The organism is Piscinibacter sp. HJYY11 (assembly GCF_016735515.1).
In the GTDB taxonomy this organism is placed as follows: domain Bacteria; phylum Pseudomonadota; class Gammaproteobacteria; order Burkholderiales; family Burkholderiaceae_C; genus Rhizobacter.
This window is the reverse complement of the sequence record NZ_JAERQZ010000001.1, coordinates 3,896,378-4,007,489: the sequence shown is the minus strand read 5'-3', so window position 1 is coordinate 4,007,489 and position 111,112 is coordinate 3,896,378. Positions and strand designations below refer to the sequence as shown.

Sequence of the window (111,112 nt, the reverse complement as noted above, 5' to 3'; positions counted from 1 at the left end):
ACCCACTGGTCGACGCATTGGGCTACGACCCCGTGACCCTCGATGCCCTCGTCGCCCGAACCGGCTGGCCCGCCCCGGAACTCAGTGCACGGCTGCTGGAACTCGAGCTGATGGGTGAGGTGGCACGCCTGCCGGGGCAGCTCTTTCAACGAGTGAGCACCGGCTGACGCCCTTCGGAACCCGCACACGGCGTGGTGCATTTATTCCGCTTCCACTCGCAGCCCACTGGGTTATCATGAATTCATGTTCGACGTGCTCGTCTACCTGTACGAAAACTACTGGCGGCCGGATGCCTGTCCTGACCATGCCCAGCTGACCCGCAAGCTGTCGGCCATGGGCTTCGAGTCGGACGAGATCGAAGAGGCCCTCTCCTGGCTCGATGGCTTGGCCACGGCGGCGGAGTCGTACGTCGGCGAGCAGAAACCGGGCAGCCTCCGTGTCTACTCGAACGCGGAACAAGAGCACCTCGGCGAAGACTCCATCGGCTTCGTCAGCTTCCTTGAATCCGCTGGCGTGCTGCCTCCATCGATGCGCGAAATGGTGATCGACCGCGCCACCGCGATTCCGGGCGGTCCGGTCGACCTGGAAGACCTGAAGATCATCGTGCTGATGGTCTTCTGGAGCCTTGGGGAAGAGCCGGACGCGCTGATCCTCGACGAGCTCTTCGTGGCCGAAGAAGACCGCCTGATCCACTGACCTCGGGCGAGGCGCCTTCGCAACAAAGCCGCCCTCAAGGCGGCTTTGCTTTTGCCGAGGCAGGTGATCAATGCTCAGTTGAGCAATCGTGTCGGGTCGACGTCGAGCTTTGCCAGAGCACTTCGCGTGGCGCGCACTGTGAGCGATTCGTCCTGCGCCGGGACCAGCAGGCCGGCCTGTAGGAATGCCGCCAAGCGGTTCTGCTGGAACAGGATGCCGCGCCCGTGCGGCGACACGAACAAGGTCAACTGCCGGCGCATGCCCTGCCAGACCAACTGCACCGCCTCGTTGCGGTTGCGATAGTCCAGCATGTACCAGCCGCCGACCTGCAGTTCCTTGGCCCAGGCCAGCATGGCAGGGGTGGCCATGGAGCCGCCCTCGCCGACCACCTCCAGCTCGGCACTCTCATGGCCTGACAGGTCGAGCACCATCGACTCATCGATCTCGATGTCGTCGGACTCCGGCAGCAGCTCTTCGAGCGTCTCCAGGCGTGCCATCAGCTCCTCAAGGCGCTCCGGTGCAATGGTTGCCGTCTTGGCCGTGAAGGCTGCCGCCAGGGAGTTGTTGAGCTTCTGGATGTGCTCGTCCTGCTTGTCGCCCGAGATGTTGGCGTGGTCCATCCCCTCGCGCAGCGTCTTCAGCAGCGGAGGGAGCCGGCGGATCACCTCCGCCCGCTCTTCGCGCGAGACCTTGGCACTGGCCGACCAGATGAGGTCAGCCGCCACGCGCTTCATCGCCTTGGTTTCGTTGCCCTGCGGCCCATGCTTGACCGCGGTCATCGCCATCACGTCGGCCCACACGTGGAAGAGGAACTCGCGCACACCCTCCTGCACCGGCACCTCGTTGAGCATCTTGCGCAGCTCGATCGTGTACTGGATCGCCAGGGTTTCACGCTGCTCGACCTGCTGCGCAAGCGAAACGCCCTTGCGGGTGGTCTCGTTCTCGTTCTTGAAATAGTGTTCGAGAAACTTCTCGAATTCGGTGAGCACGGTCTGGAACACACGCCGGCCGGTGTCGGGGTAGGCCTCGACGACCTGCACGACGCGCTTGATTTCCTTCTCGAGCGTGTCGGCCACCGCGCGGCTGGTGGAGTCGAACCCCATCACGCACGCACCCATGCGGTCGATCAGGCGACGCGCCGGGTGGTCCACGGTGGCGAAGAAATCGGGCTCACTCACCGCCACCCGCAGCACCGGCATTTGCAAACGCGCGAACCAGACCCGCACCACCGCCGGGATACGCTCTTCCATCAGGATGCTCTGGAACAACAAGGCGACGATCTCGATCGTGGCGCGCTCGACGGGCGTGGAAGCTGCCTGTTTCAGCGCCTGCTTGCGCTGGTGCAGTTCCTCCAGCAATGCCGGCGTGCTGACCGGGCCTTCGGCGACACGGGCGCCATCCGCTTGCACGGCCGCGCCGCTGGTCGTCACCAAACGGCGCTGGATACCCTGTTGCGCTTCGTTGATGGCAGCCTTCAAGCCGGCGGAGGCTTGATGCGGCATCTGGGCTGTGCCGGCAAAGTCGGGCACCTGGCGACCGATCAGGCGGTTGAGACGGCCCAGGACTGCTTCTGCGTGGTCGGAGCCTCGCGCAAAACCGCCGGCCCGCGTCATCAGGCGTGTCTCTTCACCCACATTCCCCAATCGGCCATGCCCGCTCGTGGCCGCCGGCACCGGCGCGCTGGGCGTGGCCCCTGCCGGGATCGGCACACCGTACGAGTTGCGCGTACGGCGAATGAAGGGCCGAAGGTCGATATCCGGCAGGACCCGCTGCTGGATCAGCCAGCGGTTGGTCTCGTGATAGGCCTCTTCGGCGAAGTGCGCGAATTCTTCGTGCAACACCGCCTGCAGCGTGCGCCAGGCATCCTGGCTCAGCGAGGCACCGCGCCACGCGCCGGTGAGGATGCGCGCCAGCACATGGGGCCGCAGCACGTCATTGGCGTCGAGTTCATCGCGCTTCTCGAGCGCCGACATGCGAGAACGCAGATCGGTGAACTCCCACGAAGCGCGGTCCATCATCGCCAACGCCAACCGGGAGCTGAGGATCTCGACCTCGATGGTGTCGTCATCGACCAACGACATTCCTGAGTTGCTACGCCCTGGGGGAGGCAGGTCACCCGGGCGCGAAGCCGACACGACACCGCTCACGAGAGAGCTACGCAGCGCGGCAATGATCCCGCTGATCCAGTTGGGCGCCGACTTGCGCAGATCCGCCGCAACGTCGCGCCGCTTGTACTGGATGCTGTGCTCGGCGGTCTGCCCGGCCAGCAATCGCGCCCCTTCTTCAACCGCGTGGACCACACTGGGCACACCGCTCAACAGGCGCTCCACGTAGGAGCGCCGCGCCTGGGCGGCCAGGGCCAACGAATCGGCGGCGGTCGCCATGTGACGGTTGGTCGAAATGTCTCGGTAAGGGATGGCCCTACTCTACACCACCGCCCCGGCGTTGGGGTCGTTCGGATCGACGTCCTTCGAGGGGCCGGACTTCACCAGATCCTCGCGCTTCACACCCAGCCACATCGCGATGGCGGCGGCCACGAACACCGAGGAATAGATCCCGAAACAGATGCCGATCGTGAGCGCAATGGCGAAGTAGTGCAGCGTCGGACCACCAAAAATCAGCATCGACAGCACCATCATCTGCGTGCTGCCGTGGGTGATGATGGTGCGGCTCATCGTGCTGGTGATCGCATGGTCGATCACCTCGTGCGTGTTCATCTTGCGGTACTTGCGGAACGCTTCACGGATTCGGTCGAAGATCACCACCGATTCGTTCACCGAATAACCCAGGACGGCCAGCACCGCCGCCAACACCGAGAGCGAAAATTCCCACTGGAAGAAGGCGAAGAAGCCCAGGATGATCACCACGTCGTGCAGGTTCGCCAGGATCGCCGCCACCGAGAACTTCCACTCGAAGCGAAACGCCAGGTAAATCATGATGCCGATGACCACGAAGGCCAGCGCCTTCGCGCCGTCTTCAGCCAACTCACGCCCGACCTGCGGGCCGACGAACTCGCTGCGGGCCAGCACCACCGGCTCGGCGCCGTTGGCGTCGCAGACCGGCTTGTCGATCACCTCGCCCTTGTCCGTCGTGACGGCCCGGCGCGACACGGTGCCCGACTCGGCCTTGCACAGCTCGGCGAACACCTTCTCGACCACGTCGCCGACCTTGCCGTCGCCACGCACCGGCAGACGGATCAGCACGTTGTGGGTGTCGCCGAAGTTCTGCACCTGCACTTCGCCGACGTTCATCGCCTCGACGGTGTGGCGCACCTTAGCGATGTCAGCGGCCTGCTTGTAGTGCGCCTCAATCGCGGTGCCGCCGGTGAACTCGATCGACAGGTGCAGGCCGCGCGTGACCAGGAAGAACACGGCCAGCAGGAAGGTCGCGGCCGAGATGATGTTGAACACCAGCGCATGCCGCATGAACGGGATGTCGCGGTGGATGCGGAAGAACTCCATTGCTCAGGTCCGGTTGTGTTCTTGTTGCGCTCTGACGAGCGGGCTCACGGATTGGCCGGCGTCTCGGCCGGCACGGCCTTGGGCTTCCACACCTGCCCGATCGACACGCTCTTGAGCTTCTTCTGGCGGCCGTACCAGAGGTTCACCAGGCCGCGAGAGAACACGACGGCCGAGAACATCGAGGTCAGGATGCCCAGGCAGTGCACCACGGCGAAGCCCTTGATCGGGCCCGAGCCGAAGGCGAAAAGCGCGATGCCGGCGATCAGCGTGGTGACGTTGGAGTCGAGGATGGTGGCGAACGCACGCTCGTATCCAGCGTTGATCGCCGCCTGCGGCGAAGCGCCGGCCCGCAACTCTTCGCGCACCCGCTCGTTGATCAGCACGTTGGCGTCGATGGCCATGCCGAGCGTGAGCGCGATGGCCGCGATACCGGGCAGCGTGAGCGTGGCCTGCAGCATCGACAGCACGGCCACCAGCAGCAGCAGGTTGAACCCGAGCGCAAGCGTGGAGAACAGGCCGAACAAGAGGTAGTACAGGCACATGAACGCCGCGATCGCCGCAAAGCCGTAGATCACGCTGTTGAAACCCTTGGCGATGTTGTCGGCGCCGAGCGTCGGGCCGATGGTGCTCTCTTCGATGATCTCCATCGGCGCGGCCAGCGATCCGGCGCGCAGCAGCAGGCTCAGGTCGTTGGCGGCCTCGGTCGTGCCCATGCCGGTGATCTGGAAGTCGTTGCCGAACTCGCTCTGGATGCGCGCGACCGTCAGCACCTCGCCCTTGTTCTTCTCAAACAGGATGGCGGCCATGTAGTTGCCGACGTTGTTGCGCGTCATCTCACGCATCAGGCGGCCGCCCTTGGCGTCGAGGCTCACCGACACCGCCGGCTGGTTGTTCTGGTCGGGCCGCGGCTGCGCGTTGGTCAGCATCTCGCCGGTGGCGACCGCTTCCTTGTAGGTGACGACGGGCGCCCCACGGCCGACGGTGAAGCGTTCGCGGCCGAAGGGCACCGGGCCCGTGCCTTCGGTAGCAGCTCGCGCCTCGGCCGACATGTCGACCAGGCGGAATTCGAGGTTGGCCGTGCGGCCGATGATGTCCTTGGCCTTGGCGGTGTCCTGCACGCCGGGCAGCTGGATCACGACGCGGTCGGCGCCCTGCTGCTGGATCACCGGCTCAGCCACGCCGAGCTCGTTCACCCGGTTGTGCAGGGTGGTGATGTTCTGCTTGAGCGCGGCGTCCTGCACCGCACGCGCGGCCTCGGGTTTCAACGTGCCGATGAGCTTGATGTCGGTGCCGTCGGGCACCTGCGTCCACTGCAGGTCGGTCATCTGCGAGAGCAGGTCGGCCCCGACCTTCAGCGTCTCGCGGTCACGGAAGCGGATCTCCACCGTGTTGCCGTCGCGGCTGATGCCGGCATAGCGCAGGTTCTTGTCACGCAGCTGCGAGCGGATGTCGGTGGCCGTGCCTTCCATCTTCTTCGTGAGCGCGGCCTTCATGTCGACCTGCATCAGGAAGTGCACCCCGCCGCGCAGGTCCAGGCCCAGGTACATGGGCAGGGCGCGCATCGAGGTCAGCCACTTGGGCGACCGCGAGAGGAGGTTGAGCGCGACGATGTAGCTCGGGTCGGTCGGGTCGGGGTTGAGCGCCCTGGCCAAGGCGTCCTTGGCCTTGAGCTGGGCATCACCGTCGGAGAAGCGCGCCTTGACGCTGTTGCCTTCAAAGACGACGAAGTCGGGCTGCAGGTTCGCCGCCTTGAGGATCTGCTCGACCCGCTGGGCGGTCGCGCTGTCGAGCTTGAGCGTGGCCTTGCCACTGCTGACCTGAACCGCCGGCGCCTCGCCGAAGAAGTTGGGCAGCGTGTAGATCAGCCCGACCAGCAAGGCGACCGCAAGGATCGCGTATTTCCACCACGGATAGCGGTTCATGTCGTGTCTTTCACGAGGCCGGCTCGCGCCGGCTTGTCTGTGTGTGTCTTATTTGAAGGTGCCCTTGGGCAGCACCTGCACCACCGCGCCGCGCTGCACCTGGATCTCGACGTTGTTGGCCACTTCCACATGCAGGAAGCTGTCGCCGAGCTTGGTCACACGGCCGAGCACGCCACCGGCGACCACCACCTCGTCGCCCTTGGCGATGGCGTCGATCATGGCCTTGTGTTCCTTCTGCCGCTTCATCTGGGGGCGGATCATCACGAAGTACAGCACCACGAACATCAGGATGATGGGCAGCATGCCCGTCAGGCCACCCAGCGGATCGGAGGCGCCGGCCGCCGGGGCCGCTTGTGCGAAGGCTTCGGAAATGAACACGTGTGGATCCTCGTTGGGGCTGAAAGCGCGCTGGATGGCGCCCGCCGAAGTGAAAGCTTGGAATTGTATGCCCCTCACCCAGGGGCAGCGATGGGGGCCTGGGCGCAGACCCGCGGCGTGGAAAGAGGTTCCGGCCAAGCGGCCCTTAATCTTTTTCCGGATAAGAAAAGCAGTTTTAAGTTGTTCCGCAAATACCGCCTGCTGACCATACTGCCGTCCACTCCCGTTTCCCGCATACCTACATGAATTTCCAGCAGCTTCGCTCCGTGCGAGAGGCCGTTCGCTGCGGCTTCAATCTCACCGAGGTGTCCAAGGTGCTGCACACGTCCCAGCCGGGCGTGAGCCGCCAGATCCGTGAACTGGAAGAGGAGCTGGGCGTCGACCTCTTCGTGCGCGCCGGCAAGCGCCTCACCTCGCTTACTGCGGTGGGCGAAGTGGTCGCCCCGATCGTCGAGCGCATGCTGAACGATGCCGAGAATCTCAAGCGCGCCGGCGAAGAGTTCACCCAGGCCGTGCACGGCCGCCTGTCGATCGCGGCCACGCATTCGCAGGCGCGTTACGCCTTGCCGAGCGCGGTGCGTGATTTCCGCCAGCGTTACCCGCAGGTCACGCTCAACCTGCACCAGGGTTCTCCCAAGCAGGTGGCCGAGATGCTCATTTCGGGCGAGGCCGACATCGGCATCGCCACCGAGGCGCTGGCGCAGTACGACGCGCTGGTCACGCTGCCCTGCTACCGCTGGACCCACAGCGTCATCGTGCCGCCGGGCCATCCACTGCTGGAAGGCGGACCGCTGACGCTCCAGCGGCTGGCGCAATTCCCGGTCATCACCTACGGCACCGGCTACACCGGCCGCATGCACATCGACGAAGCCTTCCAGGCCGCCGGCCTGGAGTTCGACCTCGTGCTGACCGCGATGGACGCCGACGTGATCAAGACCTACGTCGAGCTCGGCTTGGGTGTCGGCATCGTGGCCTCGATCGCCTTCGACGAAGACCGCGATCGCAACCTGCGCGCGATCGACGCCCGCGATCTCTTCGCCGTCAACCTGACCAAGCTCGCCGTGCGGCGCGGCAGCTTCCTGCGCACCTTCGTCTACGACTTCATCGAGACCTTCGCCTCGCCGCTCAAGCCTGATGTGGTCGAAGCGGCAATGCGGGGCGAACTCGCGAGCGAGTGAGGCGCCTTCCCGGCGCCAAGCCTCAGATCATGGCGGCCGGGTCGACCTGCTCGGTCTGCGGCCCCTGGCCGCCCGCGAGGAATCGCGTCACGCGGCGCGGCTTCAGGAACACCTGACTGCCCGGGCCCAGGCCGAGCTTCTCGCGCAGGGCGCTGTAGTCGGCGCGTGCCATTTCCACGTCGACGTAGCTGCCGTCGTCCAGACGCTTGAACTCGATGCGCGTCTGCGGGCCGACGGTGAGTGCCTGCGAGAGCGTCACCGCCAGCGTGCCCTCGGACGGCGTGGCCACGATCTCGAGTTCGTGCGGGCGCACGTAGCTCACGTCGTTGGCATCGACGTTGCCCCCCGGCGCATGACCGAAGCGGCCGTGGAAGAGGTTCACGTCGCCGAGGAACTGCAGCACGAAGGGCGTGGCCGGGCGGTCGTAGACCTCGTCGGGCGAGCCGTCCTGCTCGATCTTGCCGAGGTTCATCACCACCACGCGGTCGGCGACTTCCATCGCCTCGTCCTGGTCGTGCGTGACGAAGACGCTGGTCACGTGCATCTCGTCGTGCAGACGGCGCAGCCAACGGCGCAGCTCCTTGCGGACCTTGGCATCGAGCGCGCCGAAGGGCTCGTCGAGCAGCAGCACCTTGGGCTCGACCGCGAGCGCACGTGCGAGCGCGATGCGCTGGCGCTGGCCGCCCGAGAGCTGGTGCGGGTATCGGTCGGCCAGCCAGTCGAGCTGCACGAGCTTGAGCAGCTCCATCACCTTCTCCTTGATCTTGGCTTCGCTCGGACGCGTGGCCTTGGGGCGCACGCGCAGGCCGAAGGCCACGTTCTCGAAGATGCTCATGTGGCCGAAGAGCGCGTAGTGCTGGAACACGAAGCCGACGTGGCGGTCGCGCACGTCGTCGTAGGTCGCGTCTTCACCATGGAAGAGCACCGAGCCCGAGTCCGGCCGCTCCAGCCCCGCGATGATCCGCAGCAGCGAGGTCTTGCCCGAGCCCGACGGGCCGAGCAGTGCGACGAGTTCGCCCGACGGGATGTCGAGGTTGATGTTGTCGCAGACGACGGTCTTGCCGAAAGCCTTGTTGAGGTTGCGGATCTCAATGCTCATGTCATGTCCTTCATTCGCTTCGGCCTTCGGCTTCGCGCTTCTGCGCCTTCACGCGCTGCTCGACCAGGTACTTCAGCACCAGGGTCACCAGGGCCAGCCCGGCCAGCAGCGAGGCCACGGCAAACGCCGCCGCAAACTGGTATTCGTTGTAGAGGATTTCGATGTGCAGCGGCATGGTGTTCGTCTGCCCCCGGATGTGGCCCGACACCACGCTCACCGCGCCGAACTCACCCATCGCCCGCGCGTTGCACAGGATCACGCCGTAGAGCAGCGCCCATTTCACGTTGGGCAGCGTCACGCGCCAGAAGATCTGCCAGCCCGAGGCGCCGAGCACGCGGGCCGCCTCCTCCTGCTCGACGCCCTGCGCCTGCATCAAGGGAATCAGCTCGCGTGCGACGAACGGGAAGGTGATGAAGACCGTGGCGAGCACGATGCCCGGCAACGCAAAGATCACCTTGAGGTCATGCTCGCGCAGCCATGGCCCGAACCAGCCCTGCAGGCCGAAGATCAGCACGAAGATCAGGCCCGAGATCACCGGCGACACCGAGAACGGGAGGTCGATCAGCGTGAGCAGCAGGTTCTTGCCGCGGAAGTCGAACTTCGCGATCGCCCACGAGGCGGCGAGGCCGAACACCAGGTTCAGCGGCACCGAGATGGCAGCGGCCACGAGCGTGAGCCACACCGCCGAGCGCGCATCGGGCTCGAGGATCGCGGCGAGGTAGGTCTCCCAGCCTTTCTTGAAGGCTTCGAAGAACACCGACACCAGCGGCACGAAGAGGAAGAGCGTGAGGAAGATCAGCGCCACCGCGATCAGCGTGCGGCGCAGCCACGCCGGCTCGGCCGTGGCCGAGTGCGTCTGGCGCACGGGCACGCCGGCTCGCGGCACAGGGGTGTTCAGGGGCACGGCGCTCATGTCATCGCCCCTGGCGCTTTCGCGCCCAGGCCTGCAGCAGGTTGATCGTGAGCAGCATGATGAACGCGGCCACCAGCATCACCACCGCGATCGCGGTCGCGCCGGTGTAGTCGTACTGCTCGAGCTTGGTGATGATGAGCAAGGGCGTGATCTCCGAGACCATCGGCATGTTGCCGGCGATGAAGATCACCGAGCCGTACTCGCCGAGCGCACGCGCGAAGGCGAGCGCAAAGCCGGTCAGCAGCGCCGGCGAGACGATCGGGAAGATCACGTGGCGGAAGGTCTGCCAGCGCGAGGCCCCGAGCGTGGCGGCGGCCTCTTCCAGTTCCTTGTGCATGTCTTCCAGCACCGGCTGCAGCGTGCGCACGACGAAGGGCAGGCCGATGAAGGTGAGCGCGACGAACACGCCCAGCGGCGTGAAGCTCACCTTGAACGGCAGGTGCTGGCCGATCCAGCCGTTGCCCGAATAGAGCGCCGTGAGCGCGATGCCGGCCACGGCGGTGGGCAGGGCGAAGGGCAGGTCCACCAGCGCGTCGACGATGCGCTTGAACGGGAACTCGTAGCGCACGAGCACCCAGGCCACGATGAGCCCGAAGGCCGCGTTGAGCAGCGCTGCGGCGAAGGAGGCACCGAAGGTCAGCCGGTACGAGGCCATCACCCGCGGCGTGGCCACCGCGTCCCAGAAGGCGGGCCACGTCATCGTGAAGGTCTTGAGAAACGCCGCCGCCAACGGGATCAGCACGATGAAGCTCAGGTAGAGCACCGTGAAGCCGAGAGCAAGATCGAAGCCGGGCAGCACGGAGTGCCGCCGCAGCAGAGTGCGCGAAAGAATCATGGAGCCTGCGGTCTGCGCCGCTCGTTATTTCTTGATGGCCGCGAGGATCTGGTCGTAGATGGCGCCGTCGTCGAAGTGATCCTTCTGTGCCTTCGTCCAACCGCCGAAGGCTTCGTCGATGGTGAAGGTGTTGATCTTGGGGAAGTCCTTCGCGTACTTGGCCAGGATCTTGGCCGAGCGCGGGCGGATCTGGTGCTTGGCCGCGATCTCCTGCGCCTCGTCGCTCCACAGGAACTTGAGGTAGGCCTCGGCCTGCTTGCGCGTGCCTTTCTTGTCGACCACCTTGTCGATCACCGACACCGGGTTCTCGGCCAGGATGCTCCACTTCGCGTAGACCACGTCGAAGTTGTCGCCGAACTCCTGCTTGATCAGGTTGATCTCGCTCTCGAAGGTGCACAGCGCATCGCCGATGTTGCGCTGGGCGAAGGTGGTAGTGGCAGCACGGCCGCCGCCGTCGAACACCGGCACGTTGCCGAAGATCTTCTGCACCGTCTCGCGGGCCTGCGCAGGCGTCGCGCCGCCCTTCACGAGCGCGCCCCAGGCGGCCACGTAGGTGTAGCGGCCGTTGCCGGTGATCTTGGGGTTGGGGATGACGACGCTCACGCCGGGCTTGGCGAGGTCGGCCCAGTCCTTGATGCCCTTCGGGTTGCCCTTGCGGACCAGGATCACGGTGGTCGACGTCGTGGGCGCGCTGTTGTCGGGCAGGCGCTTGGCCCAGTCAGCGGGAATCAGCTTGCCCCTGCTTGCGATCGCGTCGATGTCGCTCGACTGGTTCATCGTGACGACGTCGGCCTCCAGCCCGTCGATCACCGAGCGAGCTTGCTTGCTCGAGCCGCCATGCGACTGGTTGACCGACACGTCTTCGCCCGTCTGGGCTTTCCAGTGCTTGATGAAGGCCGGATTGATCTCCTTGTACAGCTCACGTGCCACGTCGTAGCTCACGTTGAGCAGGGTCGGACCAGCAGCGCGGACGTTCGGCGCCACCGACAACGCAGCCGATGCGGCCGCCAGACTCAGGACCGAACGCCGGGACACAACATGAGGAAAGCGCATGACGGAGGGCTCGCAAATGAAAGAAGCCGATGCTAAGGCTTCAAATTGAGACGCAAAACAACAAGTTGCGAGTTTGCTTATTCGTTTGCCGAACTAAGAAGGCCCGGAAAGCGACCTCTTCGCCTTCCGGGCCATGGAGCCCAAACGTCGCAGCGGAACGGGGCCTTACTTGCTCTTCGTGTAGATCTGGTCGAACACGCCGCCATCGGCAAAGTGCGTCTTCTGCGCCTTGGCCCAGCCGCCGAAGAGCTTGTCGATGGTGAAGAGCTTCACTGCCGGGAACTGCTTCGCGTACTTGGCAGCGACCTTCGGGTCGGTCGGGCGGTAGAAGTTCTTGGCGGCGATCTCCTGGCCCTCCGGGGTGTACAGGTAGTCCAGGTAGGCCTGGGCCACGGCACGGGTGCCCTTCTTGTCGACGACCTTGTCGACCACGGCCACCGGTGGCTCGGCCAGGATGCTGCTCGGCGGGTACACAATGTCGAACTTGTCGGCACCGAATTCCTTCAGCGACAGGTGGGCCTCGTTTTCCCAGGCCAGCAGCACGTCGCCCTGGCCGCGCTCGGCGAAGGTCACCGTCGACCCACGGGCGCCCGAGTCGAGCACCGGCACGTTCTGGAACAGCTTGGTGATGTACTCCTTGGCCTTCGCTTCGTTGCCGCCCGGCTGCTGCAGCGCCCAGCCGTAGCCGGCGAGGTAGCCCCAGCGTGCGCCACCCGAGGTCTTGGGGTTGGCGGTGATGACCGAGACACCCGGCTTGATCAGGTCACCCCAGTCCTTGATGCCCTTCGGGTTACCCTTGCGCACCAGGAAGATGTAGGTCGAGGTGTAGGGCGAGCTGTTGTGCTGCAGGCGCTTCTGCCAGTCAGGGACGAGCAGCTTGGCCTTTTCAGCAATCTCGTCGATATCGTAAGCAAGCGCCAACGTCACCACGTCGGAGTCGATGCCGTCGATGACCGAGCGGGCCTGCTTGCCCGAGCCGCCGTGCGATTGCTTGACGATCACGTTGTCGCCGGTCTTGGCCTTCCAGTACTTGGCGAAGGCGGCGTTGTACTCCTGATAGAGCTCGCGGGTCGGGTCGTACGAGACGTTGAGGATGGTCACGTCTTTTGCGAACGAGGCCCCAGCAGCAAAGGCCAGCGCGGTGGTGGCCAGCAGGGTGCGAATCTTGGTCTTCATGGTGTTGTGGTGGGTATGAAAGCAGGAATGCCGGCATGCTAGGGACTGTCCTTCTGCGGGAGAACGAAGAATTCGGCGCTTGCTTGCGCGCGAACCAACTAAGACCAAATCGCACCAAGCTCATAGCCAGAGGAAGGAAGAACCCCCGGTGCCGCCGGCATGTAAAGACGTCAACGTCGGCTTGGCGGAGCTCGTTCTTCAGCCTACAAGGATGAACAGGTGAACCCCATGAGCCCTGCGCGAACCCCCCGCCTTTCCCGCTCGCCGGCCTGGCCGCTGGCTGCCTTGGCGGCGGCGTCGCTGGTGGGCTGCGCCCAGATGCCCACCGGCCCGAGCACCCATGTGATGCCCGGGCCGAACAAGCCGTTCGAAGTCTTCGTCGCCGACGACAAGCTCTGCCGTGACTGGGCGCACAGCCGCATCGGCGGGCCGGGCAGCGATGCCGCGGCCCAGCGCTTCGCCGCGGCCACCGCCACCGGCGTGGTGCTCGGCGCCGCCGCCGGAGCGCTGATCGGCGGCACGCATGGCAGTGCAGGCGTCGGGGCCGCGGTGGGCGGCATGACCGGCGCCGCCGTCGGGTCCGACCAGAGCAACCATGCGGCCGGCAGTGCCCAGCGGCGCTACGACATCGCCTACTCGCAGTGCATGTACGCCAAGGGCAACCAGGTCCCTGGCGTCGGCTACGCCGGCTACCGCAGCGCGCCTGCGGCGGTGCCGCCCGCACCGCCGCGCCCGCCGGCCGGCATCCAGCCGCCGCCGCCCGCACGCTGAACGAGGAGCCCGTGATGAACATCCGCCTCGCCTTGCCGCTGAAGTCTCTCGTCCTCGCCACGGCGCTTGCCGCCAGCCTGGCCCCGGCGTTGGCCGAGGCCCACCCGCGCGCCCGCGTCGGCGTGTGGATCGGCGGCCCCTTCTGGTGGCCTGGCTACTGGGGCCCGCTGGTGGTACAGCGGCCGGTGGTCGTGCAGCCGCCGGCCGAACCGCTGTTCGTGCAGCCGAGCGCCGCCCAGCAGACCCACTTCTGGTACTACTGCCGCGAGGCGCAGATGTACTACCCCTACGTGACCTCCTGCCCCTCGCCCTGGCAGGAAGTGCCGGCCACGACGGCGGCGGAGCCGGCCAGCGCCGAGGCGCCGGCAGCGGCGCAGGCCCCGGCCATCCCGGCCGCCCCTGCCGCGGCGCCCGTGCCGGCCGCAGCCGCCTCGCGCACGGCACCCGCCCCGGTACCGCCCGCCCCGAAGCGCTGACGCGGCCGGCTCAGGCCGCAACCTGAGCGACAACCCGGGCTTCCGAGACGCGGAACAATCATGGTTCCGCGTGGCCGCGTGCCACCTCTCTCCCGCATTCAGCCCAGGACTCCCCATGTACACAGACGTCTCCCTGTTCATCGACGGTGAATGGACCGCTGGCACCAGCGGAAAGAGCGAGCCCATCCTCAACCCCGCCACCGGCAAGGCACTGGCCCGCCTGCACCACGCCGGCATCCCCGAGCTCGACCGTGCGCTCGCCGCCGCCGACAAGGGCTTCAAGCAGTGGAAGGCCGTGTCGCCCTTCGAGCGCTACAAGGTGCTGCGCAAGGCCGCCAACCTGATGCGCGAGCGCGCCGACGAGATCGCCCAGCTGATGACGCTCGAGCAAGGCAAGCCGCTGGCAGAAGCCAAGATGGAAGCCCTGTCGGCTGGCGACCTGATCGACTGGTTTGCCGAGGAAGCGCGCCGCACCTACGGGCAGATCGTGCCGCCGCGCGCCGAGGGCGTGAGCCAGCTGGTGATCAAGGAGCCGGTGGGCCCGGTGGCCGCCTTCACGCCCTGGAACTTCCCGATCAACCAGGCGGTGCGCAAGGTCTCGGCCGCGCTCGCCGCCGGCTGCTCGGTCATTCTCAAGGGGCCGGAAGAGACGCCCGCGAGCTGCGCCGCGCTGGTCCGTGCCTATGCCGACGCCGGTGTGCCGGCCGGCGTGATCAACCTCGTGTTCGGCGTGCCGAGCGAGATCTCGGAGTACCTGATCCCGCACCCGGTCATCCGCAAGATCACCTTCACCGGCTCCACGCCGGTCGGCAAGAAGCTCGCGGCGCTTGCCGGCCAGCACATGAAGCGCATCACGATGGAGCTGGGCGGCCACGCCCCGGCCATCGTGTTCGACGATGCCGACGTCGCTTCGGCCGCCAAGCAACTCGCCGGCGCGAAATTCCGCAACGCGGGGCAGGTGTGTGTGTCGCCCACTCGCTTCCTGGTGCATGAGTCGGTGTACCCGCAGTTCGTCGACGGTTTCGTCGCCGCGGCCTCGCAGATCAAGGTGGGTGACGGCCTGCAGAAGGACACACGCATGGGCCCGCTCGCCAACAGCCGGCGTGTCGAGGCGATGCAGCAGTTCGTCGACGATGCCGTGGCCAAGGGCGCGAAGGTGGCGCTCGGGGGCAAGCGCGGTACAGGCGACGGCTACTTCTTCGAGCCAACGGTCCTCACCGACCTGCCAGCCGATGCCCGCATCCTGCACGAAGAGCCCTTCGGCCCCATCGCGCCGATCCTCCCCTTCAAGACCTATGACGAGGTGGTCGCCGAAGCCAACCGCCTGCCGTTCGGCTTGGCGGCCTATGCCTTCACCCGGTCGCTCAAGACCGCCACTGCCATCGGCAGCGCGATCGAGAGCGGCATGGTCTCGATCAACCACTTCGGCCTCGCCCTGCCCGAAGTGCCCTTCGGTGGCATCAAGGACTCGGGCTACGGCACCGAAGGCGGCAGCGATGCGATCAACGCCTACCTCAACGCGAAGTTCGTGACGCAGACCGGGCTCTGACCCCGCTCCGGCCGGTGGTGGCTATGGCTGCCATCGGCCGATTTGATGAGAATCATTCTCATCAGCAGCCATACTGAACCCCAGCAAGAAAGGAGTTCGTCATGGCCCGTCACGTCCAGAAAACCACCAGCTTCGCCGTGCTGCACTTCAGCGTGGCGTTCGGTGTCACCTACGCCATCACCGGCAGCTGGCAGGTGTCGAGCGCCGTCGCGCTGATCGAGCCGATGGTCAACACCGTCGCCTTCTTCTTCCACGAGCTGGTGTGGTCACGCCGCACGCAGCCGGCGCTGGCGCCGGCTCAGGCTGAGCGCTGAGCCGCCACTGCCCGTGCGAGTGCCGCGCGGGCGAGGAGCCGCGTGCTGTCGAGCGTCGGCAGCACGCTGTTGTGATCATCGAGCACCAGCGGCAGCTCGGTGCAACCCAGCACCACCGCATCGCAAGCCCGTGCGGCCAATCGCTCGATGATGCGCTGGAGCGCCGACACCGACGCCGGCCTCACGATGCCTGGCACCAGCTCGTCCATGATGATGTGGCCGAGCGCATCGCGGTCGTCGTCCACCGGCCGCACGGCCTCGATGCCGCGCGCCTGCAAGGCCTGCGGATAGACCTCGCTCTTCACCAGCCAGTGCGTGCCCAGCACACCGACGCGTCGGAAGCCCCGCTCGGCCGCCACCCGCGCCACCTCGTCGGCGATGTGCAACCACGGCCGAGGCGAATGCGGCGCCACGAGCGCGAAGGCCTGGTGGATGGTGTTGTCGGGGCAGATCAGCAACTCGGCGCCGATGCCGGCCAGCTTGTGCGCCGAGCTCAGCATCAGGTCGGCCACGCCTTGCAGGTCGCCGCGATCGAGACAGTCGACATACGCCGCAAGCGACGGCGTGTGTATCGACACCTCAGGGTGCGCATGCGCCTCACCCAGGAGCGCCGGCGCTTCGGCGCACAGCGTGCGGTAACAGAGCGACGCGCCTTCGGCCGAGCAGCCGACGATGCCGATGTGCAAAGGGGTCGTGGTCACAGTGTGAGCTCCAGGAATCGCAAACCCGGCTCCAGCGACAGCGCACGCGCCGCTGCCTGCAGTTGCTCGGGCGACAGGGTGACCAGCGCTTCGACCTGCCCGGCCACGCTGGTGGCGATGGGCACCCCACCTCGGTAGAGCACCTTCGACCCCGCCACCCGCGGCAGCCGCGGGCCGGCGAGCACGGTGCCGAGCAGGTTGGCCGGGTCCGACGCCGAAAGGCACACCAGGTGCTCGTCAGCCGGCTGGCGGCGCACCTGCCGCATCGCGGTGATCGCCTCGGGCAGCGCGAACTGCTCGCCGGTGCTGCCATCGATGAAGCGGCCGCCGCGGATCTCGCCGCGCGCTTCGAGCCGCCGGTACACCCGCACCAGCTCGCGCCACGGCGGCAGCCAGGCGGCCTCCCGCTCGACGATGCGCCACGCCACCACGCCGTAGCGGCGCAGCAGCGTTCGCGCGACATGTTCCATCGCTTCCGCGGGCAGCGCCGTCTGGGTGGACACCGGCTGGCGCACCAGCGTCCAGCGCCCGGCGTCCTCGATGCTGAAGAGCGGCACACGTCGCCGCTGGCGTGAGGCCGCAGTCGCACGCTTGGCCGCCGGCACCAGCAACGCACGCAGGCCGGCGTAGCTGTCGCAGTTCACCCGGCCGCGCACCACCAGTTCGCTCAGGGCTTCTTCCAGTTCGGCCTGCAGGAGGCGCGTGCCGTGGGCGATTTCGTCGAAGAAGGAGGCACCATGTTCGGCCAGGTAGGCGACGGCACGTTGCGCGCGAGACGAGAGCTGCGCATCGTCGGCCCCCGGCGGCGCGAGGCTGGCCCACAGCGCGGCACTTCGCCGCGGCAGCAACAAGACCGGCGTGCTGCGCAACGACGCGCCGCCCGCGCGGCTGTCGGCCGCCATCGGCCGCAGGCGCAGCCACAGCGTGCGGCCTGCGGTGCACAGGTCGTCGAGCCAGGCGCTGGAATAGTCCTTCACGCGCGCGGGCAGCAGTTCGGCTTCCCACAAGGCCGCGGGGGCCTCGAAGCCTTCCAGCTGCGAGAGCACGCCGGCAAGCGCTTCGGGCCCGCTCACCCGGCTCTCGGCCCCCACACGCTGCCACTCGAACAGAAATCGCGCGAAGTCACGCGGCGACACCGGCTCGATCTCGCGGCGCAAGCGCTTGAGCGTGTAGCGGTGGATGCGCGCGAGCAGGTGCCGCTCGCACCATTCGACGTGCGGCGTGCCAGGCGTGAAGTGGCCCTGCATCACCGAGCCTTCGGACTGCAAGGCCGACAACGCGAACTCGACGTCGCCCAGCGGCACCGCGAGCTGGCGTGCGAGCGTGTCGGCGCGCACGGGGCCCAGCGCGCTCAGGCGGGAGCGCAGCAGCTCCTGCAAGGCTTCTTCGCGCGACGCAGGCGGTGTGTCGTAGCCCGCCGGAGCCTCGATATGCGGCACGCGTGACGCCTGCGGGTGCAAGGCGCTCGACTGCACCAGCCGCTCCGCGGCCACCCACAGCTGCATCCCGTCGGCCTGCAGCGCCGTCGCGCGCTTCGCCTGCGCCAGCGCCTCGAGCCACGCCATCCAGCCTTCGTTCTGCGTTGCCTCGTCCTGCGTGACCAGCCCCAGCCCGTTCAGCACCTCGTGCATCTCGTCGGCATGCCGCGGTTGCGGCCACGCTTCTTCCCGCACGCTCGCAATCGCGTCGGCATCGAGCTGCCCGAGATCGCCCGCCTCGGTGGGCGCATCGCCGTAGCGCCGTGCCTGCACAGCCTGCGTGCGGCGCTCTTCGATCGGGGCATCGTCGAGGTAGGCATACGGCCGCGCGCTCAAGGCCTCGGCCGCGAGCGGCGATGGCGCCGGCAGGTCGCGTGCCACCACCCTCACCTCGCCCGACTCGATGCGCCGCAGCAGCGCCAGAAAGCCGCGGGCGTCCATCGCATCGTTCAGGCAGTCGTCCAGCGTCTGCGCGACCAGCGGGTGCTCGGGGATCTCTCGGTCGCCGACGATGTTTTCACCGCACGCCACCTGGTCGGGGAAGATGGACGCGAGCAGGTCCTCGGAGCGCATGCGCTGCAGCTGCGGTGCGACCTTGCGCCCGCCGGTGAAACGCGGGAGTGCCAGCGCATTGGTGGCGTTCCAGCGCCAGCGGGCGCCGAAGAGCGGGGCGTCGAGCAGCGCCTGCAGCAACACGTCGAGGGCGGTGTTGCTGTGCAGGTAGCGCGCCACTTCATCGAGCGGGAAACTGTGGCTGGTGGAGAGCGACAGCACGATCGCGTCTTCCGTCGCCGCGGCCTGAAGCTCGAAGTTGAACTGGCGGCAGAAGCGCTTGCGCAAAGCCAGGCCCCAGGCACGGTTCAAGCGGCTGCCGAAGGGCGAATGCAGGATGAGCTGCATGCCGCCCGACTCATCAAAGAAGCGCTCGATCACGATGCAGCGCTGCGATGGCAGCTCACCCAGCACCGCGACGGCGCGCGCAAGGTGGTCGACCAGTTGGCGGGCGGCGTCGTCGTCGAGCCGCAGTTCATCGACGAGCCATTTCCGCGCTGCCTCGGCGCCCTGTTCGGCGAGCAGACGGCCGAGCGCCTCGCGCATCCGCGACACGCCCATCGACAGCTCGTCGCTGCGCCCCGGCGCTTCGCCCAGCCAGAAGGGGATGTTCGGCGGCGCGCCCTGCGCGTCTTCCACCCGCACGCGGCCCGGCTCGATGCGCAGGATTCGGTAGCTGGTGTTGCCGAGCTGAAAGATGTCACCGGCCAGGCTCTCGACCGCGAAGTCTTCGTTGACCGTGCCGACCTGCGCGGCCTGCGGCTCCAGCAGGACGGTGTAGTCGCCGGTCTCGGGGATGGTGCCGCCCGAGGTGAGCGCGGTCATGCGCGCACCTCGGCGCTCACGCAGGCGGTGGTGCACGGCGTCCCGGTGCACATAGGCGCCGCGTTGCCCATGGCGCGTGGTGTAGCCGTCGGCCAGCATGCGCACGACCTCGTCGAAGCGCTCGCGCGACAGCGTGGCGTAGGGCCAGGCGCGGCGCACGAGGTCATAGAGCTCGCCCTCGTCCCACTCTTCGCACGAAATCTCGGCCACGATCTGCTGCGCCAGCACGTCGAGTGGAGCGAGCGGGATGTGCAAGGCATCGAGCTCGCCGCGCCGCACGCAATCGAGCAGGGCCGCACACTCGACCAGCTCGTCGCGCGACTGCGGGAAGAGCCGCGCCTTCGGCACACCACCCACCGCGTGGCCGGAGCGTCCCGCCCGCTGCAGGAAGCTCGCGATCGATCGCGGCGAGCCGAGCTGGCACACGAGTTCGACGTCACCGATGTCCAGGCCCAGCTCGAGCGAGGCAGTGGCCACGAGCAGCGTGAGCTCGCCGCGCTTCAGGCGCTGCTCGGCCTCGAGCCGTGCCTCCTTCGCGAGGCTGCCGTGGTGGGCCGCAACCGACTCCTTGCCGAGCAACTCGCCCAGGTGCCGCGCGGCACGCTCGGCCATGCGCCGCGTGTTGACGAAGACCAGCGTGGTGCGGTGCTCCTGCGCCATCGCCGCGACCTGGCGGTAGACCTGCTCCCACTGGTCGTTGGACATCACCGCGCCGAGTGGCGTCGGCGGCACGGCCAGCGCCAGGTCGCGTTGCTTGGCATAGCCGATGTCGACGATGTGGCAGTCGGCCACGCCATCGCGCACCGCGGTGCTGCCGACGAGAAAGCGCGCCACCTCCTCGATCGGCTTCTGCGTGGCCGAAAGCCCGATGCGGCTCAGCCGCACGCCGCACAGGTGCTGCAGCCGCTCGAGCGAGAGCGCGAGGTGGCTGCCGCGCTTGCCATCGGCGATGGCGTGGATCTCGTCGACGATCACCGCGCGCACGGTCGAGAGCATCTTGCGGCCCGACACCGAACCGAGCAGCACGTACAGCGACTCGGGCGTCGTCACCAGGATGTGCGGCGGCCGCTTGAGGCTCAGCTGCCGCTCTTTCTGCGGCGTGTCGCCGGTGCGCACCGCGGTGCGGATCTCCACGTCCGGCAGCCCGAGTGCGGCGAGCTCGGTGCGGATGCCGGCAAGCGGTGCTTCGAGGTTGAGGCGGATGTCGTTCGACAGCGCCTTGAGCGGCGAGATGTAGAGCACCACCGTTTCATCGGGCAGGCCCTCGAGGCGCAGGCCTTGGCGCACGAGGCCGTCGAGCGCGGCGAGAAACGCGGTCAGCGTCTTGCCGGACCCGGTCGGCGCCGCCACGAGCGTGTGGCGCCCTGCGCGGATCGAGGGCCAGGCCTGGGCCTGCGCCTCGGTCGGCGCGGGAAAGGCCTTTTCAAACCAGTGGGCGACGGCAGGGTGGAAGTCTTGCAAGGGCATGGGCCGATGCAGCATATCGCCCCTGCCTCGCCGCCGTTGTCAGGAGGGTGGCAGGCGACTGGGCCCACCCCCTCGCACTGCGATCACCTGCGGTGATTACTTGCTGTGGTTGGCCTTGATGTCCTTCTTCTCGTTCTCGTAGGTCATCTTGGCTTCGGCCTTGTCTGCCTTGGCTTGCGCGCGCGCCTGCTTCTTGCAGGCACGCTCGGCGCTGCCATCGGCCGACACTTCGCAATCGGCCTTGTTCAGCTCCTTGTTCGCCTCAGCGATCTTCTTGCGCGCCTTGTATTCGCCCTTGGCGGTGTCCTTGGCGTCCTTGCCGGCCTCGGTCAGCCCGCCGGGGGCTGTCTGGGTGGCGTTGGGAGCGGCGGTGTTTTCGACGTTGTTGGTCGTCTGTGCCATGGCCGTGCCACAGCCCAGGGTGGTGGCGACGATGGCGGCGAGTAGCTTCTTGCTCATCATGGATGAATCTCCTTCAGCGACTGGACACCCAGCCTGTTCCCGATCGCGGCAACTCGCATTCCGGAGCGGCCCCTTCGCGGCACGATGCGGCGAGGTCTGAGATGATCCGGGGCGATGTCTGACACGCCTTCCTCCTCTGCACCGCTGTTGGTGGCCTGCCTGTGCGCGGAATGGTGCGGCACCTGCCGCGACTACCGCGGGATCTTCGAGGAGGCCGCACAGGCCCATGCGGACATGCGCTTCGTGTGGGTGGACATCGAAGACGAGTCCGAGCTCGTCGACCCGGTCGAGGTGGAAAACTTTCCCACCTTGCTGGTCAGCGATGCCGATGGCGTGCGCTTCTTCGGCACGGTGCTGCCGCACAAGGACACGCTGTGGCGGCTGCTGCGCAACGAGCGCGAGAGAGGCCGCGCCGGTGCGCACCCCGATGCGGACGTGCAGGCGCTCGCGCGCCGGCTCTGGTCACGTCGCTGAGCGTCGTTTCGGGGGGAAGCGCCACCACGCCGCGACGACCGCCAGGCCGAAGAGCGTGTAGGCGGTGGTGAAGACCCACGGTGGCGCCTGCCAGAAGAGCAGCGCCTGCAGCCAGTGCTCGATGAAGCTGCCGGCGTAGGTGCTGTCGCGCGCCTGCTCTCGCAGCCATCGCTCGAGCGTGGTCAGTGGGCATTCGATGCCCCACCACGCCTCGGCGACCACGATGGCGATGGTCGCGAGGTGCGCAAGCCTGAACCACCAGGCGTTCACCCACGACCAGCCGCGCAGGTTGCCCAGCACGATCAGCACCAGGCCGCCCACCACGAAGAGCACGAGCGCCACGTGCAGCACGAGCACGAGGTCGGCCAGCGTTTGGTAGGTCTGGAGACGGAGCATGGTGGCGATTCAGGGCAGCGCTGTGCCGGCGGTCAAAGCCGGGCTTGGTGGAAGCTCAGGCGGTCAACATCACGAAGCCCTTTCGCTCAGCAGCCACGCAGTGGGCATGAACGTCAGCCACGGCGTCACGTAGAAGATCGTCAGGTACCAGAAGGTCACCAGATACTGCGTGCCGTGCCCCAGGTACCACGCACAGTAGGCGGTGTCGAGCAGGACGAAGGGCACGGTGTAATAGAACGACAGCCAGAAGGCGCGCGACATGCGGCGCGCCTGTGGGCCTCGGCGCAGAAGAGCGATCGCCGCCAGCGAGATCGCCACCGACAGCAGGATGCTCGCCACCGCCATCAGCACGGTGGAGTACTGCTGGTAGTAGTCCGGCAACCCCACCAGCCAGAACACCACCCAGGCACCAACGCCCTGGAGCAGGAAACCGAGGTGCTTGCGTGGCGTCATGTCGTCGACAGGAAGGGCAGACCGGAGGGTATGCGTGCTAACGATGCAACGGAGGGGCAGGTGCGCCGATGCGCCGAAGGCCTTGCGGCGTCTGGATGAGCGCCACGAGCCTAGGGACCGCGGCCTCACCGACCGACACCGTGACGCCGGGCTCGGCCAGCTGGAGCTCATCAAGCACCGCGCGCACGGAGGCCGGGGCCGGATGCCACAACTCCAGGGCCACGAGCGTGCATCCCACGTCCCGCAGACCCACAGCAGGATGCGTCTCGGTGTGCCACTGGATCAGCGCGGGCACTGCGCCTCCGAGCGGCAGATGGCCGTCTTCAGGAATGGAGATGAGCCATTCGAGCGCCCCTCGAGACATGGGCTCCGCTTGGCCCAGCGGCTCGGGACTCCTCTCCAACGACGCGTGGATGTCCTCGGTGCGGGCGACCCAGCACGCAAGCCGAGGTTCACTGGCGGGCGACAGCCGGTCCAGGTCGAACCACCGCGAGCGCGAAGGTCGCGCGGCCGCAGGGTTGATGGCGATGACCTCGAGAAAGAGCGCATCACCCAGCCGCAGCAGCAGGTTGTGCGTGCCCATGCGCGCATGCTCACCCCCTGGCTGCGGACGGAGCCCCAGGCAATCGAAGACAAGATCACTGCCTGCCGCGAGCGTCGGCGAGGTGATCGTGATGTGATCGATGCGACAGGCCGGCATGCGCTCCTTTCAAGGGGTCGCCACGCAGGGCCTCAAGCCTTCGGCTTGCCCGGACGGATGAGGGTCTGCTGAAACCAGGCTTCGTTCATCTGCGTCAGGAACGGCACCGTGATCGGGAAGCCCGACTTGTCGCCCAGCACCGCTTCGCTGCCGCAGCGCGGGCACATGGCGGTCTGGTGCTCAACAGCCTTGGGATCGTCGGCGTTGTGCATGTCGAGGCCGGTCCAGCCGACCACTTCATCCGGCGCGAAAGTCTGCACGCAGTTGCAGCACCCGCACAGCCTGCTGGCGAGGATCTGCGACCAGTCGTTGGTGGTGTAGCGGTACGCCGCGACGAGAGGGTTCTTCATGTACGCGATGGCGAAGTTCCACAGGCCCCGCGCCCAGCCTCTGCGCGGACGCCGTAGCGTACCGAAAAGATGGGACTCGCCGCCGCGCCCAGGACGCAAAAAGGCCCGCGCGCGGCGGGCCTTTCAACTTGTTTTTCTTCTAGCTGATTTGGTTGCGGGGGCTGGATTTGAACCAACGACCTTTGGGTTATGAGCCCAACGAGCTACCAGACTGCTCCACCCCGCGACTGAGCCTGCTAGTGTACTGCATGTCCCATGCGCTGTCACCAGAGAAACCGTCTCCACGGCAGGAAGTTTCGGCTCTACCGCACAAGAAAAAGGCCAGCTTGCGCTGGCCTTTTTCGAGACGCGGATGCGATGCTTATTCGGCCTTGTCGTCGGCCGCTTCTGCGGCCGGCTCAGGGCGATCCACCAGCTCGACAAACGCCATCGGCGCGTTGTCGCCCACACGGAAGCCCATCTTCAGGATGCGGGTGTAGCCGCCCGGGCGCGCCTTGTAGCGCGGGCCCAGTTCATTGAAGAGCTTGGTGACGATGTCGCGGTCGCGCGTGCGGTCGAAGGCGAGGCGGCGGTTGGCCAGCGTCGGCTCCTTGGCCAGCGTGATCAGCGGCTCGACAACGCGGCGCAGTTCCTTGGCCTTGGGCAGCGTGGTCTTGATTGCCTCGTGCTGCAGCAGCGAGTTGGTCATGTTGCGCAGCATGGCGAGACGATGCTCGCTGGTGCGGTTGAGCTTACGAAGTCCGTGACGGTGACGCATGGTGCTTTCCTTTCTTCACTATGAATGCCGGCAGCCGTATCAGGTACTGCCGGGTGCACCGGGCTGTGATCAGCCCTGTTGATTAACGCTTGTCTAGGCCCTGGGGCGGCCAGTTTTCCAGGCGGGCGCCGAGCGTGAGACCACGCGAGGCCAGCACTTCCTTGATTTCGTTGAGCGACTTGCGGCCGAGGTTCGGCGTCTTGAGCAGCTCGGTTTCGGTGCGCTGGATGAGGTCGCCGATGTAGTAGATGTTTTCGGCCTTCAGGCAGTTGGCCGAACGCACGGTGAGCTCGAGCTCGTCGACCGGGCGCAGCAGGATCGGGTCAAACTGCGTGCTGCGCTGGGCCGGCGCATCGAACGCAGCGATTTCGCTGCCTTCGAGCTGCGCGAACACGGCGAGCTGCTCGACGAGGATCTTGGCCGAGGCGCGGATCGCTTCTTCCGGCGTGATGGCGCCGTTGGTGGCAATTTCCATCACGAGCTTGTCGAGGTCGGTGCGCTGCTCGACGCGGGCGCTTTCCACGGTATAGCTCACGCGCGAAACCGGCGAGAACGAGGCGTCCAGCACGATGCGGCCGATCGACTTGGTCGGCTCGTCGCCGTAGCGGCGCAGCGTGCCCGGCACGTAGCCGCGGCCCTTCTCGACCTTGATCTGCATGTCGAGCTTGCCGCCTTGCGACAGGTGAGCGATGACGTGCTCGGGGTTGATGATTTCGACGTCGTGCGGCGTCTGGATGTCGCCGGCAGTGACGGGGCCTTCGCCTTCCTTGCGCAGGACCAGCGTGACCTCATCACGGTTGTGCAGGCGGAACACCACGCCCTTGAGGTTCAGCATGATGTGAACCACGTCTTCTTGCACACCGTCGATCGCCGAGTACTCGTGCAGCACGCCGGCGATGGTGACTTCGGTCGGCGCATACCCCACCATCGACGACAGCAGCACGCGACGCAGCGCGTTGCCGAGCGTGTGGCCATAGCCGCGCTCGAAGGGTTCGAGCGTGACCTTGGCGCGGTTGCCGCCCAGCGGCTCCACATTGATGGCTTTGGGTTTGAGCAGGTTTGTTTGCATGAGGTCTTTCTTTCAATACCCTCGGCTCGTTACACCGATAAGGCTGAGGGACCAACCGCAACGGCGAGATGCTGCCGCGGACGTAGGGAACTCTTAAAACTCGCAACGGCCACAAGGGCGCTCGAGGCGCCCTTCGCAGCCATTTCGCACATCAGCGCGAATACAGTTCAACGATCAGCGCTTCCTTGATGTCGGCGCCGAATTCATCGCGGTCCGGCGTCTTCTTGAACACGCCTTCCAGCTTGCTGGCATCGACCTGGACCCAGTTGGGCATGCCTTGCGATTCCGCAAGCTTCACGGCATCGGTGATGCGCAGCTGCTTCTTGGCCTTTTCGCGCACGGCGACCACGTCACCGACCTTGACCGAGTAGGACGCGATGTTCACGACCTGGCCGTTCACGGTGATGGCCTTGTGCGACACCAGCTGGCGGCCTTCGGCGCGCGTGGAGCCGAAGCCCATGCGGTAGACGACGTTGTCGAGGCGCGACTCGAGCAGGCTCAGGAGGTTGGCACCGGTGTTGCCCTTGCGGCGCTCGGCTTCGGCGAAATAGCGGCGGAACTGGCGCTCCAGGATGCCGTACATGCGCTTGACCTTCTGCTTCTCGCGCAGTTGCAGGCCGAAGTCGGAGGTACGCGAGCCGGACGTGCGGCCGTGCTGGCCGGGCTTGCTGTCGAACTTGACCTTGTCCCCGATCGGGCGGCGGGCGCTCTTCAGGAAAAGATCGGTGCCTTCACGGCGGGCGAGTTTGCCCTTGGGTCCTAGGTAACGTGCCACGTTGCTTCCTTTGTCAATCTGACGCGGGCTTCACGAGGGAGAGGCTCGCGCGAGTCTGGCGGGTTGTTTTATGGGCGCTCAGACGGTGGGCTTAGAGAAACCTTGCGGTTTCAGCAGAACCGCCGGCGAGCACCGTGAGGCGCTGGCCGGCGACGAAAAACGATGCGAATCCTTAGATGCGACGGCGCTTCTGCGGGCGGCAACCGTTGTGCGGGACCGGCGTCACGTCCGAGATGGAGGTGATGCGGATGCCCAGCGAAGCCAGTGCGCGAACCGACGACTCACGACCAGGGCCCGGGCCCTTGATGCGCACGTCGAGGTTCTTGATGCCTTGCTCCTGGGCAGCGCGGCCGGCCACTTCAGCGGCCACCTGGGCAGCAAAAGGAGTCGATTTGCGCGAACCCTTGAAACCCTGGCCGCCGCTCGACGCCCACGACAGGGCGCCGCCTTGGCGGTCGGTGATGGTGATGATCGTGTTGTTGAACGACGCGTGGACGTGCGCGATGCCGTCCGCAACGTTCTTGCGGACCTTCTTGCGCACGCGCTGGGCGGCGGTGTTCTGGGGTGCTTTAGCCATATCGACCTTCTCTCTGTGTGCTCGTCAGACTGCTTGTCGTTGTCGAGCAGCGATCACTTCTTGACCAGGGCGCCAGACTTGCGCGGGCCCTTGCGGGTGCGTGCATTCGTCTTGGTGCGCTGACCGCGGACCGGCAGGCCGCGGCGATGACGGAAACCGCGGTAGCAGCCCAGGTCCATCAGGCGCTTGATGTTGATGGACATCTCGCGACGCAGGTCGCCTTCGATGGTGATCTTGCCGATCTCTTCGCGGATCTTTTCCAGATCGGCGTCGGTCAGGTCCTTGATCTTGCGGTCGAAGGGAACGCCACTGGCGGTGCAGATCTTCTGCGCGGTCGTGCGGCCGATGCCGTAGATCGCAGTCAGGCCGATCTCGGCGTGCTTGTGCGGCGGAATGTTGATACCAGCAATACGTGCCATGTGCTTCCTCTATTCGCTGTGTGCAGGCGAGCCGTGGCTCAGCCCTGGCGCTGCTTGTGACGCGGATCGGTGCAGATCACGCGCACCACGCCCTTGCGGCGGATGACCTTGCAATTCCGGCACATTGCCTTGACCGATGCTGCAACTTTCATTCTCTTCTCCTAGGCCTTCGTCAGACCGCTTCTCAAATCATCAAACTCTTACTTGGCGCGGAACACGATGCGTGCCCGCGTCAGGTCGTAAGGCGTCAGTTCGACCGTCACCTTGTCGCCAGGAAGGATGCGGATGTAGTGCATGCGCATCTTTCCGGAGATATGGCCCAGCACGATGTGCCCGTTTTCCAGCTTCACGCGAAACGTGGCGTTGGGGAGGTTCTCCAGAATCTCACCCTGCATCTGAATGACGTCGTCTTTCGCCATGCCGTGTTGTCGTTCAGCTCGCCTTGAAACTTGCCTTCTTCAGCAGCGACTCGTACTGCTGACTCATCACATAACTTTGAACCTGGGCCCAGAAGTCCATCGTGACGACCACGATGATCAGCAGGGAGGTACCGCCGAAGTAGAACGGGACGTTGTACTTCAGCACCAGGAATTCGGGCAGCAGGCAGACCGCGGTGATGTAGATCGCACCGGCCAGCGTCAGGCGGGACAGGATGCGGTCGATGTGACGGGCCGTCTGCTCACCAGGGCGAATGCCCGGAATGAAGGCACCGCTCTTCTTCAGGTTGTCCGCGGTCTCACGGCTGTTGAACACCAGCGCCGTGTAGAAGAAGCAGAAGAACACGATCGCCGCGGCAAAGAGCATCACGTAGATCGGCTGCCCAGGCGACAACGCGGCGGCAAGGTCCTTCAACCAGCGCAGGCTGTCACCGGTGGCGAACCAGCCCACGATGGTGGCCGGCAGCAAGATGATCGACGACGCGAAGATCGGCGGGATCACACCCGACATGTTGAGCTTCAGCGGCAGGTGCGACGACTGGCCCCCATAGACCTTGTTGCCGACCTGGCGCTTGGCGTAGTTCACCAGGATCTTGCGCTGACCGCGCTCGACGAACACCACAAGGTAGGTGACCGCGCCCACCAGCACCACGATGAAGATCGCCACCAGCACGCTCATCGCCCCAGTACGCACCAGCTCCAGCAACCCGCCAATGGCGCTGGGCAGACCCGCTGCGATACCGCTGAAGATGATGATCGAGATACCATTGCCCAGGCCACGCTCGGTGATCTGCTCACCAAGCCACATCAGGAACATCGTCCCGGCAACCAGGCTCACCACCGCGGTCAGTCGGAAGCCGAAGCCCGGGGAGATCACGAGACCCGGCGAGCCCTCGAGGGCGATGGCAATGCCCAGCGCCTGGAAAAGCGCCAAGCCCAGCGTGCCGTAGCGCGTGTACTGCGTGATCTTGCGGCGGCCGGCCTCGCCTTCCTTCTTCAAGGCTTCGAGCGACGGCACCACGTAGGTCATCAGCTGCATGATGATCGACGCAGAGATGTACGGCATGATGCCCAGCGCGAACACCGTGAAGCGCGACAGTGCGCCACCGGAGAACACGTTGAGCAGGCTCAGGATGCCGCCTTCCTGCGACTTGAACATCTCCTGCAGCTGTGCAGGGTCGATGCCAGGCACAGGAATGTGCGCCCCGATGCGGTACACCACGAGCGCGAGCAACAAGAAGACAAGCCGGCGACGAAGGTCGCCGAACTTGCCGCTCTTGGCCAGCTGATTCGCGTTGGTTGCCACTGAGACCGTTTCCTTAAGCGAGGTCAGTCAGCTCAGGCGATCGAACCGCCAGCGGCTTCGATCGCAGCCTTGGCGCCTGCAGTGGCGCCGATGCCCTTGAGCACGACCTTCTTGGTCAACTCGCCCGACTTGATCACCTTGACGACCTTGGCCAGCTCGCCCACAAGGCCTGCGGCCTTCAGTGCGAGCACATCGACTTCGGCGGCGCCCAGGCGCTCCAGGTCGGTGAGGCTGATTTCAGCGTTGAACTTGAGCGACGCCGACTTGAAGCCGCGCTTCGGCAGGCGACGCTGCAGCGGCATCTGGCCGCCTTCGAAGCCGACCTTGTGGTAGCCGCCCGAACGCGACTTCTGGCCCTTGTGGCCACGGCCGGCAGTCTTGCCCAGGCCCGAACCGATGCCACGGCCGACACGGCGGCGGGGGCGCTTCGAACCCTCAGCGGGCTTGATGGTGTTGAGTTCCATGTTCGTTCCTTGCCTCAGATCACTTTCACCAGGTACTGGACCTTGATGATCATGCCGCGCACGGACGGGGTGTCCTCGAGCGTGGAGGTGCTGTTGAGCTTGCGCAGGCCCAGGCCGCGCACGGTGGCGCGATGCGATTCGCGCGTGCCGGCGATGCTGCGCACGAGCTTCACGGTGAGGGTCTTCTTGTCGGCTGCTGCCATGATGTTTCTCCGATCCCGGCCGTTCAGCTGGTGATCTCTTCGACCGTCAGGCCGCGCTTGGCGGCGATCTCGGCCGGGGTGCTGATGTTCTTCAGCGCGTCGAGCGTGGCGCGAACCATGTTGTAGGGGTTCGACGATCCGAGGCTCTTGCACACGATGTCGGTCACGCCCATCACTTCAAAGACGGCGCGCATCGGGCCGCCGGCGATGATGCCGTCACCCGGCTTGGCCGGCGCCATCAGCACGCGCGAAGCGCCGTGCTCGCCAACCACCTTGTGGTGGATCGTGCCGTTCTTGAGCGAGACCTTGAACAGGTTGCGGCGGGCCGATTCCATGGCCTTCTGCACGGCCACCGGCACTTCCTTGGCCTTGCCCTTGCCCATGCCGATGCGGCCATCGCCGTCGCCGACGACCGTCAGCGCCGCGAAGCTCAGCGTGCGGCCGCCCTTCACCACCTTGGTGACGCGGTTCACCGCGATCATCTTTTCCTTCAGGCCGTCGTCATTGCCTTCGGCTTGTGCGCGGGGAGTGAACTTTGCCATTTCAGTATTCCTTAGAACTGCAGGCCGGCTTCACGCGCGGCTTCGGCGAGGGCCTTCACGCGGCCGTGATAAGCGAAACCAGCACGGTCGAACGCAACCTTCTCGATGCCGGCAGCCTTGGCCTTCTCGGCGATGCGCTTGCCGATCAGGGTGGCGGCGCTGACATTGCCACCCTTGCCGGCGGCGCCCAGTTCCTTGCGCACGTCGGCCTCGGCGGTCGAGGCACTGGCCAGCACCTTGGTGCCGTCGTCGGAGATGACGTTGGCGTAGATGTGCAGGTTGGTGCGGAACACGGTCAGGCGAGCCACACGTTGCACCGCGATGCGGGCACGCGTCTGGCGGGAGCGGCGAATGCGCTGGTCCTTCTTGGTCAGAGACATGGTCGTCGCTCCTTACTTCTTCTTGGTTTCCTTGATCGTGACCTTTTCATCCGCATAGCGGATGCCCTTGCCCTTGTAAGGCTCGGGCGGGCGGATCGCGCGTACTTCAGCAGCGATCTGGCCAACCACCTGACGGTCGGCGCCCTTGATCACGATTTCGGTCTGCGACGGCGTCTCGACCTTGATGCCGGCGGGCATGTCCTTGGCCACCGGGTGCGAGAAACCGATCTGCAGGTTCAATTTTTGGCCAGCGGCCTGGGCACGGAAACCCACGCCCACGAGCGTCAGCTTGCGCTCGAAGCCTTTGCTGACCCCGTTGACCATGTTGTTCACCAGCGCGCGCATCGTGCCGGACATGGCATCGGCTTCGACGGACTCGTTGGCGGGGGCAAAGGTCAGCTTGCCGTCGGCGCTCTTGACATTCACCAGGGCATTGGCCGGACGCGACAGCGTACCGAGCGAGCCCTTGACGCTGATCTGCTCAGCGGTGATCGACACATCCACACCCTTGGGGATGGCGATCGGCATTTTTCCAACGCGGGACATTGCTTTCTTCCCTTCTTAGGCGACGTAGCAGAGCACTTCGCCGCCGATACCGGCTTGGCGTGCCTTGCGGTCGGTCATCACGCCCTTCGGCGTGGTGACGATGGCCACACCCAGACCGTTCTGGACGCTGGGGATGTCGTGGCGGCCCTTGTAGATGCGCAGGCCGGGACGGCTCACGCGCTCGATGTGCTCGATCACGGGACGGCCGGCGTAGTACTTCAGCGCGATCTCGAGCTGCGGCTTGGCCTTGTCGCCAGTGATGGCGAAGCTCTCGATGTAACCCTCGTCCTTCAGGACCTGGGCGATCGCCACTTTCAGCTTGCTGGACGGCAGTGCCACGCTGGTCTTCTCGACCATCTGCGCGTTGCGGATGCGCGTCAGCATGTCGGCGATAGGATCACTCATGCTCATTCGAATATCTCCTGATCGTCGTGCCGATTACCAGCTCGCCTTGATGACACCGGGGATGTCACCCTTGAAGGCCAGTTCGCGGATCTTGTTGCGGGCCAGGCCGAACTTGCGGAACGTGCCGCGGGGGCGGCCGGTCAGTTCGCAGCGGTTGCGCTGGCGGGTCGGGTAGGCGTTGCGGGGCAGTTGCTGAAGGGCCAGACGGGCGGCGTAGCGCTCTTCGTCGGACTTCTTCGCGTCATTTGCCGTGGCCTTCAGTTCGTCGTACTTGTTCTTGTACTTGGCGACGAGCTTTTCACGCTTGAGTTCGCGCTGGATGAGGGAAGTTTTAGCCATGGCCGCCTCAGTTCTTGAACGGGAATTTGAAGGCCGACAGCAGCGCCTTGCACTCGTCGTCGCTCTTCGCAGTCGTCGTGATGCTGATGTTCAGACCACGCAGCGCATCCACCTTGTCGTACTCGATCTCGGGGAAGATGATCTGTTCCTTGACGCCAATGTTGTAATTGCCACGACCGTCGAACGAACGGCCCGAGATGCCGCGGAAGTCGCGCACGCGGGGCAGCGCGATCGTCACGAAACGGTCCAGGAATTCATACATCTGGACGCCACGCAGCGTGACCATGCAACCGATGGGCACACCGTCACGGATCTTGAAGCCGGCGATGGCCTTCTTGCTCTTGGTGACCACGGGCTTCTGGCCCGCGATCTTGGTCAGGTCGCCCACGGCGTGTTCCATGACCTTCTTGTCGGACACAGCCTCGCTCACACCCATGTTGAGCGTGATCTTGGTGATGCGCGGCACCTGCATCGGCGAGGTATAGCCGAACTTCTTCACGAGGGCAGGCGCGATCGTTTCGCGGTAGACCTGCTGCAGGCGCGCAGTGCGCGAGCCTTCCTGGGCTTGGGCTTGTTGCTTGGCCATGTCGTTTACGCCTTGATTTCGTCGCCGCTGGAGCGGAAGACGCGGACCTTGGTGGTCTTGTTGGTCTTCGCATCGTTCACCAGCTTGATGCCGACGCGGTCGGCCTTGCCGGTGGCGGGGTTGAAGATGGCGACGTTGGACTGGTGGATCGACAAGGTCTTGTCGACGACACCGCCGGTCGTGCCCTTCATCGGGTTCGGCTTGACGTGCTTCTTCACCACGTTCACGCCCTCGACCACGATGCGGTCTTCACTTTCGCGCGACAGCACGGTGCCACGCTTGCCCTTGTCGCGGCCGGCCAACACGATGACCTGGTCGCCTTTGCGAATCTTGTTCATTCAGCTTTCTCCAACCGCAGCTCAGAGCACTTCGGGCGCGAGCGAAACGATCTTCATGAAACGCTCGGTACGCAGCTCGCGCGTCACCGGGCCGAAGATGCGGGTGCCGATCGGCTCGAGCTTGGCGTTCAGAAGGACAGCGGCGTTGCCATCGAACTTCACCAGCGAACCGTCCTGGCGACGAACGCCCTTGGCAGTGCGAACGACGACGGCGCTGTAGACCTCGCCCTTCTTCACGCGGCCACGCGGCGCGGCTTCCTTGATGGAAACCTTGATCACGTCGCCAATGCCGGCGTACCGACGCTTGGAGCCGCCGAGCACCTTGATGCACTGGACGGACTTCGCGCCAGTGTTGTCCGCGACGTCAAGCCGCGATTGCATTTGAATCATGTTCTGTCCCCAACTTGTCTTGCCGAAGCAAGCAGTCTTGGGCCCGTGTATGGGCGGAGCCGAATCGTTTCGTGATGCGCGACGGCAAAACGGCCGGTTTTCGGCGAAGCTGCGGATTATGCAGCGCGGCGAAAGCCCGTGTCAAGCACGGGCGATCCAGATCTGAACTCAGGCCTTCAGCTTCTTGGCCTGCTCCAGCAGTGTCTCGGCGCCACTCACCTCGAACTTGCCCGGGGCCTCGACGTTCAGCGTCTTGACGACACCATCCTGGACGAGCATCGAGTAGCGTTGCGACCGCACGCCCATGCCGCGCGCCGTCAGATCCAGCGTCAGGCCAGTGGCATTGGCAAACGCCGCGCTGCCGTCGGCCATCATGCGCACCTTGCCCGTCGTCTTCTGATCACGACCCCAGGCACCCATCACGAAAGCGTCGTTGACCGACACACACCAGATCTCGTCGACACCCGCCTTCTTGAACTCATCGGCCTGCTTCACGTAGCCCGGCACATGCTGCGCCGAGCAGGTCGGCGTATAGGCACCCGGCAGCGCGAACACGGCAATCGTCTTTCCGGCCGTTTCCTTGGCGATGTCAAAGGAGTTGGGGCCGATCGAGCAGCCGTTGCCTTCGACCTCGATGAATTCCTGCAGTGCGCCTGCGGGGAGTTTGTCGCCAACCTTGAGCATGGTCACCTCCAAAAGATGAAGAACGTCAGAAGAAATGCAAAACGGCCGGGGCGCCTGGGAAAGGACACACCCGACCGTCGCAAGAGAGCGTCAGATCAGACTTCGCGAGCCTTCTCGACCAGGCGCGTGACGACCCACGACTTGGTCTTGGAGATCGGGCGGCTTTCAGCGATCTCGACGGTGTCGCCGAGCTTGTACTCGTTCTTCTCGTCGTGCGCATGGTACTTGCTCGACTTGGCGACGATCTTGCCGTACAGCTCGTGCTTGGTCCGACGCTCGATCAGGACCGTGACGGTCTTGGAACGCTTGTCGCTGACGACCTTGCCGACCAGCTTGCGCTGGTTCTTGCCCGGGGCGTCGATCTTGATTTCACCGGCGGTGGCAGTCATTTCGCGGCCCCTTTCTTCTTCTCGGCCAGGATGGTCTTGGCACGAGCGATGTCACGGCGGGTGTTGCCCAGCGTCGTGTGGTTGGTCAACTGCTGGGTCGCCTTTTGCATGCGCAGACCGAAGTGGGCCTTCATCAGGTCAGCCACTTCCTTCTCGAGTGCCGCAACGTCCTTGGCGCGGAGTTCGGATGCTTTCATGTAACTCTCCGTTCGCGCCTCAGGCGCCCACTTGGCGGGCGACGAACGTGGTGCTCAGCGGCAGCTTAGCCGAAGCCAGCTTGAACGCTTCGCGGGCCAGCTGCTCGGGCACGCCGTTGATTTCGTACAGCACCTTGCCCGGCACGATCTCGGCCACGTAGTACTCGGGGTTGCCCTTGCCATTGCCCATGCGGACTTCGGCCGGCTTCTGCGAGATCGGCTTGTCGGGGAAGATGCGGATGAAGATGCGACCACCGCGCTTGATGTGGCGCGAGATCGCGCGGCGAGCCGCTTCGATCTGGCGCGCCGTCAGGCGGCCGCGCTCGGTGGCCTTGAGGCCGAAGTCGCCGAACGACACGGCAGCGCCACGCGTGGCGACACCGGTGTTGCGACCCTTTTGTTCCTTGCGGAATTTTCTGCGTGCGGGTTGCAGCATGCTTATTCTCCTTTGGCCTCGGTGGGCGCCTTGCGCACACGCTTGACGGCCGGCGCCTTGGGCGCATCGGCAGCCGGCGCAGGGGCTGCAGCGGCACCTTCGGTCGGACGGCCACCGTCACGGCGCGGAGCGCCACGGTCGCCACGGCCACCCGGTGCGCCAGGGCCACCCGGGCGGGGGCCACGGCGCGGGCGACGATCGTCTTCCTGCACCTCGGGCTTGACCTGGGCGACCTCGCCGTTGGCCAGGCGGTCACCGCGGTAGACCCAGCACTTCACGCCGATCACACCGTAGGTGGTGTGAGCCTCGGAGAAGCCGTAGTCGATGTCCGCCTTGAGGGTGTGCAGGGGCACGCGGCCTTCGCGGTACCACTCGCAGCGGGCGATTTCGATGCCGTTCAGGCGACCCGACGACATCAGCTTGATGCCCTGGGCGCCCAGGCGCATGGCGTTCTGCATCGCGCGCTTCATCGCGCGGCGGAACATGATGCGCTTCTCGAGCTGCTGGGTGATGCTGTCGGCGATCAGCTGGGCATCGATCTCGGGCTTGCGCACTTCTTCGATGTTGACCGCGACGGGCACGCCCAGACGCTTGGTCAGTTCGGCCTTCAGGTTTTCGATGTCCTCGCCCTTCTTGCCGATCACCACGCCCGGACGAGCCGAGAAGATGGTGATGCGGGCGTTCTTGGCGGGGCGCTCGATCAGGATGCGCGAGACCGCGGCGCTCTTCAGGCGCGCCTTGAGGTAGTCACGAACCTTGAGGTCTTCGGCCAGCATGGTGGCGAAGTTCTGGTTCGATGCATACCAACGCGAGGCCCAGTTGCGCGTGACCGGCAGGCGGAACCCGGTTGGGTGGATTTTTTGTCCCATGGTCTTTGCCTTTAGTTGCCGACGGTGATGTAGATGTGCGCGGTCGGCTTGCTGATGCGGTTGCCGCGGCCCTTGGCCCGCGCGGAGAAGCGCTTCAGCGTGGCACCTTGCTCGACGTAGATCGTCTTCACGGTCAGCTCGTCGATGTCGGCGCCATCGTTGTGCTCGGCGTTCGCGATCGCGGACTCGAGGCACTTCTTGATGATGCCGGCAGCCTTCTTGGGGGTGAACGTCAGGATGTTGAGCGCCTGGTCCACCTTCTTGCCGCGGACCATGTCGGCCACCAGCCGACCCTTGTCAGCCGAGAGGCGGACGCCGCGAACGATAGCTTTGGTTTCCATCGTCGTCATCCTTACTTCTTGTTGGCCTTCTTGTCAGCCGGATGGCCCTTGAACGTGCGGGTGAGCGCAAATTCGCCGAGCTTGTGGCCGACCATCTGGTCCGTGACGTACACCGGCACGTGCTGCTTGCCGTTGTGCACGGCGATCGTGACACCGATGAAATCGGGCAGGATCGTCGAGCGGCGCGACCAGGTCTTGATGGGCTTCTTGTCCTTGGTGGCGACCGCCTTCTCGACCTTGGCCTGAAGGTGCTGGTCGACGAACGGACCCTTCTTGAGTGAACGAGTCATGTGCCGTTCCCCTTACTTCTTGCGACGCGAGACGATGAACGTCTGCGTGCGCTTGTTGTTGCGAGTGCGGTAGCCCTTGGTCATTGTGTTCCAAGGCGACACCGGCACCTGGCCTTCGCCGGTACGGCCTTCGCCGCCGCCGTGCGGGTGGTCCACCGGGTTCATGGCGACGCCGCGGACGGTCGGGCGGATGCCCTTCCAGCGGATCGCACCGGCCTTGCCGTACTGGCGCAGGCTGTGCTCTTCGTTCGACACTTCACCGATGGTGGCGCGGCAATCGATGTGGATGCGGCGGACTTCACCCGAGCGTAGGCGAACCTGGGCGTAGGTGCCTTCGCGGGCCAGCAGCGTCGTCGACGTACCGGCCGAACGCGCGATCTGCGCGCCCTTGCCCGGCAGCAACTCGATACAGTGGATCACCGAACCCACGGGGATGTTGCGGATGGGCAGCGTGTTGCCGGCCTTGATCGGTGCTTCGGCGCCCGAGATCACGGTGGAACCCACTTCGAGGCCACGCGGGGCGATGATGTAGCGGCGCTCGCCGTCGGCGTAGCACACCAGCGCGATGTGCGCCGTGCGGTTGGGGTCGTACTCGATGCGCTCGACCTTCGCGGGGATCCCGTCCTTGTTGCGCACGAAATCGACCACGCGGTAGTGGTGCTTGTGACCACCACCCTTGTGACGCATCGTGATGTGGCCATTGTTGTTGCGTCCAGCCTTCTGGAACTGCGACTCGACCAGCGAAGCTTCTGGCTTGCCCTTGTAGAGGTGCGGATGCACCACCTTCACCACGCCACGGCGGCCAGGCGAAGTCGGTTTAACTTTGATGACGGCCATTACGCGGCCTCCCCGGAGAAGTTGAGCTCTTGGCCTTCCTTCAGCGACACGTAGGCCTTCTTGACATGGTCACGGCGACCGATCGAACGGCCGAAACGCTTGACCTTACCCTTCTGGACCACGGTCTGAATGGACTCGACCTCGACCTTGAACAGCAGCTCGACAGCGGCCTTGATCTCGGGCTTGGTGGCGTCGCGCAGGACCTTGAACAACACCTGATTGTTCTTCTCGGCAACGGAGGTCGCCTTTTCGCTGACGATCGGAGCGACCAGCACCTGAGCCAGGCGGCCTTCGTCGTGCTTGGGCTTTTGGGTTGAGGTGCTCATGCGAACATCTCCTTGAGTTGCTCGATCGCAGCCTTGGTCACGAGCACCTTCTTGTAGTGCACGAGGGCCAGCGGATCGGCGTAGCGCGGCTCGACGACCAGCACGTTGGCCAGGTTGCGCGAAGCCAGCGCCAGGTTGTCGTCCACCTGGTCGGCAATCACCAGCACGCTGGACAGGCCCATGGCCTTCAGCTTGGCGGCGAGTTGCTTGGTCTTGGGCGAATCGACCGAGATCGAGTCGACCACGGCCAGGCGGCCTTCACGGGCCAGCTGCGAGAAGATGGCGGCCATGCCGGCGCGGTACATCTTCTTGTTGACCTTCTGGGTGAAGTTTTCGTTGGGGCTGTTCGGGAAGATGCGACCACCCCCGCGCCACAGCGGCGAGGACGACATACCCGCACGAGCGCGGCCGGTGCCCTTCTGGCGCCACGGCTTCTTGGTCGTGTGCTTCACCTCGGCGCGGTCCAGCTGGGCGCGCGTGCCTTGGCGGGCGTTGGCCTGGAAGGCCACGACGATCTGGTGCACCAGCGCTTCGTTGTAGTCGCGGGCGAACACGGTGTCGGGCGCGTCGACCTTCGAGGTCGCCTGGCCTTGTTCGTTCAGGAGCTCGAGCTGCATCACTGGGCTCCCTTCTTGGCCTTGACCTTGATCGCGGGGCTCACGACCACATGGCCGTTCTTCGAGCCGGGGACGGCGCCGCGCACCAGCAGCAGCTGGCGGGCTTCGTCCACGCGCACCACGTCGAGGTTTTGCACGGTCTTGGTCACGTCACCGAGGTGGCCGGACATCTTCTTGCCCGGGAACACGCGACCCGGGTCCTGCGCCATCGAGATCGAGCCCGGCACGTTGTGCGAACGGCTGTTGCCGTGCGACGCGCGCTGCGAGCCGAAGTTGTGGCGCTTGATGGTGCCGGTGAAGCCCTTGCCGATGGAGGTGCCCTGCACGTCCACGAGTTGGCCCACGGCAAAGGTGGTCACCGGGATTTGGGCGCCGGGCTTGAAGCCGGACGCCACATCGGCGGCCACACGGAATTCCTTGAGGATTTCGCCAGCTTCGACGCCCGCTTTCGCGAGGTGGCCGGCCTCAGGCTTGGACACGCGCGATGCTTTGCGGGTGCCGAACGCCACCTGGATGGCGCTGTAGCCGTCGGTCTCTGCGGTCTTGACCTGGGTGACGCGGTTGTTGGACACGTCCAGCACGGTCACGGGGATGGCGTCGCCATCGTCCGTGAAGATGCGCATCATGCCCACCTTGCGGCCCAGCAAACCGAGACGGTTGCTCAGACTCATAGTGTTCTCCAGCCCCCTCGCCTTGCGGTTCGGAAGCCTTTGTTTCGATACCCGACATCGATTGGCCGGGCTGACTTGGGGTTGAAATGCTGCCGGAGCAGAATTTCTGCCGCTCGAAAGCGGAAAAGCCGAGGATTGTAGCAGTTGCGGGCGAACCCGCAACTGCCATCAGCCGAGGCCGGTTTACTGCAGCTTGATCTCGACGTCGACGCCAGCCGGCAGGTCGAGCTTCATCAGCGCGTCCACCGTCTTGTCGGTCGGGTCGACGATGTCCATCAGGCGCTGGTGCGTGCGGATTTCGAACTGGTCGCGGCTCGTCTTGTTGACGTGCGGCGAACGCAGGATGTCGAAACGCTGCATGCGGGTCGGCAGGGGGACCGGGCCCTTGACGATCGCGCCGGTGCGCTTGGCTGTGTCGACGATCTCCAGTGCGGACTGGTCGATCAGCTTGTAGTCAAACGCCTTGAGGCGAATGCGGATCTTTTGCTTTTGCATGACGAATTCCTGAAAAGAGCAGTGCGGCCGTTGCGACGGCTCGGGCCGCGGGTGTAATGGCTGGGTGACCTTGCGGCCACCCGGTCGTCACGCAGAGGTTTACTCCAGGATCTTGGCGACGACGCCCGAGCCGACGGTGCGGCCGCCTTCGCGGATGGCGAAGCGCAGGCCTTCTTCCATGGCGATCGGGGCGATCAGCTTGACGGTGATGCTGACGTTGTCGCCCGGCATGACCATCTCCTTGTCCTTGGGCAGCTCCACCGCACCGGTCACGTCCGTCGTGCGGAAGTAGAACTGGGGACGGTAGTTGTTGAAGAACGGGGTATGGCGGCCGCCTTCTTCCTTGCTGAGCACGTAGATCTCGGCGGTGAAGTGGGTGTGCGGCTTGATGGAGCCGGGCTTGCACAGCACCTGGCCACGCTCGACTTCTTCGCGCTTGGTGCCGCGCAGCAGGATGCCGACGTTGTCGCCTGCCTGACCTTGGTCGAGGAGCTTGCGGAACATTTCGACGCCGGTGCAGGTGGTCTTCTGGGTGGCCTTGATGCCGACAATTTCGATTTCTTCGCCGACCTTGATGATGCCGCGCTCGACACGGCCGGTCACCACGGTGCCACGACCGGAGATGGAGAACACGTCTTCCACGGGCATCAGGAAGGCGCCGTCGATGGCGCGATCGGGCGTGGGGATGTAGGTGTCCAGGGCTTCAGCCAGCTTGAAGATGGCGCCTTCGCCGAGTTCGCCGGTGTCGCCTTCCATGGCGAGCTTGGCCGAACCCTTGACGATGGGGGTGTCGTCACCGGGGAAGTCGTACTTGCTGAGGAGCTCACGCACTTCCATCTCGACGAGCTCGAGCAGCTCGGCGTCGTCGACCATGTCGCACTTGTTCAGGAAGACGATGATGTACTTCACGCCGACCTGGCGGGCCAGCAGGATGTGCTCGCGGGTCTGGGGCATGGGGCCGTCAGCGGCCGAGCACACGAGGATGGCGCCGTCCATCTGGGCGGCACCGGTGATCATGTTCTTCACGTAGTCGGCGTGCCCGGGGCAGTCGACGTGCGCGTAGTGGCGGTTGGCGGTCTCGTATTCGACGTGGGCGGTGTTGATGGTGATGCCGCGCGCCTTCTCTTCAGGGGCCGCGTCGATCTGGTCGTACGCCTTGGCCTCACCGCCGAACTTCTTCGACAGCACCGTCGTGATCGCCGCCGTCAGCGTCGTCTTGCCATGGTCCACGTGACCAATCGTCCCCACGTTCACGTGCGGCTTGGTCCGTTCAAATTTGCCTTTTGCCATTTCAGTTTCTCCAAATCAAAGAGCAGTCCAGTGCGGTGTTTAAGGTCTCCGGCGGAGGGGTGATCCGCCTGCCACTGGCAGCAGGCGGGGCTCCGACGAAGACCGGCTCGTCTAACTAAATCGATTACTTGGTGCCGCGCGCCGTGATGATCGCGTCGGCCACGTTCTTCGGAGCTTCGCTGTAGTGCTTGAACTCCATCGTGTACGTGGCACGGCCTTGCGACATCGAGCGCAGCGTGGTCGAGTAGCCGAACATTTCCGACAGCGGAACTTCGGCCTTGATGATCTTGCCGCCGCCAGGCATGTCGTCCATGCCCTGCACCATGCCGCGACGGGACGACAGGTCGCCCATCACGTTGCCGGCGTAGTCTTCCGGGGTTTCCACTTCCACGGCCATCATCGGCTCGAGGATCACGGGGCTGGCCTTGCGGCAAGCGTCCTTGAAGCCCATCGATGCGGCCATCTTGAAGGCGTTTTCGTTCGAGTCCACTTCGTGGTACGAACCGAAGGTCAGCGTGACCTTCACGTCGACAACCGGGAACCCAGCCAGCACGCCGTTCGGGAGCGTGTCTTCCACGCCCTTCTTGACGGCCGGGATGAATTCACGCGGCACCACACCGCCCTTGATGGCGTCGACGAACTCGAAGCCCTTGCCGGGCTCCTGCGGCTCGACGGTCAGCACGACGTGGCCATATTGGCCCTTGCCGCCCGACTGGCGCACGAACTTGCCTTCGACATCGGTCGCGGTCTTGCGGATGGTTTCGCGGTAGGCCACCTGCGGCTTGCCCACGTTGGCTTCCACGCCGAACTCGCGCTTCATGCGGTCGACGATGATTTCCAGGTGCAGCTCGCCCATGCCGGAGATGATGGTCTGGCCCGATTCTTCGTCGGTGCGCAGGCGGAACGACGGGTCTTCAGCCGCCAGACGACCCAGCGCGATGCCCATCTTTTCCTGGTCGGCCTTGGTCTTGGGCTCGACGGCCTGCGAGATCACCGGCTCCGGGAAGATCATCTTCTCGAGCGTGATCACGTGCTCGGGGTCACACAGCGTCTCGCCGGTGGTCACGTCCTTCAGGCCCACGCAGGCGGCGATGTCGCCGGCCAGAATTTCCTTGATTTCCTCACGCTGATTGGCGTGCATCTGCAGGATCCGGCCGATGCGCTCCTTCTTGCCGCGGATCGGGTTGTAGACCGAGTCACCCGACTTCAGCACGCCCGAATACACACGCACGAAGGTCAGCTGACCGACGTACGGGTCGGTCATCAGCTTGAACGCCAGCGCGGCGAACTTCTCGTTGTCGTCGGCCTTGCGGGTGACTTCCTTTTCGTCTTCGTCGGTGCCCGGCACCGGCGGGATGTCGACCGGCGACGGCATGAAGTCGATCACCGCGTCGAGCATGCGCTGCACACCCTTGTTCTTGAAGGCGGTGCCGCAGAGCATCGGCTGGATCTCGGTCGCGATCGTGCGGGTGCGGATGCCCTGCTTGATCTCGGCTTCAGTCAGGTCGCCCGACTCGAGGTACTTGTTCATCAGCTCTTCGCTGGACTCGGCCGCAGCTTCGAGCATGTTCTCGCGCCACTTCTGCGCGTCGGCCTGCAGGTCGGCCGGGATGTCCTTGTAGTCGAACTTCATGCCCTGGGAAGCTTCGTCCCAGATGATGGCCTTCATCTTGATGAGGTCGACCACGCCGGTGAAGTTGTCTTCGGCGCCGATGGGGATCACGATGGGCACCGGGTTCGCCTTCAGGCGAACCTTCATCTGGTCATAGACCTTGTAGAAGTTCGCGCCGGTGCGGTCCATCTTGTTGACGAACGCGAGGCGGGGCACCTTGTACTTGTTGGCCTGGCGCCAGACGGTTTCCGACTGGGGCTGCACGCCACCCACGGCGCAATACACCATGCAGGCGCCGTCGAGCACGCGCATCGAGCGTTCGACTTCAATGGTGAAGTCCACGTGCCCCGGGGTGTCGATGATGTTGATGCGGTGCTCGGGGTGGTTGAGCTCCATGCCCTTCCAGAAGCAGGTCGTCGCGGCCGACGTGATGGTGATGCCGCGCTCTTGCTCCTGCTCCATCCAGTCCATCGTGGCGGCGCCGTCGTGCACTTCGCCGATCTTGTGGTTCACACCGGTGTAGAACAGGATGCGCTCGGTCGTCGTCGTCTTGCCGGCGTCGATGTGCGCCGAGATGCCGATGTTGCGATAGCGCTCGATGGGGGTCTTGCGGGCCATGGTGGCACTCCAGAAACTGAAAAGCGCGCCTGACGGTCACACGACCCAGGCGCGCAGGGGACCAGAACTTAGAAGCGGAAGTGGGAGAACGCCTTGTTGGCTTCTGCCATGCGGTGCACTTCGTCGCGCTTCTTCATCGCGCCGCCGCGGCCTTCGACGGCCTCGAGCAGCTCGTTGGCGAGGCGCTGGGCCATCGACTTCTCACCACGCTTGCGCGCCGATTCCTTCAACCAGCGCATGGCCAGGGCCACGCGGCGCACGGGGCGAACTTCCACGGGAACTTGGTAGTTCGCACCGCCCACGCGGCGTGACTTCACTTCGACCATCGGCTTGATGTTGTTCAGCGCGACGTTGAAGATCTCGAGTGGATCCTTGCCCGACTTCTTCTCGACCTGGTCGAGGGCACCGTAAATGATGCGTTCGGCCACGGCCTTCTTGCCGGACTCCATGATCACGTTCATGAACTTGGAGAGCTCGACCGAGTTGAACTTCGGATCGGGGAGGATGTCCCGTTTGGGGACTTCGCGACGACGAGGCATTTCTCTTCCTTTGGCTTCAGTTGGCGGGGCTTTTCAGCTTCGCCGCGGAATCGCACGCTTTGCGACTCCACTTACTCGGCACATCACACGATGTACCGCAATACGACGTGCGCAGCATGACGCTGGCGCATGACAACTTGAACTATCAGGCCTTCTTCGGGCGCTTCGCACCGTACTTCGAACGAGCCTGCTTGCGGTCTTTCACGCCTTGCAGGTCGAGCGAGCCACGGACGATGTGGTAACGCACACCAGGGAGGTCCTTCACACGACCGCCGCGCACGAGCACGACGCTGTGCTCCTGCAGGTTGTGGCCTTCACCGCCGATGTACGAGATGACCTCGAAACCGTTGGTCAGGCGCACCTTGGCGACTTTACGAAGGGCCGAATTCGGCTTCTTCGGCGTCGTGGTGTACACACGCGTGCAAACGCCACGGCGCTGGGGGCCGCCCTGCATCGCAGGCGACTTGGACTTCGTGGCTTCGGTCTCACGACCCTTGCGCACGAGTTGGTTGATGGTTGGCATTGGTAACTTGTTCCCGTTTGAAGCTACACGGGCGCCTGACTCTTTCGAGAAAGGCGCCATGACTCTTTGATTTCCAGTAGAAGTCGTCGAGCGCTCCACTGGGAGACGAGCCCGAAGCCGTGAGAGGTCACGGTGAGCCGCCCGACAAAGAGCGCAGCCCACAGGACACGTCACCTTGTGTGTTGTGTGCCTGTCGACAAAACCTGCTGAAAAGCCCGCGATTATATTCGTGGCAACCCTCACTCGCAAGCAAGGACTTGGACGCAAGCCTCTCGAAGCCGGCCGTCGTGCTGGACACCAACGTGGTCCTGGACTGGCTGGTGTTCCGCAACCCTGAAGGCCGGGCCCTCTTTGACGCCATCGAACAGGGCCGGCTGCGCTGGATCGTGACCGAGCCGATGCACGATGAACTGCTGCACGTGCTGGGCCGAGGCGTTGCCGCCGCATACCGCCCCGACCTGGCCATGATTGGCGAAAGTTGGCGCCGGCTCTCGGAAATTGCCTCAATCCCCGTGCTCCAAGACGAGGCGACGCGCCTGCGTTGCACCGACACCGACGACCAGAAGTTCGTCGACCTGGCCCTGGCACGGGCCCGCTGGCTGGTCAGTCGCGACCGGGCGGTGCTCAAGCTCGCCCGCCGCGCGGGCCGCCTCGGTCTCCAGGTGATCCCCCCGGGCCGCTGGCGGCTGGAATGAAAAAGGGCGGCCGAAGCCGCCCTTTCAATTCACAGCGAAAGTCGCTTACTCGGAAGCTTCGCCGCCGGCAGCCGGAGCGGCCGCAGCCGCCTCGTCCACCGCCGACATTTCTTCCGCCGCTTCTTCCAGCGCGATCGCACGGCGCTCGGCGTCGTCCAGCTCTTCCTTCACCTTGCGGGCCTCGTGGAAGGCCATGCCGGTGCCGGCCGGGATCAGACGACCGACGATGACGTTTTCCTTCAGGCCACGCAGCTCGTCGCGCTTGCCCATGATGGCAGCCTCGGTGAGCACACGGGTCGTTTCCTGGAAGGACGCGGCCGAGATGAACGAGTCGGTCGACAGCGAGGCCTTGGTGATGCCCAGCAGCACGTCGGCGTGCGTGGCGATCTGCTTGCCTTCTGCGCGCAGGCGGTCGTTGGTGTCCAGCAGCTCCGAACGCTCGACCTGCTCGTTGGCGATGTAGTGGCTGTCGCCCGGGTTGACGATCTGCACGCGGCGCAGCATCTGGCGAACGATCACCTCGATGTGCTTGTCGTTGATCTTCACGCCCTGCAGGCGGTAGACGTCCTGCACTTCGTCGACGATGTAGCGCGCCAGTTCCTCGATGCCCAGCAGGCGCAGGATGTCCTGCGGGTCGGCCGGACCGTCGACGATCGACTCGCCCTTGTTCACCACCTGGCCTTCGTGCACGAGGATGTTCTTTTCCTTCGGCACGAGTTCCTCGAACACCTTGCCTTCCGGGTCGGTGATCTGCAGGCGAACCTTGCCCTTGGTCTCCTTGCCGAACGACACGGTGCCGGTGATCTCGGCCAGCGTGCCCTTGTCCTTCGGGGTGCGGGCTTCGAAGAGCTCGGCCACACGCGGCAGACCGCCGGTGATGTCGCGGGTCTTCTGGCCTTCGACCGGGATACGGGCAAGCACTTCACCCGGAGCGAGGTCTTGACCGTCGCGGATCTGGATCAGCGCGCCAACCTGGAAGCCGATGGTCACCGAGTGGTCGGTGCCAGGGATCTTCACCTCGTTGCCGGACACGTCGAGCAGCTTGACCTGCGGACGCACGACCTTGGTCGAGCCACGGCGCTTCGGGTCGATCACGACCAGGGTCGACAGACCCGTGATCTCGTCGACCTGCTTGGCCACCGTCACGCCCTCTTCCACGTTCTCGAACTTCGCCTTGCCGGCGAATTCCGTGATGATGGGTCGGGTCAGCGGGTCCCAGTTGGCGAGCACCGTGCCGGCCTTGATGGCCTGGTCCGGCTTGATGTTGAGCACCGCGCCGTACGGCACCTTGTGGCGCTCGCGCTCGCGGCCATGCTGGTCGGAGATGATGATTTCGCCGGAACGCGAGATCACCACCAGGTCGCCCTTGCCGTTGGTCACGTAGCGCATCGTGGCGTTGAAGCCGACGTTGCCGTCCGACTTCGCGTCCACGCTCGAGGCCACCGCCGCACGCGACGCCGCACCACCGATGTGGAAGGTGCGCATCGTCAGCTGCGTGCCGGGTTCGCCGATCGACTGGGCGGCGATCACACCGACGGCCTCGCCGCGGTTGACCACGCCACCACGGCCGAGGTCGCGGCCATAGCACTTGGCGCACAGGCCGAAGCGCGTGTCGCAGGTCAGCGCGGTGCGGACCTTGATCTCGTCGACACCGGCCGCTTCCAGCTCGTCCAGCGTGTCTTCGTCCAGCATGCGGCCGGGCTCGACCAGCTGGGCGCTGGTTTCGGGGTGCTGCACTTCGATCGCGGTCACACGGCCGAGCACGCGGTCGCGCAGCGATTCGATGACTTCACCGCCTTCGACCAGCGCGCGCATGTTCATGCCGTTCTGCGTGCCGCAGTCGTCTTCGGTGACCACCAGGTCCTGCGTCACGTCGACGAGACGGCGGGTCAGGTAGCCCGAGTTCGCGGTCTTCAGCGCCGTGTCCGCCAGGCCCTTACGAGCGCCGTGGGTGGAGATGAAGTACTGCAACACGTTCAGGCCTTCACGGAAGTTCGCCGTGATGGGCGTCTCGATGATCGAGCCGTCTGGCTTGGCCATCAGGCCGCGCATGCCGGCCAGCTGGCGGATCTGCGCGGCAGAGCCACGAGCACCCGAGTCGGCCATCATGTAGATGGAGTTGAACGACTCCTGGTCCACCTGCTTGCCGTGGCGGTCGGTGGTCTTCTGCTTCGACAGCTGCGACATCATGACCTTGCCGACTTCGTCGCCGGTCTTGCCCCAGATGTCGACCACCTTGTTGTAGCGCTCGCCGGCGGTCACGAGACCCGAGACGTACTGCTGCTCGATCTCCTTGACTTCCTTCTCGGCGCGCTCGATCAGCGTGTGCTTTTCCTTCGGCACCAGCATGTCGTCGATCGCGATCGAGATGCCCGCGCGCGTGGCCAGGCGGAAGCCCGACTGCAGCAGCTTGTCGGCGAAGACGACCGTTTCCTTCAGACCGCACTTGCGGAACGAGGTGTTGATCAGTCGCGAGATTTCCTTCTTCTTCAGCGCCTTGTTGATGTTCGAGAACGGCAGGCCCTTGGGCAGGATCTCGGACAGCAGCGCACGGCCCACCGTGGTGTCGACGAGCTTGGTCTCGGGCGTGAACTCGCCCGTGGCCTTGTTCTTGACCCACTCGGTCAGGCGCACGCTGATCTTGGCGGTGATCTCGACCTGGCCGTTGTCGAGTGCACGCTGCACTTCGACGACGTCGGAGAAGATGATGCCTTCGCCCTTGCCATTGATGCGCTCGCGGGTGGCGTAGTACAGGCCCAGCACCACGTCTTGCGACGGCACGATCGACGGTTCGCCGTTGGCCGGGAACAGCACGTTGTTGGAGGCCAGCATCAGCGTGCGGGCTTCCATCTGCGCTTCGATCGACAGCGGCACGTGGACGGCCATCTGGTCACCGTCGAAGTCGGCGTTGAACGCCGCGCAGACGAGCGGGTGCAGCTGGATGGCCTTGCCTTCGATCAGCACCGGCTCAAAGGCTTGAATGCCCAGGCGGTGCAGCGTCGGCGCGCGGTTCAGCATGACCGGGTGTTCCTTGATGACTTCTTCAAGGATGTCCCAGACCACCGGGGTGCCCGATTCCACTTCCTTCTTCGCCGCCTTGATGGTGGTGGCGATGCCCATGGCTTCCAGGCGCGAGAAGATGAAGGGCTTGAACAGCTCGAGCGCCATCAGCTTCGGCAGGCCGCACTGGTGGAGCTTGAGCGTCGGGCCGACCACGATGACCGAACGGCCCGAGTAGTCGACGCGCTTGCCCAGCAGGTTCTGGCGGAAGCGACCCGACTTGCCCTTGATCATGTCGGCCAGCGACTTGAGGGCGCGCTTGTTGGCACCGGTCATCGCCTTGCCGCGACGGCCGTTGTCCAGCAGCGAGTCCACCGCCTCTTGCAGCATCCGCTTTTCGTTGCGGACGATGATTTCCGGCGCCTTCAGCTCCAACAGACGCGCGAGGCGGTTGTTGCGGTTGATGACACGGCGGTAGAGGTCGTTCAGGTCGGAGGTGGCAAAACGGCCGCCGTCCAGCGGCACCAACGGACGCAGGTCCGGCGGCAGCACGGGCAGCACGTTCATCACCATCCACTGCGGCTTGATGCCCGACTTCTTGAAGGCTTCCATCACCTTGAGGCGCTTGGAATTCTTCTTGACCTTGAGCTCGGAGCCGGTCATGTCGCCGCGCAGCTTCTCGATCTCGGTGTCGAGGTCCATCTCGGCGAGCAGGCGTTGCACGCCTTCCGCGCCCATCAGGGCCACGAACTCGTCGCCGAATTCGGTGCGCTTCGCGTCGTAATCGTCTTCCGACATGATGCTGAACTTCTTCAGCGGGGTCATGCCGGGGTCGACGACCACATAGGCTTCGAAGTACAGCACGCGCTCGATGTCGCGCAGCGTCATGTCGAGCACCAGGCCCAGACGCGACGGCAGTGACTTCAGGAACCAGATGTGCGCGCACGGTGCGGCCAGGTCGATGTGGCCCATCCGGTCACGGCGGACCTTGGTCTGGGTGACTTCGACGCCACACTTCTCGCAGATCACGCCGCGGTGCTTCAGGCGCTTGTACTTGCCGCACAGGCACTCGTAGTCCTTGATCGGCCCGAAGATCTTGGCGCAGAAGAGACCGTCACGTTCCGGCTTGAAAGTCCGGTAGTTGATCGTCTCGGGCTTCTTCACCTCGCCGAACGACCACGACCGAATCTTCTCGGGCGAGGCCAGGCCGATCTTGATGGCATCGAAATGCTCATCAGGGGTGAATTGACGGAAGAGATCCAGCAAACCCTTCATATATCTCTCCTATTCCTTTAGTTACGCTCGAGTTCCATGTCGATCCCGAGCGAACGGATCTCCTTGACCAGCACGTTGAACGATTCCGGCATGCCGGCCTCGATCGCGTGCTCGCCCTTGACGATGCTCTCGTACACCTTGGTACGGCCATTCACGTCGTCGGACTTCACGGTCAGCATCTCCTGCAGCACGTAGCTGGCACCGTAGGCTTCCAGTGCCCACACTTCCATTTCGCCGAAGCGCTGGCCGCCGAACTGCGCCTTGCCGCCCAGCGGCTGCTGGGTGACGAGCGAGTACGGGCCGGTGGAGCGGGCGTGCATCTTGTCGTCGACCAGGTGGTGCAGCTTCAGCACGTGCATGTAGCCGACGGTGACCGGGCGCTCGAAGCTCTCGCCGGTGCGGCCGTCGTACAGCGTCGCCTGCGTGCGGCTCTCGGTCAGGCCCTTGGCCTTCGCGATGTCGTCCGGGTAGGCGAGCTTGAGCATGCCGCGGATCTCGTCTTCGGTGGCGCCATCGAACACCGGCGTCGCGAACGGCACGCCCTTGCTCAGGTTCTGCGCCATCTCGAGGATTTCACCGTCGGACAGGTGGTCCAGCTTCTCGGTCTTGCCGCCCGACTTGTTGTACAGCTCGTCGAGGAACTTGCGCAGCTCGGCCACCTTGGCCTGCTGCTGCAGCATGTCGCCCAGGCGCTGGCCGATGCCCTTGCCGGCCCAGCCCAAGTGCACTTCCAGCACCTGACCCACGTTCATCCGCGAGGGCACGCCCAGCGGGTTGAGCACGATGTCGCACGGCGTGCCGTCGGCCATGTAGGGCATGTCTTCGACCGGGGTGATCTTCGAGACCACACCCTTGTTGCCGTGACGGCCAGCCATCTTGTCGCCAGGCTGCAGGCGGCGCTTGACGGCGAGGTACACCTTCACCATCTTCAGCACGCCGGCCGGCAGCTCGTCGCCCTGCGTCAGCTTCTTGCGCTTCTCTTCGAAGGCGAGGTCGAAGCTGTGGCGGGTCTGCTCGAGCGAGTTCTTGATCGACTCGAGCTGGTTGGCCAGGTCTTCGTCCGCCGGGCGGATGTCGAACCAGTGGTACTTCTCGACGGTCGCGAGGTAGTCCTTGGTGATGCTCGTGCCCTTGGCGATCTTCTGCGGGCCACCGTTGGCGACCTTGCCGACCAGGAGCTTCTCGATCCGGTCGAAGGCGTCGGCTTCCACGATGCGCAGCTGGTCGTTCAGGTCCAGGCGGTAGCGCTTCAGCTCGTCGTCGATGATCTGCTGGGCACGCTTGTCGCGCTGGATGCCTTCACGGGTGAAGACCTGCACGTCGATGACCGTGCCGCTCGTGCCCTGGTCGACACGCAGCGAGGTGTCCTTCACGTCCGAAGCCTTCTCGCCGAAGATGGCGCGCAGCAGCTTCTCTTCAGGCGTCAGCGTGGTTTCGCCCTTGGGCGTGACCTTGCCAACCAGCGTGTCGCCCGGGTTCACCTCGGCACCCACGTAGACGATGCCCGACTCGTCGAGGCGAGCGAGTTGCTGCTCCGACAGGTTCGGGATGTCGCGGGTGATTTCCTCCGCGCCCAGCTTGGTGTCACGCGCCATGACCACCAGTTCCTCGATGTGGATCGAGGTGTAGCGGTCGTCGGCGACGACACGTTCGCTGATGAGGATCGAGTCCTCGAAGTTGTAGCCGTTCCAGGGCATAAACGCGACCAGCATGTTCTGGCCGAGGGCCAGCTCGCCGATGTCGGTGGAGGCACCGTCGGCGATGATGTCTTCGGCCGACACCACGTCACCGCGCTTCACGATCGGGCGCTGGTGGATGTTGGTGTTCTGGTTGGAACGCTGGTACTTGATCAGGTTGTAGATGTCGACGCCGACTTCACCGGCCACCGTTTCCGTGTCGTTGACGCGGATCACGATGCGGTTGGTGTCGACGTAGTCCACCACGCCACCGCGGCGCGCCGCGACGACGGTGCCCGAGTCCTTCGCGGCCACACGTTCGACACCGGTACCGACGAAGGCCTTCTCGGGGCGCAGCACCGGCACGGCCTGGCGCTGCATGTTGGCGCCCATCAGTGCGCGGTTCGCATCGTCGTGCTCGAGGAAGGGCACGAGCGAGGCCGCCACCGACACGATCTGCGTCGGCGCCACGTCCATGTACTGGATGCGTTCCGGCGAGGTCAGGATGGATTCGCCGTTGTCACGGGCCGAGACCAGCTCGTCGATCAGCTTGCCTTCCTTGTCGAGCGTCGCGTTCGCCTGGGCGATCACGTACTTGCCTTCTTCGATGGCCGACAGGTAGTCGATCTGGTCGGTCACCTTGCCATCGGCCACGCGGCGGTACGGCGTCTCGAGGAAGCCGTATTCGTTGAGCTGCGCGTACAGGGCCAGCGAGTTGATCAGGCCGATGTTCGGGCCTTCCGGCGTTTCGATCGGGCAGACACGGCCGTAGTGGGTGACGTGCACGTCGCGCACTTCGAAGCCGGCACGCTCGCGGGTCAGACCGCCCGGGCCCAGGGCCGAGACACGGCGCTTGTGCGTGATCTCGGAGAGCGGGTTGGTCTGGTCCATGAACTGCGACAGCTGCGACGCACCGAAGAACTCCTTCAGGGCCGCGGAGATCGGCTTGGAGTTGATCAGGTCGTGCGGCATCAGGGCTTCGGTTTCGGCCTGGCCCAGACGCTCCTTCACGGCCTTCTCGATGCGGGCGAGGCCCGAGCGGTACTGGTTCTCGGCCAGCTCGCCCACGCAGCGCACACGGCGGTTGCCCAGGTGGTCGATGTCGTCGACCTGACCACGGCCGTTGCGCAGCTCGACGAGGATCTTCACCACGTCGAGGATGTCGTCGTTGCTGAGCGTCATCGGGCCTTCGGCCGAATCACGCATCACGCGGGCGTTGAACTTCATGCGGCCCACGCGCGACAGGTCGTACGTGTCGGCGTTGTAGAAGAGGCGGTTGAAGAGAGCTTCGACCGCGTCTTCCGTCGGCGGCTCGCCGGGGCGCATCATGCGGTAGATGGCCACGCGCGCAGCCAGCTGGTCGGCAGTTTCGTCGGCGGCCAGGGTCTGGCTGATGTAGGCGCCTTCGTCCAGCTCGTTGGTGTAGAGGGCTTGCAGCTCCTTCACGCCGGCGGCACGCAGCTTCTTCAGCAGCGACTCGGTCAGCTCGTCGTTGGCCTTGGCGATGATCTCGCCCGTCTCGGGGTCGACCATGTTGCGGGCCAGCACGCGGCCGACGAGGTAGTCCTCAGGCACGCTGATGAACTGGGTCTCGGTCTGCTCGAGGGTGCGGGTGTGGCGCGCGGTGATGCGCTTGTCCTTCTCGACCACGACATTGCCGTTCTTGTCGGTGATGTCGAAGCGGGCGATCTCGCCACGCAGGCGGTCGGCCACGAATTCGAGCTGCGCGCCCGAGTCCATCAGGCGGAAGTTGTCGAAGACGAAGAAGTTGGCCAGGATCGATTCCGGGTTCAGGCCGATGGCCTTCAGCAGGATCGTGACCGGCATCTTGCGGCGACGGTCGACACGGAAGTACAGGATGTCCTTCGGGTCGAATTCGAAGTCGAGCCACGAGCCGCGGTACGGAATGATGCGGGCCGAGAACAGCAGCTTGCCGCTCGAATGCGTCTTGCCCTTGTCGTGCTCGAAGAACACGCCCGGCGAACGGTGCAGCTGAGACACGATCACGCGCTCGGTGCCGTTGACGATGAACGAGCCGTAGTCCGTCATGAGCGGCACTTCGCCCATGTAGACCTCTTGCTCCTTGATTTCCTTGACCGTCTTGGGCTGGGCCGCTTCACGGTCATAGATGATCATCTGCAACTTGGCGCGCACAGCTGCGGCATACGTCAGGCCGCGCTGCTGGCATTCACGCGTGTCGAACGCGGGCTTGGCCATGTTGTATTCGATGAACTTCATCTCCACAAACCCGTTGTGCGACACGATCGGGAAAGCGGAGAGGAAAGCCGCCTGCAGACCTTCTGGTTTGCGTTTCTGCGGTGGGACGTCCTTCTGCAGGAAGGCGACGTACGACTCCTTCTGCATGGTGAGCAGGTAGGGGACGTTGAGGACACTCTCACGCTTGCCGAAGCTCTTGCGGATACGCTTGCGCTCGGTGTAGCTGTACGGGGTTGCTTGTTGCGCCATAGGTGATTTCTCACTCCATCTCAGGGATCGATGCCGGGCCCAGGCCCGATCCCGTCGGCGACTGTCTTTCGAGCCTTGCGCTCGACGCTTGGTGGCTGGCCACTACCAGCCGCTGGCGGACAACCCCGGCATTGCACCAGGGCCCGACCAAACCGGTTCTCTGCAGTCGGTTCAGAGAACACTTGGAAAGCCCTCGATTGTCAACCGGGGGCTTTACAGGTGCTCTCCAAGGGGTCATCCAGGGGATGTGCCCTTGAAGCGCAAAAGGCTGGGGGCCGATTCCGGCTCCCAGCCCCTGGCACGAAACTCGAATTACTTGAGTTCGGCCTTGGCGCCGGCTTCCACCAGCTTCTTGACGGCAGCTTCGGCGTCGGCCTTGGCAATGCCTTCCTTGACGGGCTTCGGAGCGCCGTCGACCAGGTCCTTGGCTTCCTTGAGGCCCAGGCCGGTGATTTCGCGAACGGCCTTGATGACCGACACCTTGTTGGCGCCGGCTTCCAGCAGCATCACGTTGAACTCGGTCTTCTCTTCAGCAGCCGGAGCAGCAGCGCCGCCGCCACCACCGCCGCCACCGCCGACGGCCATCGAAGCGGCGGACACGCCGAACTTCTCTTCGATTGCCTTGACCAGGTCATTGAGTTCCATGACCGACATGCTGTCGAGGGCGGTCAGGAATGCGTCTTTGTCGAATGCCATGATGATTTCCTAGATAGATCGTTGAATAGAGAGATGCGTTGCCGATCAGGCAGCCGGGGCGGCAGCTTCTTCGCGCTTCTTGGCCAGAGCGGCCAGGACGGCAGCGGTGCGCTGAACCGGCGACTTGAGCAAGCCGGCGATCTGCGACAGCAGCACTTCCTTGCTCGGGACCGATGCCAGGGCCTTCAGGCCTTCGGCGTCGAGGGCCTTGCCAGCGTAAGCGCCGGCCTTCAGGACCAGCTTGTCGTTGCCCTTGGCAAAGTCGGCGATGACTTTGGCCGCGGCGACGGCGTCTTCGGAAAAACCGTAGATCAGCGGACCGACCATGGCGTCCGACGCCACTTCGAACGGTGTGCCAGCGACGGCACGGCGAGCCAGGGTGTTCTTCAGCACGTGAAGGTACACGCCCTTTTCGCGCGCCTGCTTGCGCAGCACGTCGAGGTGAGCGACGGTGAGGCCACGGTACTCGGCCAGCGCCAGCGTCTGCGACTTGGCCGCCTGGGCCGCCACATCCGCCACCACGGTGGCTTTCTCGTTGCGATTGAGACTCAAGGTCTGCTCCTCACACAAACGTGTTCTTTGGCGTTGCCGCCTCCAAACACACCACAATGCAGCGACCTCTCTATCCAGAAAACCGAGGTTTTCTTTCCAGCGGGGACCGCCATCTGCGCGGGCGTCGGATCGGGTTCATCACCCGGATCGTCGATTAAGCAGCGTGTGCTGCGCCTGCGGTCTTCGATGACCTGTCTTGGCTTTCGCCGTAACAGCCCACCAAACTCTTCAGGGCCGCGCCAGACTCAGCGCCGCCCTCGTTTCTTCAAGCCTGCGTCGGTGCGGCGTTGATGGTCGCCACGTCCACACGGGCACCCACGCCCATGGTCGAGGAGATCGCCACCTTGCGCAGGTAGATGCCCTTGCTCGTGGCCGGCTTGGCCTTGTTCAGGGCTTCGATCAGCGCGCGCAGGTTGCCCGCCAGCTTGTCGGCGTCGAACGAACGGCGGCCGATCGTGCCGTGCACGATGCCAGCCTTGTCGACGCGGAACTGCACCTGGCCCGCCTTGGCGTTCTTCACCGCGGTGGCCACGTCGGGCGTGACGGTGCCGACCTTCGGGTTCGGCATCAGGCCGCGCGGGCCCAGGATCTGGCCCAGGGTACCGACGATGCGCATGGTGTCGGGCGAAGCGATCACGACGTCGAAGTCGATGTTGCCGCCCTTGATGCGCTCGGCCAGGTCGTCCATGCCGACGACGTCGGCACCGGCGGCCTTGGCTTCCTCAGCCTTGGCGCCTTGGGCGAACACGGCGACGCGCTTGGTCTTGCCAGTGCCATTGGGCAGCACGACAGCGCCACGCACGACCTGGTCGGACTTCTTGGCGTCGATGCCGAGCTGCACCGCCACGTCGATCGACTCATCGAACTTGGCGGTGGCGCATTCCTTGACGATCGCGAGGGCGTTGTCGAGCGGGTACAGCTTGGTGCTGTCGACCTTGCCCGCGAGGGCCTTCTGGCGCTTGGTCACTTTGGCCATGTTCAGACTCCTTCCACCGTCACGCCCATCGAGCGGGCGGTACCGGCGATCGTGCGGACAGCGGCTTCGAGGTCAGCGCCGGTCAGGTCCTTGGTCTTGACCTTGGCGATTTCCTCGACCTGGGCGCGGCTCAGCTTGCCGACCTTGTCGGTGTGGGGCTTGGAAGAGCCCTTGTCCAGCTTCAGCGCCTTCTTGATGAGCACCGATGCGGGCGGGCTCTTCAGGACGAAGGTGAAGGACTTGTCTGCAAACGCGGTGATCACCACCGGCAACACCAGACCCGGCTCCATGCCTTGCGTCTGGGCGTTGAACGCCTTGCAGAACTCCATGATGTTCAGACCGCGCTGACCCAGCGCCGGACCGATCGGGGGGGACGGGTTGGCTTTACCCGCCGGAACTTGCAGCTTGATGAAGCCGACAATTTTCTTGGCCATCTTTCTCTCCAATCAGGCCCACAAACGACATGGGCCTTGAGTGCAAACGCCAAGGACTGGCTACCTTGGCTCCTCGTACCGGTGTCTCGTCACCGGCAGCAACGGGATGGCTTCAGGCGCAGGGCGCCCAAGCCGCCATCCAGGCTCAGATCTTTTCGACTTGGGAGAAGTCGAGCTCGACCGGCGTCGCGCGGCCGAAGATGGTGACCGACACCCGCACCTTGGACTTGTCGTAGTTGACGTCTTCCACAGCACCGTTGAAATCGGTGAACGGGCCTTCCTTGACACGCACGAGTTCGCCAACCGACCACTCGACCTTGGGACGCGGCTTCTCCACGCCCTCTTGCATCTGGGTGACGATCTTCATCACCTCGGCTTCGGAGATCGGGGCCGGGCGGTTCTTGGCGCCACCGACGAAGCCCGTCACCTTGCTGGTGTGCTTCACCAGGTGCCAGGTGTCGTCGGCCATTTCCATCTCGACCAGCACGTAGCCCGGGAAGAAACGGCGCTCGGTGACGGCCTTTTTGCCGTTCTTGAGCTCGACGACTTCTTCCATCGGCACCAGGATGCGGCCGAACTTGTCCTGCATGCCCGAACGCTCGATGCGCTCGCGCAGATTGCGCTCGACGGCCTTTTCCATGCCGGAATAGGCGTGCACGACGTACCAGCGCTTGTTGGTCGCCGGCGCCAGCGAGGCCGCTGTCACTTCACCGCCCGTGGTGGGTTGTTCGCTCATCGGCTTACCTCTTCCATCCGAGAACCAGGTCGTACAGCACCCACTCGAGGGCCTTGTCGGTCAGCCACAGGAACAGGGCCATCACGACGACGAACGCAAACACATAAAGAGTCATCTGGCCCGCTTCCTTGCGGGTCGGCCAGACCACCTTCTTCACTTCCTTGATGGAGTCCTGACCGAAGGCAATCAACTGCTTGCCGGGCTCGGAAGTAAAGAAGGTCGCCACGGCCATCGCCAGCAAGACGAGGAGCGCGACCACGCGCACCCACATGTCTTGCTTGCCGAGCAGGTAGAACGCGACCACCGCGCCCACGACCAAGAGGCCGGCCACGGCCAGCTTGGCCTTGTCGGCGCCGGTGGAAACAGTTTCGATTTGCGGATTGGCCATGTGATCGATCTATCGCTCAGGCAACGCAGTGCCTTCTAGCAGCAAAGCCCGCAGGGCTTTGAACTCCTTGCGGGCTTGGCAGGGGCAGTAGGAATCGAACCTACAACCTCTGGTTTTGGAGACCAGCGCTCTGCCAATTGAGCTATACCCCTGTGGCTTTCTTTACTCCAGGATCTTGGCGACGACGCCCGAGCCGACGGTGCGGCCGCCTTCGCGGATGGCGAAGCGCAGGCCTTCTTCCATGGCGATCGGGGCGATCAGCTTGACGGTGATGCTCACGTTGTCGCCCGGCATGACCATCTCCTTGTCCTTGGGCAGCTCCACCGCACCGGTCACGTCCGTCGTGCGGAAGTAGAACTGGGGACGGTAGTTGTTGAAGAACGGGGTGTGGCGGCCGCCTTCTTCCTTGCTGAGCACGTAGATCTCAGCGGTGAAGTGGGTGTGCGGCTTGATGGAGCCGGGCTTGCACAGCACCTGGCCACGCTCGACTTCTTCGCGCTTGGTGCCGCGCAGCAGGATGCCGACGTTGTCGCCTGCCTGACCTTGGTCGAGGAGCTTGCGGAACATTTCGACGCCGGTGCAGGTGGTCTTCTGGGTGGCCTTGATGCCGACAATTTCGATTTCTTCGCCGACCTTGATGATGCCGCGCTCGACACGGCCGGTCACCACGGTGCCACGACCGGAGATGGAGAACACGTCTTCCACGGGCATCAGGAAGGCGCCGTCGATGGCGCGATCGGGCGTGGGGATGTAGGTGTCCAGGGCTTCAGCCAGCTTGAAGATGGCGCCTTCGCCGAGTTCGCCGGTGTCGCCTTCCATGGCGAGCTTGGCCGAACCCTTGACGATGGGGGTGTCGTCACCGGGGAAGTCGTACTTGCTGAGGAGCTCACGCACTTCCATCTCGACGAGCTCGAGCAGCTCGGCGTCGTCGACCATGTCGCACTTGTTCAGGAAGACGATGATGTACTTCACGCCGACCTGGCGGGCCAGCAGGATGTGCTCGCGGGTCTGGGGCATGGGGCCGTCAGCGGCCGAGCACACGAGGATGGCGCCGTCCATCTGGGCGGCACCGGTGATCATGTTCTTCACGTAGTCGGCGTGCCCGGGGCAGTCGACGTGCGCGTAGTGGCGGTTGGCGGTCTCGTATTCGACGTGGGCGGTGTTGATGGTGATGCCGCGCGCCTTCTCTTCAGGGGCCGCGTCGATCTGGTCGTACGCCTTGGCCTCACCGCCGAACTTCTTCGACAGCACCGTCGTGATCGCCGCCGTCAGCGTCGTCTTGCCATGGTCCACGTGACCAATCGTCCCCACGTTCACGTGCGGCTTGGTCCGTTCAAATTTGCCTTTTGCCATTTTTTCGAGCTCCTAGCGGTCGAGAGAGACGATGCTGAAGAAAACTGTGGTGCCCATGACGCGGATCGAACGCGTGACCTCTCCCTTACCAAGGGAGTGCTCTACCACTGAGCCACATGGGCCGAACCAAACTTCGGTGCCAATCGACACTGGTTTGCGCCTTTCGGAGCGCAAACCACTGGCGACGTCATGGAGCGGGAGACGGGAATCGAACCCGCGTCATTAGCTTGGAAGGCTAGGGTTCTACCATTGAACTACTCCCGCTCGGGAGCCCCTTCCGGCGCCATGCCATCCGGGTTCAACTCTTCTGAAATCGGTTCGCTTTGGTGGAGGAGGCTGGATTCGAACCAGCGTAGGCGTAAGCCAACAGATTTACAGTCTGCCCCCTTTAGCCACTCGGGCACCCCTCCAAAGCGAACCCGGGACTATAGCATCAAATTTCGAAGATTCATGCTCACAAGGCCCACCAGTCGACGAGGTGCTGGGTGGCGAGGAAGTGGCTGCCGTCGGCCATGAACTGTTTGTGCAGGTCGTAGGACGGGTGTCGGGTGATCAGCACGCGGGGCGTCGCACCCGACGGGACGGCGCGAGCCAGAAAATCCTGGGCCTTGCCACCCCAAAGCAGAAATGTGGGCGGGTCGCCGCGCTGGCTCAGTGCCGAAACAATCTCGGATGTGAGCGCAAGCCAACCCGTTTTGAGGTGGCTGCCCGCCTGACCGATTTCGACTGTCAGCGCCGGATTCAACAGCAGCACACCTTGCCGAGCCCATGGGTCCAGCTTCCAGACCGCGGGAGGTGTCCAGCCCGGCCGGTCGGCTGCCAGCACTTCAAAGATGCGGGCCAGCGAGCGCGGCTTGCCATGCCCGGCGGAAAATGCGAGCCCGTCCGCGTGGCCGGCGGTGGGGTACGGGTCCTGGCCGAAGATCACGACCTTGGCATCTTGGGGGGACACAAGGCGGAGTGCGCGGAACGGGTCCTCAGGGCCGATCGGCTTGTCGCCCGACACGCCCTTGATCCGCTCGATCAAGGCCTCTTGCTTCTGAACCGTCCAGCCCGGCAACACCTTCCGCCACACCTCGGGCACCGTGCCGAAGGCAGCGCGCAGGTCATCGGCGGTCATGCGAAGAGCTGAGCCAGGGCCACGCCCGGATCAGGGGCTCGCATGAAGGCTTCGCCGACGAGGAAGGCATGGACATTGGCGTCGCGCATCCGCGCCACATCGGCCGCACCGAGGATGCCGCTTTCGGTGACCAGAAGACGATCGGCCGGCACTCCGGGCAACAGCGACAAGGTCGCGTCCAGGCTCACCTCGAAGTTCCGCAGGTTGCGGTTGTTGACACCGATGAGCGGCGTCTTCAGTGACAGCGCCCGGTCGAGTTCGACGCGGTCGTGCACCTCCACCAGCACCGCCATCCCCAGCGACAGCGCCTGCGCTTCCAGATCAGCCAACTGCGCGTCGTCGAGGCAGGCCGCGATCAGCAGGATGCAGTCCGCCCCCATCGCCCGCGCCTCGTAGACCTGATACGGATCGACCATGAAGTCCTTGCGAAGCACCGGCAGCGCGCAGGCGGCGCGCGCCTGCTGCAGGTAGACCGCCGAGCCCTGGAAAAACTGCACGTCGGTCAGCACGCTCAGACACGCCGCGCCGTGGCGCTCGTAGCTCACAGCGATCTCGGCCGGCACGAAGTTGTCGCGCAGCACGCCTTTGCTGGGGCTGGCCTTCTTCACCTCGGCGATCACGGCCGCCTGTCCTGCCCCTACCTTGCGCCGCAACGCGCCGACGAAGTCGCGCACATCTTTGCGCGATTCGGCCTCGCGGCGCAGGGAGGCCAAGTTGCGCACGCGGCTCGCGGCTGCAATTTCTTCGCGCTTGACCGCAACAATCTTGTCGAGGATGTCGCTCATGATTTGAATTGGTGTGTGGCGGCCACGAACTGGCTCAATTTCCGGGTGGCGGCGCCGGAGGCCACCGCTTCTCGGGCGCGCTTGACCCCGTCGGCGATCGACGACACGACGTTGGCGCAATAGAGCGCCCCACCGGCGTTGAGCAGCACGATGTCGCGCAGCGGCCCGTCTTCGTTGCCAAGCGCACGCTGGATGCATTGCACTGACTCGGCCTTGTCGGCGACCCGCAGCACACGGCTGTCGTACACCGGCATGCCGAAGTCGCTCGGGTGCACGACATATTCACGCACCTCGCCGTTCTTGAGCTCACCGATCAACGTCTCACCTGACAGTGAGATCTCGTCCATGCCATTCATGCCGTAGACCACCATCACGTGGTCGGAGCCGAGCCGCTGCAGCACCCGCACCTGAATGCCCACGAGGTCGGCGTGGAAGACACCCATCAGCTGGTTCGGCGCCTGCGCTGGGTTGGTCAGCGGGCCCAGGATGTTGAAGATCGTGCGCACGCCCAGCTCCTTGCGCACCGGCGCGGCGTGCTTCATCGAGGCATGGTGGTTGGGCGCGAACATGAAGCCGATGCCGGTCTGCTCCAGGCACTGCGCCACCTGATCGGGGGCGAGGTTGACGTTGGCGCCGAACGCTTCCAGCACGTCGGCGCTGCCAGTGCTCGACGACACGCTGCGCCCGCCATGCTTGGCGACCCGTGCCCCCGCCGCCGCCGCGACAAACATCGCCGCCGTCGAGATGTTGAAGGTATGTGCGCCGTCACCACCGGTGCCGCACAGGTCGACGAGGTTCGACTTGTCGTCTACTGGCACCGGCGTGGCGAGCTCACGCATGACCTGCGCCGCTGCCGCGATTTCACCGATGGTCTCTTTCTTGACGCGCAGCCCCATCGAGAGCGCCGCGATCATCACCGGCGACATCTCGCCGCTCATGATGCGGCGCATCAGCGTCAGCATCTCGTCGTGGAAGATCTCGCGGTGATCGATGACGCGCGCCAGCGCTTCGGTGTTGGTGATGGTCATGGCGGTCGATGTCAAGCGTTGAAATAGTCGCGCACGGCGGCGACGGCGCGGTCCACGCCCTCGGCGTCGACGTCAAGGTGTGTCACGAAGCGCAGGCGGTAGAGCCCGGTGGCGAGCACGCCGCGCGATTCCAGATGCGGCAGCAGGCCGGCGGCGCGATCACCGGCGACGTCGATGAAGACGATGTTGGTCTCGGGTGCTTCGACCGTGACACCGGCAATGCCCTGCAGCCCTTGCGCCAGGCGACACGCCAGCGCGTGGTCATCGGCCAGTCGCTCGACGTGGTGGTCGAGCGCATGCAGGGCGCCGGCGGCGATGACGCCGGCTTGCCGCAAGCCGCCGCCCAACATCTTCCGCCAGCGATGAGCGCTCTTGATCAGATCCTTGGAGCCGCACAGCGCCGAGCCGACGGGAGCACCGAGGCCTTTCGAAAAACACACCGAGACTGAATCGAAGTGGCTCGCGATCTCGTGCACGGGCACGCCGAGCGCCGTTGCTGCATTGAAAACGCGAGCACCGTCCAGGTGGGTCGCCAGGCCACGGCGCCGCACCAGTGCAGTCGCCTCCGCCATGAAATACATCGGCAAGGCCTTGCCGCCCAGCGTGTTCTCCAGGCACAGCAAGCGGCTCTTCGCGAAGTGCGCATCGTCGGGCTTGATCGCTGCCTCGATGCTGGCCAGCGAGAGCGTGCCGTCGGCCAGGTGCTCGAGCGGCTGCGGCTGCACGCTGCCCAGCACCGCCGCCCCACCCGCCTCCCACCGGTAGGTGTGGTGCATCTGGCCGACGATGTACTCGTCGCCGCGGCCGCAGTGGCTCATGATGGCCGCAAGATTGCTCTGCGTGCCGCTCGTCATGAAGAGCGCGGCTTCCTTGCCGGTGAGGGCGGCAATGCGCTCCTGCAGCGCGTTCACGTTCGGGTCGTCGCCGAACACGTCGTCGCCCACCTCGGCCCGCGCCATTGCCTCGCGCATGCGGGGCGTCGGCCGCGTGACGGTGTCGCTGCGCAGGTCCACCACCTTCATGCCCAGCCCCGCTCAGTTCTTCAGGTCGAGGAAGTTCTTCAGCATCGCGTGCCCATGCTCGGTGAGGATGGACTCGGGATGGAACTGCACGCCTTCCAGCGGCGTCTTGGTGCCGGCGAGTTCGGTGTGGCGCACGCCCATGATCTCGTCATCCTGCGAAGTGGAGGTGATCTCCAGCTCCTTCGGCAGCGTGGCACGCTCGATCACCAGCGAGTGGTAGCGGATGACGGTGAACTTCTCCGGCAGGTCGCTGTACACACCTCGCTTGTCGGTCGTGATCACGTCGGTCTTGCCGTGCATCTGCGTCTTGGCGCGAATGATCTTGCCTTTCAGCGCCGCACCGATCGCCTGGTGACCCAGGCACACGCCGAGGATCGGCAGCTTGCCGGTGAAGTGCTGGATCGCGCTCACGCAGATGCCCGCTTCGGCAGGCGAGCACGGTCCGGGCGACAGCACCAGTTGGTCAGGCTTCAGTTCGGTGATGCCTTCGAGCGTGATCTCATCGTTGCGGAACACACGCACGTCTTCGCCCAACTCGGCAAAGTACTGCACGAGGTTGAAGGTGAAGCTGTCGTAGTTGTCGATCATGAGCAGCATTCAGAAGCCCTCCTCGACCAGTTCGGCGGCACGCAACAAGGCCCGCGCCTTGGCTTCTGTCTCTTTCCATTCCAGCTCGGGCACCGAGTCAGCCACAACGCCGGCTGCCGCCTGCACGTACAGCGTGTTGTCCTTGACGATGCCGGTGCGGATCGCGATCGCCACATCCATGTCGCCGGCAAAGCTCAGGTACCCACAGGCTCCGCCATAGATGCCGCGCTTCACCGGCTCGAGCTCGTCGATGATTTCCATCGCCCGCACCTTGGGCGCACCGGTCAGCGTGCCGGCAGGGAATGTCGCCTTGAGCACGTCGAGGCTGCTCATGCCGTCTTTCAGGATGCCCTCGACATTGCTCACGATGTGCATCACGTGCGAGTAGCGCTCGATCACGAAGGCGTCGGTCACCTTCACACTGCCGGTCTTGGCGATGCGGCCGATGTCGTTGCGCGCCAGGTCGATCAGCATCACGTGCTCGGCGCGCTCCTTCGGGTCGGCGCTCAGCTCGGCTTCGAGCGCCCTGTCCTGCTCGGGCGTCGCGCCGCGCGGGCGGGTGCCGGCGAGCGGGCGGATCGTGATCTTCTGGCCCTCGGGTGTGTTCTCCTGCCGCACCAGGATCTCGGGCGAGGCGCCGACGATCTGGAAGTCGCCCATGTCGTAGAAGTACATGTACGGCGACGGATTCAGCGAGCGCAGCGCGCGGTACAGGCTGAGCGGCGATTCGGTGTAGCGCTTCTTCAGCCGCTGGCCAATCTGCACCTGCATCATGTCGCCGGCCGCGATGTAGTCCTTGGACTTGAGCACCGCGGCGAGGTAGTCCTCCTTCGCGAACTCGCGCTCCACCGCATGCGAGGTGCCACGCTTTACCGGCGGTGCGGTCACGCTGTATTTCAGCTTGTCGGACAGCTCGGCGAGACGCCGCTTGCCGCGGAAATAGGCTTCAGGCTGCGACGGGTCGGCGTAGACGATGAGGTAGAGCCGGCCCGACAGGTTGTCGATCACCGCCAGCTCTTCGCATTGCAGCAGCAGGACGTCGGGGGTGTCGATGCCACCGGGCAGCTGCGTCTTTGCGAGCTTGTGCTCGATGTAGCGCACCGCGTCGTAGCCGAAATAGCCGGCCAGGCCGCCGCAAAAACGCGGCAGCCCCGGGCGCAGCGCCACCTTGAAGCGCTTCTGGTACTCGGCGATGAAGTCGAGCGGGTTGCCGTCGTGCGCCTCGACCACCTGGCCATCGGTGACGACCTCGGTGCGGAAGCCGGTGGCACGCAGCAGCGTGCGCGCCGGCAGGCCAATGAACGAATAGCGTCCGAAGCGCTCGCCACCCACCACCGATTCCAGCAGGAAGCTGTGCCTGCCACTGCCGGAGGCATAGGCGAGCTTGAGGTAGAGCGACAGAGGGGTCTCGAGGTCCGCGAAGGCCTCGGCCATCAGCGGAATGCGGTTGAAGCCTTCGGCGGCAAGGCTCTTGAATTCAAGTTCGGTGATCACCTTCAGGGCCCTCCAATGGCCCGGCGGACACGGCGACGGCCCGCGTGCGATGAGGTTCAGACGGACGGCACCCGCGCAGGGCAGCCGGTGGAGCCGAAGGCGCAGCGTCTCAACAACACGCTCGCGGCCGGCGGCAAACGCAACCTACGGAAGCTGGCGACGCCAGGGCCAGGCTCCCCGGTCGTTCGACCCTTTGGTTTGTTTGCGCGCGATGAACATGGAAAAAGTGTAGCAGGCAGGGTGGACCCGGCCCCCGAATCGCGGGTTTCCGTGAACTGGGCCGCTCGCATTTTGGTGACGTTTTGAGACAATCCTTCTTTCCGCACGCTCGTGCGATAAACGCTCGGAGTCCACCGTGATTCGCAACCTCATCATCGCCACCGCCGTATCGCTGGCTGCCATGGGCAGCGCCCTGGCCGACACCACCCAGGTCGCCGGTGTGAAGTACGAGAACACGGTGCAGAGCGGCAACTCCACGCTCGTGCTCAACGGCGCCGGCGTGCGCTACAAGGCCGTGTTCAAGGTCTACACCGCCGGCCTCTACCTCACGCGAAAGGCCGGCACCACCGAAGCCGTGCTCAGCGCGCCCGGCCCCAAACGCATGCACATCGTGATGCTGCGCGAGATCAACGCCTCCGAGCTCGGCAAGCTCTTCACCCGCGGCATGGAAGACAACGCCCCGAAGGATGAGTTCTCCAAGTCGGTGGCCGGCACGCTCAAGATGAGCGAGATCTTCTTCCGCATCAAGAAGCTCAACACGGGAGATTCGTTCTGGGTAGATTGGGTGCCCGGCGTGGGCACCACCATCGTGGTCAACGGCAAGCCTGCCGCCGACCCGATCAAGGAACCTGAATTCTTCTCCGCGCTCGTGAAGATCTGGCTGGGCCAGTCACCGGCCGACAGCCTGCTGAAGGACGCGTTGCTGGGCAAGCCCGTGGCTCCGCCGCCCAACAGCTGATTCAGCCCAACGCCTGCAGTTGATCCAGCCGGTCGATCACGCCATCGGCGTCGACCGACTGCACCGGCTCGCCGTGGTTGTAGCCATAGCTCACGAGCACCACCGGGCACCCGGCCGCACGCGCGGCGCGCGCATCGTTGCTCGAGTCGCCGATCATCAGCGTGCGGGAAGGCTGTGCCCCCAGCGCCTCGCAGGTCTTGAGCAGCGGAAGCGGGTCAGGCTTCTTGCGCTCGAACGCATCACCGCCGAAGACCTGGGCGAAATGGCCTGCAAGGCCCTTCTTCTCCAGGAGCGGCAGCGCAAACGCGGTCGGCTTGTTGGTCAAGCAGGCGAGCATGAGGCCTTGTGACCTGAGCGCCTGCAGGCCCTCGCGCACGCCGGGGTAAACGGCTGCGTGCTCGCCGTTGATGCGCAGGTAGTGGTGCTGATAGCGCGCCCATGCCGCACCGAAGGCCGACGGCTCGCCGCCCACCTGCGTGAGGGTGCTGCGGATCAGATGCTCGGAGCCTTTGCCGACCGTGTGTTCGATGAACGCCCGATCCACGAGCGGAAGCGACAAGTCGGCGAGCATCGCGTTGAGGGCGACCTCGAAGTCTCCGAGGGTATCGACCATCGTCCCGTCGAGATCGACGATGGCCGCGGTGATGACCTCCCTGGAGCGCCCTAATAGAGTTTCCAATTGAGAAATAGAGTTTCCAAAAAAGCGCCAGAAAGGCGGCGCGGGTGATTAATAGAGTTTCAAGCGCAGCGGGTGAGTATGAGCCCTGGGGGAGTAAGTGGCGACCAACTGCGATGCCACGCCAGACGCCCAGCAGGTAGCCTGTCGCTTCGCTGCTCCAGCGTTAAGACGCCTTTGACCTGTAAAGGCTTACATCCAACAAACTGGGGGGCTCACCTTTCGCGAGAGACTGTTCCTTGGCACGATGCCCGCTCGGTACGAAGGGATTCAGTTTCTCAAACGCGAGCAATCCAGCAGTGCGCTCGGAGGTCTAAGTCGCTCAATGACTCATTAAAACGGGAGGGTTGTATGGCAGCCAAAACCGAGCGGGCAGGTTCACAGCCCAACTTAAGCCCAGGCGTGGAAGACGCCGCTGCTCGAGGGGAGTACCACTTTCTTGACGTTGGCGACGAGCGGTATGGCGAGTGCATCCTCGTCGTCTTCGGCAAGGTCCGCATCTTGATCGACGGAAGTCATCGTGCCGACATGAGATCGCGCAATGGACGTCCGTCGGTTCCCGACCAACTTGCCGAGATCCTGAATGAGCCTGCGCCACACAGGATCACCCTGGTCGTGGTCACACACGGCCATGCGGACCACATCGGATGTCTTCCCGAGCTTTTGTCTACCGGCGTTATCGCGCCCGAATGGGCCCTTATCACGGACCGCAAACTTGGCTTTGGCCGAACGCTGGATGACGACTCGGACGTTTCCGATCTTGCCAGTGATCCACGCGCGCGCCTTGCAGCTGTCTGGCGCGAGGAGGATGCATCCGATCTTGACGATGCTGCACTAAGCGAGTTCATCGACACGGTGACGTCCGTTGAATCGAGGTATGCCGAGTTCATCGAGAACCTGGAAAGCGCAGGCGTGACAGTTGTTGAACACCGGGGAGATCTGAAACTTCCTAAGAAGTTGGCAGAAATTCTTAAACCGACCGGTGCGAGCCTTCTTGGCCCCTCCGAAGATCAACTGCTTCTGTGCGCGCAGCAGATCGCAACGACCAACCAAGACGCTTTCGAGCTCGCTGACGCGCTCATGCGCGTCGACGCGTCGATCGACGATGTCAGGCTGTATCGAGCGGCAGTCGCCAATGTCGATCGGCTCTCGGACTCCTCACGAAATCCTCGCGGCAGCGGCATGAACTGCCAGAGCATCACTTTCGCGTTTGGTCCAAGGAATGCTCGGGTCTTGTTGGCCGGAGACATGCAGTTCACCGCGCCAGGGGTCAAGGGCGTCGACAAGGAGATGCAAGCGCTTCGGGACCGAGTGATCGCCGCAGGCCCCTACATCGTTTTCAAGACGACCCACCACACTAGTGACAACGGGCAGGACGACGAACTGCTCACGCAGCTGGGCGATCCGCCAATCATTGTCCACAGCGGCGGCCGCAATGATTCAGGCCATCCTGACAAAGAGGTGCTCGAGCTGCTGGAGGCGCGCAGAGCGGGAATCAAGTTCGCACGCACAGACCGCAATGGGCGCATCACGGTCCGACCGCAGCTTGAACTCAAGGAGGCAATTGAGACGCGAGGTCGCATCAACAACTTCACGGTGAACCCGAAGAGTAGCGATGAGCCACCGACGCCGGCAGCCCCCACCCCCGCGGCAATTGTCCAAGCAACCGTGCAAGGTGCCGGCCCGCAGATTGTCATCGTGAATCTGCCGCCCGGCCCGATTGACATGACGGTCGCCGGCGTCGAGATCCAGGTGCGCCATGGCGCGAATGACCGTAGCGCTGCTTCCGCCTTTCCCAGCAAGAGCCCCGGTGGAACACCGGGTGGAACGGGAGGGCTGCCGACGATTGCCCGAAGCAGTTTGCGCCGGCCAGTGGTTTTGGGTAGCTCCGTTTCCCTCGGAGGCGGGCGCGAGTTGCCAGATCTTCTCTTCGTGACGAACAAGAGGCGACTCGAGAACGGAATCGGGAAAACCGAGGCGGGGGCCGCACTGGATGCTGTCCTTGCCGCAAAGCAAAAAGTGGTCGAAGTTGGAGACGACCCGGTGGAAGCAGCAAAGGCCGTCTCGTCGCTCCTCGCCAGAGACTCGACTTACAAAGGGGTTGTAATCCTCGGTGGATACGACGTGGTTCCATCCCAGATCGTTGATGTGCTTGAGCCAGCAGTTCGTAGATCGTTGGGTTCCGACATCGGTGACGTCGATGAGGATCACTTCATCGTGTGGTCAGACGAAGCTTACGGGGACACCGATGGCGATCACATTGGGGAGCTCCCCGTCTCGCGCATTCCCGACGCGCGTGATGCCCGCATGTTCCATCGTGCATTGAGCAGCCGCGGTGTGAACCCATCGAAGCTTCAGCGCTTCGGGGTTCGAAATCTGGCCCGACCGTTCGCTGCGGATGTGTGGCCGGCTCTTGCGGGGAGCACGCCGCTCAACGTAAGCGCGTCGTTTCTTCACACAGATGCAAACCCGCAAGACCTCGAGACAGCGCAGCTGCACTACCTGATGCTGCACGGGAGCTGGCGCGACGGCTGGATGTTCCTGGGTGAGAAAAAGGACCGCACATACACGGACGCCTTCTTTGCAACGGCGGTTCCTCAGCAGTTCGACGGCTTGGCCTTTGCGGGCTGCTGCTGGGGAGCTTTGACTGTCAGCCAGAGAGCCCGAGATGCGGGCAGCGCAACTCAAATCGCGCCACGGGTTGTGGAACGGTCCATCGCCCTTAGCTATCTGAACGCGGGTGGCAATGCCTTCGTGGGGTGTACTGGTGCTCACTATTCCGGCCCGGACACGGATCCGGATGTGAACTACGCAACCCACATGCACCGAGCCTTCTGGAAGGCACTTCCTGTGACCAGGTACTCGGCCGCCTCTGCCTTGCACGCGGCGAGGACGGAGTACAGTGCAGACATTGCCACGCGAGCCGGGGACATGGAAACCCTGGACCTCGCGCGACGACTCAAGAACCGCGCGCAATTCACCTGCTTGGGCTTAGGTTGGTAAGGAGCTGACATGGCTACTTCATCGAAGCGTAAGGTTTCAGGGGCCTCGAAGGCCTCGGGGACGAACTCAGCTGATTCAACCAAAGATGTACTCGCCGCGGCGGTCGCGGATCAGATGCCGGGTTGGAGAATGGTGGGAACCTCTTTCGAGGTCGACAGCGTGACCATCACGGGGCACCCCGTCGATACCCAACAGGGCGTGGACCTCACGGCGCTGCGCAAGAAGTTTCTGGGTGCGGCAACACCTCCAATCAAGCTTCGCCGCAGTTCGGCGGCCGACAGCGCGAGCAAGCCGATCGCGGTCTTCAAGGTGGCGCCCGCAGCAGGCGGCCCCACTCAGGTGGCGGAGATGCGCGACGGCAAGATTCGGATCGTCACTGGCTGACGTTACCGAACCCCGCTGCAGCTCAGCCTAGCCAAGCTTCGCTGAACCGGTTGTTCTGATAACTCTCGGCATGCCGGCCAAGCGGGCCAATTCATCGTCCTCGGGCGCCTTCGACACCGTGGGGCGCACTTGGCCGTAGTACTTCCGACTTCCGGCCTCGCCGTGGTATTGGGCTTTAGCGGCGAGCTGCAGGAGACGCACTTGGCCAATCCTCGCGCCCACGTTCACCTCCACCGGCACGTTCCCGTGGTTCAGCAGCTCTAGAGGCACGCAGCCCCGAAACCCGGGCTGCATTGTCCCGCTGACTGTGATTCCTAGCCTCGAGTAGCTGCTCCGAGGGCTGATCTCCGCATAGCTGTCGTCTGGGATGCCGAAGTACTCGATCGAGGTGCCCAGCACCAGCTGGTTCGGATACAGGATGAAGGTGTCGCCTATCTCGCGGCGTGTCTCTTGGAAATGCGCGCGGGGGCCGGGTCGGGCGCCGTCGGTGGCGGGGGCAATGCGGATGGCAGGCTGACGGTTCGGGACAGACACCAAGAAGTCATAGCCAAGGCGGATGTCGATAGACACCTGGCCGATCTGATCGGCGCTCAGAAGCGGCATGATGTGCAGCCTTGGGGGCGCACCGTCCTTGCCGTTGATGCCGTCAAGAAGCTGCGCTTTGGTCCAGAGGCTCATGCCATGCCTTCGTGATCATGAAACTGCGGATGCTCTTCTCGACCAGATCATTGACTAGTCTCGCACGCTTGGCCCGCGGAACGCTCGCGATGTTGTGGCCCATGAGACTTGCGTCCTCGTCGAGAATCGTCTTGAGGTACTCATCAGCGGCGGGCAGCAAGCCATGCAGTTGCGCGATCGACTTCACTGTCATGGGGCGCACATCATTGAAGCAGGTCGCCACGTCCGGCATTTCATACCTCGGCGCCAAGCGCAAGGTTACGCCAGACAGCTCTACCGCCTCCTTGAGCATGTCGACGATGGGATTCGATACCCCGCGAAGGAACGCCTGCGTGACCTCCGCGCGGCTGTCCGCGCTTGGGTGAGTTTCGCGGAACGACGGATTCCGGTCCCACTGGATGATGTAGTCGCTGACGCAAGCTCCGACATAGGACGCGGCGACGAGGTCGCAGAAGTGTTCAGTTATATGCGCGAGCACAGCGGACTCGCGACGGCTCTTGTCGTTGAAGACCTTGATGTCCGGGAGCAGTTCGATTGCCTTGTCGTACTGGCTCGTCAGCAGGCCCTTCACGATCTTGTAGCGAGCCTCGACGAAGTGGCCTACCTCGTGATAGAGGGGCGTGCATAGCAGAGGCATGTGCTGGAAGATCTCGGGCATGCCCATCTGCACCAGCTGCCCCTGTTCGGACAACTGCTCCATGCCGAGTCCCTTGAGGAGCACGTTCGGCGCCATGTCGGCAGGCTGGCACGTGAAGTCTGGCGCTTGGTGAAGCGAGGTGGTGACGATGGTGTCGCCCAGCTGCCAGTCCACGAGCACTTCGCGCAGCAGGTAGGTGAACTCGTAGGGAACCTTGTTCGACGTGGTGCCGGCCAGGAACTGCGTGGCTCGCCAGACGGAGTCGACGACCTGCGATATCAGCAGCAGGTCAGAACCTTGCTCGGTGAGCTTGTTCTGGAGCGCTTGAACGTTCGCGCAGAGATGCTTGACATAGACGTCTAGGTCGTCGGCGAAGAAGCCGCTGTGGGAGAGTTTCGTCAGTTGCTCAACGAGCAACTGCAGCACTGTCTCCAGAAGAATCGTGCTGGAACTCGCTGAGTATTCTTCGCGCAAGCTCTGGAGCAAGATCATCCTCCGTCTTGAGTTTTAGGATCTCGTCGACCAGGGGGCGCTTGTCACGAAGCTCAAATGCCAAGTCGACGGCTTCTGGCCATCCAACTGGCAAGCGATTCTTCGGATCTTGAATAAATTGAGCGGCCAGTTGGGTCGCTCGAAAGATGTAGTGCCTTCCTTCTGGGCTGAGGTGCCTTGTCGGCTCCTCACTGGCCAATGCCGTCAGAAAGATGCGAAGGTAGTCAACGGGCTGCGAGCGTCGAGCGGAGGTCGCGAAGAGACTCACGATCGTTCTCCCAAAACAGTGTGGGCCCAAAACCGGACCAATTGGAATGCATATTAGACGGGGGGCCGCTAAGGGCCAACCCTCGGTTAGAGGCTGGATCGCCCGCAAATACGGAGCAATCTACGTGCCGCGTCAACGGCCGGAACGGCCCCCGAACGTGCGCAATCTCCCGCCAGGCTGCCTGATGTCCCCAGTCAGCACGTCACGTGCTGATAGGCCGATCCTCATGTCCTGATAGATCGGTTCCTGCTGTTGGATATCGGAGATCGTCAAAAGCATGGCAAACGGCACCCCCTCGAGCGGGAACGACTCACCCGACCGCTCCAGGTACTTCACCCAGATGCGCCAATCGGAGGAGCTGCCCTTCCCCCTCTTTGAGTAGAACTGCGTCTGCTTGACGACGCCCCATTTCAGGCCATCCTCGATCAGCTCTTTCTCCATCGCGCCGGCCGACGTGCCGCCATCGGAGGAGAAGGTGTCCTCGCAGTCTTTGTCGTACGTCCCCGTCTTTGGGTTGCGTCTCTGCAAAACGGCCTCGAGGTTGATGCGCACCATCTCGGTCTCAAAGGCGTCGGAGATCGGCGGGGTATAGACAAGCGTCAGCGTCGCCTTGCCGCGACATTTACCGTCGGTCACGAGACTGCGGGGCCAGTCGAAAGCGAAGAAAAGGTCCTTGCTCGGCATCATGTCGTCGTAGAACAGCAGCGTGGACGAATGGGGCGAGCCGTTGATGAGATCTTGCGCATTGACGGGCACACCGAACCCGACCATATCTCGAACGATGCTGCTTCGATCGTATGTCGCCAAGCACTGAGGCACCTGAGCACCATGTATCAAGAGCGCTGTCAGCGCCTCACGCGGCAATGTGTTTAGAGTGACTTGGTCGTATCGCGCAAGTGCCTTGGCGACCAGCGGGGCGGAGTAGCTCGTGCCATGCACAAACTTCTGCTGGCCGCCGATGGTTGCTGACAGCAATCCTGACATTGCCGGACTCGAGGAGTCGCACACACCGCCGAAATGCGCCACGTCTGGTTTAACGAGCTTCATTAGCCCAGGACCGCGCCTTGAGTATCGCGCCGGTGCACCCGCCACGGTCCCGGCGACGTTGGGCGGATTGATTGCGCCGACCGCGATGCTGAGCACTGAGTCGGCAGGTGCCGTTACCCGGTCGCTCTGGCTAGACGCCAGATTTGTGAGCACCGAAATCTTGTTCGCAGTCCATTCGCGCCGCTTGCTAGACACATGCGGCGCATTCCCGGCCGACACAACAAATAGCACGTCATGCTTGCGTGCAATCCAGTCGAGTCCATGTGACAAGTCGGTGTAGATAGGCGTGCCACCCGGTGGCTCGTCCAGGTTATGGCTGAAGCAGAACACGCGGGCTCCCGTTGCGGCCTTTGCATCCACCACCTCCTGCTCGATCAGATCGACCAAGTGAAGTTCAGACCGGTGGTACATCGAGAACATGTGGTCCTGCGGCAGCAGAGCCAGGTCAGCGAGCCAACAGCCGTCCGGTTCGGGGCAAACATCTCGGCCGTTGAGTAGTTGGCCATCTACCAGCAGCGCACCGATCTCGGACCCGTGAGAGATATCAGCGTGGTGAGGGGCCACGTAATTGCTGGCATGGACTATCCATGGCTTCAGCGAGGGGTCCATGCCGCCATCGATGACGCCTACAACGGGATACTTTGCGCCCTTCAGCGGCGTTGAGAACTTGTGCAAAGGAAGAGTTGCCGGAGTCGCCGCCGACGCTCCTGGCTTGAGGTCGGCCGGAAGGCTGATGCGGCGAACGGCGGGGTGAGATTCGAGCAGAGAAAGCAACTCACGATGCGCCCGCGAGTCCAGCGAGAAGCTGGGCGCCTCACCGAAGGCGGCTTGCAAGTCCTTGGGACTCACGATGCGGCGCATGGATGGCGCATCGAGCAGCCAGATATACATCCGCGACATGGAGATGACATCGGGCCGATAGGTGGTTGCAACGAAGCTAGAGTTGAGCTCGTAAAGCTTCGCGTGCAGATCAGCAACTGCGTCACCCGCCTTGTCATATTCGTGCGCGGCTGAACGATTCTCAGGGCGACGCTTGTCGAAGAGATCGATTCTGTAGGCACGAGGGACCGCGCGCGTTCCAAACCAGGAAATTGCCTGGGTTGCATCGAATTGACGACGATCGGCAGGCGACCAGAGCGCGACCGAATCAATGGCGCCAACCTCGCTGCGCTGACGCGACGGGTTCGGCTCGAGTTCGTCCGGCTTGTTTTTTTTGGGCCGGTACTCGAGAGTGTCCTCTGCGCGACTCGACTGATCCAACGCGTGCGCAATACCTCGGGGCGTAACCTGAATGATGAGTTCGCCCATTCCTCTTGAACCGACGGCCGGCATATGGACCGCTGGAAAGAGGTGTTGCGTCGGCCTGTGAGACTTGGCGAGCGCCGAATCCCGCATACGCACACGAAGGAAGCCCACTTTGCTTGCGCTACTGGACTGCAATGTCTGGCCGACGCTGAGCAGTGATTGCTGGATCTTCCTCCGATGAGCGACGAATCCCGCGTCGTTTCCTTCAAAGAACTCTTTGGGACGTCCGCCGGGCTGTCGTACACGCTCTTCCTGAAAGCCTCGGGGTTCGAGCACCACTTGAATGGGGCCAAAGTCGTCAGCCATCACGCCTCCTTGCGCTCAGGTTCCTTTACCCATCGACCTACAGTAGATTTTCCCTTGTTGAAGAGGGCGCCGAGTTCAACAACACCGATGTTGCCGCCAAGCCTGTTGCGAATCCACCTGGCGAGTTCTTGATCGTCTCGCTTTAGCAGCGACTTCACCTCCAAGGAGAGACGCCCACTGTTGAGTGCCACGATCTCCCTGATCGTTTCGATCGGAGAGACATCCTCGCCGGACATTGCCTGTCGCTTCTTGTATAGAGAGACGATCGTCTTCACCTCAGAGCCTGCACTGCCCTCCATCAACGCGGCAAGCAGATGCACCAAAGCCTCAGGGACCTCAAGAGGCTCGAACGTACGACGCACGATGGACTCGCGAATCTCCTGCGTTGGAAGGGGCACCTCAATCTGGCTCATGAAGCGACGCCATACAGCTGGATCCAGGAGCTGAGGATGGTTCGTAATTCCAAGCGTGATGCCGCTGCTTGCTCGGACATCCATGTTCTGCAGTAATGCGTTGACGACGCGCTTGATCTCCCCAACCTCGTTTGCGTCGTCGCGGACTTTGGCGAGTGAGTCAAGCTCGTCTAGCAAGAGCACACAACGGAAACGGTTGGCGAAGTCGAAAACCTGGGCAATGTTGCGAGACGTGGTGCCCAAGAACGATGACATCATCGCGTCCACACGTGCAACCAGCACCGGCAGTCCCATCTGATGAGCCATCCACAGCGCAAGCGTCGTCTTACCTGTACCAGGCGCTCCGGTAAGCAGGCATGACAAGGAGGGCTGTTCGCCCACCGCACGCAACTCGTCCATGTGCCGCCATTCGCTGACCAGCGTCAGCACCGCTCGCTCAAGGTAAGGCAGCAGATACGGCCGCGAAACGGTCGCTGCCGTCGGGAAGATCGCGTCGACGAGCCTAGCGCCGGACTCGCGATCGCTCGGCAAGATGGTCGTCGGAAGCAGCACTTCACCTGGCAGGCTGACGGTGGCCCCGCGAGAGGGTACCAAGCGCCGTGGCGTCATGTCTTGATTACGCGAGGCACTCTTGATCAGCTGCTTGAGCTGCTGAGCAGCCTTCGTGTCCCCGGTCTCGCTTAGCGCTTCGGAGAGGCGATCGATTTGGTGTGTGAGCGCCTCGTTGGGCGACACCAAAGCGAGCCGGCAGATCGCCTGCACGATCGAAAAGTGTTCCATGGTCTCCATTCCTGTGGTGTGGCACTGATTTTCCATCCAGTTTCCCAGAAACGCAATACAAACTGCCAGCATGATGACTATTCTTCCCGTCTTCATGGTATATTTCCCATCAATGCGCTATCTTGGACCACTGGATGATCTTTTTTCCCAAATCGACGACGTTTGACCCGCCCGACGCAGATTAGCGCGCTGCGGCACGCCGCACCACTGATCGCACGGGCACAAAACAGGACACCACAAACATGTCTGGCGCCTACGCCCACATCACGCTCGCCAACCAGTGCCGATCGCTCATGCGTCGCCACAAGATCTCCAACGCCACCGGCTTGGCGGTCTCCACCCACCTCGCCTACGTGGAGCTCGGGGCAATCAGCCCCGACTACCCGTACCTTGGCGGCGAGGACGCGTGGGCAGACCTCTTCCACCATGAGCGTTCGGCCGAGTTCCTCCGCAATGCCGTTGCATACATTCACCCGCTCAGCGACGGCGACGGGCGTCAGAAGTTGACCGCTTGGCTCATGGGTTACGCCGCCCACGTGGCGACCGACGTCACGATCCACCCGATCGTGAACAAGATCGTCGGCCCCTACGAGCTAAACAAGTCGGCACACCGCGAGTGCGAGATGCACCAGGACTCGCACGTATTCCAGCGCCTCAACGTGCATCCGGACAGCGGCGCCACGACCCACCTCACTGCCAGCATCGCCGCGTGCAGCCACCCCAAGGACGATGCCCGCCTGGATCCGCAGATCGCGGACGGCTGGCGCGCGATCATGCGCATGACCTACCCGGAGCAGTTCTCCAAGAGTGCGCCCTCGATCGACAAGTGGCATGCGGGCTTCTCCAAAGTCATGTCGGCCATCCGCGTGGGCAACCGGCTACTCCCGTTCGCTCGGCACCTCACTGCTGGTCTGCAGGTCAACTACCCACGGCCCGGCACGTCGGACCCGAAGTTCCTGAAAGACCTCCCCACACCGACGGGCGGCAGGATCGACTACGACCCGCTGTTCGACATGGCGATCGGCAATGCGATGGCCCTCTGGGAAACGATTGACGGTGCCCTGAGCAACTCCGCCCCTAAGCCGCTCCAGGCGCTGCAAGCCTGGGATCTCGACACCGGCCAAAACATTGACACGGGGAAGTCTGTGTACTGGGAGCCGAAACAATGAAGCACATCGCCCTGATCGGCCTGCTGCTGACTTCTGCAGCCTGCACGCTGGCATCGAGCTCATATTCTGAGAACCAGCTGAACGACCTGGCATCGTCGCTGACCAAGCTCTCCTCCGTCGTCGACGGGTCGGTGCGCTACCTGACGCGCCCGCCTAGCCCTCTTCTGGAGGACGAGCAGTTCTTCAAGCTCACGACGGCCGGCAACCCGAGCGTGCTGGCGCCGTTCAAGGGCCTGAAGCTACGGGTCCAGCGGGTTGGGTCCGAGACCGCGATCCTGGTGTGCCGTCATGACGCCGACATCGCGCTGCTGGAAGACGCGACCTGCACCGCCGGCATGGAGAGCCACCGGTGGAAGAGCCAGCCGCAAACGTCGTGCAGCTTCACGCTCGACCTGGCTGAGGTCTGCAAGTGACCCCCTCGACTGACTCCCTATGCACTCACGATTGGAAGGAAGGCCAATGAAATCGCCCATCCCCCGAGTGCAGAGCGCCACCGCCCTCTTGGTGGCCCTGCTTCTGGCGGCGTGCGTGAACCTGCACGACGTATCGACCTACTCGTCCTCCGCGGCCGATGTGGTGGGAAACAAGTCCGCGGCGGTTCGCTGGCGCGACTCGGAAAAGATCCTGCTCAGAACTCGGCTCGAGGGCGATACATGCGAGATCGGGCGCACGGGTCGCAAGCCGCAGGCGCAATTCGACGCGGCCTACATCGAGATCGCCGCCCTGCACGACGCCCTCAGCACATACTTTCTCGCGCTCGGCGAACTCGCGTCCGGCGATGTGCCCGCCGTGAGCTCCAAGATGAACGCCACTCTGGACGCGGTCAAGGACTACGGGCTCCCGGTTAACGCCCGCGACGAGGCGGCGACGCGCTCGCTGTTCGCGGTGCTCAACCGCTCGCTTGACGCCTACCGTCATCAGAACCTCCGCAAGCTCATGGACGAGACGCACGAGGATGTGACGCAGGTCGTGACACTGCTGACCCGTCTGGCGGACGTCTACGTCGGCGAGATCAACGGTGAGCGCGTCCAGGCCGTGAACTTCGTGCGTTGCTCCATAGGCCAAGCCGACCTGACGGACAAGTTCCTGGGCCGGCGCGAGATTGACCGGACCCGACGCAAGTACGAGCAAGACACCGCCGTGCTCACCCAGTACAAGGCAGCGCTGCAGAAGGTCGCACAGGACCACGAGGCCATTCGCAAGGCGCTCGCCTATGACAAGAGCTCGCTGAAGCGGTCATTGAAGGCCACTGCCGCCACGGCCAAAGAGCTGAACAAGGCGGCTCAGGCGCTTTCCAACCTTTGAGAGACCCACAACATGGCTACAAACTACACCGCCAAGCAGCTCTGTGAGCTGGCCGCCGAACTGGACGCTATGGCAGAGGCCCTGCCGGTGGATGCCCCAGGCGGTGAAGGCAAGGAGTACTACAAATGGTGCCAGGCTTTGGGCGGCGCCGCGTCGAACCTGCGCCTGATGGCCGTGCAGGACATCATGGCCGACACCAGCGACCCGCTGAGCGAGATCATCTTGGCAACCAGCGAGGCCAAGCGAACCATCGCGCGCCTCAAGAAGTTCACCAGGTCGGTGGAGCTGATTGGCGATGTACTGCTGCTGTCGACGGTGATCTGGCTGCGCAAGTGGAGCCTCGTGTCACCGACGTTCAAGGAGCTGCGCGCGGACCTCAAGGGCTGAAGCGCCTTGCGGCGCAGCCCAGGATTGCCTAGCTTCGGAACGCCTCTCGCATCTGCCGCGCTCGCCTAGCCTTGTCGGTGTGCAGGTACACCGACGTTGTGCTGATGGAAGCATGGCGCAGGTTGTCTTGGACCGTCTTCAGGTCCACGCCACGCTCTAGTGCATGCGTAGCGTGTGTGTGCCTCAGCCAGTGCGGGGTTGCACGTCGCAGCTTCTCGGCCGCAGTCGGACTCACGGCATCTAGCTTGACGGCCGCCAAACGGAAGAACCGTCCTAGCATGGCACGCATGCGCCCAGTCGTGATGCCCACTTCCGGCTGATCCAAGCTGGGCACGAGGGGTGCACTCGGATTCCAACGGCCGCGCGCGGTGTGCAGGCCTCTTTGCATCAGGAAGCGCTCCAGCGACCCCAGGGCAGACAGCGGCATGGCCACGTCGCCTTCCTTGCTGCCTTTGCCTACCACGCGAATCCAGTTGTCGCCGGCATCGTCTCGATAAAGGTCACCAAGCGTGGAGCGAACCATCTCCAGAGGGCGCAGCCCAGTGTCGCGCCAGAAGTCTAGTGTGAACCGCAGCCGCTGTGCTGCTTCAAGCGTCCAGCCCGGCTCGTACTCGAGGCCGTCGGCGGTACTGCGCAGCAAGGACCACTCGTGCTGCGTGAACACGTGAGAAGCTTCCATGGGCGTATGCCGGGCTGCGCCCTTGACCTTGACGCCCGAGAACGGGTTGGCCAGGAGGTAGCGCTGCTCGATCAGCCATCGGAACATTGCGCCGATTACCGAAAGCGCATAACTCGTGGATCGCGCTGACAGCTCCTTCTGGAACGGGCGCCAATCTGGTGCCGACCGCGGTCGAGCGGGTCCCACCCAGCGCGACTTCGGTGTTGGCTTGCGCAGGAACTGCCTGTAGGCCACCGCGTCTTCGGTGGTGAGCGATGACAGGGCCCGGCCCTGTTCCAGTATTGCCCACAGCATCAACCGCTCGGCCTCCTTGCGATAGGCACGTCGCGTTTCATCATTGTCCTGGAGGGCCAGCCACGCCTGGATCGCCTCATAGTCGTTGTCGGCGCGCAAGGTACAGGTCTCGCGGGGAGCCCTGAACGTGCCGTTCGAACCGTCCACCTCCGTTGGCACCACCAGCGCTTCCCAAGGCCGGGCCTGCCCGGGCTCTTGCACCACGAGCGCTCGCGCGCGCTCGGTGAGTTGCGGATGGCGGGCGAAGAAAGCTTCGATTCTGGCCGCCTGGACGCCGCCGAGACCGGGGATCACCGCCCACCATCGATGCCTGCGCGGCACGCGCACGGTGAGATCGGTCAGAGTGTGAATGCCATGCCGGTGCAGCGCACCCACCGCACGAGCGGAGAACCATCGCGCCACGTCGTCCGTGAGCGTCGGTATGGCCACCGGCAAAAGGCGGATAGCCTCAGCCGCGCCGATCACCTGCTTGGCTCGTGAATACCGTTCCGGCGCGGGATGCATGAAGAGCGCCTCGAGCTCTTCGCGCCCCCGACTTCTGGCGAAACGCGCGAGCTGCCGGCGGACCGCACGGAGCATGGCGCGCGACGACTGCCCCGACGCCTTCTTGTGCCCCAGATACTGCATCACGGCCTGACGCGCCGGGAGACCTGCGTACCAGGCACGCAGCGCCGCGAGTTCGTCGGCGCTGGGGTATCCATCTGGGGTTGAGGCGGGAACCGGGACGGGCGGGTTTTTCACGCCATCAGTTTAGGCTCCTGACCCAGCTATGGCGATAAGGATACTTATCGTGATAGCAATGTATTTACTCGCTCTCTAGTAGGAGACCAGTCCCGTCTGAATGAGACATTAGTCCGGTGTGCCGCGACTCGTTCTCTCAGTGGAAGAGTTGGGCCTCTGAGCGCTGACTTCAGTGCCTGGCTCGCGATCTGCAACGGACGCTGGAACGAGCTCCCCGAACTCCTTCTGTTGCTTAACGACCTGATCTTCCATCACGCAGGCGTCGATGAGTCTTTCCCCCAAAGTTACGTTGTTCTTTCGGTACTTCTTGTAGCTCCAGTCTCGCCATGTTCGTAATAAATGAGGACCGGAGTTCGAGTGGGCGTACAGCATTTGACCTTTACCGCGATTCAACTGACTGCGAACCGTGCACGGCTACGGGTTCAGGCGCCTAACGCCTGACATCAGAGGAGGTGACGCGGCCCGGAGGAGTCTTCCAAAACTTTGAGCGGCGGTGGACAGCCAAAGAAGCGTCCGGCTTCGTATCGAAGCGCCTCAAAGAACTCTCGCAGAAACTGCTTCAACGCTAAAGAACGCAACACCGCGTCTATGGCTCGAGAATGGACAGACGGCGCAACCAGCTGGACATCCCCTCGCTGCAAGGAAAAGCGCCCCGCGCCGCTGGGCCTCGAACGGAGGTCAAGCGACCAGCGCCCGAGCAGCTTCCATGATGTTGTACAAGCCGTAGCCGAGTGTGGCAGAGCCGAGAATGAACAGGATCACGAGTGATACTTCGAAGCATGCCCATAGCCGCCGAAACCATACGTCATCTACAAGCGGCTTCTTGCCAGCGATTTTTGGTCGCCAAACTGCTTCCGCCACAAAGTAGTCGCGGATTACCATAACCGCGACCAAAGAGAAGAAGGCCGCCATCGACAAGAACAAGCTACACCAACCGCTGTGCAGGAACTGAACTAAAGCTGGCTTTAGTTCACTTCTCGGTCGAGAGGAGAAGACAGTCACTGTTGCTGTAAACGAACTCCCCGCCAATAAGAAGGCGTAGCTGGCCAATTGCGTCACCCGTCCGCGGGTGTCCTTCTGATAGTCGTTGAAGCTGTCTTTGGCCTTGTGGCGATCTTCTGCGGTCTTACTAGATGTGGATTGCATAGAGTCAGAAGCTAATTTGAAGCGCTCAACGTCCGACACAAGACGCCCGACCCGGCTTGCATGGAAGCGAAGGTCATAACTCATTGAACCGCCGAACGTTGACATGAGACACGCGGACCGGCATGCCAGGGAGCGTCGTCTTAATGGGATGGTTAGGCGCCGCCGGCCAGCTCTTGTAGATATTGCTTGTACGTGCCTTCAGCTTCATTGACGATTGCCCAGGCCCTTGAGTAGCAACCGGATGGCAGCTGGCTATCGATTTCGACCATATTCTCAAGCGCCGCTTTCTCTCCAAGCGAGAGAAGAACGGCCTTGTGAAGCGACAGTAGATGAAGATGGTTGAGGACGCAACTTGATTCAGCGTTGTGAAGCTTTTTAAGCGGAGACGCCTTTGGAACGTGACGGCGTGTGAAGTCGTGCAGGACCTCGTGGAACGCCGTGTCAATCTTGTAGCGAAGTGGAACCGGTTTGGCGGTGAAGGAGCCGAGCGCAAAGCGCATGTTGACGCTGATGCCGAGCCTGGCCTGAGATGGCGAATCGCACAGAGTAAGTCGAATGCGCGACGAGGGTGCGTCAATCAGCTTACCTGTTAGCCGGCTCACGGCGGCAAACATAAGCGGCGCTGTGGTCTTCCATAGGGCTTGAACTTCGGGAAGCCGAGCGTTTAGCTCATTCGCCCATTCTTCTTTGATCTCATAGCCCCGGGACGCGGCGCATTGTTCATCTGCTCTAGCGTCGTACTCAAGCGCGGGCATAGCGTCCTGCGCGTCTGCGAGGCACGGCAGAACAAGAAAAGAGACTGCAAGGACTCTGCGGAGGTGCACTCTTGCGGCGCCTAACGTTTGACATCAGAGGCGGCGCAAGGGCGCAGCCCTTGTGACGTCCTCTCAATGGAAGGGTTAGGTTGCACTCGCAAGGTCGGAAAGGCGATAGGTCTTGCGGCCCGGCCAAGCCCGACGAGCCATCTTTAGGGCGCAAGAGACCTGATTGCGTGGTACGGCGTGGTCACATTTCTTCCAGGCACTGGTCAAGAAGGCCATGTCGAATTCGGCGTTAAAGGTGACGAGACGATGAGTGCCAATGAACTCGTTGAATTCGGCTAACGCTTTGTGAAGTTCTTGACCATCACGTTCGATCATTTCTTGAGTGATCCCTGTGATCTCCGTGATCTTCTTTGGCACCTTCTTCTTCGGCCTGACCAAAGACTGATATGTCTCGTGCTCCTTGCCACCGTCCTTGCGATAGCGGATGGCGGCGATTTCAATGATCTCGTGCTTGCTCGCATCGAGTCCAGTGGTTTCCAGGTCAATCACAACAAAGACATCGGGCAGATGGTCCCTTGAGATCTTCTGTTTCGTAGGCAGCCTGAGCTTTAAAGCGAAGTACGCGATGGCAGCGACGAAGATGATGACGACTAGAAATTCCATAGCGAGAAGCGCCGGTGCAACCTAACGATTGACATGAGAGGCCCCACCCGGCTTGCCGGGGCGGGTCCTCTCGATGGAAGGTTTAGGCGTCTGTGTCATCTTGAAGTAGCTGCTCAAGGCGCCTTGGATAATTGTTGAGAAAGTCACGTGTGACAGAGAAGTGCTCTGTATCTTCAAAGGCAACTTCGCTGATGCCTGACTTGTCGAACTGAATGATCTTCGCGTTTGGATAGGAAAGCAGAATGGGAGAGTGGGTTGCAATGATGAATTGCGAGTGATCTTCTACAAGCTGGTGGATTGCACTGAGCGCCGCAAGCTGCCGGCTGGGGGATAGCGCGGCTTCTGGTTCATCTAGTAGGTAGAGACCGTTGCCGCGCAGCTTGTTTAGCAGCACGGCCATGAATGACTCACCGTGAGATTGCGTATGCAGTGACTTCCCGCCGTAGCCCTCAAGGTAGCCTGTTTCATCCATGTAGCTTGCAACATTGAAAAAGCTTTCGGCTCGAAGAAAGTACTCATCACGTGGCTTCGGCACTCCCCGCGCAAGACGCAAGCTGTCGTGAAGTGAGGACAGCGAGCCTGCCGACTGGAAGCGAACATTCTTTGTGCCGCCTTCAGCTCCGAAGCCGAGTGCGATGGCAATGCCTTCCATGACTGTGGATTTGCCCGAACCGTTCTCTCCGACGAAGAAAGTCACGTTTGGATGGAAGTCGATGTTAGCGATCTCGCGCACAGCAGGGATGCTGAACGGGTATGACTCGTAGTCGACATCCGCATCTGGTCGGATTGACGCGTGAAGTAGGTATGGCTTGGTGCGCTTCGGCATGCGATTCGGACGCCAACGTTTGACATGAGAGGCGCTTGGAGGCCGAAGGCCGGAAAGCGTCCTCTCGATGGAAGGGTTAGACCGCACCGCCATGCCTGCGCCGCAAGTTCTCAATGTGCTCGACATCGGTTTGATTGGTGATGGCCAGTCGTGCGGTCTCAAGCCGACCAACACAGAATTGCATTCGATTCTGCGACATGACCTCGATATCTTGCTCGCGGATGTGATCTACAAGCTTTGAGAGGTAGACCACCCCGTGAGGAACTTCTGTCTTGAATTCGGCTTCTCCAGTGAAGACCACGACTGACTTGACGCAGTCTGCAGGAAGAAAGTCAAGCATCTCTTGTACTACCCGGACGTGCAGCAGGTTTTGGAAGATCGGGTTCTGGAACTGGGACTTTCGCTTGAATAGAACTTGAGTCCAATTTGCGTGCTTGCTGTTAGCGAAGATCCAGCCGTTGTAGTTCTTGGTTTCTATGACGAAGACGCCAAAGCGAGAGACAAGAATGTGATCGACCTGAGTTGTGCCGTCCCGCAACTGCAACGTAACGTGATTCATCAAGTGATAGTCAGGCGCACCGAAATGCGCCCGAATCTCACTGGAAAGGCGTGCCTCTCCGTCGTTCTGAAAAGAGAAGGCAAACGGTCGGCTTCCGCGACCCAGCGCAAAGCCAACGGCGAGCCCAATCAAAATGCAGATGAGGATATCCACGCTTCTCAGTGCGGCCTAACGTTTGACATGAGAGGCTCGACCCGGCTTGCCGGGGCGAGTCCTCTCGATGGAAGGGTTAGGGAGCAAGGCGAAACACGCTACCCGTCTTGATGACGATTTGGTCTGTTTCTTTGTCAAGGAACGGAATGAACCATCTTGTGTTTAGTCGCATCGTGACATCAGTTAAGAAGTTAATCTCCGCTACCTCTTCGAAGGCTTCCCCGCGTACCAGTCGGACTTTTAGCAGCCCTGCGCCTTGACGCTTTCGAAAAGTTTCAGGGCCCACTCGATCAAACCATTCCCAGCTAAAACCGCCCCCGTCTTTCTGGATCCACATTCCGAATCCATCGACTTGACGACTTCGATAGATGCTTGCTCCGAGTTCAAATCCGGAAGTCACTGCGATCGACTTCTTCCAGTTCTGTTCGTCCGGAGAAGGCCCTTTGGCGACAGTGACTTCCGTTAGCAGATATACCTTCTTGCCCCCAGCGACCAGATTCGGCTTGTCGCCAAACAGCGGGATCGAATAGATCGAATACTTGATTTCCTCGGCGCCTACTTCTGCCGAGGCAAGGAGGAGTGCGAGAAGGCCAGCGATTGCAAGTCGCATGATTTCTTGCTCCCTAACGTTTGACATGAGAGGCGCTCGCCGGCTTGCCGGACAGCGTCCTCTCGATGGAAGGGTTAGGCGTCTGTGGCCAAAGCCGAGACTGGCTTGACCCCGAGAAGCTTTCCGGACAGGGCATAGTTTGCTTGATCGATTTGGCCATCTAGCGCCGCCCGCAAAGACTTCTTCGCATCTTCTGCTAGCGGAGACTTTGGATGATCAAGTAGGACCTGTGGCTGAGAGAACGTGGAGAACCAGGGCAACCCTTGCTGTTCAACGAAGCGGACGAGGTCGCCGACACATCGATCAAAGGTGCTTCCAGTGCTTGCATTGAAGCGAAGATGGTAGTTGGGTGACGCGGGCAGGTCATATCCGCCAGAAGCACTGTGAGGCCCATTTAGTGCGACGGCGTCAAAGGGATCGTTTAGCACGCGAATACCCAGGTGGAGCCGTATGTGGACGGATGCATTCATCGCGGCGCCGTAAGAGATGCCTCCGCGACGGGCGTGTATGAAGCTTGCGGTGAACTCGCTGCGTTGCACCCAAAACGCCTTGTTCGATCGATTGAAACCGAAGGACTGAATTCGATCAGTGAAAGCCTTGCAAGCTCGCTCGAAACCATCGCGAACTACGCGGGCTGTGGTTTTTTCGGTGTCTGACATGAATCGAGATCGGACGCCTAACGCTTGACATGAGAGGCGGCGACCGGCTTGCCGGGCGACGTCCTCTCGACGGAAGGGTTAGGCCGCACTTTGCGCGAATAGCAACTTGCCATCTTGAAACACTCTCGCTTCATGGAATGGAAGTACATGGTGACCGCAGTGCTCTGTAAAGACGGCGATGGCTCTGAGTTCCTCGTCTACGAGAGCAAAAGCGTTACAGAACTCGACGAATGAACCGTCCATGAGTTCTACGCGAACAGACGACAGTGGAAAGCTCACATACGTTTCTGGAGATCTCTTGAACTCTTCGAGAGTGACGCCCGCACGCTCAGCCAAGGGCATAGACCAGTCTTGGAGCATGGCTGCGGCTTGGGTTGGTACAGGGTATTTCATTCTGGGGCGGCGGCTCGCGAGCTGAGGTGCTGGGCAAGACTGCCAAGAGTGATTTCGCCCAGAGAGTATCTGTTCAGAGCTCGCTCATCGATTTCGCCTTTGTACAAGCCGGAAGAGATAAGAGCTGCTTCAATCGCCTTCGCTTGTTCCTTCAATGTGGCGACTCGTCCGCTGCGGCTGATGGCCTCAGCCTTGGCAACAAGACAAGATTGCTTTAGCAGCAGTTCGAAGTCTCCGCGAGTCACTTTGTGCGGCCTAACGTTTGACATGAGAGGCTCGGCCCGGCTTGCCGGGGCGGGTCCTCTCGATGGAAGGGTTAGGCATCGCTTCTCCGCACAACCGTGACTCCTCCTTCGCGGTGATTGGCTTGGCCGCGCAGTCTTGCCTTGGGAGTAGATCGGCATTAAGCCTAGTCATCAACGTCAGAGATAGAGCCAGCTTTCTCGTCTTGCGATGCGTCTAAGGTCCCAGCGTTGTCTTCCGAGGCCAAGCGTGCGACGAATGCCTCAGCGAAGAAGAATCCCACCATTGCGCACGCCACTGCGGAAGCGATTACGGCTCCGAAGTAGTGGGTTGCTGACGCGGCCCAGGTTGTAATGAACTGCCCAGCAATGAGAGCGCCGACAAGCCCTCCAACGAAAAGGCCGCCAAAGAGGCCGCGGAAGCGGTACTTGGAAACAACGTCTGACGAGTATGCATTCATCGACATCTCCAACAAGAGCCTACATTCGGCGATGCCTAACGTTTGACATGAGAGGCATGCCCCGGCTTGCCGGGGCATGTCCTCTCGATAGAAGGGTTAGGCGCCTGCTTCAAAGAGAGTCTTCGGCTTTGTCACCAGTACCCTTTGCTTTCAACTTGTCGGCGCGTTCATAGAAGAGATGTGAGCCGAAAAAGTCTTGGCACAACATATCGAAGCCGTCTTCGTTGAGTTCAATGTTGTCTTCCGTAAGACGTTCTTTTAGAAAGCGGCACATTACTTCGGTGCCTCGGATGCACGCTTCGTCGTCACTGTTGTCGAACGCTTCGGGATGCTTGAGTTCTAGCTCGTCATACAGCTTCGCGCGATAAAAGTTTGAGAGTTGGATTAGGTTGCGAGCGGAGTTCATACCATTGCCGATGTAGTAGGCGTCTGCACAGGCTCGACAAAAACTCTCAGTTGATCCTGAGGCGCCGGATATGTGAACTAGAGCCTCTTTTTTGTTGCACGTTTGACAAAGCATTTGGTTGAGACCTCCGAAAGAGTTCCGGCGCCTGGCGCACCCGGACGCCTAACGTTTGACATGAGAGGCGGCACCCGGCTTGCCGGGTGACGTCCTTCGATGGAAGGGTTAGGCGTCACGCACGAGGAATGATGTACAGGAGGCTGGCCACCACTGCGACTACCTCCTTGGCGGGTGAGAAGCTAGTTTGCGCTTCATGTACCTCGGGGTTTCACCAAAAGTCCGGATCTTTGTCGAGCGTCTCGTTCAGCAAGTATGCCTTCGCGATATAGCGCAAGTCCCCAGCCTCAGTACTAGACAGACCACTGATCTCTTGAAACTCTGACAACGGGAAGTAGGCGACTTCTTCAATCGTTCTCAAGCCACCTGAGACGAGCTTGTTGGAAAGGGCAGACGAAACCTTCAGCTTGCGCTGGAACATCTCTGCCGGAGTTTCTTCAGCATCTTCCATGAGACGGCCCGCTCCTCTTCAAAATTTGTCCGGCCTACTCCGCTCATGGCCGTCTGCTTAAAGCAGTTTCCTTCTGACGCCTAACGTTTGACATGAGAGGCTCGACCCGGCTTGCCGGGGCGAGTCCTCTCGATGGAAGGGTTAGGCGTCATTCGGCACCGACGCCTGTCTATTTATCCTGGCAAGGAACCTTCCTTGACACCGATTCGACCTTGACAGCGAGAGTGGCGACGGGTGGCTGCGCTGCTTGGAGATACGTTTCGATGTGGAGACTATCCCCATCTATCCGATAGATGTACTCGCGGGTCGTACCAATACCTTGCTGCGTTCCGCTATTTGAGGTCATCGTTGCTTGATAAACGCCAGGCTTGGTGATCTTGTACGAGTACTCAATCACCGCGCCAGGTCCGGGGCCGGTGCAGCGGGTGCGGATTTGAGCATCTTGAATGCTCATCGTGCAGTAGTTCGTGTCATTGGTAGCTTTTCGGCCGTCACTGAGGAGCCGTACAACGCGCTGTGCCTGCCAGCACCCTATGAGTTCCTTATCGGCCGCCGCTAAATCTGGAGCGATGGAAAGACCGGACGTCGTCTTCCCAAGAGTCTTATCTGTGTTGTCTGCAATCCGCTGCTTCAAGTATTTTGCGACGACAGGATCATTTCTCTCGAGATTGAACTTTCCTTCTGAAATTGCTATCGCGTAGCTTGAGCAGATGGATATCTTTGACTTCGCATCAGGAAGTAGCGTGAGAGGCGAAATGAGTGCGTTGGACTGAACTTCGACTGCGGTCGGTGCGATCACTTCGAAGATGTATAGGAGCTTGCGCTTCGTCTCTGGAGTGGTTGTAGAGTCATTTGCCACATCCAGAAACTCCTGTTTGATGCGCTCGTTCTCTTTCAGAAAGTCACGATGACGCAACTCCCATTCAGCTACTGCGACCTCCAAAGTTAGTCGGTTTGGGTCTTGGTATGGCGCGCAAGCGGTTTGAAGCTTCTTCAGGATCTGTCGTATGGTTTCAGGAGATACAGCAGCTGCTCCATGAACTTCTGCCTCGCTTTCGTACTTGAGAAGTTGCCCGTTTGCGAGGTGCGCATAGCAAAGAAGGGCGGCGAAAGCGCCGTAGGCAGACAGTCTATTCATGTCGATACTGAACTAGAGAAAGTGGCGCGCAAGATGCTCAGACGTTGGGCCTGAGGAGTTGCTTTCCATGATGCCTAACGTTTGACATGAGAGGCGGCGCCCGGCTTGCCGGGCGACGTCCTCTCGATGGAAGGGTTAGGCGCCTGCTGCACCCTGAAGCCTTTTTATCTCGCCTTCGGCGATATTTCTGTGCAACTCGGAGGATTCGAGGCCCAAAAATTCCTGGAGTGTTTGGATGGCTCGTTCGTGGTTTCCGGCAATCTCGAACTCGGATGCGTTGTACATGTACTCAGTGAGCAGTCGATTCGCCTCCGAATACTCGGATGGTTGTTTTAGGTAGTCCGGCATCAGATCCGGCTGCAGCCGATAGATCTGTTGTTGGATCTCGAACAATTCGGCGATAGCTCTCCCGATGTGCTCAATGTTCTCGCGCACCGGTTCAAGCTTCGAATCGCGAATCTCGCCTGCCGCTTGATCGATGAGTGAGGTGGCCACTGTCAACAGGCGGTGGATGGATTCAGGTGTAGTCATAGCTCTTGAGGCGCCTAACGTTTGACATGAGAGGCGGCGCCCGGCTTGCCGGACGACGTCCTCTCGATGGAAGGGTTAGGCCGCACTGCGCGCCTCGGCCAACTGCTTGAGTTTCTTCAGGGTGACGGGCAGACCTGAATCTATCTGCTTGCCGAGCATGCGGCCGAGGATAATCAGGAGAGGCCCCGAGAGGGTGACCCTGTGAACGACCTCAGTTCCGCCGTTTGTAGGCGTGAGCTCGTGCTCGAAGAGCATGCGAAACAGTGGAATCTTTGACTCGACGGTGAATGATCGATCACGGGTGACCTCAGTGACCCGCATCGGAACCGTATTGCCTTTGGTCGGAGTGAGCTTCCCTCTGGCACCGACCTGGAGCGGACCATCCAGGAATGCGCGTTTGGTGTCTGGATCCCAGACGTGCCAATTGGAGACATCCTCGTAGATGTGGAACAGGACGCTTGGCGGAGCAAGTACGGTTGTCTTGTGCTCGATCTGCATGACTTGGCTCGGATGGTCTGGTCGCGGCTTACCTTCTGTGCGGCCTAACGAGAAGTAGGCGGCCTACATGTCGCTTTGTAAAGCGACGTTATCCACCCGACGCATAAAAAGTCGTTCGCCGTCAATGTGCTCATCTGCCCATGAATCTTTGCTGGCGGAACGTTACGGCGCCCACATTGGAGTGCACCTTCTCCAAAGAGTCCACCCCCGCATCACCGGCTGATTCGTCCTCAAATCTACACGGCAAGCAGCAAGCACGAATCTTCGAAGGATCCAAAGAATGAGATGACCGACCACAACGGCACGAAGATGCCGATACAAAGCACCGCCGTTACCCCGCCGGTTCACTCGATGTTCGAGCTTCGGACGTTTGACAGAACGACTGCAACCGAGTCGGATTCCGCCGCGCTGAAAAAAGAAAAAGGGAGGCACCCGAAGGCGCCGTCAAAACCCGTTTCGACCGCTCGAACACGAAACGAGCCCTTGAGATCTTTGGAGCGAAAGCTTTCTGACCTGCCGCTCTTAACGCTGGGAACGATCCAATTGTGTCGCTGCCTCAAGAAGTGCGATTTAGGGTGAACTACTGCAGCAGTACGTGCAGCGGCGCCAGCTAAAAGGAGCACGCACGTCTTTGCCGGTCCGGCGGTTGAGAGTACACACACCGCATGCGCGACAGCTGCCGGTGATGCTCCGACTTCTGGAGCTGGCTCGCTCGGTGCGGCAACTGAAGATTGCAAGCACTCGAGCGCTTCGCGCAGGTCCGATCTGCCTGAATACACGGTGATACCCGGGTTGCTCCTTCTCCAGCTGCTCAGGCGACGGGCTACCGACCAGGTTGAACAGGCATTCGATTAAGCTTCGTTTTCATTTCGATTTGCAATGCCGCATGGAGCTGCGGAAACACGAGACTCTGCGGGAAGCGGATAGAACGCATTGTCTGGCTTAGCGCAAATTCGAAGCCGCTCATCAAGGTCAGGCATGGCCAATTGTCCGCTCCACCATTTGGTGAACTCCGCGAAAACCGCCTTGTTCGCTTCCTCTTGCTGGTGCTGTACGTCAGCGGCGGCCTCAGGCGCCGGCAAGCTCGCCTCAACGAAACTGGAATAGATTTGAGCCAATCGATCTATGGCCCATTCGCGCCGGCTGTATGAGCTGTTGACGTTCTGCGCAATCACTAGAAGCACATTGACCGAACGCCTCGTTAGCAGAACCTGTAAGTGCACGCGATGTGACTCGATGTGACTGCAACTTGCATATGCCTGGTAATGTCCGGGCTTCAGGAAGAGGCGCTGAGTTGCATCAACGGTGACTCTGATCCCGCTCTCTGCAGCGATTGCCACCTTATGCGGCACGGGCTCTTTCAGCGCAACTTGGCCAGACCCATGGAACTGCATTGCACTGAGGCTGCCCAATTTGAAGGTGTAGTCTTCAAGCGTCGCTTGGTCAACAAGATGCACTGCAACGACAAACGAATGCGAGGGATCATCGATCAACACCGGGCTTGCACTTGAATTGCGCAGAGCTACGGTCACTTCCAGAGGCGCGCCCAGTTCAGACACCACCGGCACTTCGAGTGATATCTGCAACCTCGAGCACATGTCCAACATCTTTTGCCTCAAAGCCGGCCCAGTCATTGCCGCATCCTCTCCTGAAGGGATCGGCGGTACGAATGCATCGCCGCTCGCAGCGCAGGTAGCCGATACCCAAAAAGCAGTGATTCGACGCCTCCACAACTTGCCCGAGAGGCATTTCAGCAGCGGGTCGAACTAACGGTGAGCTAAAGCGCCCGGGAGTTGTTCGCCGAGTGACCGCCTTTCACCGCCTTCGCGGCTGCGACCAATGTGCAAAGCGAAGAGAGCTATGCAACTACTCTTTTCCTGGCGTGGGTCCACCCAAAGCCAGCCAAGGTAGAAGACACTTTTGCTGTCCGATACGCCGGCTCTCATGCGGCTCTCCGGAGCGCCGCGCGGGAGCGGCCGAATCGCGTGTACCGAAAGAGATCCTTGGGGTCGTCTGCCCATGGGACAAGCTCAACATCCACACCAAGGTTGCGGCGAGTGGCCTCGGAATGCACGTATCGAAGAGTCGAGTAGTCCTCCAGCGCGAATCCTACGGAATCGAAGATCGTTACCTGATCAGCGTTCTGACGCCCACCCTCAGTCCCGGCCAAAACGCGCCACAGGTCAACGACTGGAAAATCAGCGGGCAATTGCTGGATATCACCTTCAACGCGAGTTTGTGGCTCGTATTCGACGAAGACGCGAGCCTGTCTAAGGACATCGGCGTGGAGCTCCGTCTTTCCTGGGCAGTCACCGCCTACGGCGTTGATGTGCATGCCTGGCTCGATCATGTCGGGCGTCAGAATGGTGGCGTAAGTCTTGTCAGCTGTGACGGTGGTGACGATGTCTGCGCCGCGTACCGCTTCAGCGGTACATGACGCACGTGTCACCTTCAACGATGGAAACTCGGACAGATTTCGGATCAGCTTCTCAGTAGCGTGTTGATCCACGTCGTACGCGACGATCTCCTGAATTCCGAGGTGGCTGTGAAACGCCACTGCCTGAAATTCACTTTGAGCACCATTGCCGATAAGCGCCATGCGACGAGCACCTGGCTTGGCCAAGACACGCGCCGCCATCAAGGAAGTTGCACAAGTGCGCAGCGCCGTAGCAACCGTCAGTTCGGACAATAGGACTGGAAAGCCTGTATCCACCTCGGCCAGTACGCCGAAGGCCATAACGGTATAGAGCCCTCGCGCAGTATTGCTTGGGTGTCCGTTGACGTACTTGAATGAGTAGCGCTCGGCATCAGAGACGGGCATCAGTTCAATAACTCCGATGTCGGAGTGATTCGCAACCCGCGCGGATTTGTCGAAGTCGTGCCACCGAATGAAATCTTCCTGAATTGCCTCGGCAAGATTTCCAATGAACTGGGCTACGCCGGTGTCCTCGACTAAGCGTGACATCGTAGGAACATCAATGAATCGGGTCATATTTTGTGCGTTCAGTTGCATGCATGCCTCGTGGGTGCATGCGCCTCAGGCTAGGAGTCAAACGTCGGCCTCGAAGCCGAGAAGGACGTTGACGGCGTTCAGCCCTATCTCGTCGACCATGTAGCCTCCCTCCATCACGAACAGGGTGGGCACGCGAGCACGAGCGATGCGCTTTCCCATCAGGAGATAGTCATCAGTGGTCAACTGAAAATGGCTGATGGGATCGTCTTTGAAAGTGTCGACCCCCAACGAAACGATGAGCACGTCGGGCCGATGGCGGGCAATACGATCAATCGCGCTGTCCAGCGCAATTTGGTAGTGATTCCAGTCGGTCCCCCAAGGCATGGGGTAGTTGACCGTGAAGCCGTACCCAGGCCCGGATCCAAGCTCGTCCGATGAGCCGGCAAAGAACGGATAGGAGACCTTGGGATCGCCGTGGATTGACGCAAAGAGAACATCTGCTCTTTGGTAGAAGATGTCCTGCGTACCGTTGCCGTGATGGAAGTCGACATCCAGAATTGCGACGCGGCGAGCGCCTCGGCTGACGCATCTTTCTGCAGCGATTGCCGCGTTATTCAGATAGCAATATCCGCCGGCGTATTCACGCGCGGCGTGATGCCCAGGAGGGCGGCATAGCGCGAACGCGCTCGTCGCGCCGTTAAGAACTGCGTCTATGCCGGTAAGTGCGACGTTGGCGCTACTGCTAACTGCATGCCAAGTGTGCACGCCGATTGGTGCGCCGGCGTCCATTGCGAAAAAGCCGAGCTTTCCATCTATGTGATCGGGCTCTTCATCAGATGGAAGTCCATTGACAGGCCAGACCAAAGGAAGCGCGTCATGCGACCTACCTGTTGCGGACCACTGGTCCCACGCGGTTTCAAGGAATCGAACGTAGCGCTCGCTATGCGCCGCAACGTAGCAGGATCGCTCGTACGCATGCTCCGCAGTGACATCACCAAGTCCGGCACTTCGAACTCGATCAAGAACAGTGTCGGCACGCAGAGGCTCTTCAAAGGAAAGCTTTATCGCCCCGTCCTTGAGTTCAACCCCATGGTGCAGGCGGTGGTTCGTGCTGAAGACAGTCAACATCTCGAACATTAGGAGTGTGTTGGTAGGTGCACCATCTTGCCCTCGGTCTGCAGCGCTTACTTTGCTATTGTTCGCACTAAAGCGCAGATTCTTGAAACGAATGCCTCAGGAAACGTGAACATGAGCAAAGAAGTAGCTGTCACCGATTTGGACAAAGCCGATCGTCAGTTGTTGCGTCTCTTGCAAGACGACGCGACGCTGTCGAATGCTGCGCTCGGAGAAAGGCTCTCCATGACAGTCACGCCGTGCTGGCGTAGGCGCAAGCGGCTAGAAGATCAAGGCTTCATCAAGGGCTATCAGGCGAACCTCGACCGTCGCAAGCTCGGCTTTGGTGTCCTGGCATTTGCTCAAGTTCGATTCAGTGACCATGCCGGCAAAGCAGCGGATCGCTTTGAAGAACTGGTTCAGCGTTTGCCCGAGGTTCTGAGTTGCCACAAGGTCACCGGTGAGGCGGACTTCGCACTGACAGTGCTAGCTGCAGACCTAGAAAGCTATGGGCGCTTCGTGGAGGAGGTGCTGCGCAAGCAACCTGGCCTAGCAACAATTCAGTCAAGCCTCGCGCTCCGGGAAATCAAGGCCGTATCCAAAATTCCGGTTTGATTTGCGTCCCAACGCTCAACACTGAGTCGAGATCTCTGCCTGTCGTGCGATCGCTAATGACGATCAGCGCTCTAGCTTGAATCGCGGGATTGGCGGACGGCAACGATCGACATACCGCAGCAAACCTCAGAGCCTATACAAGAAAAAATCAGCTTCAGTAGGTTTTCGCCGGCTTTTTCCGTGTCCTTGACGGTGCCTTGGATGGTGAGCAATGCATGGAGCAACTGCTCCCCGATCACGGGCAGTTTGTGGATGGATGCGCCTCCTGACTCCAAGGTTCGAATCGGGCTTGTTTCCGATGCTTGGAAGAAAGTGATGGAGTCACTGCAACAAAAAAAGTGGGGCGCCCAAAGGCGCCCCAAAGGACTCGTCTCGCCAAGTTCAGAGGCGTGACGAGTTCGAGGTCGAGAAACACACCAACGAGTTCCAAAGACCTCACGCCGCAATGATCGATATGCACTCTTAGTGCCTAGACTCCCAGGGTGCCACAACGTACCCGGCCACAGTGCGCGCTAGAAGTTGTGCCGCAACCCGATGGCGAGCGACTTGAAGTCTCCGTACAGCCCGGCGCCATCGTCGTCTTTGCGGGTATAGAACGCGTAAGCCTTCGTTCGCTTGCTTAGGTTGTGGTTGAACCCGACGGTCAGCTGCCGTGCGCCGCTGTCTTCCAGTGACCCGGTGTCGCCGGCAATGCCGAAGTTGAGATGGAACTCGTTGCTTCCCAGAACGTACATCCCCGAAACGCGAACGTTGTTGCGGCTACCAACCGCTAGATAGTTCTTGTCACGCTGGACATACGCGCCGACTGTCACCGGTCCCGCCGTGTATGCACCGCGGACCGCAATCTGAGATTGCGTGGCGCCAACGCTACCTGCGCTCTCATATCCCAGCCCGAGCTGGAGGCCACCCAGCGTGTGGTTCACTGCGACGTCATAGTGACGTTTTGCGTTCGCCGCACCTTCGGTGAGTGACACCGACCCTTCAATGCTCAGGTTTTGCACGACGCTTGGCAGACGGTAGGCCAGCTTGTTTCCGCTGCGTCCCAGGTACGCGTAGAGGGCATCGGCCGAGGTGCCGGTGTCGTGGTTGTGGTTGCTGATGTAGTCAGCCGTGGCGAAGTAGGCCTCACTTGTGAAATTGCCCACACGCAGCAAGCCGAAGCTCCCGCCGAGGTTAACTTCACTCTGGCGACCCCAGAAAGTGCCAGCGGCAACCCCGGTGTCCGGGGAAAAGCCATGTTCAATCTGGAAGCCAGCACGCAGCCCTCCGCCAAGGTCTTCTGTGCCTTTAAAACCGATGCGAGACGAGTTGTTTTGTTCAACCCACACCGCATCATTAGCGCCATTCTTCTGGCTCTCAACCGTCACGTTAAGACGACCGTAGACCGAGACAGAACTTTGCGCCAACGTGCCCGAAGACAAAGTCGCCAGGCCACTCACCACACATACCAAAAGGAGCTTGTTTTCCATGATTCAGATGTTCGAAAGTTGGGAGGGCCGCCGTTTAGCGCACCACTGCGATAGCTTCACGCTTTCCGCCTTTGTAGGTGTAGAGCGTCAACGCACCGTTCTTGACGTCGCCCTTGGCGTCAAAAGAAATCGTCCCCGTCACACCCTTGAAATCGCTGGTCTTGGCCAGCTCAGGAAGGTACTTAGCAGGGTCGCTGGAGCCGGCCTTCACCATGGCCGCGACCATCACGTTGATTGAGTCGTACACATAAGGCGCATAGACCTGCACATCGGTATTGAACTTCGCTTTGAAGCGCGCCTTGAATGCCTCCAGGCCTTGTTTTTGCTGACCTTCCACACCGCCCGCCTCTGCGCACACCACCTGGCCATCGGCCATAGCACCGCCTGCCAGCTTCGGCAGCTCCCCCGAGCAAATTCCATCACCGCCGACAAACTTGGCCTTGATACCAAGTTGCTTTGCTTGACGAATCATCGGACCCGCGACGGCGTCCATGCCGCCATAGAACACGACATCCGGCTTGGAGGAGCGGATGGCGGTGAGGATGGCCGAGAAGTCGGTGGCCTTGTCCGTAGTGAATTGGCGCGCGGAAATCTTGCCTCCCGCAGCAACGACGGCCTTCTCGAACTCCTCCGCCACGCCCTGGCCATAGGCAGTTCGGTCGTCGATTACAGCGATCGACTTCCCGTTTAGATCCTTTACCGCATAGCGACCAAGCGTTCCGCCGAGATGCACGTCATCAGCCACAACGCGGAAAGTCGTCTTAAACCCCTGGCGCGTGTACTTTGGGTTGGTTGCGGAAGGTGAGATCTGCGGAATGCCGGCGTCGCTGTACACCTTCGAAGCCGGAATAGAGGTGCCCGAATTGAGGTGCCCCACGACACCACTTACCTTGGAGTCGACGAGCTTCTGCGCCGCTGCGGTACCCTGTTTGGGATCTCCGGCATCGTCTTCGGCCATGAGCTCGAACTTGACTGCCTTGCCGCCAATGCTTATCCCTTTGGCGTTGAGCTCTTCAATCGCCATACGGGCCCCGTATTCGTTGTCCTTGCCCAGATGGGCAATTGCGCCACTCGTTGGGGCGACGTGGCCAATCTTGACAATCTCTTGAGCTCCGACCACTCCGGAGCAAAGCGTGGCTGCCCCGATTGCAATCTTGCTTACACAACGATTCATGAACTCTCTCCTGATGCAATAAAAGAAGCCGGTGAAGTCACAACATGGCGCGCAGGCTTGCGCCACTCACCGATCGCGATTGATACCTGCCCTGCCTATCCCTAACACCCCAAATACGCGGCTCTAACACGCTCATCCGACGCAAGCGTCTTTGCGGACCCTTGTAACGTGATCTCGCCTGACTCCATCACATAGCCGCGATCCGCCATCTCGAGTGCGCGGCCCGCGTTCTGTTCCACGAGCAGCACCGTCACGCCGTCACGGTGAACGCGTTCGATCAAGTGAAAGATCATGTCAACCATCACGGGCGACAAGCCCATAGAAGGCTCGTCCAGCAGAAGCAGTCGCGGTTGTGCCATCAGTGCGCGACCCATCGCGAGCATTTGCTGTTCACCGCCGCTCATGGTCCCGGCTAGCTGATCCCGCCGGGCAGCTAGCTTCGGGAAGAGGCCATAGACCTTTTCGATGTCTGCTTTGATGCCTGCGACATCGTCCCTGGTAAATGCGCCCATCATGAGGTTCTCGCTTACGGTCATGCGAGTGAAGGTCCCGCGGCCTTCGGGCACCATGACCAGGCCTTTTCGCGCCAAGTCCCAAGAAGCTTGGCCCCTTGTGCTTTGCCCAAGAAATTCGATGTCGCCTTGAAGAGCAGGTTGTAGGCCGGTCAATGCTTTGAGCGTGGTCGACTTGCCGGCGCCGTTTGAACCGATCAAGCAAACAAGCTCTCCCGCGTGCACATCGAACGAGACTGTCTTCACTGCCTCAATGCCCCCATAAGCAACCTTCAGGTTGCTGACCTTCAAAAGACTGTCGGTCGCCACTGGTTCTCCTTGCTTCCATTCAAAAGATGGTCATGCCGCCTGACCGAGGTAGGCCTCGATCACCTTTTCGTTTCTCTGGACGTCGGCGGGCGAGCCCTCGGCGATCTGCTTGCCGTAGTCGAGCACGGTCACGCGGTCGCACAGGCCCATCACCAGCTTCACGTCGTGCTCGATCAGCAGGATGGTGCGGCCATCCTTGCGGATGCGGTCGATCAGCTCGCGCAGCACCACCTTCTCGGTGGCGTTCATGCCGGCGGCGGGCTCGTCGAGCGCGATCAGCTTGGGGTCGGTGGCAAGCGCGCGGGCGATCTCCAGGCGGCGCTGGTCGCCGTAGCTCAACGTGCGCGCCTTGAACTCGGCGTACTTGCCGATGCCCACGTAGTCGAGCAGCTCCTGCGCGCGTGTGGCGATGGCGTGCTCTTCAGCCTTGAAGCCGCCGGTGCGGAACACCGCACCGATCAGGCCTGACGCGGTGCGCACGTGGCGGCCCACCATCACGTTCTCGAGCGCCGTCATGTCGGCGAAGAGGCGGATGTTCTGGAAGGTACGGGCGATGCCAGCCTTGGCCACTTCATGCACGGCGGTCGGCTTGTACGGCTGGCCGCCCAGCTTGAAGCTGCCGGAATCCGGCGTGTAGAGGCCGGTGATCACGTTGAAGAAGGTGGTCTTGCCCGCACCGTTGGGGCCGATCAGGCCGTAGACCTGGCCCGGCTCGATGCGGATGCCCACGTCGCTCAGGGCCTGCAGGCCGCCAAATCGCTTGGAGACGTTGGCGACTTCGAGCACCGGGGTTGCGTTGGTCGTGCTGCTCATGACAGGGTCCCCTTCGGTGCCGGGTCCTGGTCAGGCGAGCCGGGCCGCATTCGCCCGTGCTCGGGCACCGGCCACAGCCCACGCGGCCGCGACAGCATGATCGCGATCATCGCAAGCGCGATCAGCAGCTGGCGCAGGATGGCGGCATCGAGGCGGCCGTCGGTCATGCTTTGCAGCGGGTGGGCAACGTAGCGCAAGACCTCGGGCAGCGCGGCCAGCAGCAGCGCGCCGATGATCACGCCGGGAATGTGCCCGATGCCCCCCAGCACCACCATCGCGACGATCATCACCGACTCGTGCAGGCTGAACGACTCAGGCGACACGAAGCCCTGGAAGCTCGCGAACAGCACACCCGACACACCGCCGAAGGTCGCGCCCATGCCGAAGGCGAGCAGCTTCATGTTGCGGGTGTTGATGCCCATGGCCTTGGCCGCGATCTCGTCTTCGCGGATCGCCATCCAAGCCCGGCCGATGCGCGACTGCTCCAGCCGGTGGCAGATGATCACGCTCACGATCACGAGCGCCAGGAACAGGTAGTAATAGCCGGTGACCGAGGGGATCTCGATGCCGAAGAGGGTGTGCGACTTGCCGAAGTCGTAGCCCAGCACCTTGAACGAGTCGATCTGGCTCAGGCCCTTGGGGCCGTTGGTGATGTTGACCGGTGCGTCGAGGTTGGTGAGGAACACGCGGATGATCTCGCCGAAGCCGAGCGTGACGATCGCGAGGTAGTCGCCGCGCAATTTCAACGTGGGGGCGCCCAGCACGACCCCGAACACCGCCGCCAAGAGGGCCCCGAGCGGGATCACCAGCCATAGCGGCGTGTGCAAGCCGTTGGGGAAGGCCGCTGCGAAGCCGGGGAAGGTCTGCGACAGGTGCGGCGAGGCCAGCAGCCCCAGCATGTAGGCCCCGACCGCATAGAAGGCCACGTAGCCCAGGTCGAGCAGGCCGGCGTAGCCCACCACGATGTTGAGGCCCAGCGCGAGCAGCACGTAGAGCAACGCGATGTCGATGATGCGCACCCACGCGTTGCCGAACTGCTGCGCGATCAGCGGGGTGATGGCCAGCAGCACGCCGGCGATGATGAAGGTGATGAGCTTGTTGTCTCGAAGATTCATCGCTCGCTCCTCAAGCCCGGTCGGCCACACGCTCGCCGAGCAGGCCCTGCGGCCGCAACGTGAGCACGAGGATGAGCACGATGAAGGCGAAGATGTCCTGGTAATGGCTGCCCAGGATGCCGCCAGTCAGGTCGCCGATGTAGCCGGCGCCCATGGCTTCGATCAGGCCGAGCAGCACGCCGCCCACCATCGCACCGGCCAGGTTGCCGATGCCGCCGAACACCGCGGCGGTGAAGGCCTTGAGGCCTGGCAGGAAACCCATCGAGTGCTGCACCGAGCCGTAGTTGGCCGCGTACATCACGCCGGCCAGCGCCGCGAGCGCCGCGCCGATGATGAAGGTGGCCGAGATCACCATGTCGGGACGCACACCCATGAGGCCGGCGACCTTCGGGTTCTCGGCGGTGGCGCGCATCGCGCGGCCGAGCTTGGTGCGGTTGACGAGGTACATCAGGCCGGCGAGCGTGATCGCCGTGGTGATGAGGATGACGATCTGGATGGTGTTGATCACGGCGCCGCCGATTTCATACGGCTCGGCCGAGATGAGGATCGGATACGGCTTCGGGTTCGGCTTCCAGATGATCATCGCGAGCGTCTGCAAGAGCAGCGACATGCCCATCGCGGTGATCAGCGGCGCCAGGCGCGGCGCGGTGCGCAGTGGCCGGTACGCGATCTTCTCGATGCTGAAGTTGAGCACCGAGCACACGATGATGGCGGCGAGCAGCGAGATGAGCATCACCACCCAGCCTGGCCATCCGATGCCGATGAGCGCGGTGGCCACGGTCCAACTCGTGAGTGCGCCCACCATCAGCACCTCGCCATGCGCGAAGTTGATGAGGTTGATGATGCCGTAGACCATCGTGTAGCCGAGGGCCACCAGCGCATACACGCTGCCGAGCACCAGACCATTGATGATCTGCTGGATGAATGTATCCAAAACAAACTCCCCCCAAAGTACGCGTCGGCTGTGCGCCGGATTGACGTTCTCTTCGCACATCACGTGCCAACGCCGAAGGCGGAAATCAGTCCACAGATCAAAACGCACGCAGCCCGCATGTGGACTGGGCCGCGCGCGCGCCAGCCCTTGGCCGCACGCGAGTGCACAGAGCGGAAATCCACACTCGGCTTCTCAATGACGGTGTGCAATTCCGCACGACTAAGGCGCGATGTTTTGACTGGCTAGATAGAACGCGACAACGCTTCCTTGCTTAGGCAAACTAGAAGCGTCATGGCTCTGCACTTCCCTACCTTCAGGACTGATCAGCGCCCTCAGCGCCGCTTGGTCTTAGGCCTGCTCGCAACTGCGCCAGTTTTTTTTCTAGCTGCAATAGGTGCAGCTATTGGCTATCACGTCAGCGAGACATCTGGCTTAAAGCAGTTGGCGATGTCCACCGCTCAAAAACTGGACCTCTATACCTCGACCCTTGAGGCGGAACTGGCGCGCTACGCCGATTTGCCCGGGCTGATTGAAGTCGGAAGCAACGTGGACACCCTGCTCAACGACCCAAGTAATCCATCGAGACGAGCTATGACGGATCGAACACTAGCGCGCATAAACGCACGCGCAGGTGCGACCAAGATAGCGATCTATTCGCCTACTGGAGAGCCCATCGCAGCGAGCGAAAGCGCATCGACGAATGCCTGTGCCTCCGCGAACGAGAGCTCAAGCTATTTCTACGCAAACTCGGCCGATCAGGGCACCGACTACTGCTTCGTGGAGGACCTGAAACGCGCTGGCAAGACAGTCGCACGCATCGCGGTGACTGTGAGCATGTTGCCGCTTGAGGCCACGTGGATCGATCTGGCGCAGCGAACGCAGAGCGAGCGGCTGCTGCTTGTCGACGACAACAACGTCGTGGTCTTGTCGTCGGTAGTCGGGTGGAAGAATCACACTACCGGGAAACCCGATACAGCCAAGCTTCAAGCATCCGGACGCTACGGCGCTGCTGACATGCGTCCATTACCGATTGAGACGTACATATCTCCGGATAAGGGCATGTCGACTGCATGGATCGCATACCCCACGGAGAGTTCGCCGCGATACCGCCTCCTTCAGGCTCGCGTTATTGCACCTCTATCGGCACGGCTGATTGCGATCTCCGATACCGCCGAGGTCCAGCGCTCTTCGCTGTACGCATCATGGGCCGGGGGTGCTGCAGGAGCAGCTGTTGGTCTTCTCGCGCTGTATATCGTGCAGCGGCGCCGAACCATCCGGCAGCTTTTCAATGCGCGCAACGCTCTGCAGAAGGCGCACGATCAGCTCGAACGCCAGGTGAACCAGCGAACCTTAGAGTTGCAAGCCACCAACGATGAATTGAAACGGCAAATAATCGAGCGAGCGCAGATAGAAGATGAATTGGTCCAGGCCGGCAAGCTTGCAGCGCTTGGGCAGATGTCTGCTGGAATCTCGCACGAACTCAATCAACCGCTGACGGCCCTACGAGCTTTGTCAGGCAATACGCTGCAACTGCTCGAGCAGGGTCGGACAAAAATTGCGTCTGACAACTTACGCGCGATTGATCAAATGGTTGAGCGGATGGGGCGAATCGTGACGCAACTGAAGTCTTTCGCACGAAAGGGCTCGGCATCTCGCAATCGAATTGACCTCTCGGTATCGGTTCGCAATGTGTTGGTTCTCATGGACCACCGCCTGAGATGCGAAGACGTTACCGTCATCAATGTCGTAGAACCGAATACCTGGGTCCATGCAAATGTGACCCAGCTGGAACAGGTACTCCTCAACTTAATCGCGAACGCAATTGACGCAATGAGCGGTCACCACTGCCGCGTCTTGCGAATCGAGACGCGGCGTCACGATCACAAGCTAGGAGTAAGCGTAGCGGACACCGGGCGTGGCATCGAGGACGAACTGTTGCCACGTCTTTTCGAGCCGTTCTTCACAACCAAGCCGGCGGGCCTTGGCCTTGGCTTAGGGCTCGCAATCTCATCGAAGATTGCACTTGAGCTCGGCGGAACGCTGCGGGCTACCCGAGGCGCACAGGGAATGCAGTTTGAGTTCGATCTTGAAGCATCGGAGGATTGACTTGTACGACGGATTCAAGGTCCTCTTCGTCGAAGATGACCCACCGGTTAGAACCAGCGTCATGCAGACTTTGCAGCTGGCATCTCTTGACGTCGAAGGGTTCGGCTCGGCCGAGGACGTGCTTCCACAAATTAACGCTGAGCTTCAAGCGATAGTGGTGACAGACGTCCGACTGCCCGGTCTCGACGGTCTTTCGCTTCTGCAACGCGTGATAGCGATTGACCCCCACATTCCCGTCGTTGTTGTCACAGCGCACGGTGACGTTGAAATGGCGGTGAGAGCCATGCGTGAGGGAGCGTACGACTTTATCGAGAAGCCCTTTTCTCCCGAGCGATTCGTCGAAATCGTCCAGCGCGCTCTTGAGAAGCGAGTCCTCAGAGTCGCAGTAGATGCGCTAAGAAGTCAGCTGCAGACTCGCATTGGGATCGATGCTGTGCTGCTGGGGAATTCAGCCGTCATGCAGGAGTTAAGACAAAAGGTCACCCGATTAGCCGACACCTCAGCAGACGTGATGATTCTCGGGGAGACCGGGACCGGCAAAGAACTTGTAGCGCGCTGTCTGCATGAGCACAGTAGGCGTCGTGATCGAAACTTTGTTGCCATCAACTGCGGCGGGCTACCCGAAAACCTCATTGAAAGCGAACTTTTCGGGCATGAGCCTGGAGCTTTCACTTCTGCGAACAAGCGGCGCATCGGCAAGTTCGAACATGCCAATGGCGGTACTTTGCTGCTCGATGAGATCGAATCGACGCCTCCAGTCGTACAAATTAAACTGCTTCGAATTCTGCAAGAGAGAAAGCTTGAGCGCCTCGGATCCAATGTGGAGACGCCAGTAAACCTGCGAGTGGTAGCGGCGACAAAAAGCGACCTTCGCGAGCTAAGTGATCAAGGGAAGTTTCGCGCTGACCTGTACTACCGACTGAATGTTGCGGTGATCAAGCTGCCACCTCTGCGCGACAGACGGGAGGACGTCCCATTGCTCTTCCAGCACTTCGTCATGAAGGCGAGCAGCCGCTATGCGCTTCCAGCGCCCGAACTTTCATCAGACCAACTTAGACAGCTGATGGCCCATGACTGGCCAGGTAACGTGCGGGAGGTCAGAAACGCCGCCGATCGCTACGTCCTCGACCACGGCTCTTTTGAGCTTGGCTCGGAAATAGGCCGGGCCGCATCGCTTTCTCAACAGGTCGACATCGTGGAGAAAGCGCTCATTGAGCACGCTTTACGGCAGCATCACGGTCGCGTGCAAAAGGTGATGGAGTCGCTGAGCATTGCCAAAAAGACTCTATACGACAAGTTTCACAAACATGACATCGACCCAGATCGGTTCCGTTAGCAATTTGAGCCGATCACCGGTAGATGTCTGGGTCGGGTGAGTCAGTGGGACGTTCAACTACCCGCCGAAGCTGTCCACTCATCGGAAGGCGCAGATTGATGTTGCGGAATGGGATCTTCGATTCGAACCAGCGCTTGTAGAGAACATGGATCTCGCCGCTGACGAACAGTTCTTTGATGGCGCGATCAACAACCTCTTTAAACTTCGCGTCTTTCGGCGGCAGTCCGATCGCATAAGGCTCAACGGTCAAGGCATGCTCGCTCACCGTAAAGGCCTGACCGTCTTGCGCGCCGGCGAGAACGCTTTTGAGCAGCACGTCATCCATAGCGAATGCGATCGCTTCGCCTCGGCGCACCATGGAAAATGCATCCTCGTCATCTATCCCTGCGACGATGCGCATGGCTAGCGAACGCTCGGCGTTGACCTTGGTCAGGTACTGCATGCTTGTTGTCGAAAGCGTTGTAGCAACGGTCTTTCCGCGCAGATCGTCAACCGATTGAATGCCAGCGCTACGCCGCGAGAGCAAACGGCTTGCAGATACAAAGGTCGTTACGGAGAAACCAACCGACCTCTCACGCTCCACCGTGTGTGTAGTGACCCCGCATTCCAGGTCAATGTTGCCCACCGCAAGCATCGGCAGCCTGGTTGCGGTGGTGACAGCCACCATGCGTATACGCAGTTCAGGCAGTTTGGTCTCTCGACGTATGGCTTGAACAATACGATCGCATATGTCTATTGAATAGCCGATTGGTCTCCGGCGTCCATCAAGGTAGGAAAACGGGGCGGACGTCGTGCGATAGCCGACTGAAATAACGCCGGTAGCTTGGATTCGCTCAAGTGTGCGTGATCCGGTCTTCGCTGCCGCTGGGCAGCAGAGTGTCACGCAAATGGCAGGTAGAGCAAGGACAACAGCATTGATCACTCTCACCGTACGTGCGATGCAAGTGCAAAGTGTGGCCGCTTCAAACGGATTGGCTAACCGCAAAGTGTGAGTCATCCTTCTGCCTCGAGATGTGATGGGCGATCGCTTCCACATGTCTCAACTCGCCGCGAGCACGAACGGAGCGCCAAAGGAACATTTGAGACGCATCTTGAATGACTGTTTGCATACCAAATGCTTCCAAACATCGGTCAGACTTGTTGCGGAGTCACAAATCTCTACACCGCCATTCGCTCGCACATGCAACACGATCGCACCGGGATCGAGTGTCTGTGGATCAGCAGTGATCCCAACAACAAAGGACCCCGCGTCGACTCCAGCGATTGGATTGGCCATTGTTGGATGCATGCGCCGGATGAGCAGTGGGGGCGCCCGTCCAGCGCATCCGAAGGTGAATTCTTCATCCGAGGATGGCCACAGAACCCCGTGAGCCCCAGCGCAGGAGCGCGCGCGACTCGATCGCCTCGCGCGCCGTCGCCGCAGGCACTCGGCTTTGCGACTCGAATCCGTGGCCACGACCATGTGGACCTCACCAAGGACCCCTCGGCTTTCGCGCCGGGGTCGCGCGGTGTGCGTCGAGAAGTGAAGCCATTCGAGATCCTTCTTTACCTTCAGCCAAGCTGGCAGCGCTGCAACCGAGCACTGAGGTTTGAAGGGGGTCTGCCCCTGCCGCGAGGAGGGCCCTCGCCGTTGCACCGTGCCCATTGAGCACCGCGTGCATCAGTGGCGTGTATTCACACTGCCTGGACGTCAAATCGACCTTTGCACCAGCCTTTATGAGGATAAGCACTGCATCGTGGTGACCGAGAGACGCCGCAACGCCTAGCGCGGTCTCGCCTGTGCTGGGCATGATGGCGTTGATATCAGCACCTCGCCGGATCAAGGTGCGCAGTGTCTCCAATCGACTGGCCGCCGCGGCGGCCGCCAACGGTGTTAATGAATAACGGATATCGACGCAGTTGATACCCGCTCCAGCAGCCAGCAGACGCGCCACGGCGGCACAGTCTCCATTCGCCGCTGCCGAAACCAGCTCGGTGTCCTTGTTGCCCAACGCCGAAGTAGCTCCAGTCAGTATGTCGGTCTTCTCACGACGCCGGCGATCCACACCACTCCCTTCAAGCTCAATGAGAACATTCGTTCCTTTTTTCTCGCGTTCCGAACACAGTGGCGCTGTTGAGCAGCCCCTTTTCGCGAGATAGGTCGTCCGGCGCAGGAGCTACGTCAGCTAGGGTGTCGGGGCGGCAAACGATGGCTAGTCAGAGGCCAGACGAAGACGTTCGAGTAGACGCCGACTCGTGGCCAGGGATTCCATGAACGCGCCCTGTCCGTTTAGCGCAACTGTTTCGTAGGCCCTCGCCAATTCGCGTGCACCCGACCAGAGCTCATCGAAGGTCCGGTCCAGCTCCTCACGACGCTCGGGTGCAACCTGCAGCACGACCTGCACAACCGCCGCGTGCAGGTCCGAGAGCAAAGGAACAATTAGTCCAATGAGTTGGATGCCTGCATTCAAGCAGTCGTCTGGTGCGCCGGCGTATGCGGTTCGATCGCTATGCTCGCGCCAGGAGTGCTCGACAAGTAGCAGCACCCGCGCCGCGTTTAGCATTCCACTTATCTGCTGAATTTGGTTGAACTGCGCCTTCATTGCGTATTGAACAAATTGCACACGTAGAGGCGATAGAGGATCATGCGGTTTATTGGGCAGAATGGTTGCCAGGCGTGCGAGTGCTCAAGATTCGTTGCAATGTTTGACGCAGGCGCGGCAGCTCGACCGGCTTGGTGATGTAGCCGTGAAAGCCCGCTTTCAACGCCGCTTCGATGTGCTGTGGCATCGCGTCCGCGCTAACAGCGATGAGTGGCGTACGCGCATCGGGCGCATCCTCTTGCAATACCTTCAGCATGTCCATTCCCGTGCCGTCTGCCAAGTGCATGTCTAGTAGGATGAGGTCCGGCTGCATCGACCGGGCCGCACGCAGGCCGGCCCTAATGCTGTTAGCGGCCGTCATGGCGATGTTTCCGATGTTCGCCAGAAGTCCTTCCATAACCAGTACATTGATGGGGTCGTCATCAACGTACAGCACGCGCCACTGAACCGCATGCTGCGAGGCTTCGGGCATCGGAAGAAAGCCGCTGGTGGGCGCGGTGGGCGCGGTTTTGTTGCCTCTCCGAAGCAGCAGCCGAAACCTGGAGCCGCGGCTGGTAGGGATGTGCACAAGGTCGCCACCCATCTGTCGAGCGAGCTGCCTGCTGATCGCAAGGCCAAGCCCAGTACCTGGTATCTGGCGATCAGAAGTCAATCGCTCGAACGGAGCAAACAGCCTGTCGAGTCGTTCTGGCGGAATACCTGCTCCGGAGTCCGTCACGTCGATTTGGACACAAGTGCTGCGCGACACGAGGCGCACACTCAACGAGATCACCCCGCGCTCGGGCGAAAACTTCACCGCGTTCGACAGTAGATTCAGCAAGATCTGCCGCACCGAGCGCTCGTCCGCTGACACGTACGGCGTCACCGGTGCCGCTATTGCCAGCGTTAGCTGCTTCACAGCCAGCTGCGTCTGCATGATCGCGCTGCATCCTGCAAGAAGCGGCCGTAGCTCGAAATCGTTCACCTTCATTTGGGCGTGGCCGGCTTCCAGGGCAGCCAGGTCCAGCATGTCATTGATTACCGAGAGCAGGTGATTCGCCGCCTGGTGAACATGCGACAGCGACCGGCCCGGTTCAATCTCTGCGTTCGGATAGCTCACACGCAGAAGTTGAGCAAAGCCGAGGATGGCGTGCAACGGCGTTCGAAGTTCGTGGCTCACACGCGCTGTCAGATCGGCGCGTAGCCGTTCAAGGCGCTTCGCGTTGTCGCGTTCATGTTGGAGCGACTCTGCTCGTTGCCTCTCTTCCACTTCGAGCGTCACATCGGTTGCCACCACATACCAAATAATGCTGCTGTCTTCCTGAAGCTCGGGGATGGCTTGACCGGCGATGACACGCTGTGCCTGTCCGGGTAAGCAGATCCGGTACTCTCCACGCCACGGCGACACAGATCGCGCCGAGTGTTGCAGAGAGGCGGCCACTCGAGCAAGGTCGTCGCGGTGAACCCAACGCAACGCTATTGATGGGTCGTCGCGCAAAGCGTCAACCGACTCGCCAAACACGTCTTCGAGCCGCCCGTTGGCGTAGACGATCTTTGAACTGCCATCAGGAAGAGTTTGAAGTTCACAGACCAACCCTGGCACTTGCGACGCGATCCGAACAAGGGCCCGGGTCGCTCTGCGACGCTCCTGCTCCGCCTCAACTCTGGAGGTGACATCCCGAGTCGTGCCTCTGTAGCCAACAAACGAGCCGCCGTCAACAAACGGTCGACCGGAGAACGACAAGTACCTCGGGGTGTTTCCCCCTTCTGCCCGAATGACCGCGCGCGAGAACGGCTGTTGCCGAACCAGCAGATCTATCAGCCGGCAGGGTGGTGTCAGTGCATCACCCTCTTCGGAACACAAATGCGCCTCAAGCATAGGGTCGTTCGCATAGGCGGCGGCTTCGGGCGATATCCCGCTAAGAGCGGTCCATCTCATGCAGTGGTTTGAGTCGGTTTCCCAGAAGCCGTCACCCGATGCCAATGCAAAGTCGGCGAGCCGCCGACTTCTTTGCAGCTGTGCATCGCCACAGCGAAGCACTTGAATGAGCGCGCCGAAAATTGCAGCCGCCGCTTTGAAGCTGTGCAGCTGAGCATCCGAGAGAGGCGAACTACCCTGCCTTAGCGCGATTACGGCACCAACGGGTTGAGCTGCCTGAGTCAGTTCAAGCACCTCCATCCCCGGGAAAACGGCGTACAAACCGGATCGATCTGTCAACGGACCGACGTTAAGTGGCTGGGCACGTTCCAGCAGCGCAACCAAGCGGTCTCTGCTCAAAGCGCTATCCGGTGTCACATGCGCACAGATCAACCTTCCTCCGAGACCGTGTCCCTCCAACAAGGCGAGCGCGTCACACCCCAAGAGTTTGCACAACTGGTCGAAAGTTTCGCGCAGATCCGTGTTTGACCAGCCCGTCATCATCTCTGACGAATCGAGGTGCACAGGAGGTTGGTGGCAAATCATTGGTGTTCGCTCGAGCGGTGACGCGCAGCTGGATCGGCGCTAGCCCATCGGAGGTCGCGAACCGAATATGTCGGTGTAGCGCTGGTAGTTGCCGCTCGCCGACCGCGCGACCCAGAGAAATGCGCGCCACAGCTGGGTCAATGTTCTCAACGTTGGCATGTGCGTTTCCTCGAACAAAAAAAATAGCACCTCAAAAGAGGTGCTCTAAAGCGCTCTCGTCATGCTGCGCTACCTAGGAGAGAAGACAGAACACTCATCGCATGCTCCTTCCGCGGCTCCAAGTCCAAACTCGAACTCGAGTCCCGTTGGAACGATCCAATTATGCGGTGAGGCCTGACAGGCAAAGGTAGGGGAAACACCAAACTGAACCCCTATCTCAAGCCGGCGAAGAAAAGCGCGCCGGCACGGATGTATTGCACGAACTTTCATTTGACGTGCCAATTGGTACGTTCCAATAATTCGTACCGAATATGTCGCTTTGTGCGTAGCCCTCAGGCTGATTTTGTAGTCAAGTGCAGACGGGAGAACCAACATGCGCCGCGTTTTTCTTGACCATTGGTGGACCTCTCATTCGGAGAAACTAGCACTCGCTTGTTTGCGTGAGGCGCTCTATGTCGACGGCATCGACTTGGTGGACTGCGCAGCGAACGCGGACGCTGAAGCCTGCGTCATGTCTGCGCAGCGAATATGGGATGGCGTATGTGGCTCAGGTCCGCGACCTATCGATCTCGGCTCATTTCTCACGCCCTACGATCTTGAATCCCGAGTCTTCGCACCTTTCAAGGCAGTGAACTCCCCCTCGAAACTGGCTTTGTTCGGTGTTCCCCTCGGCGCTTTCCGGAACAACATCATGTGGGCGAACCGGGAGATTGCTGATCGCATCGGCTCACCACCAACGACTCACGCTGAGTGGCTGGAATGGTTGGCGCGAGCCTCGAAGCTGGTGCCCTACCCCATTCGTCTCGGGCGGGAGGACTGGCAGCTGAGCCTTCTATTCGAACTCATCGTGCTGTCAATGCACGGGGCAGATTTTCACAGACGCGCCTTTGGCATGAGCCTCAGTTCCGCCCTCGCCTCGCCTCGCATGCGCGAGTCTCTGAACTACCTCAAAGACATGGCGAGATACATCTCCCCGTACGAAGAATCAGCGGCTTGGCACGTGGCTGCCGCTGATTGCCGAACCGGTAAGTGCGCCGTAGCCATCATCGGCGACTGGGCTCATATCGAGTTCTGCGATGGCACGTCTACAGACTCATCGGGCAGCTACAGATCGGTCTACAAGTGGACCGCCCCTGGCACCGAAACGTCGTTCCTGTTCAACGTGGACTACGTTGTTCCCGTGGAGCGAGAAAGAGGGTTTCGCAATGACGAGGTGCTGGCGAAGCTTACTCAGACCCTCTTGCGCCCGGAGGTACAGGGCGAATTTGGGTTGATTAAGGGCGCGCTGCCCGCGGTTCGCGATGCGACAACAACCATGATCGACTCATCGTCGTGGAAGATGTTCCACCTGGCGGGGCTGTGTCCTGATCTCCTGCTTCCATCCATGAGCCAACTTCAAGGGTCGTCACGCAGCATGCGCGACGGCGTTGCCACTGCTGTCAGATACGTCATTCACGCCGACGGCGACACCGCGAAGGCTCACGCATTCCTGAGGATGCTAGGCGGTAGGCCTTCTGCACAAGAACATCGCTCCTTCCCGACATGTGCGCTAGAAGAGCATGACAGCGAGAGCTACCGGCGCAGCCTCTCGTCCCGAGTGTCGCTTGCATCATCTATGCGCACCGAGATCAGCAGATCTGTTGCGCCTCACTAGCGTTGCACCGACGCCAATGAAGAACGAGAAAAAGTTTTCAGCTGAAACCGCCGATCTCGCTGTCGAGCAGGTGCTGAGAATCCAGGACAAATGTCGATCGCAGTGGGCGGCCATTCAAGTGGTGGCGTCGAGTATCGGCTGCCACACGGAGACCTTGCGCTTGTGGGTGCGCAAGGCGGAGCGCTCCCGAGACTGGGCGGCCGACTCGAGTGTCAAGGAGTTGCTCGAACGCCTCAATCAAGAGGTTGCTGAATTGCGTCGTTACAGCGATCTCCTGAAGGAGACGAGCGAACATTTGGTGCAGGTGCTTCAAACAGTCAGTGGGGAAACTGACGTGCCGATGATTAGGGCGCTTCGGAAAATCCGATGACCAAACCAGTTGAAGCGCGGCGCCTCAGGCTAGCGTCTGGTGAGCGACACCTAACAGCAGCCAAGCACGCCGCGCTCAGATCCGATCAT

The 111,112-nt window shown here is 62.3% G+C and carries 120 protein-coding genes and 5 tRNA genes (2 of these 125 cut by a window edge); 22 read left to right on the top strand and 103 right to left on the bottom strand.

What is annotated here, in order from left to right; all coding sequences use genetic code 11:
- Together dprA and JI745_RS18715 are read left to right on the top strand one after the other, a co-directional pair.
- Window positions 1–167 carry the 3' end of a DNA-processing protein DprA gene (dprA, locus tag JI745_RS18720; RefSeq protein ID WP_201812644.1) on the top strand. Its footprint begins 943 nt before the window's first position, so the window shows 167 of its 1,110 coding nt (coding positions 944–1,110); the start codon falls outside the window, past its left edge; its stop codon occupies window positions 165–167.
- Window positions 168–243: 76 nt separating this feature from the next.
- Window positions 244–696, top strand: a complete 453-nt coding sequence (locus JI745_RS18715; protein ID WP_201810462.1) for a DUF494 family protein — start codon at window positions 244–246, stop codon at window positions 694–696.
- 74 nt (window positions 697–770) lie between these two features.
- Here the strand turns inward: JI745_RS18715 and JI745_RS18710 are convergent, their stop codons facing one another.
- From JI745_RS18710 to yajC, 4 genes are read right to left on the bottom strand one after another with little or no spacing between them, the layout of a single operon-like run.
- A complete protein-coding gene (locus tag JI745_RS18710) occupies window positions 771–3,080 on the bottom strand; it encodes a DUF1631 family protein (protein WP_201810460.1) in 2,310 nt (769 codons plus the stop codon).
- 42 nt (window positions 3,081–3,122) lie between these two features.
- On the bottom strand, window positions 3,123–4,157 hold the full coding sequence (gene secF, locus JI745_RS18705; RefSeq protein WP_201810458.1) for a protein translocase subunit SecF: 1,035 nt from the start codon (window positions 4,155–4,157) through the stop codon (window positions 3,123–3,125).
- Between the two features lie 44 nt (window positions 4,158–4,201).
- Window positions 4,202–6,079, bottom strand: a complete 1,878-nt coding sequence (gene secD, locus JI745_RS18700) for a protein translocase subunit SecD (protein WP_201810455.1) — start codon at window positions 6,077–6,079, stop codon at window positions 4,202–4,204.
- A gap of 48 nt (window positions 6,080–6,127) precedes the next feature.
- Window positions 6,128–6,457 (bottom strand): preprotein translocase subunit YajC, encoded by a 330-nt coding sequence (yajC, locus tag JI745_RS18695; protein WP_201810452.1) that lies wholly within the window; start codon window positions 6,455–6,457, stop codon window positions 6,128–6,130.
- Window positions 6,458–6,699: 242 nt separating this feature from the next.
- Between yajC and JI745_RS18690 the strand changes: the two genes are divergently transcribed.
- On the top strand, window positions 6,700–7,635 hold the full coding sequence (locus JI745_RS18690) for a CysB family HTH-type transcriptional regulator (RefSeq protein ID WP_201810447.1): 936 nt from the start codon (window positions 6,700–6,702) through the stop codon (window positions 7,633–7,635).
- 22 nt (window positions 7,636–7,657) lie between these two features.
- Here the strand turns inward: JI745_RS18690 and JI745_RS18685 are convergent, their stop codons facing one another.
- From JI745_RS18685 to JI745_RS18665, 5 genes are all read right to left on the bottom strand, one after another.
- Entirely contained in the window at window positions 7,658–8,734 is a 1,077-nt protein-coding gene (locus tag JI745_RS18685; protein ID WP_201810444.1) for a sulfate/molybdate ABC transporter ATP-binding protein, read from the bottom strand.
- A gap of 10 nt (window positions 8,735–8,744) precedes the next feature.
- On the bottom strand, window positions 8,745–9,647 hold the full coding sequence (cysW, locus tag JI745_RS18680) for a sulfate ABC transporter permease subunit CysW (protein ID WP_201810441.1): 903 nt from the start codon (window positions 9,645–9,647) through the stop codon (window positions 8,745–8,747).
- A gap of 1 nt (window position 9,648) precedes the next feature.
- On the bottom strand, window positions 9,649–10,482 hold the full coding sequence (cysT, locus tag JI745_RS18675; RefSeq protein WP_201810439.1) for a sulfate ABC transporter permease subunit CysT: 834 nt from the start codon (window positions 10,480–10,482) through the stop codon (window positions 9,649–9,651).
- 24 nt (window positions 10,483–10,506) lie between these two features.
- The gene (locus tag JI745_RS18670) at window positions 10,507–11,535 is read right to left on the bottom strand and encodes a sulfate ABC transporter substrate-binding protein (protein WP_201810436.1); all 1,029 of its coding nucleotides are present in this window, start codon (window positions 11,533–11,535) and stop codon (window positions 10,507–10,509) included.
- 165 nt (window positions 11,536–11,700) lie between these two features.
- Complete coding sequence (locus tag JI745_RS18665) at window positions 11,701–12,711, bottom strand: sulfate ABC transporter substrate-binding protein (RefSeq protein WP_201810434.1); 1,011 nt, start codon at window positions 12,709–12,711, stop codon at window positions 11,701–11,703.
- Between the two features lie 228 nt (window positions 12,712–12,939).
- Here JI745_RS18665 and JI745_RS18660 point away from each other — a divergent pair, with 228 nt between their 5' ends.
- The 4 genes from JI745_RS18660 to JI745_RS18645 all read left to right on the top strand — a co-directional run bounded on the left by JI745_RS18660 (window position 12,940) and on the right by JI745_RS18645 (window position 15,821).
- On the top strand, window positions 12,940–13,482 hold the full coding sequence (locus JI745_RS18660) for a hypothetical protein (protein ID WP_201810432.1): 543 nt from the start codon (window positions 12,940–12,942) through the stop codon (window positions 13,480–13,482).
- A gap of 14 nt (window positions 13,483–13,496) precedes the next feature.
- The gene (locus tag JI745_RS18655; protein WP_201810430.1) at window positions 13,497–13,958 is read left to right on the top strand and encodes a hypothetical protein; all 462 of its coding nucleotides are present in this window, start codon (window positions 13,497–13,499) and stop codon (window positions 13,956–13,958) included.
- A gap of 115 nt (window positions 13,959–14,073) precedes the next feature.
- Window positions 14,074–15,507 carry an NAD-dependent succinate-semialdehyde dehydrogenase gene (locus tag JI745_RS18650; RefSeq protein WP_201810428.1) on the top strand — a complete coding sequence of 478 codons (1,434 nt, stop codon included), beginning with the start codon at window positions 14,074–14,076 and terminating at the stop codon, window positions 15,505–15,507.
- 101 nt (window positions 15,508–15,608) lie between these two features.
- A complete protein-coding gene (locus JI745_RS18645; protein WP_201810425.1) occupies window positions 15,609–15,821 on the top strand; it encodes a DUF2061 domain-containing protein in 213 nt (70 codons plus the stop codon).
- Here JI745_RS18645 and JI745_RS18640 read toward each other — a convergent pair.
- The 3 genes from JI745_RS18640 to JI745_RS18630 all read right to left on the bottom strand — a co-directional run bounded on the left by JI745_RS18640 (window position 15,806) and on the right by JI745_RS18630 (window position 21,303).
- Window positions 15,806–16,522, bottom strand: coding sequence for an aspartate/glutamate racemase family protein (locus JI745_RS18640; RefSeq protein WP_201810423.1), 717 nt, complete (start codon window positions 16,520–16,522; stop codon window positions 15,806–15,808). The two genes, JI745_RS18645 and JI745_RS18640, sit on opposite strands and share 16 nt — an antisense overlap.
- The gene (locus tag JI745_RS18635; RefSeq protein WP_236675039.1) at window positions 16,519–20,844 is read right to left on the bottom strand and encodes a DEAD/DEAH box helicase; all 4,326 of its coding nucleotides are present in this window, start codon (window positions 20,842–20,844) and stop codon (window positions 16,519–16,521) included. The genes JI745_RS18640 and JI745_RS18635 overlap by 4 nt, the downstream gene beginning before the upstream one ends.
- Window positions 20,845–20,940: 96 nt before the next feature.
- Entirely contained in the window at window positions 20,941–21,303 is a 363-nt protein-coding gene (locus tag JI745_RS18630; protein WP_201810419.1) for a hypothetical protein, read from the bottom strand.
- Between the two features lie 117 nt (window positions 21,304–21,420).
- Between JI745_RS18630 and JI745_RS18625 the strand changes: the two genes are divergently transcribed.
- Window positions 21,421–21,780, top strand: a complete 360-nt coding sequence (locus JI745_RS18625; protein ID WP_201810417.1) for a co-chaperone YbbN — start codon at window positions 21,421–21,423, stop codon at window positions 21,778–21,780.
- On the opposite strand, the gene JI745_RS18620 is transcribed toward JI745_RS18625, so the two are convergent.
- The 39 genes from JI745_RS18620 to rpsL form a co-directional block, all read right to left on the bottom strand.
- Window positions 21,769–22,176 carry a DUF2784 domain-containing protein gene (locus JI745_RS18620; RefSeq protein WP_201810415.1) on the bottom strand — a complete coding sequence of 136 codons (408 nt, stop codon included), beginning with the start codon at window positions 22,174–22,176 and terminating at the stop codon, window positions 21,769–21,771. The two genes, JI745_RS18625 and JI745_RS18620, sit on opposite strands and share 12 nt — an antisense overlap.
- A gap of 69 nt (window positions 22,177–22,245) precedes the next feature.
- Complete coding sequence (locus JI745_RS18615) at window positions 22,246–22,629, bottom strand: hypothetical protein (protein WP_201810413.1); 384 nt, start codon at window positions 22,627–22,629, stop codon at window positions 22,246–22,248.
- A gap of 37 nt (window positions 22,630–22,666) precedes the next feature.
- Window positions 22,667–23,329: a VOC family protein gene (locus JI745_RS18610; protein ID WP_201810411.1), complete on the bottom strand. Its 663-nt coding sequence runs from the start codon at window positions 23,327–23,329 to the stop codon at window positions 22,667–22,669.
- A 32-nt stretch (window positions 23,330–23,361) separates the two neighbouring features.
- On the bottom strand, window positions 23,362–23,679 hold the full coding sequence (locus JI745_RS18605; protein WP_201810408.1) for a hypothetical protein: 318 nt from the start codon (window positions 23,677–23,679) through the stop codon (window positions 23,362–23,364).
- A 149-nt stretch (window positions 23,680–23,828) separates the two neighbouring features.
- A tRNA-Met gene (locus JI745_RS18600) sits at window positions 23,829–23,905 on the bottom strand.
- Window positions 23,906–24,040: 135 nt separating this feature from the next.
- On the bottom strand, window positions 24,041–24,436 hold the full coding sequence (gene rplQ / locus JI745_RS18595; RefSeq protein ID WP_201810405.1) for a 50S ribosomal protein L17: 396 nt from the start codon (window positions 24,434–24,436) through the stop codon (window positions 24,041–24,043).
- A gap of 82 nt (window positions 24,437–24,518) precedes the next feature.
- Window positions 24,519–25,505, bottom strand: coding sequence for a DNA-directed RNA polymerase subunit alpha (locus tag JI745_RS18590; RefSeq protein ID WP_201810402.1), 987 nt, complete (start codon window positions 25,503–25,505; stop codon window positions 24,519–24,521).
- A 151-nt stretch (window positions 25,506–25,656) separates the two neighbouring features.
- On the bottom strand, window positions 25,657–26,280 hold the full coding sequence (gene rpsD, locus JI745_RS18585) for a 30S ribosomal protein S4 (RefSeq protein WP_201810398.1): 624 nt from the start codon (window positions 26,278–26,280) through the stop codon (window positions 25,657–25,659).
- Between the two features lie 172 nt (window positions 26,281–26,452).
- Entirely contained in the window at window positions 26,453–26,857 is a 405-nt protein-coding gene (gene rpsK / locus JI745_RS18580) for a 30S ribosomal protein S11 (protein WP_201810385.1), read from the bottom strand.
- A gap of 53 nt (window positions 26,858–26,910) precedes the next feature.
- A complete protein-coding gene (gene rpsM, locus JI745_RS18575) occupies window positions 26,911–27,276 on the bottom strand; it encodes a 30S ribosomal protein S13 (protein WP_201810380.1) in 366 nt (121 codons plus the stop codon).
- A 38-nt stretch (window positions 27,277–27,314) separates the two neighbouring features.
- Window positions 27,315–27,428 (bottom strand): 50S ribosomal protein L36, encoded by a 114-nt coding sequence (gene rpmJ / locus JI745_RS18570; protein WP_201810376.1) that lies wholly within the window; start codon window positions 27,426–27,428, stop codon window positions 27,315–27,317.
- Between the two features lie 48 nt (window positions 27,429–27,476).
- Window positions 27,477–27,695 (bottom strand): translation initiation factor IF-1, encoded by a 219-nt coding sequence (gene infA / locus JI745_RS18565; RefSeq protein WP_047489367.1) that lies wholly within the window; start codon window positions 27,693–27,695, stop codon window positions 27,477–27,479.
- A 13-nt stretch (window positions 27,696–27,708) separates the two neighbouring features.
- Window positions 27,709–29,019 carry a preprotein translocase subunit SecY gene (gene secY, locus JI745_RS18560; RefSeq protein WP_201810373.1) on the bottom strand — a complete coding sequence of 437 codons (1,311 nt, stop codon included), beginning with the start codon at window positions 29,017–29,019 and terminating at the stop codon, window positions 27,709–27,711.
- A gap of 32 nt (window positions 29,020–29,051) precedes the next feature.
- Window positions 29,052–29,483 (bottom strand): 50S ribosomal protein L15, encoded by a 432-nt coding sequence (gene rplO, locus JI745_RS18555; RefSeq protein ID WP_201810370.1) that lies wholly within the window; start codon window positions 29,481–29,483, stop codon window positions 29,052–29,054.
- A gap of 14 nt (window positions 29,484–29,497) precedes the next feature.
- The gene (gene rpmD / locus JI745_RS18550; RefSeq protein ID WP_201810368.1) at window positions 29,498–29,686 is read right to left on the bottom strand and encodes a 50S ribosomal protein L30; all 189 of its coding nucleotides are present in this window, start codon (window positions 29,684–29,686) and stop codon (window positions 29,498–29,500) included.
- A 23-nt stretch (window positions 29,687–29,709) separates the two neighbouring features.
- Window positions 29,710–30,228: a 30S ribosomal protein S5 gene (gene rpsE, locus JI745_RS18545; RefSeq protein ID WP_201810366.1), complete on the bottom strand. Its 519-nt coding sequence runs from the start codon at window positions 30,226–30,228 to the stop codon at window positions 29,710–29,712.
- Between the two features lie 11 nt (window positions 30,229–30,239).
- Entirely contained in the window at window positions 30,240–30,608 is a 369-nt protein-coding gene (rplR, locus tag JI745_RS18540) for a 50S ribosomal protein L18 (protein ID WP_201810364.1), read from the bottom strand.
- A gap of 12 nt (window positions 30,609–30,620) precedes the next feature.
- Window positions 30,621–31,154, bottom strand: a complete 534-nt coding sequence (rplF, locus tag JI745_RS18535) for a 50S ribosomal protein L6 (RefSeq protein WP_201810362.1) — start codon at window positions 31,152–31,154, stop codon at window positions 30,621–30,623.
- Between the two features lie 15 nt (window positions 31,155–31,169).
- Window positions 31,170–31,565, bottom strand: a complete 396-nt coding sequence (gene rpsH, locus JI745_RS18530) for a 30S ribosomal protein S8 (RefSeq protein ID WP_201810360.1) — start codon at window positions 31,563–31,565, stop codon at window positions 31,170–31,172.
- A 27-nt stretch (window positions 31,566–31,592) separates the two neighbouring features.
- Window positions 31,593–31,898, bottom strand: a complete 306-nt coding sequence (rpsN, locus tag JI745_RS18525; RefSeq protein ID WP_201810357.1) for a 30S ribosomal protein S14 — start codon at window positions 31,896–31,898, stop codon at window positions 31,593–31,595.
- A gap of 7 nt (window positions 31,899–31,905) precedes the next feature.
- Window positions 31,906–32,484: a 50S ribosomal protein L5 gene (gene rplE, locus JI745_RS18520; protein ID WP_201810343.1), complete on the bottom strand. Its 579-nt coding sequence runs from the start codon at window positions 32,482–32,484 to the stop codon at window positions 31,906–31,908.
- Between the two features lie 5 nt (window positions 32,485–32,489).
- A complete protein-coding gene (rplX, locus tag JI745_RS18515; RefSeq protein ID WP_201810340.1) occupies window positions 32,490–32,822 on the bottom strand; it encodes a 50S ribosomal protein L24 in 333 nt (110 codons plus the stop codon).
- A 21-nt stretch (window positions 32,823–32,843) separates the two neighbouring features.
- Window positions 32,844–33,212: a 50S ribosomal protein L14 gene (gene rplN / locus JI745_RS18510; RefSeq protein WP_201810338.1), complete on the bottom strand. Its 369-nt coding sequence runs from the start codon at window positions 33,210–33,212 to the stop codon at window positions 32,844–32,846.
- A gap of 168 nt (window positions 33,213–33,380) precedes the next feature.
- On the bottom strand, window positions 33,381–33,896 hold the full coding sequence (locus JI745_RS18505) for a peroxiredoxin (RefSeq protein WP_201810336.1): 516 nt from the start codon (window positions 33,894–33,896) through the stop codon (window positions 33,381–33,383).
- A 95-nt stretch (window positions 33,897–33,991) separates the two neighbouring features.
- The gene (gene rpsQ / locus JI745_RS18500; RefSeq protein ID WP_201810334.1) at window positions 33,992–34,285 is read right to left on the bottom strand and encodes a 30S ribosomal protein S17; all 294 of its coding nucleotides are present in this window, start codon (window positions 34,283–34,285) and stop codon (window positions 33,992–33,994) included.
- Entirely contained in the window at window positions 34,282–34,482 is a 201-nt protein-coding gene (rpmC, locus tag JI745_RS18495; RefSeq protein WP_201810332.1) for a 50S ribosomal protein L29, read from the bottom strand. The genes rpsQ and rpmC overlap by 4 nt, the downstream gene beginning before the upstream one ends.
- Window positions 34,483–34,501: 19 nt before the next feature.
- Entirely contained in the window at window positions 34,502–34,918 is a 417-nt protein-coding gene (gene rplP / locus JI745_RS18490; RefSeq protein ID WP_201810328.1) for a 50S ribosomal protein L16, read from the bottom strand.
- 2 nt (window positions 34,919–34,920) lie between these two features.
- The gene (gene rpsC / locus JI745_RS18485) at window positions 34,921–35,787 is read right to left on the bottom strand and encodes a 30S ribosomal protein S3 (RefSeq protein WP_201810325.1); all 867 of its coding nucleotides are present in this window, start codon (window positions 35,785–35,787) and stop codon (window positions 34,921–34,923) included.
- Between the two features lie 11 nt (window positions 35,788–35,798).
- A complete protein-coding gene (gene rplV / locus JI745_RS18480) occupies window positions 35,799–36,128 on the bottom strand; it encodes a 50S ribosomal protein L22 (RefSeq protein ID WP_201810322.1) in 330 nt (109 codons plus the stop codon).
- 11 nt (window positions 36,129–36,139) lie between these two features.
- Window positions 36,140–36,418 (bottom strand): 30S ribosomal protein S19, encoded by a 279-nt coding sequence (rpsS, locus tag JI745_RS18475; RefSeq protein ID WP_201810313.1) that lies wholly within the window; start codon window positions 36,416–36,418, stop codon window positions 36,140–36,142.
- 12 nt (window positions 36,419–36,430) lie between these two features.
- Complete coding sequence (rplB, locus tag JI745_RS18470) at window positions 36,431–37,255, bottom strand: 50S ribosomal protein L2 (RefSeq protein WP_201810311.1); 825 nt, start codon at window positions 37,253–37,255, stop codon at window positions 36,431–36,433.
- Entirely contained in the window at window positions 37,255–37,581 is a 327-nt protein-coding gene (gene rplW / locus JI745_RS18465; protein WP_201810308.1) for a 50S ribosomal protein L23, read from the bottom strand. Before rplW ends, rplB begins: the two co-directional genes overlap by 1 nt.
- Window positions 37,578–38,198 (bottom strand): 50S ribosomal protein L4, encoded by a 621-nt coding sequence (gene rplD, locus JI745_RS18460; RefSeq protein ID WP_201810306.1) that lies wholly within the window; start codon window positions 38,196–38,198, stop codon window positions 37,578–37,580. Before rplD ends, rplW begins: the two co-directional genes overlap by 4 nt.
- The gene (gene rplC / locus JI745_RS18455; protein WP_201810303.1) at window positions 38,198–38,869 is read right to left on the bottom strand and encodes a 50S ribosomal protein L3; all 672 of its coding nucleotides are present in this window, start codon (window positions 38,867–38,869) and stop codon (window positions 38,198–38,200) included. Before rplC ends, rplD begins: the two co-directional genes overlap by 1 nt.
- Window positions 38,870–39,052: 183 nt before the next feature.
- Entirely contained in the window at window positions 39,053–39,364 is a 312-nt protein-coding gene (gene rpsJ, locus JI745_RS18450) for a 30S ribosomal protein S10 (RefSeq protein ID WP_019561663.1), read from the bottom strand.
- A 99-nt stretch (window positions 39,365–39,463) separates the two neighbouring features.
- Window positions 39,464–40,654 (bottom strand): elongation factor Tu, encoded by a 1,191-nt coding sequence (gene tuf / locus JI745_RS18445; protein WP_201810265.1) that lies wholly within the window; start codon window positions 40,652–40,654, stop codon window positions 39,464–39,466.
- A 124-nt stretch (window positions 40,655–40,778) separates the two neighbouring features.
- Complete coding sequence (gene fusA, locus JI745_RS18440) at window positions 40,779–42,884, bottom strand: elongation factor G (protein WP_201810301.1); 2,106 nt, start codon at window positions 42,882–42,884, stop codon at window positions 40,779–40,781.
- Between the two features lie 68 nt (window positions 42,885–42,952).
- On the bottom strand, window positions 42,953–43,423 hold the full coding sequence (gene rpsG, locus JI745_RS18435; protein WP_201810299.1) for a 30S ribosomal protein S7: 471 nt from the start codon (window positions 43,421–43,423) through the stop codon (window positions 42,953–42,955).
- Between the two features lie 145 nt (window positions 43,424–43,568).
- On the bottom strand, window positions 43,569–43,946 hold the full coding sequence (rpsL, locus tag JI745_RS18430) for a 30S ribosomal protein S12 (RefSeq protein ID WP_201810296.1): 378 nt from the start codon (window positions 43,944–43,946) through the stop codon (window positions 43,569–43,571).
- A 287-nt stretch (window positions 43,947–44,233) separates the two neighbouring features.
- Here rpsL and JI745_RS18425 point away from each other — a divergent pair, with 287 nt between their 5' ends.
- Window positions 44,234–44,641: a PIN domain-containing protein gene (locus tag JI745_RS18425; protein WP_310738689.1), complete on the top strand. Its 408-nt coding sequence runs from the start codon at window positions 44,234–44,236 to the stop codon at window positions 44,639–44,641.
- A 45-nt stretch (window positions 44,642–44,686) separates the two neighbouring features.
- Here the strand turns inward: JI745_RS18425 and rpoC are convergent, their stop codons facing one another.
- The 19 genes from rpoC to trpE form a co-directional block, all read right to left on the bottom strand.
- On the bottom strand, window positions 44,687–48,916 hold the full coding sequence (gene rpoC, locus JI745_RS18420; protein WP_201810292.1) for a DNA-directed RNA polymerase subunit beta': 4,230 nt from the start codon (window positions 48,914–48,916) through the stop codon (window positions 44,687–44,689).
- Window positions 48,917–48,933: 17 nt separating this feature from the next.
- Entirely contained in the window at window positions 48,934–53,058 is a 4,125-nt protein-coding gene (rpoB, locus tag JI745_RS18415; protein WP_201810289.1) for a DNA-directed RNA polymerase subunit beta, read from the bottom strand.
- A 312-nt stretch (window positions 53,059–53,370) separates the two neighbouring features.
- On the bottom strand, window positions 53,371–53,754 hold the full coding sequence (gene rplL / locus JI745_RS18410; protein WP_201810286.1) for a 50S ribosomal protein L7/L12: 384 nt from the start codon (window positions 53,752–53,754) through the stop codon (window positions 53,371–53,373).
- Between the two features lie 45 nt (window positions 53,755–53,799).
- Entirely contained in the window at window positions 53,800–54,306 is a 507-nt protein-coding gene (gene rplJ, locus JI745_RS18405) for a 50S ribosomal protein L10 (protein WP_201810282.1), read from the bottom strand.
- 265 nt (window positions 54,307–54,571) lie between these two features.
- Window positions 54,572–55,282 (bottom strand): 50S ribosomal protein L1, encoded by a 711-nt coding sequence (rplA, locus tag JI745_RS18400; RefSeq protein WP_201810278.1) that lies wholly within the window; start codon window positions 55,280–55,282, stop codon window positions 54,572–54,574.
- A 2-nt stretch (window positions 55,283–55,284) separates the two neighbouring features.
- Entirely contained in the window at window positions 55,285–55,716 is a 432-nt protein-coding gene (rplK, locus tag JI745_RS18395; protein ID WP_201810274.1) for a 50S ribosomal protein L11, read from the bottom strand.
- A gap of 145 nt (window positions 55,717–55,861) precedes the next feature.
- Complete coding sequence (gene nusG / locus JI745_RS18390) at window positions 55,862–56,452, bottom strand: transcription termination/antitermination protein NusG (RefSeq protein WP_201810271.1); 591 nt, start codon at window positions 56,450–56,452, stop codon at window positions 55,862–55,864.
- Window positions 56,453–56,456: 4 nt separating this feature from the next.
- A complete protein-coding gene (gene secE / locus JI745_RS18385; RefSeq protein WP_201810268.1) occupies window positions 56,457–56,840 on the bottom strand; it encodes a preprotein translocase subunit SecE in 384 nt (127 codons plus the stop codon).
- Between the two features lie 76 nt (window positions 56,841–56,916).
- Window positions 56,917–56,992: transfer RNA gene (locus tag JI745_RS18380), tRNA-Trp, on the bottom strand.
- A gap of 10 nt (window positions 56,993–57,002) precedes the next feature.
- A complete protein-coding gene (gene tuf, locus JI745_RS18375; RefSeq protein WP_201810265.1) occupies window positions 57,003–58,193 on the bottom strand; it encodes an elongation factor Tu in 1,191 nt (396 codons plus the stop codon).
- Between the two features lie 47 nt (window positions 58,194–58,240).
- Window positions 58,241–58,315, bottom strand: a tRNA-Thr gene (locus JI745_RS18370).
- Window positions 58,316–58,383: 68 nt separating this feature from the next.
- A tRNA-Gly gene (locus tag JI745_RS18365) sits at window positions 58,384–58,457 on the bottom strand.
- Window positions 58,458–58,517: 60 nt separating this feature from the next.
- A tRNA-Tyr gene (locus JI745_RS18360) sits at window positions 58,518–58,603 on the bottom strand.
- Between the two features lie 44 nt (window positions 58,604–58,647).
- Window positions 58,648–59,313, bottom strand: a complete 666-nt coding sequence (locus JI745_RS18355) for a uracil-DNA glycosylase (protein WP_201810261.1) — start codon at window positions 59,311–59,313, stop codon at window positions 58,648–58,650.
- The gene (gene trpC / locus JI745_RS18350; protein ID WP_201810259.1) at window positions 59,310–60,098 is read right to left on the bottom strand and encodes an indole-3-glycerol phosphate synthase TrpC; all 789 of its coding nucleotides are present in this window, start codon (window positions 60,096–60,098) and stop codon (window positions 59,310–59,312) included. The genes JI745_RS18355 and trpC overlap by 4 nt, the downstream gene beginning before the upstream one ends.
- Window positions 60,095–61,126 (bottom strand): anthranilate phosphoribosyltransferase, encoded by a 1,032-nt coding sequence (gene trpD, locus JI745_RS18345; RefSeq protein ID WP_201810256.1) that lies wholly within the window; start codon window positions 61,124–61,126, stop codon window positions 60,095–60,097. Before trpD ends, trpC begins: the two co-directional genes overlap by 4 nt.
- 11 nt (window positions 61,127–61,137) lie before the next feature.
- Window positions 61,138–62,148, bottom strand: a complete 1,011-nt coding sequence (gene ltaE / locus JI745_RS18340) for a low-specificity L-threonine aldolase (protein ID WP_201810253.1) — start codon at window positions 62,146–62,148, stop codon at window positions 61,138–61,140.
- Between the two features lie 12 nt (window positions 62,149–62,160).
- Window positions 62,161–62,745, bottom strand: coding sequence for an aminodeoxychorismate/anthranilate synthase component II (locus tag JI745_RS18335; RefSeq protein ID WP_201810250.1), 585 nt, complete (start codon window positions 62,743–62,745; stop codon window positions 62,161–62,163).
- A complete protein-coding gene (trpE, locus tag JI745_RS18330) occupies window positions 62,746–64,230 on the bottom strand; it encodes an anthranilate synthase component I (protein WP_201810247.1) in 1,485 nt (494 codons plus the stop codon).
- A 400-nt stretch (window positions 64,231–64,630) separates the two neighbouring features.
- Here trpE and JI745_RS18325 point away from each other — a divergent pair, with 400 nt between their 5' ends.
- Window positions 64,631–65,188: a chalcone isomerase family protein gene (locus JI745_RS18325; protein WP_201812640.1), complete on the top strand. Its 558-nt coding sequence runs from the start codon at window positions 64,631–64,633 to the stop codon at window positions 65,186–65,188.
- Between the two features lies 1 nt (window position 65,189).
- Here JI745_RS18325 and JI745_RS18320 read toward each other — a convergent pair whose 3' ends face one another.
- Window positions 65,190–65,867, bottom strand: coding sequence for a phosphoglycolate phosphatase (locus JI745_RS18320; protein ID WP_255545724.1), 678 nt, complete (start codon window positions 65,865–65,867; stop codon window positions 65,190–65,192).
- A 348-nt stretch (window positions 65,868–66,215) separates the two neighbouring features.
- On the opposite strand from JI745_RS18320, the gene JI745_RS18315 reads away from it, so the two are divergent.
- Window positions 66,216–68,867 (top strand): MBL fold metallo-hydrolase, encoded by a 2,652-nt coding sequence (locus JI745_RS18315; protein ID WP_201810235.1) that lies wholly within the window; start codon window positions 66,216–66,218, stop codon window positions 68,865–68,867.
- 9 nt (window positions 68,868–68,876) lie between these two features.
- Window positions 68,877–69,251 carry a hypothetical protein gene (locus tag JI745_RS18310; protein WP_201810226.1) on the top strand — a complete coding sequence of 125 codons (375 nt, stop codon included), beginning with the start codon at window positions 68,877–68,879 and terminating at the stop codon, window positions 69,249–69,251.
- Window positions 69,252–69,278: 27 nt separating this feature from the next.
- Here JI745_RS18310 and dcd read toward each other — a convergent pair whose 3' ends face one another.
- From dcd to JI745_RS18285, 5 genes are all read right to left on the bottom strand, one after another.
- Window positions 69,279–69,929 carry a dCTP deaminase gene (dcd, locus tag JI745_RS18305; protein ID WP_201810223.1) on the bottom strand — a complete coding sequence of 217 codons (651 nt, stop codon included), beginning with the start codon at window positions 69,927–69,929 and terminating at the stop codon, window positions 69,279–69,281.
- Window positions 69,898–70,992, bottom strand: coding sequence for a hypothetical protein (locus tag JI745_RS18300; protein WP_201810220.1), 1,095 nt, complete (start codon window positions 70,990–70,992; stop codon window positions 69,898–69,900). Before JI745_RS18300 ends, dcd begins: the two co-directional genes overlap by 32 nt.
- Complete coding sequence (locus JI745_RS18295) at window positions 70,973–71,326, bottom strand: hypothetical protein (RefSeq protein ID WP_201810217.1); 354 nt, start codon at window positions 71,324–71,326, stop codon at window positions 70,973–70,975. Before JI745_RS18295 ends, JI745_RS18300 begins: the two co-directional genes overlap by 20 nt.
- A gap of 132 nt (window positions 71,327–71,458) precedes the next feature.
- Entirely contained in the window at window positions 71,459–73,984 is a 2,526-nt protein-coding gene (locus tag JI745_RS18290; RefSeq protein WP_201810212.1) for a S8 family peptidase, read from the bottom strand.
- Window positions 73,984–75,273 (bottom strand): AAA family ATPase, encoded by a 1,290-nt coding sequence (locus JI745_RS18285; protein ID WP_201810210.1) that lies wholly within the window; start codon window positions 75,271–75,273, stop codon window positions 73,984–73,986. Before JI745_RS18285 ends, JI745_RS18290 begins: the two co-directional genes overlap by 1 nt.
- A gap of 146 nt (window positions 75,274–75,419) precedes the next feature.
- Here JI745_RS18285 and JI745_RS18280 point away from each other — a divergent pair, with 146 nt between their 5' ends.
- Genes JI745_RS18280 through JI745_RS18265 form a run of 4 tightly spaced genes read left to right on the top strand, consistent with a single transcriptional unit; the run spans window position 75,420 to window position 78,038 of the window.
- Window positions 75,420–76,346: a zinc dependent phospholipase C family protein gene (locus JI745_RS18280; RefSeq protein WP_201810207.1), complete on the top strand. Its 927-nt coding sequence runs from the start codon at window positions 75,420–75,422 to the stop codon at window positions 76,344–76,346.
- A complete protein-coding gene (locus tag JI745_RS18275; protein ID WP_201810204.1) occupies window positions 76,343–76,759 on the top strand; it encodes a hypothetical protein in 417 nt (138 codons plus the stop codon). Before JI745_RS18280 ends, JI745_RS18275 begins: the two co-directional genes overlap by 4 nt.
- Window positions 76,760–76,805: 46 nt before the next feature.
- Window positions 76,806–77,651, top strand: a complete 846-nt coding sequence (locus JI745_RS18270) for a hypothetical protein (protein WP_201810201.1) — start codon at window positions 76,806–76,808, stop codon at window positions 77,649–77,651.
- Window positions 77,652–77,663: 12 nt separating this feature from the next.
- Window positions 77,664–78,038 carry a hypothetical protein gene (locus JI745_RS18265; RefSeq protein ID WP_201810198.1) on the top strand — a complete coding sequence of 125 codons (375 nt, stop codon included), beginning with the start codon at window positions 77,664–77,666 and terminating at the stop codon, window positions 78,036–78,038.
- A 28-nt stretch (window positions 78,039–78,066) separates the two neighbouring features.
- On the opposite strand, the gene JI745_RS18260 is transcribed toward JI745_RS18265, so the two are convergent.
- The 13 genes from JI745_RS18260 to JI745_RS18200 all read right to left on the bottom strand — a co-directional run bounded on the left by JI745_RS18260 (window position 78,067) and on the right by JI745_RS18200 (window position 89,366).
- Complete coding sequence (locus JI745_RS18260) at window positions 78,067–79,752, bottom strand: site-specific integrase (RefSeq protein WP_310738687.1); 1,686 nt, start codon at window positions 79,750–79,752, stop codon at window positions 78,067–78,069.
- A gap of 678 nt (window positions 79,753–80,430) precedes the next feature.
- A complete protein-coding gene (locus JI745_RS18255) occupies window positions 80,431–81,003 on the bottom strand; it encodes a hypothetical protein (RefSeq protein WP_201810195.1) in 573 nt (190 codons plus the stop codon).
- 47 nt (window positions 81,004–81,050) lie between these two features.
- Window positions 81,051–81,653, bottom strand: a complete 603-nt coding sequence (locus JI745_RS18250; protein ID WP_201810192.1) for a hypothetical protein — start codon at window positions 81,651–81,653, stop codon at window positions 81,051–81,053.
- A gap of 144 nt (window positions 81,654–81,797) precedes the next feature.
- Window positions 81,798–82,325, bottom strand: coding sequence for a PolC-type DNA polymerase III (locus JI745_RS18245; RefSeq protein ID WP_201810189.1), 528 nt, complete (start codon window positions 82,323–82,325; stop codon window positions 81,798–81,800).
- A gap of 82 nt (window positions 82,326–82,407) precedes the next feature.
- Window positions 82,408–83,151, bottom strand: coding sequence for an AAA family ATPase (locus tag JI745_RS18240; RefSeq protein ID WP_201810187.1), 744 nt, complete (start codon window positions 83,149–83,151; stop codon window positions 82,408–82,410).
- 76 nt (window positions 83,152–83,227) lie between these two features.
- A complete protein-coding gene (locus JI745_RS18235; RefSeq protein WP_201810184.1) occupies window positions 83,228–83,863 on the bottom strand; it encodes a nuclease-related domain-containing protein in 636 nt (211 codons plus the stop codon).
- Window positions 83,864–83,939: 76 nt separating this feature from the next.
- Window positions 83,940–84,473 carry a hypothetical protein gene (locus tag JI745_RS18230; protein ID WP_201810181.1) on the bottom strand — a complete coding sequence of 178 codons (534 nt, stop codon included), beginning with the start codon at window positions 84,471–84,473 and terminating at the stop codon, window positions 83,940–83,942.
- A gap of 74 nt (window positions 84,474–84,547) precedes the next feature.
- On the bottom strand, window positions 84,548–85,132 hold the full coding sequence (locus JI745_RS18225) for a hypothetical protein (RefSeq protein ID WP_201810178.1): 585 nt from the start codon (window positions 85,130–85,132) through the stop codon (window positions 84,548–84,550).
- A 1,205-nt stretch (window positions 85,133–86,337) separates the two neighbouring features.
- A complete protein-coding gene (locus JI745_RS18220) occupies window positions 86,338–86,634 on the bottom strand; it encodes a hypothetical protein (RefSeq protein ID WP_201810176.1) in 297 nt (98 codons plus the stop codon).
- 325 nt (window positions 86,635–86,959) lie between these two features.
- Window positions 86,960–87,199, bottom strand: a complete 240-nt coding sequence (locus JI745_RS18215; protein ID WP_201810175.1) for a hypothetical protein — start codon at window positions 87,197–87,199, stop codon at window positions 86,960–86,962.
- A 169-nt stretch (window positions 87,200–87,368) separates the two neighbouring features.
- The gene (locus JI745_RS18210) at window positions 87,369–88,337 is read right to left on the bottom strand and encodes a hypothetical protein (RefSeq protein ID WP_201810174.1); all 969 of its coding nucleotides are present in this window, start codon (window positions 88,335–88,337) and stop codon (window positions 87,369–87,371) included.
- Between the two features lie 135 nt (window positions 88,338–88,472).
- Window positions 88,473–88,868 carry a hypothetical protein gene (locus tag JI745_RS18205; RefSeq protein WP_201810173.1) on the bottom strand — a complete coding sequence of 132 codons (396 nt, stop codon included), beginning with the start codon at window positions 88,866–88,868 and terminating at the stop codon, window positions 88,473–88,475.
- A gap of 75 nt (window positions 88,869–88,943) precedes the next feature.
- Window positions 88,944–89,366 carry an SRPBCC family protein gene (locus JI745_RS18200; protein ID WP_201810172.1) on the bottom strand — a complete coding sequence of 141 codons (423 nt, stop codon included), beginning with the start codon at window positions 89,364–89,366 and terminating at the stop codon, window positions 88,944–88,946.
- Window positions 89,367–89,651: 285 nt separating this feature from the next.
- Here JI745_RS18200 and JI745_RS18195 point away from each other — a divergent pair, with 285 nt between their 5' ends.
- A complete protein-coding gene (locus tag JI745_RS18195; protein ID WP_201810171.1) occupies window positions 89,652–89,945 on the top strand; it encodes a hypothetical protein in 294 nt (97 codons plus the stop codon).
- A gap of 272 nt (window positions 89,946–90,217) precedes the next feature.
- Here the strand turns inward: JI745_RS18195 and JI745_RS18190 are convergent, their stop codons facing one another.
- The 3 genes from JI745_RS18190 to JI745_RS18180 all read right to left on the bottom strand — a co-directional run bounded on the left by JI745_RS18190 (window position 90,218) and on the right by JI745_RS18180 (window position 93,447).
- The gene (locus JI745_RS18190; RefSeq protein WP_236675038.1) at window positions 90,218–91,000 is read right to left on the bottom strand and encodes a hypothetical protein; all 783 of its coding nucleotides are present in this window, start codon (window positions 90,998–91,000) and stop codon (window positions 90,218–90,220) included.
- Window positions 91,001–91,308: 308 nt separating this feature from the next.
- Window positions 91,309–92,358, bottom strand: a complete 1,050-nt coding sequence (locus JI745_RS18185; RefSeq protein ID WP_201812638.1) for an ornithine cyclodeaminase — start codon at window positions 92,356–92,358, stop codon at window positions 91,309–91,311.
- A 57-nt stretch (window positions 92,359–92,415) separates the two neighbouring features.
- Entirely contained in the window at window positions 92,416–93,447 is a 1,032-nt protein-coding gene (locus JI745_RS18180) for a histone deacetylase family protein (RefSeq protein ID WP_201812637.1), read from the bottom strand.
- 120 nt (window positions 93,448–93,567) lie between these two features.
- Here JI745_RS18180 and JI745_RS18175 point away from each other — a divergent pair, with 120 nt between their 5' ends.
- Entirely contained in the window at window positions 93,568–94,047 is a 480-nt protein-coding gene (locus JI745_RS18175; protein WP_201810167.1) for an Lrp/AsnC family transcriptional regulator, read from the top strand.
- A gap of 512 nt (window positions 94,048–94,559) precedes the next feature.
- Here the strand turns inward: JI745_RS18175 and JI745_RS18170 are convergent.
- From JI745_RS18170 to JI745_RS18145, 6 genes are all read right to left on the bottom strand, one after another.
- Entirely contained in the window at window positions 94,560–95,516 is a 957-nt protein-coding gene (locus tag JI745_RS18170; RefSeq protein WP_201810163.1) for a porin, read from the bottom strand.
- 34 nt (window positions 95,517–95,550) lie between these two features.
- A complete protein-coding gene (locus JI745_RS18165; protein WP_201810161.1) occupies window positions 95,551–96,690 on the bottom strand; it encodes a branched-chain amino acid ABC transporter substrate-binding protein in 1,140 nt (379 codons plus the stop codon).
- A 101-nt stretch (window positions 96,691–96,791) separates the two neighbouring features.
- Window positions 96,792–97,511: an ABC transporter ATP-binding protein gene (locus JI745_RS18160; RefSeq protein ID WP_201810159.1), complete on the bottom strand. Its 720-nt coding sequence runs from the start codon at window positions 97,509–97,511 to the stop codon at window positions 96,792–96,794.
- Between the two features lie 30 nt (window positions 97,512–97,541).
- On the bottom strand, window positions 97,542–98,324 hold the full coding sequence (locus tag JI745_RS18155; RefSeq protein WP_201810156.1) for an ABC transporter ATP-binding protein: 783 nt from the start codon (window positions 98,322–98,324) through the stop codon (window positions 97,542–97,544).
- Window positions 98,321–99,439, bottom strand: coding sequence for a branched-chain amino acid ABC transporter permease (locus JI745_RS18150; protein WP_201805451.1), 1,119 nt, complete (start codon window positions 99,437–99,439; stop codon window positions 98,321–98,323). Before JI745_RS18150 ends, JI745_RS18155 begins: the two co-directional genes overlap by 4 nt.
- 10 nt (window positions 99,440–99,449) lie before the next feature.
- On the bottom strand, window positions 99,450–100,373 hold the full coding sequence (locus JI745_RS18145; protein ID WP_201805453.1) for a branched-chain amino acid ABC transporter permease: 924 nt from the start codon (window positions 100,371–100,373) through the stop codon (window positions 99,450–99,452).
- A 447-nt stretch (window positions 100,374–100,820) separates the two neighbouring features.
- Between JI745_RS18145 and JI745_RS18140 the strand changes: the two genes are divergently transcribed.
- Entirely contained in the window at window positions 100,821–102,479 is a 1,659-nt protein-coding gene (locus JI745_RS18140; RefSeq protein ID WP_201810153.1) for a sensor histidine kinase, read from the top strand.
- Between the two features lies 1 nt (window position 102,480).
- Window positions 102,481–103,815: a sigma-54 dependent transcriptional regulator gene (locus tag JI745_RS18135; protein WP_201810150.1), complete on the top strand. Its 1,335-nt coding sequence runs from the start codon at window positions 102,481–102,483 to the stop codon at window positions 103,813–103,815.
- A 13-nt stretch (window positions 103,816–103,828) separates the two neighbouring features.
- Here the strand turns inward: JI745_RS18135 and JI745_RS18130 are convergent, their stop codons facing one another.
- From JI745_RS18130 to JI745_RS18115, 4 genes are all read right to left on the bottom strand, one after another.
- Window positions 103,829–104,812, bottom strand: coding sequence for an amino acid ABC transporter substrate-binding protein (locus tag JI745_RS18130; protein WP_236675036.1), 984 nt, complete (start codon window positions 104,810–104,812; stop codon window positions 103,829–103,831).
- 472 nt (window positions 104,813–105,284) lie between these two features.
- A complete protein-coding gene (locus JI745_RS26925) occupies window positions 105,285–105,860 on the bottom strand; it encodes an ankyrin repeat domain-containing protein (RefSeq protein ID WP_404932817.1) in 576 nt (191 codons plus the stop codon).
- Between the two features lie 147 nt (window positions 105,861–106,007).
- Window positions 106,008–106,418: a hypothetical protein gene (locus JI745_RS18120; RefSeq protein WP_236675035.1), complete on the bottom strand. Its 411-nt coding sequence runs from the start codon at window positions 106,416–106,418 to the stop codon at window positions 106,008–106,010.
- A gap of 28 nt (window positions 106,419–106,446) precedes the next feature.
- On the bottom strand, window positions 106,447–108,639 hold the full coding sequence (locus JI745_RS18115; protein ID WP_201810141.1) for a hybrid sensor histidine kinase/response regulator: 2,193 nt from the start codon (window positions 108,637–108,639) through the stop codon (window positions 106,447–106,449).
- A 733-nt stretch (window positions 108,640–109,372) separates the two neighbouring features.
- Between JI745_RS18115 and JI745_RS18110 the strand changes: the two genes are divergently transcribed.
- Together JI745_RS18110 and JI745_RS18105 are read left to right on the top strand one after the other, a co-directional pair.
- Complete coding sequence (locus tag JI745_RS18110) at window positions 109,373–110,653, top strand: ABC transporter substrate-binding protein (RefSeq protein WP_201810139.1); 1,281 nt, start codon at window positions 109,373–109,375, stop codon at window positions 110,651–110,653.
- Window positions 110,654–110,669: 16 nt separating this feature from the next.
- Window positions 110,670–111,023 (top strand): hypothetical protein, encoded by a 354-nt coding sequence (locus tag JI745_RS18105; protein ID WP_201810136.1) that lies wholly within the window; start codon window positions 110,670–110,672, stop codon window positions 111,021–111,023.
- An 85-nt stretch (window positions 111,024–111,108) separates the two neighbouring features.
- Here JI745_RS18105 and JI745_RS18100 read toward each other — a convergent pair whose 3' ends face one another.
- Window positions 111,109–111,112, bottom strand: partial view of a hypothetical protein gene (locus JI745_RS18100; protein WP_201810134.1) — the end only. It continues 635 nt past the right edge of the window; only the last 4 of its 639 coding nucleotides appear in the window; its start codon lies off the right edge, out of view — the gene reads right to left on this strand; its stop codon occupies window positions 111,109–111,111.

Excerpts from the sequence above, each read along its gene's own strand:
- rpsQ (WP_201810334.1), bottom strand. The coding sequence starts at position 34,285 with ATGACTGCCACCGCCGGTGAAATCAAGATCGACGCCCCGGGCAAGAAC.
- JI745_RS18605 (WP_201810408.1), bottom strand. The coding sequence starts at position 23,679 with ATGAAGAACCCTCTCGTCGCGGCGTACCGCTACACCACCAACGACTGG.
- JI745_RS18240 (WP_201810187.1), bottom strand. The coding sequence starts at position 83,151 with ATGCCGAAGCGCACCAAGCCATACCTACTTCACGCGTCAATCCGACCA.
- JI745_RS18245 (WP_201810189.1), bottom strand. The coding sequence starts at position 82,325 with ATGGAATTTCTAGTCGTCATCATCTTCGTCGCTGCCATCGCGTACTTC.
- JI745_RS18620 (WP_201810415.1), bottom strand. The coding sequence starts at position 22,176 with ATGCTCCGTCTCCAGACCTACCAAACGCTGGCCGACCTCGTGCTCGTG.
- cysW (WP_201810441.1), bottom strand. The coding sequence starts at position 9,647 with ATGAGCGCCGTGCCCCTGAACACCCCTGTGCCGCGAGCCGGCGTGCCC.
- rplA (WP_201810278.1), bottom strand. The coding sequence starts at position 55,282 with ATGGCCAAAGTGACCAAGCGCCAGAAGGCCCTCGCGGGCAAGGTCGAC.
- JI745_RS18110 (WP_201810139.1), top strand. The coding sequence starts at position 109,373 with ATGCGCCGCGTTTTTCTTGACCATTGGTGGACCTCTCATTCGGAGAAA.
- nusG (WP_201810271.1), bottom strand. The coding sequence starts at position 56,452 with ATGAGCGAACAACCCACCACGGGCGGTGAAGTGACAGCGGCCTCGCTG.
- JI745_RS18610 (WP_201810411.1), bottom strand. The coding sequence starts at position 23,329 with ATGCCGGCCTGTCGCATCGATCACATCACGATCACCTCGCCGACGCTC.
- JI745_RS18355 (WP_201810261.1), bottom strand. The coding sequence starts at position 59,313 with ATGACCGCCGATGACCTGCGCGCTGCCTTCGGCACGGTGCCCGAGGTG.
- rplV (WP_201810322.1), bottom strand. The coding sequence starts at position 36,128 with ATGGAAACCAAAGCTATCGTTCGCGGCGTCCGCCTCTCGGCTGACAAG.
- rplL (WP_201810286.1), bottom strand. The coding sequence starts at position 53,754 with ATGGCATTCGACAAAGACGCATTCCTGACCGCCCTCGACAGCATGTCG.
- rpsK (WP_201810385.1), bottom strand. The coding sequence starts at position 26,857 with ATGGCTAAAGCACCCCAGAACACCGCCGCCCAGCGCGTGCGCAAGAAG.
- JI745_RS18140 (WP_201810153.1), top strand. The coding sequence starts at position 100,821 with ATGTCCACCGCTCAAAAACTGGACCTCTATACCTCGACCCTTGAGGCG.
- rplB (WP_201810311.1), bottom strand. The coding sequence starts at position 37,255 with ATGGCCGTCATCAAAGTTAAACCGACTTCGCCTGGCCGCCGTGGCGTG.
- rplX (WP_201810340.1), bottom strand. The coding sequence starts at position 32,822 with ATGAACAAGATTCGCAAAGGCGACCAGGTCATCGTGTTGGCCGGCCGC.
- JI745_RS18280 (WP_201810207.1), top strand. The coding sequence starts at position 75,420 with ATGTCTGGCGCCTACGCCCACATCACGCTCGCCAACCAGTGCCGATCG.
- rpmD (WP_201810368.1), bottom strand. The coding sequence starts at position 29,686 with ATGGCAGCAGCCGACAAGAAGACCCTCACCGTGAAGCTCGTGCGCAGC.
- JI745_RS18315 (WP_201810235.1), top strand. The coding sequence starts at position 66,216 with ATGGCAGCCAAAACCGAGCGGGCAGGTTCACAGCCCAACTTAAGCCCA.
- rpsM (WP_201810380.1), bottom strand. The coding sequence starts at position 27,276 with ATGGCACGTATTGCTGGTATCAACATTCCGCCGCACAAGCACGCCGAG.
- JI745_RS18170 (WP_201810163.1), bottom strand. The coding sequence starts at position 95,516 with ATGGAAAACAAGCTCCTTTTGGTATGTGTGGTGAGTGGCCTGGCGACT.
- JI745_RS18310 (WP_201810226.1), top strand. The coding sequence starts at position 68,877 with ATGGCTACTTCATCGAAGCGTAAGGTTTCAGGGGCCTCGAAGGCCTCG.
- infA (WP_047489367.1), bottom strand. The coding sequence starts at position 27,695 with ATGGCGAAAGACGACGTCATTCAGATGCAGGGTGAGATTCTGGAGAAC.
- rpsE (WP_201810366.1), bottom strand. The coding sequence starts at position 30,228 with ATGGCAAAGTTCACTCCCCGCGCACAAGCCGAAGGCAATGACGACGGC.
- rpsS (WP_201810313.1), bottom strand. The coding sequence starts at position 36,418 with ATGACTCGTTCACTCAAGAAGGGTCCGTTCGTCGACCAGCACCTTCAG.
- JI745_RS18265 (WP_201810198.1), top strand. The coding sequence starts at position 77,664 with ATGGCTACAAACTACACCGCCAAGCAGCTCTGTGAGCTGGCCGCCGAA.
- JI745_RS18645 (WP_201810425.1), top strand. The coding sequence starts at position 15,609 with ATGGCCCGTCACGTCCAGAAAACCACCAGCTTCGCCGTGCTGCACTTC.
- JI745_RS18290 (WP_201810212.1), bottom strand. The coding sequence starts at position 73,984 with ATGGCTGACGACTTTGGCCCCATTCAAGTGGTGCTCGAACCCCGAGGC.
- rplQ (WP_201810405.1), bottom strand. The coding sequence starts at position 24,436 with ATGCGTCACCGTCACGGACTTCGTAAGCTCAACCGCACCAGCGAGCAT.
- tuf (WP_201810265.1), bottom strand. The coding sequence starts at position 58,193 with ATGGCAAAAGGCAAATTTGAACGGACCAAGCCGCACGTGAACGTGGGG.
- rplO (WP_201810370.1), bottom strand. The coding sequence starts at position 29,483 with ATGGAACTCAACACCATCAAGCCCGCTGAGGGTTCGAAGCGCCCCCGC.
- JI745_RS18220 (WP_201810176.1), bottom strand. The coding sequence starts at position 86,634 with ATGAACTCCGCTCGCAACCTAATCCAACTCTCAAACTTTTATCGCGCG.
- JI745_RS18150 (WP_201805451.1), bottom strand. The coding sequence starts at position 99,439 with ATGAATCTTCGAGACAACAAGCTCATCACCTTCATCATCGCCGGCGTG.
- JI745_RS18195 (WP_201810171.1), top strand. The coding sequence starts at position 89,652 with ATGACCGACCACAACGGCACGAAGATGCCGATACAAAGCACCGCCGTT.
- JI745_RS18650 (WP_201810428.1), top strand. The coding sequence starts at position 14,074 with ATGTACACAGACGTCTCCCTGTTCATCGACGGTGAATGGACCGCTGGC.
- rpsN (WP_201810357.1), bottom strand. The coding sequence starts at position 31,898 with ATGGCTAAAACTTCCCTCATCCAGCGCGAACTCAAGCGTGAAAAGCTC.
- JI745_RS18210 (WP_201810174.1), bottom strand. The coding sequence starts at position 88,337 with ATGAATAGACTGTCTGCCTACGGCGCTTTCGCCGCCCTTCTTTGCTAT.
- JI745_RS18190 (WP_236675038.1), bottom strand. The coding sequence starts at position 91,000 with ATGACTGGGCCGGCTTTGAGGCAAAAGATGTTGGACATGTGCTCGAGG.
- dcd (WP_201810223.1), bottom strand. The coding sequence starts at position 69,929 with ATGAGCCTCTGGACCAAAGCGCAGCTTCTTGACGGCATCAACGGCAAG.
- JI745_RS18205 (WP_201810173.1), bottom strand. The coding sequence starts at position 88,868 with ATGACTACACCTGAATCCATCCACCGCCTGTTGACAGTGGCCACCTCA.
- JI745_RS18275 (WP_201810204.1), top strand. The coding sequence starts at position 76,343 with ATGAAGCACATCGCCCTGATCGGCCTGCTGCTGACTTCTGCAGCCTGC.
- rplF (WP_201810362.1), bottom strand. The coding sequence starts at position 31,154 with ATGTCCCGCGTTGGAAAAATGCCGATCGCCATCCCCAAGGGTGTGGAT.
- JI745_RS18325 (WP_201812640.1), top strand. The coding sequence starts at position 64,631 with ATGGGCAGCGCCCTGGCCGACACCACCCAGGTCGCCGGTGTGAAGTAC.
- JI745_RS18505 (WP_201810336.1), bottom strand. The coding sequence starts at position 33,896 with ATGCTCAAGGTTGGCGACAAACTCCCCGCAGGCGCACTGCAGGAATTC.
- JI745_RS18270 (WP_201810201.1), top strand. The coding sequence starts at position 76,806 with ATGAAATCGCCCATCCCCCGAGTGCAGAGCGCCACCGCCCTCTTGGTG.
- JI745_RS18130 (WP_236675036.1), bottom strand. The coding sequence starts at position 104,812 with ATGACTCACACTTTGCGGTTAGCCAATCCGTTTGAAGCGGCCACACTT.
- JI745_RS18655 (WP_201810430.1), top strand. The coding sequence starts at position 13,497 with ATGAACATCCGCCTCGCCTTGCCGCTGAAGTCTCTCGTCCTCGCCACG.
- JI745_RS18285 (WP_201810210.1), bottom strand. The coding sequence starts at position 75,273 with ATGAAGACGGGAAGAATAGTCATCATGCTGGCAGTTTGTATTGCGTTT.
- rpsJ (WP_019561663.1), bottom strand. The coding sequence starts at position 39,364 with ATGCAAAAGCAAAAGATCCGCATTCGCCTCAAGGCGTTTGACTACAAG.
- JI745_RS18105 (WP_201810136.1), top strand. The coding sequence starts at position 110,670 with ATGAAGAACGAGAAAAAGTTTTCAGCTGAAACCGCCGATCTCGCTGTC.
- rplD (WP_201810306.1), bottom strand. The coding sequence starts at position 38,198 with ATGCAGCTCGAGCTCCTGAACGAACAAGGCCAGGCGACCTCGAAGGTC.
- JI745_RS18710 (WP_201810460.1), bottom strand. The coding sequence starts at position 3,080 with ATGGCGACCGCCGCCGATTCGTTGGCCCTGGCCGCCCAGGCGCGGCGC.
- JI745_RS18215 (WP_201810175.1), bottom strand. The coding sequence starts at position 87,199 with ATGGAAGATGCTGAAGAAACTCCGGCAGAGATGTTCCAGCGCAAGCTG.
- rpsH (WP_201810360.1), bottom strand. The coding sequence starts at position 31,565 with ATGAGCATGAGTGATCCTATCGCCGACATGCTGACGCGCATCCGCAAC.
- JI745_RS18255 (WP_201810195.1), bottom strand. The coding sequence starts at position 81,003 with ATGTCAACGTTCGGCGGTTCAATGAGTTATGACCTTCGCTTCCATGCA.
- rpoB (WP_201810289.1), bottom strand. The coding sequence starts at position 53,058 with ATGGCGCAACAAGCAACCCCGTACAGCTACACCGAGCGCAAGCGTATC.
- ltaE (WP_201810253.1), bottom strand. The coding sequence starts at position 62,148 with ATGAAGGTGGTGGACCTGCGCAGCGACACCGTCACGCGGCCGACGCCC.
- rplR (WP_201810364.1), bottom strand. The coding sequence starts at position 30,608 with ATGTCTCTGACCAAGAAGGACCAGCGCATTCGCCGCTCCCGCCAGACG.
- JI745_RS18155 (WP_201810156.1), bottom strand. The coding sequence starts at position 98,324 with ATGAGCAGCACGACCAACGCAACCCCGGTGCTCGAAGTCGCCAACGTC.
- rpmJ (WP_201810376.1), bottom strand. The coding sequence starts at position 27,428 with ATGAAAGTTGCAGCATCGGTCAAGGCAATGTGCCGGAATTGCAAGGTC.
- secD (WP_201810455.1), bottom strand. The coding sequence starts at position 6,079 with ATGAACCGCTATCCGTGGTGGAAATACGCGATCCTTGCGGTCGCCTTG.
- JI745_RS18590 (WP_201810402.1), bottom strand. The coding sequence starts at position 25,505 with ATGCAAACAAACCTGCTCAAACCCAAAGCCATCAATGTGGAGCCGCTG.
- JI745_RS18715 (WP_201810462.1), top strand. The coding sequence starts at position 244 with ATGTTCGACGTGCTCGTCTACCTGTACGAAAACTACTGGCGGCCGGAT.
- JI745_RS18335 (WP_201810250.1), bottom strand. The coding sequence starts at position 62,745 with ATGCTGCTCATGATCGACAACTACGACAGCTTCACCTTCAACCTCGTG.
- rpoC (WP_201810292.1), bottom strand. The coding sequence starts at position 48,916 with ATGAAGGGTTTGCTGGATCTCTTCCGTCAATTCACCCCTGATGAGCAT.
- secE (WP_201810268.1), bottom strand. The coding sequence starts at position 56,840 with ATGGCCAATCCGCAAATCGAAACTGTTTCCACCGGCGCCGACAAGGCC.
- JI745_RS18635 (WP_236675039.1), bottom strand. The coding sequence starts at position 20,844 with ATGCCCTTGCAAGACTTCCACCCTGCCGTCGCCCACTGGTTTGAAAAG.
- rplE (WP_201810343.1), bottom strand. The coding sequence starts at position 32,484 with ATGGCCAAGCAACAAGCCCAAGCCCAGGAAGGCTCGCGCACTGCGCGC.
- JI745_RS18660 (WP_201810432.1), top strand. The coding sequence starts at position 12,940 with ATGAGCCCTGCGCGAACCCCCCGCCTTTCCCGCTCGCCGGCCTGGCCG.
- JI745_RS18175 (WP_201810167.1), top strand. The coding sequence starts at position 93,568 with ATGAGCAAAGAAGTAGCTGTCACCGATTTGGACAAAGCCGATCGTCAG.
- trpC (WP_201810259.1), bottom strand. The coding sequence starts at position 60,098 with ATGAGCGACATCCTCGACAAGATTGTTGCGGTCAAGCGCGAAGAAATT.
- JI745_RS18185 (WP_201812638.1), bottom strand. The coding sequence starts at position 92,358 with ATGACCCGATTCATTGATGTTCCTACGATGTCACGCTTAGTCGAGGAC.
- JI745_RS18690 (WP_201810447.1), top strand. The coding sequence starts at position 6,700 with ATGAATTTCCAGCAGCTTCGCTCCGTGCGAGAGGCCGTTCGCTGCGGC.
- JI745_RS18625 (WP_201810417.1), top strand. The coding sequence starts at position 21,421 with ATGTCTGACACGCCTTCCTCCTCTGCACCGCTGTTGGTGGCCTGCCTG.
- JI745_RS18615 (WP_201810413.1), bottom strand. The coding sequence starts at position 22,629 with ATGACGCCACGCAAGCACCTCGGTTTCCTGCTCCAGGGCGTTGGTGCC.
- rpsL (WP_201810296.1), bottom strand. The coding sequence starts at position 43,946 with ATGCCAACCATCAACCAACTCGTGCGCAAGGGTCGTGAGACCGAAGCC.
- rpmC (WP_201810332.1), bottom strand. The coding sequence starts at position 34,482 with ATGAAAGCATCCGAACTCCGCGCCAAGGACGTTGCGGCACTCGAGAAG.
- secF (WP_201810458.1), bottom strand. The coding sequence starts at position 4,157 with ATGGAGTTCTTCCGCATCCACCGCGACATCCCGTTCATGCGGCATGCG.
- rpsC (WP_201810325.1), bottom strand. The coding sequence starts at position 35,787 with ATGGGACAAAAAATCCACCCAACCGGGTTCCGCCTGCCGGTCACGCGC.
- JI745_RS18670 (WP_201810436.1), bottom strand. The coding sequence starts at position 11,535 with ATGCGCTTTCCTCATGTTGTGTCCCGGCGTTCGGTCCTGAGTCTGGCG.
- trpD (WP_201810256.1), bottom strand. The coding sequence starts at position 61,126 with ATGACCATCACCAACACCGAAGCGCTGGCGCGCGTCATCGATCACCGC.
- rplP (WP_201810328.1), bottom strand. The coding sequence starts at position 34,918 with ATGCTGCAACCCGCACGCAGAAAATTCCGCAAGGAACAAAAGGGTCGC.
- rplC (WP_201810303.1), bottom strand. The coding sequence starts at position 38,869 with ATGAGTCTGAGCAACCGTCTCGGTTTGCTGGGCCGCAAGGTGGGCATG.
- JI745_RS18250 (WP_201810192.1), bottom strand. The coding sequence starts at position 81,653 with ATGCCCGCGCTTGAGTACGACGCTAGAGCAGATGAACAATGCGCCGCG.
- JI745_RS18180 (WP_201812637.1), bottom strand. The coding sequence starts at position 93,447 with ATGTTGACTGTCTTCAGCACGAACCACCGCCTGCACCATGGGGTTGAA.
- fusA (WP_201810301.1), bottom strand. The coding sequence starts at position 42,884 with ATGGCCCGCAAGACCCCCATCGAGCGCTATCGCAACATCGGCATCTCG.
- JI745_RS18630 (WP_201810419.1), bottom strand. The coding sequence starts at position 21,303 with ATGAGCAAGAAGCTACTCGCCGCCATCGTCGCCACCACCCTGGGCTGT.
- JI745_RS18685 (WP_201810444.1), bottom strand. The coding sequence starts at position 8,734 with ATGAGCATTGAGATCCGCAACCTCAACAAGGCTTTCGGCAAGACCGTC.
- cysT (WP_201810439.1), bottom strand. The coding sequence starts at position 10,482 with ATGATTCTTTCGCGCACTCTGCTGCGGCGGCACTCCGTGCTGCCCGGC.
- rplN (WP_201810338.1), bottom strand. The coding sequence starts at position 33,212 with ATGATTCAAATGCAATCGCGGCTTGACGTCGCGGACAACACTGGCGCG.
- rplK (WP_201810274.1), bottom strand. The coding sequence starts at position 55,716 with ATGGCCAAGAAAATTGTCGGCTTCATCAAGCTGCAAGTTCCGGCGGGT.
- tuf (WP_201810265.1), bottom strand. The coding sequence starts at position 40,654 with ATGGCAAAAGGCAAATTTGAACGGACCAAGCCGCACGTGAACGTGGGG.
- JI745_RS18230 (WP_201810181.1), bottom strand. The coding sequence starts at position 84,473 with ATGCGACTTGCAATCGCTGGCCTTCTCGCACTCCTCCTTGCCTCGGCA.
- JI745_RS18665 (WP_201810434.1), bottom strand. The coding sequence starts at position 12,711 with ATGAAGACCAAGATTCGCACCCTGCTGGCCACCACCGCGCTGGCCTTT.
- rplW (WP_201810308.1), bottom strand. The coding sequence starts at position 37,581 with ATGAGCACCTCAACCCAAAAGCCCAAGCACGACGAAGGCCGCCTGGCT.
- JI745_RS18225 (WP_201810178.1), bottom strand. The coding sequence starts at position 85,132 with ATGTCAGACACCGAAAAAACCACAGCCCGCGTAGTTCGCGATGGTTTC.
- JI745_RS18165 (WP_201810161.1), bottom strand. The coding sequence starts at position 96,690 with ATGAATCGTTGTGTAAGCAAGATTGCAATCGGGGCAGCCACGCTTTGC.
- rpsG (WP_201810299.1), bottom strand. The coding sequence starts at position 43,423 with ATGCCTCGTCGTCGCGAAGTCCCCAAACGGGACATCCTCCCCGATCCG.
- JI745_RS18200 (WP_201810172.1), bottom strand. The coding sequence starts at position 89,366 with ATGCAGATCGAGCACAAGACAACCGTACTTGCTCCGCCAAGCGTCCTG.